This window comes from Marinobacter sp. NFXS11, assembly GCF_040148675.1.
Classification (GTDB): domain Bacteria; phylum Pseudomonadota; class Gammaproteobacteria; order Pseudomonadales; family Oleiphilaceae; genus Marinobacter.
In genome coordinates, this window is record NZ_JAGDDV010000001.1 from 678,915 (window position 1) to 794,257 (window position 115,343).

Annotated in this window: 90 protein-coding genes, 4 tRNA genes and 1 pseudogene (2 of these 95 cut by a window edge); 62 read left to right on the forward strand and 33 right to left on the reverse strand. The window is 54.6% G+C overall.

The window, feature by feature from the left end:
• From J3362_RS03275 to J3362_RS03285, 3 genes are all read left to right on the forward strand, one after another.
• Window positions 1-1,655 carry the 3' portion of a DUF1302 domain-containing protein gene (locus J3362_RS03275; RefSeq protein WP_349518112.1) on the forward strand. 196 nt of this gene lie to the left of the window's left edge, so only the last 1,655 of its 1,851 coding nucleotides appear in the window; its start codon lies beyond the left edge, outside the window; it ends in the stop codon at window positions 1,653-1,655.
• 34 nt (window positions 1,656-1,689) lie between these two features.
• Complete coding sequence (locus J3362_RS03280) at window positions 1,690-3,051, forward strand: DUF1329 domain-containing protein (RefSeq protein WP_349518113.1); 1,362 nt, start codon at window positions 1,690-1,692, stop codon at window positions 3,049-3,051.
• A gap of 213 nt (window positions 3,052-3,264) precedes the next feature.
• Window positions 3,265-5,967, forward strand: a complete 2,703-nt coding sequence (locus tag J3362_RS03285; RefSeq protein ID WP_349518114.1) for a LuxR C-terminal-related transcriptional regulator — start codon at window positions 3,265-3,267, stop codon at window positions 5,965-5,967.
• Here the strand turns inward: J3362_RS03285 and yihG are convergent.
• The 12 genes from yihG to pilB form a co-directional block, all read right to left on the reverse strand.
• On the reverse strand, window positions 5,933-6,847 hold the full coding sequence (yihG, locus tag J3362_RS03290; protein WP_349518116.1) for a 1-acylglycerol-3-phosphate O-acyltransferase, YihG family: 915 nt from the start codon (window positions 6,845-6,847) through the stop codon (window positions 5,933-5,935). The genes J3362_RS03285 and yihG overlap by 35 nt on opposite strands.
• A gap of 12 nt (window positions 6,848-6,859) precedes the next feature.
• Window positions 6,860-7,795: a glucosaminidase domain-containing protein gene (locus tag J3362_RS03295; RefSeq protein WP_349518117.1), complete on the reverse strand. Its 936-nt coding sequence runs from the start codon at window positions 7,793-7,795 to the stop codon at window positions 6,860-6,862.
• 89 nt (window positions 7,796-7,884) lie between these two features.
• On the reverse strand, window positions 7,885-10,056 hold the full coding sequence (locus tag J3362_RS03300; protein WP_349518118.1) for a hypothetical protein: 2,172 nt from the start codon (window positions 10,054-10,056) through the stop codon (window positions 7,885-7,887).
• 141 nt (window positions 10,057-10,197) lie between these two features.
• The gene (locus J3362_RS03305) at window positions 10,198-10,755 is read right to left on the reverse strand and encodes a YfaZ family outer membrane protein (protein WP_014577720.1); all 558 of its coding nucleotides are present in this window, start codon (window positions 10,753-10,755) and stop codon (window positions 10,198-10,200) included.
• A gap of 112 nt (window positions 10,756-10,867) precedes the next feature.
• Complete coding sequence (gene yacG / locus J3362_RS03310; protein WP_008170214.1) at window positions 10,868-11,056, reverse strand: DNA gyrase inhibitor YacG; 189 nt, start codon at window positions 11,054-11,056, stop codon at window positions 10,868-10,870.
• 62 nt (window positions 11,057-11,118) lie between these two features.
• Window positions 11,119-13,470 carry a response regulator gene (locus J3362_RS03315; RefSeq protein ID WP_349518119.1) on the reverse strand — a complete coding sequence of 784 codons (2,352 nt, stop codon included), beginning with the start codon at window positions 13,468-13,470 and terminating at the stop codon, window positions 11,119-11,121.
• Between the two features lie 43 nt (window positions 13,471-13,513).
• Window positions 13,514-14,257, reverse strand: a complete 744-nt coding sequence (gene tsaA, locus J3362_RS03320; protein ID WP_349518120.1) for a tRNA (N6-threonylcarbamoyladenosine(37)-N6)-methyltransferase TrmO — start codon at window positions 14,255-14,257, stop codon at window positions 13,514-13,516.
• Window positions 14,257-15,351 carry a hypothetical protein gene (locus tag J3362_RS03325; RefSeq protein WP_053112656.1) on the reverse strand — a complete coding sequence of 365 codons (1,095 nt, stop codon included), beginning with the start codon at window positions 15,349-15,351 and terminating at the stop codon, window positions 14,257-14,259. Before J3362_RS03325 ends, tsaA begins: the two co-directional genes overlap by 1 nt.
• Window positions 15,344-15,943 (reverse strand): dephospho-CoA kinase, encoded by a 600-nt coding sequence (gene coaE, locus J3362_RS03330; RefSeq protein WP_349518121.1) that lies wholly within the window; start codon window positions 15,941-15,943, stop codon window positions 15,344-15,346. The genes J3362_RS03325 and coaE overlap by 8 nt, the downstream gene beginning before the upstream one ends.
• A 67-nt stretch (window positions 15,944-16,010) precedes the next feature.
• The gene (locus tag J3362_RS03335) at window positions 16,011-16,886 is read right to left on the reverse strand and encodes a prepilin peptidase (protein WP_349518122.1); all 876 of its coding nucleotides are present in this window, start codon (window positions 16,884-16,886) and stop codon (window positions 16,011-16,013) included.
• Window positions 16,887-18,107, reverse strand: coding sequence for a type II secretion system F family protein (locus tag J3362_RS03340; RefSeq protein WP_349518123.1), 1,221 nt, complete (start codon window positions 18,105-18,107; stop codon window positions 16,887-16,889).
• A gap of 2 nt (window positions 18,108-18,109) precedes the next feature.
• Window positions 18,110-19,825 carry a type IV-A pilus assembly ATPase PilB gene (gene pilB, locus J3362_RS03345; RefSeq protein ID WP_349518124.1) on the reverse strand — a complete coding sequence of 572 codons (1,716 nt, stop codon included), beginning with the start codon at window positions 19,823-19,825 and terminating at the stop codon, window positions 18,110-18,112.
• 312 nt (window positions 19,826-20,137) lie between these two features.
• Between pilB and J3362_RS03350 the strand changes: the two genes are divergently transcribed.
• The 3 genes from J3362_RS03350 to J3362_RS03360 all read left to right on the forward strand — a co-directional run bounded on the left by J3362_RS03350 (window position 20,138) and on the right by J3362_RS03360 (window position 22,606).
• Complete coding sequence (locus J3362_RS03350; RefSeq protein WP_349518125.1) at window positions 20,138-20,551, forward strand: pilin; 414 nt, start codon at window positions 20,138-20,140, stop codon at window positions 20,549-20,551.
• A gap of 279 nt (window positions 20,552-20,830) precedes the next feature.
• Complete coding sequence (locus J3362_RS03355; protein ID WP_349518126.1) at window positions 20,831-22,096, forward strand: O-antigen ligase family protein; 1,266 nt, start codon at window positions 20,831-20,833, stop codon at window positions 22,094-22,096.
• 111 nt (window positions 22,097-22,207) lie between these two features.
• Window positions 22,208-22,606: a prepilin-type N-terminal cleavage/methylation domain-containing protein gene (locus tag J3362_RS03360; RefSeq protein WP_349518127.1), complete on the forward strand. Its 399-nt coding sequence runs from the start codon at window positions 22,208-22,210 to the stop codon at window positions 22,604-22,606.
• A 22-nt stretch (window positions 22,607-22,628) separates the two neighbouring features.
• On the opposite strand, the gene J3362_RS03365 is transcribed toward J3362_RS03360, so the two are convergent.
• Window positions 22,629-23,990, reverse strand: coding sequence for an MBL fold metallo-hydrolase (locus tag J3362_RS03365; protein ID WP_349518128.1), 1,362 nt, complete (start codon window positions 23,988-23,990; stop codon window positions 22,629-22,631).
• A 90-nt stretch (window positions 23,991-24,080) separates the two neighbouring features.
• On the opposite strand from J3362_RS03365, the gene cysQ reads away from it, so the two are divergent.
• From cysQ to J3362_RS03515, 29 genes and pseudogenes are all read left to right on the forward strand, one after another.
• Window positions 24,081-24,857: a 3'(2'),5'-bisphosphate nucleotidase CysQ gene (gene cysQ / locus J3362_RS03370; RefSeq protein ID WP_349518129.1), complete on the forward strand. Its 777-nt coding sequence runs from the start codon at window positions 24,081-24,083 to the stop codon at window positions 24,855-24,857.
• The gene (gene rfaH / locus J3362_RS03375) at window positions 24,854-25,333 is read left to right on the forward strand and encodes a transcription/translation regulatory transformer protein RfaH (RefSeq protein WP_349518130.1); all 480 of its coding nucleotides are present in this window, start codon (window positions 24,854-24,856) and stop codon (window positions 25,331-25,333) included. Before cysQ ends, rfaH begins: the two co-directional genes overlap by 4 nt.
• Window positions 25,334-25,423: 90 nt before the next feature.
• Complete coding sequence (locus tag J3362_RS03380) at window positions 25,424-26,182, forward strand: Wzz/FepE/Etk N-terminal domain-containing protein (RefSeq protein ID WP_349518131.1); 759 nt, start codon at window positions 25,424-25,426, stop codon at window positions 26,180-26,182.
• 424 nt (window positions 26,183-26,606) lie between these two features.
• The gene (locus J3362_RS03385) at window positions 26,607-27,884 is read left to right on the forward strand and encodes a capsule assembly Wzi family protein (RefSeq protein WP_349518132.1); all 1,278 of its coding nucleotides are present in this window, start codon (window positions 26,607-26,609) and stop codon (window positions 27,882-27,884) included.
• A 32-nt stretch (window positions 27,885-27,916) separates the two neighbouring features.
• Window positions 27,917-30,484 carry an SLBB domain-containing protein gene (locus J3362_RS03395; protein WP_502882404.1) on the forward strand — a complete coding sequence of 856 codons (2,568 nt, stop codon included), beginning with the start codon at window positions 27,917-27,919 and terminating at the stop codon, window positions 30,482-30,484.
• Window positions 30,484-31,440, forward strand: a complete 957-nt coding sequence (locus J3362_RS03400; RefSeq protein WP_349518133.1) for a Wzz/FepE/Etk N-terminal domain-containing protein — start codon at window positions 30,484-30,486, stop codon at window positions 31,438-31,440. Before J3362_RS03395 ends, J3362_RS03400 begins: the two co-directional genes overlap by 1 nt.
• A gap of 3 nt (window positions 31,441-31,443) precedes the next feature.
• Window positions 31,444-32,442: a UDP-N-acetylglucosamine 4,6-dehydratase (inverting) gene (gene pseB, locus J3362_RS03405; protein ID WP_349518135.1), complete on the forward strand. Its 999-nt coding sequence runs from the start codon at window positions 31,444-31,446 to the stop codon at window positions 32,440-32,442.
• 2 nt (window positions 32,443-32,444) lie between these two features.
• Complete coding sequence (gene pseC, locus J3362_RS03410; RefSeq protein ID WP_349518137.1) at window positions 32,445-33,602, forward strand: UDP-4-amino-4,6-dideoxy-N-acetyl-beta-L-altrosamine transaminase; 1,158 nt, start codon at window positions 32,445-32,447, stop codon at window positions 33,600-33,602.
• Window positions 33,599-35,230 carry an aldo/keto reductase gene (locus J3362_RS03415; RefSeq protein ID WP_349518138.1) on the forward strand — a complete coding sequence of 544 codons (1,632 nt, stop codon included), beginning with the start codon at window positions 33,599-33,601 and terminating at the stop codon, window positions 35,228-35,230. The genes pseC and J3362_RS03415 overlap by 4 nt, the downstream gene beginning before the upstream one ends.
• Window positions 35,223-36,023, forward strand: a complete 801-nt coding sequence (locus J3362_RS03420; protein WP_349518139.1) for an SDR family NAD(P)-dependent oxidoreductase — start codon at window positions 35,223-35,225, stop codon at window positions 36,021-36,023. The genes J3362_RS03415 and J3362_RS03420 overlap by 8 nt, the downstream gene beginning before the upstream one ends.
• Window positions 36,014-37,117, forward strand: a complete 1,104-nt coding sequence (pseG, locus tag J3362_RS03425) for a UDP-2,4-diacetamido-2,4,6-trideoxy-beta-L-altropyranose hydrolase (RefSeq protein WP_349518140.1) — start codon at window positions 36,014-36,016, stop codon at window positions 37,115-37,117. Before J3362_RS03420 ends, pseG begins: the two co-directional genes overlap by 10 nt.
• A complete protein-coding gene (locus J3362_RS03430; RefSeq protein WP_349518141.1) occupies window positions 37,114-37,761 on the forward strand; it encodes a formyltransferase family protein in 648 nt (215 codons plus the stop codon). The genes pseG and J3362_RS03430 overlap by 4 nt, the downstream gene beginning before the upstream one ends.
• Window positions 37,754-38,803, forward strand: a complete 1,050-nt coding sequence (gene pseI, locus J3362_RS03435; protein ID WP_349518142.1) for a pseudaminic acid synthase — start codon at window positions 37,754-37,756, stop codon at window positions 38,801-38,803. The genes J3362_RS03430 and pseI overlap by 8 nt, the downstream gene beginning before the upstream one ends.
• Window positions 38,804-38,921: 118 nt before the next feature.
• Window positions 38,922-40,163 (forward strand): lipopolysaccharide biosynthesis protein, encoded by a 1,242-nt coding sequence (locus J3362_RS03440; protein WP_349518143.1) that lies wholly within the window; start codon window positions 38,922-38,924, stop codon window positions 40,161-40,163.
• Window positions 40,064-41,593, forward strand: coding sequence for a capsular polysaccharide export protein, LipB/KpsS family (locus J3362_RS03445; protein WP_349518144.1), 1,530 nt, complete (start codon window positions 40,064-40,066; stop codon window positions 41,591-41,593). The genes J3362_RS03440 and J3362_RS03445 overlap by 100 nt, the downstream gene beginning before the upstream one ends.
• A gap of 260 nt (window positions 41,594-41,853) precedes the next feature.
• Window positions 41,854-43,065 (forward strand): O-antigen polymerase, encoded by a 1,212-nt coding sequence (locus J3362_RS03450; protein WP_349518145.1) that lies wholly within the window; start codon window positions 41,854-41,856, stop codon window positions 43,063-43,065.
• 36 nt (window positions 43,066-43,101) lie between these two features.
• Window positions 43,102-45,093, forward strand: coding sequence for an asparagine synthase (glutamine-hydrolyzing) (gene asnB, locus J3362_RS03455; RefSeq protein ID WP_349518146.1), 1,992 nt, complete (start codon window positions 43,102-43,104; stop codon window positions 45,091-45,093).
• On the forward strand, window positions 45,090-47,249 hold the full coding sequence (locus J3362_RS03460) for a bi-domain-containing oxidoreductase (RefSeq protein WP_349518147.1): 2,160 nt from the start codon (window positions 45,090-45,092) through the stop codon (window positions 47,247-47,249). Before asnB ends, J3362_RS03460 begins: the two co-directional genes overlap by 4 nt.
• Before the next feature lie 138 nt (window positions 47,250-47,387).
• On the forward strand, window positions 47,388-48,590 hold the full coding sequence (gene wecC / locus J3362_RS03465; RefSeq protein WP_349518148.1) for a UDP-N-acetyl-D-mannosamine dehydrogenase: 1,203 nt from the start codon (window positions 47,388-47,390) through the stop codon (window positions 48,588-48,590).
• Window positions 48,587-49,720 (forward strand): non-hydrolyzing UDP-N-acetylglucosamine 2-epimerase, encoded by a 1,134-nt coding sequence (gene wecB, locus J3362_RS03470; RefSeq protein ID WP_349518149.1) that lies wholly within the window; start codon window positions 48,587-48,589, stop codon window positions 49,718-49,720. Before wecC (J3362_RS03465) ends, wecB (J3362_RS03470) begins: the two co-directional genes overlap by 4 nt.
• Window positions 49,684-51,369, forward strand: coding sequence for a heparinase II/III family protein (locus tag J3362_RS03475; RefSeq protein WP_349518150.1), 1,686 nt, complete (start codon window positions 49,684-49,686; stop codon window positions 51,367-51,369). Before wecB (J3362_RS03470) ends, J3362_RS03475 begins: the two co-directional genes overlap by 37 nt.
• Window positions 51,366-52,586, forward strand: a complete 1,221-nt coding sequence (locus tag J3362_RS03480) for a glycosyltransferase family 4 protein (RefSeq protein WP_349518151.1) — start codon at window positions 51,366-51,368, stop codon at window positions 52,584-52,586. Before J3362_RS03475 ends, J3362_RS03480 begins: the two co-directional genes overlap by 4 nt.
• Entirely contained in the window at window positions 52,583-53,521 is a 939-nt protein-coding gene (locus J3362_RS03485; protein ID WP_349518152.1) for a UDP-glucose 4-epimerase family protein, read from the forward strand. The genes J3362_RS03480 and J3362_RS03485 overlap by 4 nt, the downstream gene beginning before the upstream one ends.
• Before the next feature lie 57 nt (window positions 53,522-53,578).
• Window positions 53,579-54,136, forward strand: coding sequence for a sugar transferase (locus tag J3362_RS03490; protein ID WP_349518153.1), 558 nt, complete (start codon window positions 53,579-53,581; stop codon window positions 54,134-54,136).
• Between the two features lie 84 nt (window positions 54,137-54,220).
• Window positions 54,221-56,155 (forward strand): nucleoside-diphosphate sugar epimerase/dehydratase, encoded by a 1,935-nt coding sequence (locus tag J3362_RS03495; protein ID WP_349518154.1) that lies wholly within the window; start codon window positions 54,221-54,223, stop codon window positions 56,153-56,155.
• A 74-nt stretch (window positions 56,156-56,229) separates the two neighbouring features.
• Entirely contained in the window at window positions 56,230-57,363 is a 1,134-nt protein-coding gene (wecB, locus tag J3362_RS03500; RefSeq protein ID WP_349518155.1) for a non-hydrolyzing UDP-N-acetylglucosamine 2-epimerase, read from the forward strand.
• A gap of 13 nt (window positions 57,364-57,376) precedes the next feature.
• Window positions 57,377-58,630 (forward strand): UDP-N-acetyl-D-mannosamine dehydrogenase, encoded by a 1,254-nt coding sequence (wecC, locus tag J3362_RS03505; RefSeq protein WP_349518156.1) that lies wholly within the window; start codon window positions 57,377-57,379, stop codon window positions 58,628-58,630.
• Between the two features lie 43 nt (window positions 58,631-58,673).
• A pseudogene (locus J3362_RS03510) lies at window positions 58,674-60,066 on the forward strand (MBL fold metallo-hydrolase RNA specificity domain-containing protein).
• A gap of 143 nt (window positions 60,067-60,209) precedes the next feature.
• Entirely contained in the window at window positions 60,210-60,578 is a 369-nt protein-coding gene (locus tag J3362_RS03515; protein ID WP_069183136.1) for a histone-like nucleoid-structuring protein, MvaT/MvaU family, read from the forward strand.
• A 36-nt stretch (window positions 60,579-60,614) separates the two neighbouring features.
• On the opposite strand, the gene J3362_RS03520 is transcribed toward J3362_RS03515, so the two are convergent.
• Window positions 60,615-61,568, reverse strand: a complete 954-nt coding sequence (locus J3362_RS03520) for a GGDEF domain-containing protein (protein WP_349518157.1) — start codon at window positions 61,566-61,568, stop codon at window positions 60,615-60,617.
• Between the two features lie 3 nt (window positions 61,569-61,571).
• Entirely contained in the window at window positions 61,572-62,600 is a 1,029-nt protein-coding gene (locus J3362_RS03525) for a response regulator (RefSeq protein ID WP_349518158.1), read from the reverse strand.
• A gap of 351 nt (window positions 62,601-62,951) precedes the next feature.
• On the opposite strand from J3362_RS03525, the gene J3362_RS03530 reads away from it, so the two are divergent.
• Entirely contained in the window at window positions 62,952-63,836 is an 885-nt protein-coding gene (locus J3362_RS03530) for a hypothetical protein (protein ID WP_349518159.1), read from the forward strand.
• A gap of 49 nt (window positions 63,837-63,885) precedes the next feature.
• Entirely contained in the window at window positions 63,886-65,331 is a 1,446-nt protein-coding gene (gene sbcB / locus J3362_RS03535) for an exodeoxyribonuclease I (protein ID WP_349518160.1), read from the forward strand.
• Between the two features lie 58 nt (window positions 65,332-65,389).
• On the opposite strand, the gene J3362_RS03540 is transcribed toward sbcB, so the two are convergent.
• The gene (locus tag J3362_RS03540) at window positions 65,390-67,390 is read right to left on the reverse strand and encodes a tetratricopeptide repeat protein (RefSeq protein WP_349518161.1); all 2,001 of its coding nucleotides are present in this window, start codon (window positions 67,388-67,390) and stop codon (window positions 65,390-65,392) included.
• Between the two features lie 195 nt (window positions 67,391-67,585).
• On the reverse strand, window positions 67,586-69,397 hold the full coding sequence (locus J3362_RS03545) for a flagellin N-terminal helical domain-containing protein (protein ID WP_349518162.1): 1,812 nt from the start codon (window positions 69,395-69,397) through the stop codon (window positions 67,586-67,588).
• 386 nt (window positions 69,398-69,783) lie between these two features.
• On the opposite strand from J3362_RS03545, the gene J3362_RS03550 reads away from it, so the two are divergent.
• From J3362_RS03550 to J3362_RS03575, 6 genes are all read left to right on the forward strand, one after another.
• A complete protein-coding gene (locus J3362_RS03550; RefSeq protein ID WP_349518163.1) occupies window positions 69,784-71,628 on the forward strand; it encodes a flagellin N-terminal helical domain-containing protein in 1,845 nt (614 codons plus the stop codon).
• 70 nt (window positions 71,629-71,698) lie between these two features.
• Window positions 71,699-72,133: a flagellar protein FlaG gene (locus J3362_RS03555; protein ID WP_349518164.1), complete on the forward strand. Its 435-nt coding sequence runs from the start codon at window positions 71,699-71,701 to the stop codon at window positions 72,131-72,133.
• A 110-nt stretch (window positions 72,134-72,243) separates the two neighbouring features.
• A complete protein-coding gene (locus J3362_RS03560) occupies window positions 72,244-74,088 on the forward strand; it encodes a flagellin N-terminal helical domain-containing protein (RefSeq protein ID WP_349518165.1) in 1,845 nt (614 codons plus the stop codon).
• Between the two features lie 268 nt (window positions 74,089-74,356).
• Window positions 74,357-76,345, forward strand: a complete 1,989-nt coding sequence (gene fliD, locus J3362_RS03565; protein WP_349518166.1) for a flagellar filament capping protein FliD — start codon at window positions 74,357-74,359, stop codon at window positions 76,343-76,345.
• Window positions 76,346-76,381: 36 nt separating this feature from the next.
• Window positions 76,382-76,780, forward strand: coding sequence for a flagellar export chaperone FliS (gene fliS / locus J3362_RS03570; RefSeq protein WP_349518167.1), 399 nt, complete (start codon window positions 76,382-76,384; stop codon window positions 76,778-76,780).
• Between the two features lie 172 nt (window positions 76,781-76,952).
• Window positions 76,953-78,164 (forward strand): argininosuccinate synthase, encoded by a 1,212-nt coding sequence (locus J3362_RS03575; RefSeq protein ID WP_064228759.1) that lies wholly within the window; start codon window positions 76,953-76,955, stop codon window positions 78,162-78,164.
• Window positions 78,165-78,295: 131 nt separating this feature from the next.
• On the opposite strand, the gene J3362_RS03580 is transcribed toward J3362_RS03575, so the two are convergent.
• Entirely contained in the window at window positions 78,296-79,327 is a 1,032-nt protein-coding gene (locus J3362_RS03580; RefSeq protein ID WP_349518168.1) for an AraC family transcriptional regulator, read from the reverse strand.
• Window positions 79,328-79,626: 299 nt separating this feature from the next.
• Window positions 79,627-80,598 (reverse strand): response regulator, encoded by a 972-nt coding sequence (locus J3362_RS03585; RefSeq protein ID WP_041645339.1) that lies wholly within the window; start codon window positions 80,596-80,598, stop codon window positions 79,627-79,629.
• 111 nt (window positions 80,599-80,709) lie between these two features.
• On the opposite strand from J3362_RS03585, the gene J3362_RS03590 reads away from it, so the two are divergent.
• The 3 genes from J3362_RS03590 to J3362_RS03600 all read left to right on the forward strand — a co-directional run bounded on the left by J3362_RS03590 (window position 80,710) and on the right by J3362_RS03600 (window position 82,916).
• Window positions 80,710-81,192 (forward strand): YajQ family cyclic di-GMP-binding protein, encoded by a 483-nt coding sequence (locus tag J3362_RS03590; protein WP_008171349.1) that lies wholly within the window; start codon window positions 80,710-80,712, stop codon window positions 81,190-81,192.
• Window positions 81,193-81,270: 78 nt separating this feature from the next.
• Complete coding sequence (locus J3362_RS03595; protein WP_349518169.1) at window positions 81,271-82,608, forward strand: AmpG family muropeptide MFS transporter; 1,338 nt, start codon at window positions 81,271-81,273, stop codon at window positions 82,606-82,608.
• A complete protein-coding gene (locus J3362_RS03600; RefSeq protein WP_349518170.1) occupies window positions 82,608-82,916 on the forward strand; it encodes an MGMT family protein in 309 nt (102 codons plus the stop codon). The genes J3362_RS03595 and J3362_RS03600 overlap by 1 nt, the downstream gene beginning before the upstream one ends.
• Here J3362_RS03600 and J3362_RS03605 read toward each other — a convergent pair.
• The 3 genes from J3362_RS03605 to J3362_RS03615 form a co-directional block, all read right to left on the reverse strand.
• Window positions 82,873-84,057 carry a type II toxin-antitoxin system HipA family toxin gene (locus tag J3362_RS03605; protein WP_349518171.1) on the reverse strand — a complete coding sequence of 395 codons (1,185 nt, stop codon included), beginning with the start codon at window positions 84,055-84,057 and terminating at the stop codon, window positions 82,873-82,875. The two genes, J3362_RS03600 and J3362_RS03605, sit on opposite strands and share 44 nt — an antisense overlap.
• Window positions 84,047-84,289, reverse strand: a complete 243-nt coding sequence (locus J3362_RS03610; protein ID WP_349518172.1) for a helix-turn-helix transcriptional regulator — start codon at window positions 84,287-84,289, stop codon at window positions 84,047-84,049. Before J3362_RS03610 ends, J3362_RS03605 begins: the two co-directional genes overlap by 11 nt.
• Before the next feature lie 122 nt (window positions 84,290-84,411).
• Entirely contained in the window at window positions 84,412-85,173 is a 762-nt protein-coding gene (locus J3362_RS03615; RefSeq protein WP_014577665.1) for an SDR family oxidoreductase, read from the reverse strand.
• A 215-nt stretch (window positions 85,174-85,388) separates the two neighbouring features.
• Here J3362_RS03615 and J3362_RS03620 point away from each other — a divergent pair, with 215 nt between their 5' ends.
• The 6 genes from J3362_RS03620 to gspD all read left to right on the forward strand — a co-directional run bounded on the left by J3362_RS03620 (window position 85,389) and on the right by gspD (window position 91,939).
• Window positions 85,389-85,937 (forward strand): FxsA family protein, encoded by a 549-nt coding sequence (locus J3362_RS03620; RefSeq protein WP_349518173.1) that lies wholly within the window; start codon window positions 85,389-85,391, stop codon window positions 85,935-85,937.
• A gap of 193 nt (window positions 85,938-86,130) precedes the next feature.
• On the forward strand, window positions 86,131-86,418 hold the full coding sequence (groES, locus tag J3362_RS03625) for a co-chaperone GroES (protein WP_349518174.1): 288 nt from the start codon (window positions 86,131-86,133) through the stop codon (window positions 86,416-86,418).
• A gap of 77 nt (window positions 86,419-86,495) precedes the next feature.
• Window positions 86,496-88,148, forward strand: a complete 1,653-nt coding sequence (gene groL / locus J3362_RS03630) for a chaperonin GroEL (protein WP_349518175.1) — start codon at window positions 86,496-86,498, stop codon at window positions 88,146-88,148.
• A gap of 164 nt (window positions 88,149-88,312) precedes the next feature.
• Complete coding sequence (gene gspN, locus J3362_RS03635; RefSeq protein WP_349518177.1) at window positions 88,313-89,104, forward strand: type II secretion system protein N; 792 nt, start codon at window positions 88,313-88,315, stop codon at window positions 89,102-89,104.
• A 1-nt stretch (window position 89,105) separates the two neighbouring features.
• Window positions 89,106-89,957 (forward strand): type II secretion system protein N, encoded by an 852-nt coding sequence (locus tag J3362_RS03640; protein WP_349518178.1) that lies wholly within the window; start codon window positions 89,106-89,108, stop codon window positions 89,955-89,957.
• Between the two features lie 32 nt (window positions 89,958-89,989).
• Window positions 89,990-91,939, forward strand: a complete 1,950-nt coding sequence (gspD, locus tag J3362_RS03645; protein ID WP_349518179.1) for a type II secretion system secretin GspD — start codon at window positions 89,990-89,992, stop codon at window positions 91,937-91,939.
• Between the two features lie 4 nt (window positions 91,940-91,943).
• On the opposite strand, the gene J3362_RS03650 is transcribed toward gspD, so the two are convergent.
• The 6 genes from J3362_RS03650 to purE all read right to left on the reverse strand — a co-directional run bounded on the left by J3362_RS03650 (window position 91,944) and on the right by purE (window position 99,210).
• Entirely contained in the window at window positions 91,944-93,941 is a 1,998-nt protein-coding gene (locus tag J3362_RS03650) for a M48 family metallopeptidase (RefSeq protein ID WP_349518180.1), read from the reverse strand.
• A gap of 11 nt (window positions 93,942-93,952) precedes the next feature.
• Complete coding sequence (locus J3362_RS03655; protein ID WP_014577658.1) at window positions 93,953-94,540, reverse strand: LemA family protein; 588 nt, start codon at window positions 94,538-94,540, stop codon at window positions 93,953-93,955.
• A 22-nt stretch (window positions 94,541-94,562) separates the two neighbouring features.
• Window positions 94,563-96,623 (reverse strand): putative bifunctional diguanylate cyclase/phosphodiesterase, encoded by a 2,061-nt coding sequence (locus J3362_RS03660; RefSeq protein ID WP_349518181.1) that lies wholly within the window; start codon window positions 96,621-96,623, stop codon window positions 94,563-94,565.
• Window positions 96,624-96,907: 284 nt separating this feature from the next.
• A complete protein-coding gene (sodB, locus tag J3362_RS03665) occupies window positions 96,908-97,486 on the reverse strand; it encodes a superoxide dismutase [Fe] (RefSeq protein ID WP_349518182.1) in 579 nt (192 codons plus the stop codon).
• 71 nt (window positions 97,487-97,557) lie between these two features.
• On the reverse strand, window positions 97,558-98,676 hold the full coding sequence (locus tag J3362_RS03670) for a 5-(carboxyamino)imidazole ribonucleotide synthase (protein ID WP_349518183.1): 1,119 nt from the start codon (window positions 98,674-98,676) through the stop codon (window positions 97,558-97,560).
• A 42-nt stretch (window positions 98,677-98,718) separates the two neighbouring features.
• The gene (gene purE, locus J3362_RS03675; protein WP_349518184.1) at window positions 98,719-99,210 is read right to left on the reverse strand and encodes a 5-(carboxyamino)imidazole ribonucleotide mutase; all 492 of its coding nucleotides are present in this window, start codon (window positions 99,208-99,210) and stop codon (window positions 98,719-98,721) included.
• Window positions 99,211-99,508: 298 nt separating this feature from the next.
• Here purE and J3362_RS03680 point away from each other — a divergent pair, with 298 nt between their 5' ends.
• The 6 genes from J3362_RS03680 to J3362_RS03705 all read left to right on the forward strand — a co-directional run bounded on the left by J3362_RS03680 (window position 99,509) and on the right by J3362_RS03705 (window position 102,285).
• Entirely contained in the window at window positions 99,509-100,489 is a 981-nt protein-coding gene (locus J3362_RS03680) for a hypothetical protein (protein WP_349518185.1), read from the forward strand.
• Between the two features lie 140 nt (window positions 100,490-100,629).
• Complete coding sequence (locus J3362_RS03685) at window positions 100,630-101,502, forward strand: DUF2846 domain-containing protein (protein ID WP_349518186.1); 873 nt, start codon at window positions 100,630-100,632, stop codon at window positions 101,500-101,502.
• Between the two features lie 50 nt (window positions 101,503-101,552).
• Window positions 101,553-101,810 (forward strand): hypothetical protein, encoded by a 258-nt coding sequence (locus J3362_RS03690; RefSeq protein ID WP_349518187.1) that lies wholly within the window; start codon window positions 101,553-101,555, stop codon window positions 101,808-101,810.
• A 161-nt stretch (window positions 101,811-101,971) separates the two neighbouring features.
• Window positions 101,972-102,047, forward strand: a tRNA-Val gene (locus tag J3362_RS03695).
• 67 nt (window positions 102,048-102,114) lie between these two features.
• Window positions 102,115-102,191: transfer RNA gene (locus tag J3362_RS03700), tRNA-Asp, on the forward strand.
• Window positions 102,192-102,209: 18 nt separating this feature from the next.
• Window positions 102,210-102,285, forward strand: a tRNA-Val gene (locus J3362_RS03705).
• Window positions 102,286-102,442: 157 nt separating this feature from the next.
• On the opposite strand, the gene J3362_RS03710 is transcribed toward J3362_RS03705, so the two are convergent.
• Window positions 102,443-103,849, reverse strand: coding sequence for a 3-oxoacyl-ACP reductase (locus J3362_RS03710; RefSeq protein WP_349518188.1), 1,407 nt, complete (start codon window positions 103,847-103,849; stop codon window positions 102,443-102,445).
• Window positions 103,850-104,163: 314 nt separating this feature from the next.
• On the opposite strand from J3362_RS03710, the gene J3362_RS03715 reads away from it, so the two are divergent.
• A complete protein-coding gene (locus J3362_RS03715) occupies window positions 104,164-105,501 on the forward strand; it encodes an acetyl-CoA C-acetyltransferase (protein WP_349518189.1) in 1,338 nt (445 codons plus the stop codon).
• A gap of 99 nt (window positions 105,502-105,600) precedes the next feature.
• Window positions 105,601-105,677, forward strand: a tRNA-Met gene (locus J3362_RS03720).
• A 54-nt stretch (window positions 105,678-105,731) separates the two neighbouring features.
• Here J3362_RS03720 and J3362_RS03725 read toward each other — a convergent pair.
• A complete protein-coding gene (locus tag J3362_RS03725) occupies window positions 105,732-107,219 on the reverse strand; it encodes an amidase family protein (RefSeq protein ID WP_349518190.1) in 1,488 nt (495 codons plus the stop codon).
• 43 nt (window positions 107,220-107,262) lie between these two features.
• On the reverse strand, window positions 107,263-108,270 hold the full coding sequence (locus J3362_RS03730; RefSeq protein WP_349518191.1) for a hypothetical protein: 1,008 nt from the start codon (window positions 108,268-108,270) through the stop codon (window positions 107,263-107,265).
• Between the two features lie 291 nt (window positions 108,271-108,561).
• Between J3362_RS03730 and J3362_RS03735 the strand changes: the two genes are divergently transcribed.
• Complete coding sequence (locus tag J3362_RS03735; RefSeq protein WP_349518192.1) at window positions 108,562-110,211, forward strand: autotransporter assembly complex protein TamA; 1,650 nt, start codon at window positions 108,562-108,564, stop codon at window positions 110,209-110,211.
• Window positions 110,208-113,969 carry a translocation/assembly module TamB domain-containing protein gene (locus J3362_RS03740; RefSeq protein WP_349518193.1) on the forward strand — a complete coding sequence of 1,254 codons (3,762 nt, stop codon included), beginning with the start codon at window positions 110,208-110,210 and terminating at the stop codon, window positions 113,967-113,969. Before J3362_RS03735 ends, J3362_RS03740 begins: the two co-directional genes overlap by 4 nt.
• Window positions 113,970-113,971: 2 nt before the next feature.
• Here J3362_RS03740 and J3362_RS03745 read toward each other — a convergent pair whose 3' ends face one another.
• Window positions 113,972-114,676 carry an SIMPL domain-containing protein gene (locus J3362_RS03745; protein ID WP_349518194.1) on the reverse strand — a complete coding sequence of 235 codons (705 nt, stop codon included), beginning with the start codon at window positions 114,674-114,676 and terminating at the stop codon, window positions 113,972-113,974.
• Between the two features lie 31 nt (window positions 114,677-114,707).
• A protein-coding gene (locus J3362_RS03750; RefSeq protein ID WP_349518195.1) for a gamma-glutamyl-gamma-aminobutyrate hydrolase family protein crosses the window boundary here: on the reverse strand, window positions 114,708-115,343 show its 3' portion. 99 nt of this gene lie beyond the right edge of the window; only the last 636 of its 735 coding nucleotides appear in the window; its start codon lies off the right edge, out of view; the stop codon is at window positions 114,708-114,710.

Consider the following 115,343-nt stretch of genomic DNA (forward strand, 5'->3'; position numbering starts at 1 on the left):
ACCTGGGTCCGGAGTATGCTCCTGGCGGTGCTCTCGAGAATATTGGTTCTTCTACCAACAACTACGACGACGGTAACCTCAACTTTGAAAGCGGGGACACCTACTCCAAAATCGTCAAGGGTAACAGCGAACTCTACCTCAATTACTACGTCGACAACCCCTACCTGACACGCGTAGGCGGCCTGCTCCGTGGGCGTTACTGGTACGACTTCGAGTTGAAAGACGAGAACAGGGCGGTAGATTACGTTGGACAGCAGCGTGAGCTGAACCCCGAGGCAAAAGACAATGCCTCTGGTGGTGAAATTCTCGACGCTTACATCTTCTCCGATTGGTACTTTGGAAACGTTCCCGTCAGTCTCCGCTATGGCAAACAGGTAGTCAGTTGGGGTGAGAGCACATTTATCCAGGGCGGTATCAACGTCATTAACCCTGTTGATGTTCCGGCTTTCCGCGCTCCGGGTTCCGAACTGAAAGACGCTTTGCTTCCGGTTGAAATGTTCTACATGTCTGCCGGCATTACCGAGAATGTAACCATCGAAACATTCGTTCAGGCGGATTGGGAACCGATTCGTCCAGATGATTGTGGCACGTTCTTCTCAACCAACGATTTTGCTTCTGATGGCTGCGGTCCCGTGCTTTTGGCAGGGCAGCTCTCCGATTCACAAGCGCTTGCTCAGGGATTTGTGGCGCCGCGAATTGGTGATCAGGAAGCAGATTCGAAAGACCAGTTCGGCGTCGCCTTGCGGTGGTACGTTCCGGAACTCAATGACTCGGAGCTCGGCTTCTATTACATCAAGTACAACAGCCGCCTTCCTTATGTCAGTGGCACAATTAAAGACACTGGTGAGCAGTTCCCGAAATACTTTATAGAGTATCCCGAAGGTATTAACCTCTACGGTATCAGCATTAATACGACAACTCCGGGCGGTTGGTCTCTCGGCGCGGAATACTCTTTCCGGGACAAGGTTCCCCTTCAGTGGAACGCGTTTGAACTGTTGTATGGCGGCACTCAGCTCCGCAATCCGATTGACGGCACGCCGGTAAGTTTGCTTGAGAAGCAAAGGCTGGAAGAAGCTGGTGGTACCCTCGATCCGGGCGTCAGCGTTTCCGGTAACGATCGCTTCAATGTGTCCCAGGCGCAGTTTACGTTGATCAAGTTCTTCGACCAGGTTATGGGCGCCAGTCGCCTCTCCCTGATCTCTGAATTCGGCGCGACGTACATTCACGACCTGCCTGGTTACGACGAAGCGCGCTACGGTCGCTCTGGTACCTTTGGTGTAGGACCTGTTCCCAGTGCCGGCGGCGTCGATGCTTGTCCGCTCCTGAATATCAACACGAATTACTGTGAAAACGAAGGCTTCACAACTGACTTCTCATGGGGTTACCGTGCACGCCTGGTTTGGGATTACCCGAACGCGCTGGCCGGTGTGAACCTGTCACCGCAGCTGGCCTGGAGCCACGATGTTGAGGGTTACAGCCCGCAGCCGGGCGGTGCTTTCAACGAAGGCAGCAAGGCTATCGGTCTGTCTCTGCAGGCGGTGTACCAGAACAAGATTACCGGCAACATCGGTTACACAAACTTTTTCGGCGGCAAGCCGTATAACGAGTTGACTGACCGCGATTTCGTGAGTGCTAGCGTTTCATACTCATTCTGAACCCGGAAAGAATTCGTTGAACGAGGGAATTTAAATGAAACTGAACAAGAAACTACTGGCCACAGGCGTCCTGGCAGCGAGCATGTTTGCCGGCCAGGCCTGGGGTGCGGTTTCTGCTGAAGAGGCGGCCAAGCTGGGTAACTCGCTGACACCGATGGGTGCAGAAAAAGCCGGTAACGGTGGCGCCATTCCTGCCTGGACGGGTGGTCTGACAACACCGCCTCCCGGCTACAACAATGATGGTATCTACGTGAATCCGTTCACGGATGAGCAGCCCAAGTTCACCATCGATCAGAGTAACGTCGAGCAGTACAAAGACAATCTGTCCCCGGGGCAGGTTGCTATGATCGAGCGCTACGATGACTATTTCATGCCGGTGTATGAAACCCATCGTACTGCTGCCTACCCCGACGAGGTCATGGAGCAGACCGTTGAAAACGCCACCACGGTTGAGCTGATCAAGGACGGTAACGGTCTGGGCAACTATCAGTCTGCCACCCCGTTCCCGATTCCCCAGAATGGCCTGGAGGCAATCTGGAACCACATTACCCGTTACAGAGGTGGTTCTGTACAGCGCACAGTTGGACAGGTGACGCCGACGGAAGGTGGTGATTTCTCAGTTGTGAAATTCCAGGACGAGCTTACCTGGCGTACCTATCTCTCGGATTATAATCCGGACGAGGATGCGAACGTTCTGTTCTACTTCAAGCAGGCCATTACCGCGCCAGCGCGTCTCGCAGGTAACGTACTGCTGGTGCACGAGACCATCGACCAGGTTGCCGAGCCTCGCCGCGCGTGGGTATACAACGCCGGTCAGCGTCGGGTTCGCCGCGCACCGCAGGTAGCGTATGACGGACCGGGTACCGCGTCTGACGGCATGCGTACCTCGGATAACTTCGACATGTTCAACGGTGCTCCGGATCGCTACAACTGGGAGCTGGTTGGCAAGAAGGAAATGTACATCCCGTACAACTCCTACAAGCTGACCGATCGCAGTCTGAGCTATGACCAGATCATTCAGGCTGGTCATATCAATCAGGATTACACTCGCTACGAGCTGCACCGTGTATGGCACGTTCGCGCCACACTGAAAGAAGGTGCCCGCCACATCTATGCCCAGCGTGACTTCTACATTGATGAGGACTCCTGGCAGGCATCCGTCATTGATCACTACGACGGTCGTGGCGAACTCTGGCGTGTTGCTGAAGCCCACAATATGCAGTTCTATGATCAGAACGTGCCCTGGTACGCCATTGAGACGCTTTACGACCTGCTCTCTGGCCGCTACCTCGCGCTTGGTCTGACCAACGAGGAAGAGAACCCGTATGAGTTCGGCGTTGAGCGCCGCTCCAGGGATTACACGCCGGCCGCACTGCGCCGCGCCGGTACCCGGTAAGGGTTCTGCAGAAGACTTAAAAACGGCGGGCCTCACGGCCCGCCGTTTTTTTTACACCCTGGAAAACCCTTTCACGTCAAAATTTTGCAGCCCACCCCTCAATTGGTTTAACCTTCTTATCATACTAAAGGCGTACCCGATGTCGGTCGCCATTGAAAAGCCAGTGCAAGATCCACTTTTCCGGCGGTGCAAGGCAGTGCAAGCCGGAGCTAAATGGGGCAGTGCGTGAAACCATTCAATGATGGCTGTGCAGCCAACGACGAATTCCAGTCAGCGAACAGTGGTCTTCAACGGGGCGAGTTAATCAGGGACCTGCTCAGACAGCGGGTTCATATTCCCCCGGTTCCCGCCGATTCAATGGTTCGGCCAAAGCTTGACACCAGGATCTCCGAAGCTCTGACTTCCAGAGGTGTTCTTTTCCTGGAGGCGCCCTGTGGTTACGGCAAATCCCACGCTGTGGTCAGCGCCCTGGTGAGCGCTCAAATGGCTGCCGATCAAGTACGCTGGATTACGCTGAACTCTCAGGATAATGCACCATCCCGCTTCCTGACCTTGCTTGCCATTGCCCTGGATCTACCTGAAACCCCGGAGCAGGGGCTTCAGAGCGGCGCCACCTTCTCGGATACCCTTTCGATGATGCAGGTCGCTTTGGCGCGCGAGGATACTGGCCAGCCACGGGTCCTGGTGCTGGACAACCTCCAGAATCTCAGCAACCCTGCCGTAGTGGACCTGCTTCAACAACTGGTAATGGAATTTCCGGCTGGTTCGTCCATCGTTCTTATGTCCCGTAAGGCACTGCCTTTCGAAACACACAGCCTCGAGCTGGAAAACCGATTCACCCGCATCGGGTCCGAAACGCTCGAGTTTTCCCGTTCAGAAACCTTCGAGTTTTTCCGGTCCGCCACGGCGAAGAGCGAACTCACCAGTGTTGCTGTCGATAACCTCTATTATATGACCGAGGGCTGGGCGACGCCGTTGGCGCTGTATCGCCGGGAGGTTGCTCAGAATATCGAGCGCAAACCGATTCAGGAAACACCAAGCGTCGAAAGGTTTTTGAAAGACTCTGTGCTTGGCAATCTGACACCGGGGCAGATGCGGTCCATGCGGGGTATTGCCGAACTTGAACTCTGCTCCGATGAACTGTTCCTCGCGCTTGAGCCACTCTTGCCTGAAGCTGGCTTTGTTCCCTCCCAGGCTGCCGAGCGAGGGCTGCCCCTTAAGCCGATGCCGGGTCGTGGTCGCTGGTTCCGGATAAATCCCCTGTTGCAGGAATGGCTGAAGTCGCCCGTAATGACCGGATATTCGGAGCGGATGCTGCAGGCGAGCCGATGGTTTGGCGTGCGCGACCAGTTTCCGGAGGCCCTGAAATACGCTCTCCTGTCTGGCGATGCCGAGGAAGTCATCCGGATCGCCTCTGAGGGATCAGAGGCTTTGCTGTTGGGTCAGGATACCGCATCACTCCTGCGCCTTCGCAAGAGTTTGCCGGCTCAGCTCCTGGAACGAAGCGTGCGTCTCAGAATTGTCTATAGCTGGGTTCATGCAATTGGCGGCCAGTTCCGCCAGGCTCGAGCGCTGATTGATGGTCTGGCCGAGACCGACCGACAGGAGCAGGCCGCACGGATTCGTGCCTTGAAAGCGTTTATCCTGCGGGGAGAGGGCAGTGTTGGGCCGGCTCTGGAAATGGCTGATCAGGCCCTGGCAGGCGGGGAACTCAGCACTCAGGGCCAGCTTGTCACGCAGATGGTCCGTTCCAGTGCATTGTGCGCGGCGGGTCGATTCCCGGAGGCCCGGGAAGCAAACCGTGCCGCGTCGAGACTCGCAAGAGAAGCGGGCGATTCCGGTTCGGAAGCCTTGGCGGTTTATGCACACGCCCGGATCGAACTGGGCAAAGGCGCCCTGAAGCATGCAGAGCAATTGTTGCGCACCGGTCTCGATACCGCCATGCAGGAACTCTCGCGTCCCGCCCGGATTGGTGAAACCCGCCTGCAGCTGAATCTGGTGCTCGTGCTCTGGCATCAGGGCCGTGAAGCGGAAGCAGATCGCCTGTTGGTCACCTGCGGGCGCCACGCTGAACAGACCCGGGATCTTGGTCTGCTGTTGGCGATGACCATTCGTGTCTTGATGTGTCGGACCCAGGGTCGCCTAGAGGATGCGTTTGTCTGGATTGGTCGGGCCGAGCGTACCATGCATTCCTGGCAAGTCGACGAATCACTGTTCGTACCTGTTCTCGAGGCCCTGAAAGCCAACTGCTGGTTGTCGCAGAATCAGATCGACAGTGCCGATCAGGCGGTTCGAAAGCTTGCTCCCTACAGGGAGGCCGGCTGCGTACCGGAGCTCTTCCCCATGATGCCGGGCTTGCTGGACTGCCTTCAGGTTCGGGTCGACCTGGCTCGCGGTGATTTAATAAAGGCCCGGGAAACCCTCCAGGGTATCCGTGAACGGTATGAGGGAGCCATTCCATGGGGCGTAGAGCTCCACATGCGCTTGCTTGAGGCTGTGATCGTTCTGGATGAAAAGGGACCGGTGGTGGCCCTGAAGATTCTGTCTACCGTCGTCAATGAGGCTGCTGCAGAGCACTTCATCAGTCCTTTCCGGGAGCTCAGGAACGAGTTGCAGGAGCTAATGACGAAGGGCTTTGGTCAGCTTCCTGAAAGTGCGTTCAAAGAAGCGCTGGGTGAGGTGTTTGAGCTCCGTGAGGTCGCGGGTACCCTGGACACCCTGGCGGAACCCATCAGTGAGCGGGAGCAGGGTGTGCTCGAGCTGATTGCAAAAGGGCTTTCAAACCAGGAAATAGCTGACAAGCTGCATATTTCTCTGCACACGGTGAAAACCCACGCGCGCAGAATCAATGCCAAGCTGGAAGTGAAATCCCGAACCCAGGCTATTGTGCGCGCCCGGGAGCTTGGGCTGCTTTAAGCTCATCAATTCGCGCATCCTTCTCTGCCCAAATCTCACTCACCCAGCGTTGGAACGCAATCCGGGTTTCCCGGTTGTTTTCGTAATCCATTCCCAGAAACTCGCCTGGAATTTCCCGCGTTCGAACGTCAATAATAATCCTTCGGATTCGCCCGCACAGGTAATCCCAGAAGCCGGCCCGGCCTTCCGGATACACGATCGTGACATCCAACATGGTGTGGATCATTTCGCCCATAGCGCCCAGTACAAAAGCCGTTCCGCCTGCTCTTGGTTTCAAGAGGTGCTTGTAGGGTGAATTCTGGCGATCATGCTTCTCGGGTGTAAACCGGGTGCCTTCCATAAAGTTGAAGATCGTCACCGGGGTGTAGCGAAACTTCTCGCAGGCAGCCTGGGTAGCCTCCACATCCTTGCCCTTTAGTTCCGGACGTTTGGCGATTTGCTCCTTGGTATGGCGGTGCATAAAGGGAAAATCCAGCGCCCACCAGGCAACTCCGAGTAATGGCACCCAGATCAGTTGTCGCTTCAGGAAGAACTTCAGCAGGGGGATTCGGCTGTTCAGCACATACTGAATGGCCGGGATATCGGCCCAGCTCTGGTGGTTACAGGTGACAAAATACCAGTGCTTCCGGCTGAGATTTTCGACGCCCCGCACATCCCAGTCGACTTTGTGCAGAAAATCCATCAGCAGATTGTTGAAGCCAATCCAGACCCACGCGATGGTGTTGAGGATCACCGTGCAGCCCTTTCGCACGGCGGTAATGGGCAGAACCAGTTTAAGCAGGGCGACTGCGAGGAGAAACGGAATCAGCACCAACGTGTTACACAGGATGAGCAGGGCCGCCAAAGTCCCCTTCAGCGGCGCGGGGAGAAAATCGAGCATGGGGTAGGGTCTCTAACCTTCAGCCGGGTTGGTTTTCAGGGATGATTGGCGGGGTAGCAAACCGGTTTCCGCTTCGGTAGAAGCCAGCTGTTCAAGGCTGCCGGGTTCGAGGTTTCTAACCACGCTGCGGAAATCGTCGTCATAAAACTCAAGGTTGTTGTAGTGAATCATTGCCCGGATCTCTTCAATGTATTCTTCTCCGCGCTCGGAGTAGCCAAGCAGTCCCTCTGCAAGCTCCAGGCCTGAGAGAGGGGCATTATCACGGCGGTCTTCTAGGCGGACGTCTCGCAACAACTGATAGGTCGGGTGGCGATTCAGGTTCTGTATGTACGCACGAACCGAGCGGTAGGGTGAGGAGAACTTGGCCACCTCATGGCTCGCGCCCTCTGCCCGGCCGCGGGGAACAAGCCCGCAGCCTTTGGAAAAGCACCACTGGCCAAAAAGGTTATTACCTTTCGTGGCAAACCGGGAGGTGCCCCAGGCGGATTCATTGGCGGCCTGTGCCAGGATCAGAGACGGAGGAATCACATCGAGGCGCTTGCGCAGCAGGGCAAACTGCTCGTCGCTGCCGGGCTCGGCATCCACTCTTAATCGCTCGGACTGTTGGGCCAGCCAATCATACTCCTTGCTGGTCAATGTCTCTTTCGCAGCGAGGCTATCCAGGTAGTCGCGCTCAATCAGAATCCGTGAGTTGGCCAGAACAATCCGTGGGTAGAGAAACGAGAAGAATGCGGCCTTCTTCTCCGTGGTGTCCTGATACCGGGAAAAATCCGGCAGGTCGTCATTGGCCCAACTGGGGAGCGGAGGCAGAGAAGACAGTGCGGGTTCGGAGCCTGTGTTATCGGAGTTGATCCGGTCGATACTGGCCTGTGGCGTATAAAAGCCACCGCCGATCGCAAATGCAATCAGGGGGAGCATCAGTATGGCGGCCCGTTTACCCGCAGACATAAAACCTCACGTTAAAATCGATATAGCAATGATTATAACAGGTTATACGAGAGCGTTTGCCAGTTGGGTTTTGTCGGATGCCAGTGCAGTCAGGGCAGTCGTGTTGCAACCAGCAAGCCGATCTGTTCCTCATCACCCTCGGTGGTTCGGAAACGCAAATAGAACTGGTCCTGACTGGCGGTGTGAAAACCCTCAAGTACAAGGTTGCCGGCGGTGAACTCTACCCTCCCGGCACCCAGTTGGTTGAGCGCCAGGTCGATGTCCGCCAGGCTCTCGAGCGCAGGTTTTGTCACGGTCTCGTCATCAACGGAATGGGTGCTGGTCAGCGAAATCGGCGAGAGTGTTGCCGAGCTTGAGGATTCGATGGTCAGCAGGGCATTGTCAAAATGTCGGAGGCGGTTCGTCTGAGATGTCAGGGCCAGGGCCACACCCTGAAGCCTGAACTGTCCCGAAGCCGGTACGGTGTTCGCGGTTTGTTCCGCGGCAATCAGGATGCCGTCGCCCAGGGGACTATCGTCCAGGTTGAATGCCATCAGGGTGCCATCCGGGGTGCTGGCGCCGACACCGATATCTGGCCGCTGGAAATCACCGGAAGCGGTGGTTATGTCAAGGTTCAGTCGTCCGATATCCACATCCCCTTTGCTGAGCCGCGACGTTCGGTTGCTTAGGGTCCAGGATTCTGTTCCGGTACCGGTGGAGTCCGTCGTGACAGTGCCTGAACTGTCTCGTTGTAATGACGTAAAGCTCTGGGATTGGTTAACTGTACCGCCAGAAATCTGCCATTGGCCAACGCCTGCTTCGATGGTGAGAGGCGTTGTCTCGTCGCTGAATCGGGTTCCAAGATACAGCATGTTGTAGTCGCGGCCATTCAGACTGTCTGCGTCGAATCCCTCCTTCCTGAGGAGGTTGACCTCAAGAACCGACAGATACTGATCCTCCAGAGTACCCAGCCGCCGCAACCGGTCGCCGTCTGCTTCCAGCTCAATAGCCTTGCCAGCGCTGAAGTAGCCGCTGATCACCCGGTCGGGCCCCGTGGTTTCATCCTCAGGCGCGCTTGTGAAGGCGTCCAGATAGTAGGGATTGCGAGTCCAGCCAATAATTTTCGAGCTGCCCCGGCCGGTAATGCTCTGATACAGGGCCCGGCCGGCCAGCAGGTGAGTTTCTTCCAGCAGGGTGGCTGCACCAGGGGATGACGAGTGGGTATTCCTTTCCCAGTACTCGGAGCCCCTCACAAAGAAGTCGTTGCCCTGCTGATGGATCAGAGCCTCGCGATCGTAGGGTATATCGTTGGCGAGAGAGGTCACTCGGATGTTGAACGCATCAAAGCTGGTGAGCGTCAGGGCCGGATAAACATAGCCGGTGCCATTGTTATCGGTCAGCACCTCTTCCTGGGCCGTTCGAACACCCCATTGTCCGGACCCGCTCAGGGTAGACTCGAGAAAAGTCTGCCCCAACTCGATGCCCAGGAATACTGAATTGTAGTCTGCGGAACTGGCGCTGATTTTTCCCGAGGACGTCTCATCGAGCACCGCGTAGTCGGCCATGGCGCTCACGTAACGGGCAAAGTCTCCCCGATCTTCGAGAATATCCAGGGCACCGCCGAGGCCAACATTGGAAGGAATCTCAATTTCAAAGTCGTGGACCTGATCGGCGAGGGTCGACCACACATACTTGTTCAGGCACAGCTCGCCGCCTTCATCGGCAACGCAATCCAGAATGGTCTGGAACTCACCGGCCGTATAGCTGCTGAGCGTGTTACGCACCAGATATTCGGAAAAAGGATTCACCTTCACATCCCGGTCCGCATCGGCGGCCAGGGCTCGCATACGGGTGTTGCCATAACTGGCATCGATAATCACATCTGGTCCAAGCGGCAGGCCTTCTGTGAATTCGATAATGGTGAAACCTTCGCTGTCGGTGCGGCTCGAAATGGGAGGCTCGCCCAGGTTCTGCAAGGCCGGGTTGGTGTAGTAAACACTCACCCTGTCCGGTTGCACGATTCTCAGGTTGCGGCGGGTAGGTTCGCCGTCGCTGGTGACACCACCCGGTACTTCCATGGTTACCCGGACTTCATTGCTGGCCAGGCCGCCTGTGTTCGAGGAATCTCCGGTGCTGCCGGAACTGAAATCATCGACCGGGTTCTTGTTTCCCGCGAAGTCATTGGGCTGGCCGGCCGCGCCGGCAATGGCATCTTCGCCGCTTCCGCATCCCGCGGTGAGCACCAGAGTCGAGGAGAGGAGTAAACCGAGTGTGAATCGCATGCCTGGCTATCCGTGCAGAAAATACAGGCAGACAGTCTAACAGTCGGATTCTCGGGAAAGCGTGAGGAAAAGCACGAAAGAGTCAGGGAAGGAAAGTGAAACAGGCCCGGGCGAGCGGGCCCGTTTCAGATGAGGCATGAATCAGAAGAAAATCTTCATGCCCGCCATAACGCCCTCATCGAGATTGACGTCTCGTGAGGAATTCTCGATATCGGTGTTCAGGTAACGGTAGCCAGCAAAAACCTCCGCGTTGCGGATCACACGATAGCTGCCACGAAGCTCCAGGCTGGTCATGTCATCGGAATCGCCGAACGAGAGAATGCTGGGTGCATAATGCAGGCCGCCGGTGAACGACAGGCCCGGCACGTTCGGGATGTTGACGGTTGCGAAACCGCCGAGACCGAGCGCTCCACCATCTGCACGACCCTGATCCCAGAAGATGCCGCGCATGCCGATGCCGGCGGTAGTCGGCAGGTTACCGATAGCAGTGCGGCCCTGGGCATGGAAATCGGCGTTGAAAATATCGCGGCCACCTTCGTGGTAGGTGTAACCGGTGCCAAGCTGGATATCGTTGTTGGTGCCGAAGAAGTTTACCTGGCCCTTCACGGAATCGTTTGTGAGGCTAAGATCCACATCACCTGCGAAGGCAGGCGCGGCAGCCAGTGAGAGAACCATCAGGGAAATCCGGGACGCTTTCATAGTTGTGCACCTTCGTTACGTGTTTAGCAGAATTGGCGGTATGTTAACGGGACGCACCGGACCACTCAACTTAAATGCCAGTAAGTCCCCGTTAACTTTCATTTTTCGCAGATCAGTGCCGGGTGGTCTCGCCGCCCTGGTCCAGATCCTCCGGTGATGCGTTCTCTGCGGGTACCCGGTATTCCTCGTTGGCCCAGGCCCCCAGATCGATCAGTTTGCAACGCTCGGAGCAGAAAGGGCGCCAGGGATTGGTCTCGGTCCATTCCACGGACTTTTTACAGGTTGGGCATTCAACGTTCATGGTTGCCTTCGGGTATCGGAAACGTGTCTGGATGTCTGTGCCCGTAGTTCGGTAAGCCGGTCTCAGGAGGCAGCAGACGCCTGACAATATTGTTCCAGTACTGCCCGCAGCATTTCAATATTGACAGGCTTGGCAACAAACGAATCCATACCGCATCGGCGGCAGCGTTCCTCGTCTTCTTCCATGGCACTGGCGGTCAGCGCGACCACCGGGATGTGCGCGCGGTTGTGGGTTTTCTCCCACTCACGGAGGCGTCGGGTGGCTTCGAAACCGTCCACGCGGGGCATCACGCAATCCATGAATACCAGGTCGAAAGGATGCCACTGCCATAGGCTGGCCGCAGCCTCGCCATCGTTGGCTGTCATCACGTCACAACCGAGTTTCTCCAGCAGCCGACGTGTGAGGGTGCGGTTCACGGGATTATCCTCCACCAGCAACACCTTCATGCGGCCGCAGGGAAGCTCCCGGCGACGGGCAGTATCGGTGTTGGCCTGAAGCGAGAACCGGGTCAGGAAACGCCGTTCTTCTTTGGCTGCATCGGCAAACAACTGGTTGAGGATGGGCGTCAGGCAGGACTCCCGAAGCGATTTGCTCAGGAAGGCATCGGCGCCCGCCTGGCGAAAATGCTCGGCATCGCCCCGTTGGGGGTTGGACGACAGGATCAGAAGGCGCATATCCGACCACAGCGGGTTGCTGCGTATCTGTCGGCACAGCAGGTCGCTGTCCATATCCGGCACAAAACCATCCAGAATGATGGCATCGAAGGGCTGCTGGCCATCGAACGCCGTGCGCAGGGACGTCAGCGCCTCGCCGGCTGACTTCACCGCTTCGATGTGCACTTCGTGCCGGGACAGCATTTCCAGAGTGATCTTGCGGGACAGCTCGTAGGAATCCACTACCAGAATCCTGCGGTTCTTCACCATCCGGGTATCCGGCCGAACTCGGGCGGCGTTCTCCGGCGCCACGGGCAGGGTCAGCTCCATCCAGAAGGTCGAGCCTTCACCGGGTCGGCTTTCAAGATCCATGGCCCCGTCCATCAGGCCCACCAGTTGGCGGCAGATGGTGAGGCCAAGGCCGGCACCGGGCAGTTGACGCTGGAACTGCTGGCCAAGCTGCACGTAGGGTTCGTAAACGAGAGGAACATCTTCCGGGTTGATGCCCACGCCGGTGTCTTCCACGGCAATGCGCAGGCGAGCCTTATCGTCCCGACGGCCCAACATCTCGATACTGATCAGCACATGGCCGGAATCGGTAAACTTGATGGCGTTGGACGTAAGGTTCAACAATATCTGGCGAATGCGAACCGGGTCGCCCTTCAGGGCCCAGGGCAGGTTTTCGTCGATCCTGAGTTCCAGTGCGAGGCCTTTCTCCCGGGCGCGAGAGCCGAGCATGTGCACCAGATCATTGAGGGTTTCCCGAAGGTCGAAGGGGATGTCTTCAAGTACCAGCTTGCCCGCTTCCATACTGGAGATATCCAGCAGGTCGTTGATGATGGCCGAGAGGCTTTCCGAGGCGCTCAGCAAGGTCAGGACGTATTCCCGCTGCTCCTGATCCAGCGGCGTATCGGTGAGTAGGTTGGCGTAGCCCAGCACCGATTGCAGCGGAATACGCAGTTCGTGGCTGACATTCGCCAGGAACTGGTTCTTGGCGTGATTGGCGCGAACCGCCTCGTCCCGTTCACCCTGGGACTGGATCGTGGTCTGTCGCAGGGAGCGGGTGTCCTCAAGGATTTGCAGGCGCATCTTGTTCAGGGCCTGCTCCAGCTCCGAGAGTTCATCTGGCGTTTTTCGGGGTTTGCGCCTGAGCTTCAGCGGGTCTACCAGCGCGTCGAGATTCAGCCGCGCGGCGTAATCGGCCATGGATTCCAGATGCCTGGAGAGCGTCAAACGAACGATCACCAGCAACCCCAGGGTGCCCAGCATGACAACAATGGATTGGAACAGCAGGTTCAGGAGCGCGCGGTTACGTAGGTCTGTGTAGATCTGGTCGATGGAGGAGGTGACGGTGAGCGTGCCGACATTTTCTGGGCTGCGGTTGTTGGAGCGGTCGAAAACCAGTGGAAAGGTCTGCGACATGACCCGGCCCTCAGGGTAAGTGCCGGTGCTGAAGGTTTCGCCGGTGCTGGTCACCACCCGCCCGTACTGGACAGCGGGCACTGCTTTCATATCATCCAGGCTGTTGGCCACCTCGCTGAAATTCATCAGCCAGATGTTGTTGCTCATACTCCCGGAGACCAACTCGGCGGCTCGTGTCTGGTCATTCAGCAGATCGTTCTTGCGCCGTTCGAATTCTCCGATCAACTGAACGCCCGTCGCCACCAGAGACAAAAAGAGGCTGAACAGCAATACGTAGGCGAGCAACCTTGCCGCCAATGGCCGTATTCCCAATCGTTTGAAGAACCGCTTCGAAGGCAAGGCACATATTCCCTGTGTCGACTACAAAATCACCAAAATCAGTTTAACAGACCGTCAGCACTTCGACACGTTTTCGTGAATGATCATTCACGAATCGAAAGCGCACGTTCAGATCGTATAAATGTGCGCCATAGATGCGCTCCTCTTCACGCCCGCGCCGAAAAGACGGGCGAGGATCGTAGGCCACCACATCCTCGATCAGCGGGCGCAGTTCCGGGTACTCTTCGGGTGAAAGCTCGCCAATCTGGGCCTCCGCTTCCGGCAGAAAAACCACTTCGAGTTTTTCCGTGGGTGGCGAGTCTGCCCAGCCCAATGTCGCTTCAGGAACTGAATCGGCAAATGGCAGGTAGGGTTTGATATCCAGTATCGGTGTGCCCTCGATGAGGTCATGATCACTGATGCGAAGAATGAGCTGTCCATCTTTGCGAACCAGTCCCTCATTGCGAACGACCGACAGGCCGAGGCTGTTTGGGCGAAACGGAGAGCGGCTGGCAAACACGCCCATCTTGCGATTGCCGCCCAAGCGGGGAGGGCGGACCACGGGCCGCCATTCTGCCCGTACCGCCTCATGGAACTGAAAGGTCAGCCAAAGGTGGCTGGCGGTCTCCAGCCCACGGAAGGCATCTTCCCGGTCAAACGGTGGCCGGATGATCAGGTCGGCCCGGGCATGGCGGGTCAACCCCGGCTGGCGGGGCACCCCGAATTTGTCCTGGAAGCAAGAGCGGGTAATGGCGACAGGCTTGAGAGTGAGGGCCTCGGTCGCGGGTTTCGAGGGGTGTCTTGGCATTACAAACGATCATCCTCAATGATACCGGAGAAAAACATTTCCACCCGGAAGACCACCGATGCCCGGTCTTTAAAACTTTCCTCCCGCGGGAATTCCAGCGCTGGAATCAGCTCCGCGTAGAGCCAGTTGCTGTGGAGACGATAGCGAAACGTGAGGTCCCCGAATGCGGACGTGGTGCGCCAGGAAGGTTTGCTTTCCCCAAGTACGCCCAGCCGGGGCGTTACAATCAAACGGTTATTCATGCGCTTACGCATGCTGAATATCTGAGCTGCAACAAATTCCTTGTCGTTGTGCACCCACTCCAGTTCTGAAGACGAGCGAAAATACCAGTCATTGCCCACCGGGCGCCCAACACCAATCCAGGTTCGCTCGCCCCAGCCGTCCTGATGAAAATAATAGAACCGTTGCTGAGCGTTCAGAATCCACTTGTCGTCCAGCCGCCAACGTTTCTCAGCCGTTGCCCGCCAGAACGCGTCTGGAGGAAGTCGCAGGCGCACACCCACGTCGTTGGAAAAGTTGATGGCGTCACCAATCTGGGTCAGGTAACGCAGTGCACCTGTGGCTTCCGTATCGGAACGCTCGGGCTCCGTAAGCTGGCGGTCCCGCTGGCGCTCCCCGAGAGGAATCAGGTCTTCGCTCTCGCTCTCGATCACCAGGCGCAGTTTCCGACGAGTGGTGGGAATATCCAGCCGGAACCGAGCCTCAGGCTCAAATTGTGCCGGATCGCCGTATTCGGATTCTGTCGCAAAGCCAATGCGCAGGTAGCTCTCGTTGTTGGGAAGGCTCTGGGCGCTGCCCGATAAGGTACGGTCTGCCCACTGGCCCACCGACTGGATCTTTTGCCCGTGAAGACGCTCCTGCCGCAGCACCCAGTTGCTGAATTTGAGCCAGTAGGAATCCCGGGGATCGGCCCAGTATTCGTCCGGCTCAAACGTATAGAATCCGATCGGAAGCTGACCCGGCGAGAGAATCTCAGCCACTGAACGCTCCCGAACCTCAAACACCGGCTCAATGCTGTAGCTTGGAGAAGAGACCGTCAGAGAAAGAACAGCCGCAAGGGCTGCCATACGATAGCGGGAAAACCAGTCAGCCAAAGTCCACCAACAACCTTTCATGCAGCTCCCGCACCTGACGCGTTACTTCATCCAGAGGGCGATCATTATCAATCACCTCATCCGCCCGCGCCAGCCGATCTTCGCGCGACATCTGAGCCGCAATGATCCGCTCAACCTGTTCACGGGAATTGGTATCCCGTGCCATGGTGCGATCAATCTGGGTTTCTTCAGGCACGTCGATCACGATAATGCGGTCAACCAGTTCGTGCTGGTCGGTCTCGAGGAGGAGAGGGGAGACCAGAAGCACATAGGGAGGTTGATAGTTTTCCGGGTTCAACTGCCGAATCAATTCCTCGCGAATGATTGGATGTAATAGCGACTCCAGCCAAACTCGTTCTTCTGGCTTTTCAAAAACAATTCCACGAAGCTGCGAACGATCCAAAGCACCCTCGGGTGTGAGAATCTGCTCACCAAAATGCTTCGCGATCCTTACAAGCGCTGGCGTCCCCGGCTCAACTACCTCCCGGGCAACATCATCGGCGTCCACCCAGTGCACGCCAAGCTCACCGAACAAACGAGCGACAGTGGATTTTCCGGAACCAATCCCGCCGGTGAGGCCGATTACTGCCATTGATACTCCGAGTCAGAATTATATGTCGGATTACGCTGCGCTAATCCGACCTACATGGACATCCTAATCAAACCCCCAAAAACCCAAACCAAAACGCCTGAATCTCACTGCCAAACCACAAACAAATCAAGCCCGCCGTCGCCAGATAAGGCCCAAACGGAATTGGCACCTCCCGCCCATGCTTCTTGAACACCATCAAACTGATACCCACAACCGCACCAACCACCGAGGACAGCAAAATCACTGCCGGCAACAACTGCCACCCCAACCAGGCACCAAGCGCGGCAAGCAGCTTGAAATCCCCATGCCCCATTCCTTCCTTGCCGGTAACCAGCTTGAACGCCCAATAAACCGACCAAAGCGAAAGATAACCGACGACGGCGCCCCAGAAGGCGCTGGTAAAGTCGATCAGCACGCCAAAATAATTTAACACCAGGCCTAGCCACATCAGGGGCAGGGTGATGTTGTCTGGCAGAAGCTGGGTATCGAAATCAATGACGGTCAGGGCCACAAGAGCCCAAACCAGCAACAAGGCCCAAAGGGCTGATTCGTTCGGCCCGATAACCGCAATGGTCACCACAGAGAAGATCGCCGTCACCGCCTCGATGATCGGATAGCGGGGCGAGATCGGCGCCTTACAGGAAGCGCATTTGCCCCTGAGAACCAACCAGCTGACCACCGGGATATTCTCCCAGGCCCGAATGCCATGGCCGCAGGAAGGGCAGGTAGAGGACGGTTTGGCGAGCGAAATCCGCTCTTCCTGCTTACGCTGCTTTTCAGGAAGCTCCAGGAATTCCTCGCACTGGCAGCGCCAGTCCTGGTGCATCATTTTTGGCAGTCTCAGAATGACCACATTCAAAAAGCTGCCAACGCAGAGAGCGATCAGGACAACCGACAGGTACAGTAGCCAGGGAGTGCCAAGCAATGTTTCAAGATCAAGCACTTAGCCAACCACCTTACCCATCTGGAAGATCGGAAGGTACATGGCGATAATCAGGCCACCAACCAGTACACCCAGAACCGACATAATCAAAGGTTCCATAAGAGCCGAGAGGTTATCTACCAGGTCATCAACCACCGCTTCGTAGTGATCGGCGACTTTGGAGAGCATCTCATCCAGGTTACCGGATTCTTCACCGATAGCAGTCAACTGAACAGCCATAACTGGGAAGATGTCAGCATTGCGCATAGCTGCTTGCAGTTGCGTGCCGCTGGCGACCTCGTCTTTGATCTTATTGATTCCGTCTCTGTAAACCGCGTTGCCGGTTGCATTTGCGACAGATTCCAGCGCGTCTACTAACGGCACACCGGCGGCAAATGTAGTCGAAAGAACTCGCCCAAATCTTGCAACCGCCGATTTATCGAGAACTTCGCCTATAACCGGCAGTTTTAGAGTGTATTTATCAATAACATCGGAGAATTTCTTCGATCTGTACTTTGCCTCCCTGAAGAGGAAAATGACGCCGACAATACCCAGCAATGCGATAAACCACCACTTTTGCATCCACTCAGAAATGTTAACAACCATCTGAGTGAATACCGGTAGATCCGCTCCAAACCCAGTAAACAGAGCCTCAAACTGTGGCACAACTTTCACTAGCAGGATTGCGGTTACGATTATAGCCACAACCACAACGGCCGCAGGGTAAGTCATTGCTTTCTTAACTTTTTTCTTTAGTAGTTCGGTCTTTTCCAGATATGTTGCAATGCGGTCAAGCATTTGCTCAAGTGCGCCCGCTTTTTCACCCGAATCCACCAAGCTACAGTATAGATCGTTGAAATGCCGTGGATGCTTCCTCAGGGCTCCTGCGAAGCTGGTACCTGCAGCAATGTCATTTCGCACTGCAAGAATAAGTTCCTGAAGCCCTTTGTTTTCCTGCCCGTCGGCAACAATGTCAAAGCTCTGAACCAGCGGAACGCCTGCCTTCATCATGGTGGCAAGCTGACGGGTAAGCATCGCAATGTCGAACGGCGTGATCTTCTTGCTGCCGCTGAAGAGCGGTTTCGACTTTTTCTTAACCTTGCTCGGTACGATTCCCTGTTTGCGAAGCTGAGCTTTCACCAGAGCAAGGTTGGTGCCGGAAACCTCACCGGTTGCCTTATTACCTTTTCTGTCTTTGCCTTCCCAAACGAACGCCTGGAGCTTTTCTGCTTTCTCTGCCATGTTTAATCCTTCGTCACGCGGTTGGCTTCCTCAAGACTGGTCACACCCTGAATCACTTTCAGAAGTGCTGCCTGCCGCAAGTTACGGAAGCCCTCTGCCTGAGCCTGTTTTGCAATTTTGATGGAGCTGGCTTCTTCCATAATCATGTTTGCCAGCTCGTCGGTAATTTTGACCACCTCGTAAATGCCAACGCGGCCTTTATATCCTCCATTGCATTTATCACAGCCCTTTGGGCGGTACAACGTGAAGCCTGTATCAATTTGTTCCTGTGTGAACCCCTCCCCCAAAAGCACGTCTTTGGGGATGTCTGCAGCTTGTTTGCAGCTGTTACACAAACGCCGGCCCAATCGCTGCGCGATAATCACACTCACGGACGTAGCGATGTTAAATGAGGGAACCCCCATGTTCATCATACGGGTGAGCGTTTCTGCGGCGCTGTTGGTGTGCAGGGTTGAAAGTACAAGGTGACCGGTTTGTGCCGCCTTGATCGCTATATTGGCGGTCTCCAGGTCCCGAATCTCGCCCACCATGATTACGTCGGGGTCCTGACGTAGGAAGGCTCGCAATGCTTCGGCGAAGCCGAGCCCGACTCGGGTGTTCACGTTAACCTGATTGATCCCTTCAAGGTTAATCTCAGCGGGGTCCTCGGCAGTTGAGATATTTCTTTCGGCGGTGTTCAGGATGTTCAGGCCGGTATAAAGCGAGACCGTTTTACCGGAGCCGGTTGGCCCGGTTACCAGGATCATGCCTTGAGGTTGTTCAAGCGCTTCAAGGTAGATCTGCTTCTGGTCTTCCTCATAACCCAGAACATCAATGCCCAGCTTGGCCTGGCTCGGGTCCAGAATCCGCAATACGATCTTTTCGCCCCATAGGGTAGGCAGGGTGTTCACCCGGAAGTCGATGGCCTTGGTCTTGGACAGTTTCATTTTTATCCGGCCATCCTGAGGCACCCGCCGCTCTGAAATATCGAGCTGCGCCATGATTTTTACCCGGGCAGAAATTTTTGGCGCCAACTTGATAGAGGGCCGCGATACTTCTTTCAAAATACCGTCCGTGCGGTAGCGAACCCGATAAACCTTTTCATAAGGTTCGAAATGAACATCCGATGCGCCGCCGCGAATCGCATCCAGCAACATTTTGTTCACATACTTAACGATGGGGGCGTCATCAACGTCGCTGGCAGTAACGGCGCTCTCGTCTTCCTGTTCACCGCCCTCAGTTTCCACGCCCTCAAGGTCTGCGTCCTCAAGGTTGCCCATCGAGGTATCCTGAGATTCAAGATATTTTTCAATGGACTCGCGAAGCTTAGCGTCGTCTACCAGTATCGCATCTGTACTCAGACCGGTATTGAACTTGAATTCATCAAGTGCCTGAATGTTGGTGGGATCCGAAACAGCAATAAACAGTCGGTTGCCGCGTTTATAGATGGGTAATGCGTTGTGCTTCCGGATCAGCTTCTCATCGACCACCTTCTCTGGAATCATCTCCGTTGAGAATGCGGAGAGATCCAGAACCGATACCCCGAACTCCATGGCGGCAGAGAAAGCCAACCCACTGCTATCCGCCAACTGGTTCTGAACGAGGTAGGTGATCAGTGGGATTCGGTTGTTAGAGGCTTGAATAAAAGCATCTTTCGCGGTGGCCTCATCCAAAAGTCCGTCATCCACAAAGCGTCTGGCCAAGCCTGTGAGGGTAACTTTGCTGCTGTCAGTTGCCATAGAAACGTTCAAGAGTGTCTTATAAGTTGCTGAAACGGCGTTCAGAGTGAATAAGCCAGAGTTTAGATGCACACGATCGCTTTGGAAAGCACGCATGCAATGAACCTGTAGCTGACAAAATTTGTCACCGAGTGACGACGGACGACAAGTTTAGGCGAGAGGGTGTTCAAGCCTCAAGGAACCATTTGCGATGTAGTGCATTGTTTAAATTGAGGAATTTTCAACCTGTCATGACTTGGCACGGTGCCTGCTTTATCACGGGAAGGCCGCTCTGCGTCCAGGGCGAGACTGACCATCTTTCGGAGATAAAATATGAAAACAGTTCAGAAGGGTTTCACTCTTATCGAACTGATGATCGTTGTAGCGATCATCGGCATCCTTGCGGCCGTAGCTATCCCGGCCTACCAGGAGTACGTTGCGACGTCCTACGGCGGTTCCTCCATGAAGGGTGTTAACCCGTATGTTGGAAAAGCGCAGGTCTGCACCCAGACTGGCATTGACTGCACCGGTTTGGATACCGAGATCACCAACGTGGCACAGCTGACAAGTGCCAGCACGATTGATCAGGGCGAAAACATCGTTCTGGTTTGGGAGAACGAAGGTTGTGCTTTGACCGCTGACGTCGCGACTGATGGCACTGTCGGTTACACCATGGCGCTGGGTTCCAACGCGCCTGCCAGCCAGACTGTAGAGCAGTGTGAAGAAGGCGCCGGCCTGAACACGTAATCGCGTTCTACTTGAGCAACAGCCAAATAGTGTGCTGCTTGTAGTCAAAGTGATGGAAAGCCTCTGCACAGCGTGCAGGGGCTTTTTTTTGCAGGCAATATAAGAACTATGTTGGTATTACTAACGCTAATATTGGTCGGAACTTCGTTGTTTGTTGGCCTTCTGCCCACACTCACGGGTAGCTACTCTGATCAGCGTTTTCTCGTTTGCGCTGCTTCTCTGGCACTTCTCGCTTTCGCTCTTGGCAATATTCTCATTCGGCCTCAGCAGTCGCCTCGAATGACGCATCTTTTGTGGCTTTTGCCGTTCGTGTTGGTTTTTCTGTCAGGCGAGTTGTATCCGGCCACATTTCGCGTCGAGCCCCTAATGTTCGCTTTCTTTTTCTCGGGAGCCTTCCTTTATGGTACTCAGCTTCCGGGCTCGAAAAATTTCGCTGTGGCTGTAAGGCAATCTCTGACCCTAATTGCATTTCTCGCACTCATCTATGGGTTTATAGCGGTTTTGAACTATGGTCTCGCGCTTCGAGATGGCAACAGGGAGGTCGACACAGTTGTTACCTGGGGATTTCCGAACATCCGGTACTGGAGTCACCTTGCAACGTGGCTAATTCCTTTGTTTGCGATAGCTCAGCAGTCCGGGAGTCTGTCGAGGTTGCCATTGGTGCGGGCGCTGTTTTCCCTTTCCGGCGCCATATGGTGGTGGATGATCTTTACTACGTCAGCTAGGGGGTCAGCAGTCGGGTTGATCGTTGGTTCTGCCGTGGTGATCGTTTTGTTCAGGCGCTCTAGTTTGGACTGGTTGCGTGTGGTGGGGAAGCAGTTGCTTGGTGGTGGTTTTCTGTGGCTGGTTTTGACCGTGCTTGTTCCCTGGTTGGTTTTTGGTTCTGCGGACTTAAGAGAGCTTAGAGTTCACTCGTCTGGAAGGCTCCCTTTATGGCAGGAAGCATGGGAAATGAGCTTGGTGAATTTTCCATTTGGATTGGGGTCTCAATCGTGGTTGACCCATGAAACTATAACCGAGGCGTATGAGCTTTCGAATCCGTTTGCTCACCCACATAACATGTATCTTCTTTGGGCCGCTGAGTATGGCTGGATAAGTGTGGCGGCCTTGTTGATTGCAGTCTTTGGCGTTTGCAAGTCTTTGGTCGTCTTAAGTACACGTCTTAAGCGTGCCGATAACAGCGATAAAGTCATTGTGGGGCTCACTGCATCAGTAGTGGCCGCATTTACTCACGCTGGAGTTTCGGCTGTCTTCATAGCGCCAGCCTCCATGCTCGTTGGTTTGCTAGTGTTGACGCTGTTCTCTGCGCACCTTTCTATGTCATCCGAGATCAGTAGAGGTTGCGGATATTTCAAGCTCAGCATTCAGAGCTTGAGGCTTGCGGCTGGCTTACTGTTAGTTGTATGTAGCCTGATAGGCGGAGTCTGGATGAGTGAGGTGTGGCATTACTACGAAGACAACATGCTTGATCGGCAGACCTATCAGGGGCAGGGCGCAATTTACTCACCACGATTTTGGTCACATGGTGACTTTCCTCGTCAATAGATTCAAAAGTGCGTGACTTAATTAGTTGTTTTTATTGGAAAATAAGTTTTGGCGCGATTTGTGCTTTTCTACTTCCATTACAGGTTTTCAAGATGGAGTGGCTTAGTCACCATGCGCAGAAATCTTGGTTTCACACTGATTGAGCTAATGATCGTTGTGGCAATTATAGGAATTTTGGCTGCAGCGGCCGTGCCGGCTTACCAATCGTATGTCGCTGGTGCGCAAGGTGGTGCTGCAATGAAATCTGTGACACCGTTTGTGGTCAAGTTGCAGGTTTGTACTCAAACTGGCAATGGTTGTCAGGCTTTGAATGCATCGATTGCAGCGGAGAGCAGCTTGAGCATTGCGCCAAATGCTGCGCAGGGGACGACGTCTGCAATTACGATGTCGAACCAGGGATGCAGCTTGATAGCAACAGTCACCGAAACTGGCACCGTGTCTTACGTGATTGCTGGCAAGGGGGCTGTTTCTGACGAGCAGTGCGCAGCCGGCGCCGGTCTGGGGTCATAGGCAGTGGGGGAGGTGAGAGGTCTCAAACCTCCACCTCCTCAAACAATTCCGGCACTTCAACATCCCAGCCAAACCTATCCCGAATCCGTTTGCGCATGACGTCACTCGCGACCAACTCACCATGAGTGACATACACCTTCTCCGGCTTGAGTGAGCTTTGCTCCAACCACGCCAGAATCTCGTTGTAGTCGCCATGCGCGGAAAGAGAATCCAGGTTATGAATCTCGGCCTTCACAGGCCAGTACTCACCGTGGATTTTCACTGATTCCGCGCCGTTCACCAGTGCATCACCCCGAGTTCCGGGCGCCTGGAAACCAGCGAAAACCACGCTATTGCGTGGATTGGGAAGTAGCGTTTTCAGGTGGTGTAGCACCCGTCCACCACTAGCCATTCCACTGGCGGAAATGATCACGCAGGGGTAGCGCACCGCATCCAGTTCAATGGATTCCTCCACCTTGCGGACAAATTCGGTTTTTTCGTCAATCAGCTCGCATTGAGCGGCGTTCAGTTTGTGCTCCTTGTGGTGCTTGCAGAAGATCTCTGTAGCCTTGATGGCCATGGGGCTGTTCAGGAAAACTGGCAGTTTGGGAATTTTCCCGTCCCCCATGATCTTGTGAATCACATAAAGCAGCATCTGCGCCCGCCCAACAGCAAACGCCGGTAAAAGCACAATGCCGCCACGGCCAGCCGTTTTGGTGATGATATCTGCCAGCTCCGCTTCCGGATCGGTCTCACCATGGGCCCGATCGCCATAGGTGGATTCACACAGCAACACATCCGCCTTTTTCAGGGGCTCCGGTGGGCGCATGATGATGTCATTCTGCCGCCCAACGTCACCACTGAATACAACTGTTCTGTCCGCGCCCTTGTGATGAACATGCACACAGGATGAACCCAGAATATGACCCGCCGGGGTGAAGGTTACCTGGAACCCTTTTACCGGTTCGAACGTCTCGTGGTAGTGCAGGGACTCGAAATGTTTCAGGGCTTCCCGGGCGTCTTTCTCGGTGAACAGCGGTTCCGGTTTTTCGTGTTTGGAGAATTTCTTGCGAAACGCGTACTTCGCATCCTCCTCTTGTAAAAAGCCGGCATCTGGCAGTAGAACCTTGCACAGTTCATGGGTGGCTTTGGTGCAGTAAACCTTGCCCTTGAAGCCATTCTTCACCAAGGCCGGCAGGTACCCGGAGTGGTCAATATGGGCATGGGTAAGCACCACGGCATCAATAGTTGAGGGATCCACAGGAAACTTCGCCCAGTTGCGCCGGCGCAAGGTCTTTACGCCCTGGTACATGCCACAATCCACCAATACCCGATGTTTCTCATCTGATAGAAGGTAGCGGGAGCCCGTGACTGTGCCTGTGCCGCCGAGGAAGCGAAGTTTCATAGAGCCATCCTTCTCGTTCTTTATTGAGGGAGTGTTACTATGGCTTATCATAGTTCATAACGTTTTGACCTGAAGCAGGAAGCGAATCACATGCATTACAGCTCCATCCTCCCGGACGTGATAAAAGTGGCCGATGAGGCCAGTGAGAAAGTGCTGCATATTTACCTGTCTGACTTCAAGGTGAGCTACAAGGCTGACGATTCGCCAATTACCGCTGCAGACACCGCTGCCCACGACATCATCACCCATGGGCTTAGAAGCATCAGCCGGGATATCCCGATCCTTTCGGAGGAGGGCAGCGATATCCCCTGGGAAGAGCGCAAACAATGGCGTCGCTTTTGGCTGGTAGATCCCGTAGACGGCACCAAGGATTTCACCCAGCGCACGGGCGAGTTCACGGTAAACATCGCCATGATCGAAGATGGCCAGCCGGTGATGGGTGTTGTCATCGCACCGGCCCTGAAAGAGGCATTCTGGGGAATTGTGGGAGAAGGTGCCCACATGCGGGACCGCACTGGCAGGGTTCATCACATCCGTGTGGCAGAGCCTAAACCCCTGAAGCGGGTTGTTGCCAGCAAAAACCACCTGAACGAGGAAACCCGGGCATTTATCGAGGCATTGGGTGAACATGAACTGGTGCAGGCGGGCAGCTCCCTCAAATTATGCCGAATCGCCGAGGGGCATGCGGATATCTATCCGAGGCTGGGCCCTACCTCCGAGTGGGATACCGGTGCTGCGCAAGCCGTGCTGATGGCTGCCGGCGGCAAAGTGCAGACGCTGGATGGCGAGTCCCTGAAATATGGTAAACAGAATGTGTTAAATCCGTATTTCGTTGCATCGGGAAGCTGGTACAGTCCCCGCCCATGACATGGTATGCACTGCAACATAAGCCCGCTCAGGGCGACCGCGCTCTTCAGCACCTTCAGAACCAAGATATCGCCTGCTTTTACCCAAAAATCAGTGTGGAGAAAATCAAGGGTGGAAAGCGCTCGAAGAAACTGGAACCCTTGTTCCCTGGCTATCTGTTCGTAAACCTTGAGCCGACGGATCCAATGTGGTCGAAGCTTCGTTCCACCCGTGGTGTGTTGAGAATCGTCGGCTTTGCCAACAAGCCCGCACCCATAAGCAATGCTGTAATCCAGCATATCAAAGAGAGCCTCGACTCAGTGGCAGAGCAGGGCGGTATCAAGCCGGGCCAGGCCGTAGAGCTGAGCGAGGGGCCCTTCGAGGGCATCAATGCCATTTTTCAGGCCTATGACGGCGAAGAGCGGGCAATAGTGCTTGTCAACTTTATGCAAAAGCAACAGAGCATCAGAGTCCCGGTATCTGCTATAAAGAAGTAACTGTTGTGGCCGTTGCCCAGGAAAAGAAAAATAGGTGTTCCGCGCCGAGCAGAGACATCCTTGGTTTAAAGCGTCAATAGAGGAGTGCAGATGGAAGAGATGCGGCGAGAGCGTCGATCAGAGGCAGGTGACGAAGTTAGTCTTGTTGATCTGACCTTTATGTTTCTGAAGCATCGGAGAACCTTCTATCTAGTATTCTTCTCTGCACTGTTTTTGGGTGTGATTTACGCTTTTTTCGTACCTCACAAGTACGAATACGTCACTCTCGTTGGGCTTGCAGAGAAGGAGCCCGGCACCTTTATCGAAAAGCCGGGTACTGTTATTGCAACTCTGGAGAATCGTTGGCTTCCTGAATATCAGGCAATATATCAAGCAAGCCATGATCAACCCTTTCCGCTCGATATCCGCTTCGTCAACCCCGAGAGTACCGCTTTGATTCGAATGTCTTCAGAAGCCTCAGTTGAGCAGGGTGAAGAGGTGAGGCGGGCGCACGATCATTTGGTCAATGAGTTAGAGCAGAGTCAGTCAGCCGCAGTGTCGGTTGTGAAGGGAGCTCTTGAGAGCCAGATAGAGTCTCTGTCTCAGACGGTCGGCATGTTGGAGAGTTATAACGACGCCGGCGAGGCTATAGCTGGGACCGTAGGAAAGCGTTTGTCGCTGGAAGCGACCCTGAAGTCAATTCAGCCAATGGAAGTTCTTTCTGAAAGCCGAAAAAGCTCGGAGCCTATTGGTCCTGCGCGGACCCTAATCGTTGTTTTGGCGGGCATGCTCGGATTGATGGCAGGTGTCTTTTCCGCGTTCTTTATGGAGTTTGCCAGCGTTATGAGGGCCAGGGTGAGCGAAAGTTAGTCGATTTCCCTGCATTTATGATCCTTTAACAATTCTTTACTGCGGTAAGCCCCTGAATCCGCACCTGTCAGACTTTTTGTCACTTGCTTGTCACAGGCGATGCCGTAAAATCATCACGCTTCTGAAACAGAACATTCATCTACCGACAAGGAAATAGTTGGGATTCAGTTGTTCCCTTCCTTTTGCCTGTTTCCTGTCGATTTTCAGATTAATAATACTTATGACCTTAAAACACTGGGCCCTGGTCGGTGGGGCGGTAGCGTGCTTAAGCAGTCCCCTCCTTTGGGCGGCGCCCTGGCTTGAGCCGGGGGATTCACGGGCCAGGTTTGCGGCTCAGAAGTTGGCAGACCGTGGCCATATGAACCGTACTGTAAGCACCTGGCCGCTAATGTGGAGTTCCGTTCACAGTGGTTTGCAGCCCAGTGTGAGTGCGGATCATTCGTCCGTAGGCGCTGCCGCGGCCTACCTGCTTTTCGAGCAGGAACAGCAGGCGCAGCCGGGGTTTCGCGGTGAGTACAGTCTGTATGGCAGCAGCGAGATTCCCGGTATCCGTGGGTTTGAGCAGAATGCTCTTGCGAAGGTTGGAGCGGCAATCGATCTTCAGTGGCAGGGCGAAGTCTGGGCCCTCGGGCTCAACCCCGGCTATGCCCATAATCCTGATGATGATGAAGAACTGCGCCTCGATGGCTCCTATCTTGCGGCAGCAGCCGGCAACTGGGTGTTCGGTGTGGGTGCTATTGACCGTTGGTGGGGGCCCGGTTGGCAGTCTAGCCTGATTCTCTCGAATAACGCCCGCCCGATGCCGGCGCTCTGGATCAACCGAAACAATACCCACGCCTTCGAAACCCCTTGGTTGAGCTGGATCGGTCCCTGGCAGTTTACAGCGCTAGCCGGACAGTACGAGAGCGATCGCGCGGTGCCGGATGCCAAACTCATTGGTATGCGCTTTACCTTCCGCCCCGTCGATGGCCTGGATATTGGCCTCTCCCGTGCGATTATGTTCGGTGGGGAGGGGCGGCCGGAAGGGGCGTCCACTATCTGGAATGCCCTGATCGGCCGGGATAATGGACAGCTTGAGGAAAACGATCCGGGCAACCAGCTTGCCAGCGTTGATGCGCGATACGGTTTCTCAGTTGGCCAGCAAACAATGGGCATTTACGGCCAAATGATGGGGGAAGACGAAGCTGGTGCCTTTCCGGCCAGGAAATCCTGGCTTTTCGGGGCAGATTGGACCACCCAGCTATTCGAAGCCGACCAGCAATGGTTTGTTGAGTACACGAATACCCTGGCTGACGACTTCCTGGGTGACGCCATTCCCAATATTACGTATGAGCACTCCCGTTACCGTTCCGGCTACCGCTACTACGGTCGCAGTATGGCTACCAGTTTTGATGGCGACGCAGAGGCCGTCACCCTCGGGGCTTTCAATTTCTTTGGCAATGGCACGAACCTCAGCGCCAAAGTGAGTTTCGCACATCTCAATAAAGAGGGTGCAATTGGAACAGTGGTGCCGAACGACGAAATATTTTACACCGTGCCCAATGTTGATCAGAACGTCACCATCCTTGATGTAGGGTATGGAGCCAGATTGTTTGGAGGATGGCTGGACCTGAATCTCCAAGCCACCGATAAGAAAATTAAGTACTTGGGTGGCGAAAAAGACCAGTGGTCTTTGGGTGCCGCCTGGACATACCGTTTTTAAACTGATCGAACCAAAACGTCGGATCTCTAATTGTGAAGCTTAAGAATCTCTTGCTCCCTCTGGCCATGCTGCTCCCCGTGGCAGCGACCGCCCAGTCCATCAGTCAAACCCAGATCGAACAATTCCAGAGTCTGCCCAGAGCCCAGCAGGAAGCCCTGGCTAGCCAGTACGGTATTGATCTGGAAGAGTTCCAATCCTCTGGGCAACGCAATCAGCGCCCTCGGGACGTTCAGGTAGTTGAGCGGGCTGAAAGTATTTCGGACGAAGAGAGGGGGCAGACCCGGGGAGAAAAGGAGGAAGAAGAGAAAGAGCAGCAAGCCGCCGATAAAAACGGTGGTCTGAAGCCCTTCGGCTACGAGCTGTTTCGGGGTAGCCCAACCACCTTCGCCCCGGTGACAGAGATCCCTGTGCCTTCCGAATACACCCTCGGCCCAGGTGACGTATTGCGCATTCAGCTCTGGGGCAAGGAAAACCAGAACCTGGAACTGCCCATCAGCCGCGACGGCACCATCAGTTTTCCTCAGTCCGGCCCCATGAGCGTGGCGGGCTTAAGCTTTGATGAAGCCAGGCAGCAGATCCGGAAGCGGGTATCTGAACAATACATTGGGGTTCAGGTCAGCGTGTCGTTGGGTGAGCTTCGCAGCATGAGGGTCTTCGTGCTTGGTGAAGCGCGTAATCCGGGTTCTTATTCAGTGAGCTCGCTTTCCACTATGACTAACGCTTTGTATGTCTCCGGTGGTATCAAGCAAACTGGCTCGCTGCGAAACGTCCAACACAAGCGGGACGGGAAACTGGTCGGTACACTCGATTTATACGATCTGCTGCTCAAGGGCGACAGTTCAAACGACAGCCGACTGCAACCGGGCGACGTGATTTTCATTCCGTCCGTAGGCAAGCGCGCCGGAATTGAGGGCGAGGTCTACCGCCCCGCGCTTTACGAGCTGAAAAGTGGGCACACTCTGGCGGATCTCGTTGGCATGGCTGGCGGCCTCACCCCCCAAGCCTATCCTCAACGCATCAATATTGAACGAACGAACGAAGACTTCCTGCGGATTATTGCAGAAGCCGATTTCACCTCGCGGAAAGGACAAGACGCCAGAATACAGCCTGGCGACAGGGTTCAGATACCCTCTATATCGGATGTAACTGGACAGTACGTTGAAGTAAAAGGTGCGGCGACCAGAACCGGAAAATTCGCGTGGATGCCTGGAATGCGGGTTACCTCACTGATCAATAATCTAAACAGTGACTTGTTACCGGTGGCGGACAAGCAATATGCCGCCATCGTACGAACCAACCCGTCTGACGACAGCATATCCGTGCTGAACCTTCGCTTACGCATGGCTGTTCGCAACCCCGGTGGGAAACATGACCTCCAGTTGAAGGAAAGAGATCGTTTGTTCTTTTTCTCAGATGCAGGGAAGGTGGACATTCTCGACATGAAAGAGAATGAGACCACTGGGCTCGTAAATGGAGAGAAGGCAGAAAAGGAGCAGGAAGAAGAGGGGCCTGAGACTTTCACCCGCGAAATTCTTTTTGCTCCGGTTATTCAACGGCTCAAAGCGCAGGCAAGTCCTGAGAACCCTCAGCAGACTGTTCAGATAAGTGGCCCGGTTCGCTATCCCGGCGAATACCCGATGCCGGCGACTAAAAATCTGACGGATGCCATTTTCGTGGCTGGCGGTTTAAAAGACTCTGCCTCGTTGTATCAAGCCGAGGTGGCTAGGTACACGGTTGATGAGAACGGCACCGGGCAAACCCGGATTATAAATGTTGATCTCGCGGAAGCGATGGCGGGAAAAGCCAGCCTGAATCTGGAAAGCCGGGACAGGATCCTCGTCAAATCCATACCGGATTTTGCAAAAACCCGTACCGTAGAGCTGAAAGGCGAAGTTCGTTACCCCGGCCAATATACCTTCCGGGATGGCGAAACCTTGAGAGAAGTGCTGGAGAGAGCTGGTGGGTTAACCTCGAACGCTTTCCCTGAGGGCGCGGTATTTTCCCGAGAAAAACTTCGCCAGCTTGAAGCTCAGCGCCTGCGTGAGGCAGAGGAGCGCCTCCAGGGAGACTTGCTCGGCGTTCAATTGGAGGGCGATAACTTTGGTGGCGAGAGCACGAATAGAACGCAGGAAGTGCAGGACTTGCTTGAAGAAGTGCAGGGCAGTGAACCGGTAGGCAGGCTTGTAATAGATCTTGCCAGTGTTTTGAAGGATCCCGATTACCAAGCCATCCGATTGCAGGATGGTGACACCCTTACTGTGCCAACCATACCCCAATCGGTAACGGTATTCGGAGAAGTCCAGTTCCCGACCAGTCACCTGCATCAAGCCGGGCTTACTGTGGATGACTATCTGGAGCGCTCGGGCGGGCCCACGCGTCAAGCCGACGAGAGCAGGGTATATGTTGTAAAAGCGGACGGCTCCGTCATGCTTCCGGAGAAAAGCCGCTGGTTTGGTAGCCGCAGCCAACGTTTGGAGCCGGGTGACACAATTATTATGCCGATCGATGTGGATCGCCTGAATCAACTCGAATTGTGGAGCAACGTGAGTCAGATCGTCTATCAGATAGCGTTGGGCGCAGCAGCAGTAGGTAATTTGTGATGAATCAGGTGCTCCACAAACCAGACCTCCCCAACGAAGAGATGGATCTTCGAGAACTTTTTTCGGCCTTTTGGGAAGGAAAATGGGTGATCCTGATAATTACCGTGAGCTGCATCGTTGGGGGAGCGATCTACGCGCTCAAGCTTCCAAACGAGTACCAGGCCTCAGCGCTTCTGGCCCCGGCGCAGAATGAAGATGGATCGAGAATTTCCGGTCAGCTTAGCGGGCTGGCAAGCCTTGCGGGAGTAACCCTCGGAGGGGGCGACGCCAATAAAACAACCATTGCCAAGGAAGTTATGCTATCCCGGGCATTCCTTGGGGACTTCATTGCTCGTCACGAGATAGCCGTGCCTTTAATGGCGGCCGAGAACTGGAATTCGGGTGCTGGAGAATGGGTCTACGATAGAACGCTATACAGCGCAGAGAGAAACGAATGGCTTCTGGATGAGAATGGAGAGAGTCTTGCGCCATCTACCTGGGACCTGGTGAAAGCGTTTCGTGAGCAACTTACGGTAAGCGAGAACAAAGACAACGGGATGATTACCGTTGCACTTACGAGCCTTTCACCAAACGCAGCCGCGACCTGGCTCAGATGGCTTCTAGAAGACATAAACGAGCATATGCGGGCCCAGGATATCAGTGATGCTGAATCGAGCGTAGCCTACCTTGAAGAGAAGCTTGAAGAGACCAGTATTGCGGGAATGCAGCAGGTCTTTTACCAGCTGATCGAGCAAGAAACCCGAACGATCATGTTAGCCAATGCTCAGCGCGAGTATGTATTCAAAGTGATAGATCCTCCCCTGGCACCCGAGGAAAAGGCGGGCCCAAAGCGAGGTTTAATCATTCTTTTGGCAGGGATGTTGGGGCTGATGTTGGCAACTATAATTATCTTCTTCCGTGTTGTGCTTAAAACAGGCAGGACAACCAGTAATCAACAGGAACTATCTGGCGAATAACTCATGTTGGAAAACTCTACTATTCTCGTAACCGGCGGTACTGGCTCTTTTGGCCATAAATTCATTCCCATGACGCTGGAAAAATACAATCCCAAGAAAATCATTGTGTTTTCCCGGGACGAAATGAAGCAGTGGGAAATGGCCAAGCTGTTTCAAGGCGATGACCGCCTTCGTTTCTTTATAGGCGATGTACGAGACAGGGATCGACTATATCGGGCACTTGATGGCGTTGACTATGTTGTGCACGCAGCTGCCACGAAGATCGTACCTACCGCTGAGTACAATCCTTTTGAATGTGTAAAAACAAACATTCACGGAGCCATGAATTTGATAGATGCCGCGATCGATAAAGGCGTTAAGGGCGTCGTCGCGCTCTCAACCGATAAGGCCAGCAGTCCTATCAATCTCTACGGTGCCACCAAGTTGGCCTCTGACAAGCTTTTTGTGGCCGGCAACTCATATTCGGGTGGCCATGAGACCAAATTTTCTGTGGTCCGGTACGGTAACGTAATGGGGTCTCGCGGCTCGGTCATACCCTTTTTCATGTCGATCAAAGAAAAAGGCGTGTTGCCTATAACCGACCCGCGCATGACACGTTTTATGATCAGTCTGGAGCAAGGCGTAGAGTTGGTCTGGCATGCGTTCGAAGACATGGTGGGTGGGGAGATTTATGTCAAGAAGATCCCGTCAATGAAAGTAACGGACCTCGCGCAAGTGGTTGCCCCGGATGCAAAGCAGGAAGTGGTTGGAATTCGCCCGGGTGAAAAACTGCATGAACAGATGATTGGCGCAGAAGACTCCTATTTCACCTACGAATATCCAGAGCACTTCAAAATTTTGCCCAACATTAACGATTGGGGAACATGCGAAAGCCGAATCAAGGACGGTAAGAAAGTGCCCGAGGGCTTTGTCTATTCAAGTGACAATAATTCCGAATGGATGACTGAAAAAGAACTTCAGGCGTGGATTGATCGTCACAACAACGAAATTGGAAAGATCTGAGAATGATTCCCTACGGCAAGCAAGAAATCTCTCAGGCCGACATTGACTCTGTGCTTGAAGTGCTCCAGTCGGACTTTCTGACTCAAGGGCCGAAGGTGCCTGAGTTTGAATCAAAGGTAGCTGAACATGTCGGTGCCAAGCATGCGTTGGCCGTGAACAGTGCAACCTCGTCCTTACACATTGCTTGTCTGAGTCTGGGGTTGGGGCCGGGTGACTGGCTGTGGACATCGCCCATCACGTTTGTGGCATCTGCCAATTGCGGTCTTTATTGTGGAGCAAAGGTCGATTTCATTGATATTGACCCGAAAACCTACAATCTTTGTCCCGAGGCACTGGCTCGCAAACTTGAGAAGGCCGACGAAGAAGGCCGACTTCCGAAGGTCGTCGTTGCCGTTCACCTTTGTGGTCAACCCTGTGCGATGTCTGAGATTCATCAGCTCAGTAAACGTTATGGATTCAGGATTATTGAAGATGCGTCGCACGCAATCGGAGGCAAATACAAGGGTGAATTTATCGGGGCCAACCGTTACAGCGACATCACGGTTTTCAGTTTCCATCCGGTAAAGATCATTACCACCGCCGAAGGTGGCATGGCGCTTACCAATGATGATGAGCTGGCAAGCCGTATGAATCTTCTCCGCAGTCACGGAATTACCCGAGATTCCGGCCTGATGACTCAGGAACCTGACGGTCCTTGGTATTACCAGCAAATCGAGTTGGGATTCAATTACCGTATGACCGAGCTACAGGCGGCACTGGGTGTCAGCCAGATGGATCGGCTTGACGATTTCGTGGCTCGCAGGCACGAGCTCGCTAGACGCTACGACGATATGTTGGCGGATTTTCCAGTAATCACACCCTGGCAGCACCCTGACAGTTACTCCGGTTTGCATTTGTATGTGATCCGATTGAAGCTGGACGAGACCCGTGCGTCTCACCGCGAAGTATTCGAATCGCTTCGTGAGCGCGGCATAGGAGTCAACCTGCACTATATTCCAGTCCATACCCAACCTTATTATAAGGATATGGGCTTCGAGGCTGATGATTTTCCACAAGCCATGTCCTATTACCGGGAAGCGATCAGTCTGCCGATGTTTCAAGGAATGGCCTATGAGCAGCAAGACCAAGTCATTGAAGCACTGAAGCTGTCGCTGGTATGAAAGTCAGGTTGTGTTTGCAGGCGCGAACAAACTCATCGCGTCTCCCAGCAAAAATCCTGCTACCGGTAGGCGGGATCCCTCTTGTCGTTCTGGCAGCGCTGCGTGCCGGTAATACTGGCCACCCGGTTACGGTTTTGACCTCTCGTGAGGCTTCGGACGATTTATTATGTGACGTGCTGTCCAGATGGAATATTTCCTACTACAGAGGTGATTTGACGAATACCCTCAAACGTTTTGTCGATTCCACAGAAGAGCTCGATGATGAGCATGTGGTTGTTCGTCTGACTGGTGACAATGTGTTCCCGGACGGCGAATTCATTGATGAGATGCTTGTAGATTTTCAGTCCAGAAACCTACCGTATCTTGGCTGTGGTGGTGAAAAATCCGGGCTTCCTTATGGCGTAAGCGCGGAGATTACCAGGGTTGGCTATCTCAGGGAGGCCAATGAAGAGTCCGAGTCTCCATTCGACCGGGAACATGTTACGCCCTGGATTATTGAAAAATATGGCCGCTCCACCTTTGAGAAGTATCGCACGCTTGGCATGTCTCACTATCGGTGTACCGTTGACACCCTGGACGACTATCTGAGGGTTGCTCAATTATTTGGGAGTCTGGCTGTGCCGGAAGAAACACCTCTTGGGACTCTTCTGGATAAGCTGAAGAGTGAGTCTGGTGACATTGTGACGCACAGAGCCGCCAGCAGGCTTGTTCTGGGCACCGCACAGTTCGGTTTGAACTACGGTATTGCCAACAAGACCGGCCGGCCCCATCAGGATGTGGTAACAGATCTGGTGCAAACCGCTATCCGAAATGGTGTCCAGTTTCTTGATACTGCCCGAGCCTATGGGGAGAGTGAGAAAGTACTGAAAAGTGCGCTTGAGGGAGGTTGGTGCTCCAGAGCAACCGTAATGACCAAGCTGTCACCAATGGATGATTGCCCCGATGACGCCTCGCCCGAGGTAGTGGCGGCATTCGTGGAACGAAGCGTATTCGAATCCTGTACATCGCTGGGTGTGTCCAGGCTTGATGTGTTGATGCTTCACCGAGCGTCACACCTGAGCGCCTGGAACGGCGGCGTCTGGGCTACTCTGGATCAGCTCAAGAATAAAGGTCTCATAGAGAAACTGGGTGTTTCGGTGCAGTCCCCTGAAGAGGCCATGAACGCCCTCGAGTATGATGCAGTTTCGGTTCTTCAGATGCCTTTCAACATACTCGATTTCCGCTGGGAATCAGTGATCGCCCGGATCGCTGAAGTGCGCAGGCAACGCAGCCTGACTGTGCATGTGCGCAGCGCACTTTTGCAGGGTTTGTTAACGACAGCCCAGTCTGGCTTGTGGAAGCGGGCCCGGTGTGAGAGCCCGAGTAACGCGATCGCCTGGCTTCAGCAGCGGGCCAGTGAGCACTGCGATGGCGATGTGGTGGAGTTATGCCTGCGCTTTGCCATCTCGCAAGAGTGGGTCGATGGAGTTGTGCTTGGTCTGGACACGAAGAACCAGCTGCTTCAAAACCTGAAGATTATTGAAAAAGACATGTGGCCGGCCGATCGTTTAAGAGAAATCGTAGACAACCGTCCCTCTGTCCCAGCAGAAACGCTTGATCCTGCTAAATGGGAAAAAACCAATGCCTGATATGCAGCGCAAGCTATCCCTCGAAGGTAAGAACGTTCTAGTAACCGGTGCAACTGGCTACCTGGGGCGAGCAATGGTTCTTGGATTGTCAGAATTGGGAGCTCGAACCTTCGTCAACGGTCGGGATCGCTCAAGCGTTTCGGGACTTGTTGAAGAGTTGCAAGCTGCAAATTTGGTCGCAGAGCCGGCGGTGTTTGATATCAATAATGAGGCGGCTGTTCAGGCATGGTTTCAAGAAATCGGTGATATGCCATTGCATGGCCTCGTTAACAACGCATACGCAGGAGGAGCTGGCTCCATAGAAACATCTTCTGATACGGAGTTTCGAAACAGCTACGAGATTGCGCTGGTCTCTGCGAACAGGTTGCTTCGAGAAGCGTTGCCCAGCCTGCGATCTGCGGTAAGTGAAACGGGCGCGGCCTCAGTTGTGAACATTGGGTCAATGTACGGAATGGTCAGCCCGGACCACCGGATATACCCCGGCAAACACGCGGTTAATCCCCCATTTTACGGTGCTGCGAAAGCTGCACTCATTCAGTGGACACGTTATGCCGCTTGTGAGTTCGGCGCTGAGGGGATCAGGGTAAATGCAGTATCCCCTGGGCCCTTTCCTTCTTCTTCTGTACAGGCCTCCAATCCCGGGTTTGTGGAAACCCTGGCAAGCAAGGTTCCCATGGGAAGAATTGGGCAGGCCGACGAGCTCCAGGGGCCCTTATCCTTTCTGATTTCTGATGCTTCGAGCTTTGTGAATGGAGCCAATCTGGTTGTTGATGGAGGATGGACGTGCTGGTAGCGTTTCGCGCCGACGCGTCAGTCCAGATTGGTACCGGGCACGTGATGCGCTGCCTGACCCTCGCTGACGAGCTTGCCAGATTGGGACATCATTGTCTGTTTGTCTGTCGCGATCACGAAGGACATCTGGGGGATCTGATCCAGAGAAGGGGGTTCGAGTTATGCATGCTCTCAGATGGCGCTGGTCTACGGAGCGAATCGGGCGGCTCAGCCAGTAGCCCATATTCTGACTGGTTGGGAGTTACCTGGGAAAAAGATAGCAAAGAGACGCAGGAGCTACTCTCAGGAAGATGTGCAACCTGGGTAGTCGTAGATCACTATGCGCTAGATGCTCGTTGGGAGCGCGAAATAGCCAAGCATTCTGGGCAGATTATGGTGGTTGACGATCTGGCAGATCGCGAGCACGACTGCGCCGTACTGCTTGACCAGAATCTTGGCCGTGCTCATACCGATTATGATGGTTGGGTATCCCCACCCACCCTGCGTTTAATCGGACCGCACTATGCATTGCTTCGCCCGGAGTTCCGTGAGTTTCGGGAGAAATTTCTGAAACGACGGCAAGCAATGCAGTGCCGCCGAATCCTCATTTCTCTGGGTGGGGTGGATCGAACTAATGTTACCGGCCGGGTGTTGTCCGCGCTTGAAATCTCTTCGTTAGCGTCCTCTACAAAGCTTGATGTTGTTATGGGATCTTCCGCTCCCGCATTAGAGGATATCAGGACGCAAGCGGCGAATTCGCGATTCGACGCAACAGTAAATGTGAACGTCACCAATATGGCAGAGAGCATGGGCTTGGCCGATCTGTCAATTGGAGCCGCGGGGAGTACATCCTGGGAGCGATGTTGCCTGGGGCTTCCCTCAATCATGGTCATTCTGGCAGAGAACCAGAGATTGATTGGGGAGGCTCTGGCAAACGCGAATTGCGCTTTGCTTATTGATGAGTCTGAGATTCCGGAGGCTTTGCCCCCAATGCTGAACAAGCTTTTGGAAACAGAGGGTGCACTCGAACGTTTTGCCTCGAATGCCGCGAGCGTGTGTGATGGCAACGGTGCCAGCCGAGTAGCTGCGATCATGACAGGGAGGGATCTCCATTGAAAATCACAATCTTGTGCACCGATGCTGATCATCCAGTAAACGACAGGTTGCGACAATGGATCTCAACAGTCGAGCATCGCTACACTGTCGAGCTTGTTCGCTCCAGGGCCGAGTTGAGTGGTGGAGATTTCCTTTTTTTGGTGTCGTGTTCCGAGATAATAAAGAGAGAACATCGCGAAAAATACCGACATACTTTGGTGTTGCACGCGAGTGACCTGCCCAGGGGCAGGGGATGGAGCCCCCATGTGTGGGAAATCATCAATGGCGCCGATTTGATCACCCTCAGCCTTCTTGAAGCGGAAGACCAGGTTGATACCGGGCGCATATGGTTAAAGGGGGACATCCCGATTGAAAAGACAGCACTGTGGTACGAGGTGAACCAACGTCTGTTTGCGGCTGAAGTGGAGATGATCGCAGAAGCCGTTGAAAACCATGAGCGAATTACGCCTTATGTTCAGCGACATGACGTGGAGCCCAGCTATTATCCCAAGCGAACACCGACGGATAGCAAACTCAACCCCAGCCAGAGTATCGAAGATCAGTTCGATCTGATGCGAATGTGTGATCCGGACAGGTACCCTGCCTGGTTCGAAATTGATGGGCAGAAATACAAGCTTATTCTGGAGAAAGTGGACAATGACTGAGATATCGATTGCCGGTCGACCGATCGGAAATAGACACGCTCCCTATGTGATTGCGGAAATGTCGGCGAACCACAACGGCAACATTGACACTGCGTTTCGCATTATAGAAGAGGCCAAAAAGGCTGGGGCAGATGCCCTTAAAATTCAGACATACAGGCCGGACACTATAACGCTGAACTCTGACCTGCCAGACTTTCAGATCAAGGGAGGGCTATGGGACGGCAAGACGCTCTATGAGCTCTATGAATGGGCCCATACTCCCTGGGAATGGCACAAGCCTCTCTTTGAGCACGCCAGAAAAGTGGGGATTCCCATTTTCAGCTCTCCGTTCGATACCACTGCGGTGGATCTGTTAGAAGATCTGAATGCGCCGGCCTATAAAATTGCGTCGTTTGAGGCCGTAGACCTGCCCCTCATCCGATATGTCGCAAAGACGGGAAAACCCATGATTATCTCCACTGGCATGGCGGACGCCGAGGAAATCCAGGAAGCGATTGATGCCGCAAGAAGCGGTGGATGCACGCAGTTGGCAATTCTACACTGCGTCAGTGGTTATCCGGCGCCGGCTGAAGACTACAACCTGCGAACCATCGGCGACATGATTGAACGATTCGGCCTGGTAACAGGACTTTCGGACCACACCCTCGACAACACCACGGCGATCGCAAGCGTCGTACTCGGTGCATCCATCATTGAGAAGCACTTCACCCTGGACCGCAATGGCGGAGGGCCGGATGACAGCTTTTCTCTGGAACCAGAGTCATTGGCAGCTCTCTGCCGTGACAGCAAGACTGCTTGGAAAGCTCTTGGCAACGTTGATTATGGGCGAAAATCCAGCGAACAAGGCAGCGTCCAGTTCAGAAGGTCGTTGTATTTCGTGAAAAGCCTCAAAGCCGGCTCCGTTATCGACAGTGATTGTATCCGTAGCGTAAGGCCCGGCTACGGCCTTGCGCCAAAGTATCTCGATCAAGTGATTGGTAAGAAGGTGCGCGTTGATGTTCAGGAAAACACACCTGTTAAGGAAGGCGATATTGCCAAGTGATTGGTCGGCACAATTTGGTGGGTAAAAAAGGGTTTGATCTGCACGAAAGCGAATATGCGGTGAGAAATCGTATGGGTTGCTCAACCTTTATTCGCCCAAAGCTAAATAAAGTCCGGTAATGACAATCATCCAAGTCCTGAGTAGCTACTCATTCCACCGTGCGATTGTCGCTGCCCTTAGCTTCGGCGCGTCTGTAATTGGGGCCCGACTGCTTTCACCTGATCAGTTCTCTACTCTAGTAACTGCTGCATTCGTGGCGAAGTTCCTTCAAATAACGAATTTCGGAGCCGTTTCCGGATACTTTGTAAGTCGCTATTCCGGAACTGAGTCATCAAGTACGCTCTCTGTAGCGGAAGAGCCTCGTTTCACTTTAATTTTCTTGGCGCAACTGACGGCGGTTGGTCTAGTGGTGCTGGGAGTCGCAACGATATTGGTGCCCACATATTTTCTTGGTGCTATAGCGTTTCTCTTCTTGGTCCCGCTATTCGTAATTGAGCCTAGTTTACGCTATCGACGATTCTTTTCATTTTCCTTGTTGCCTGAACTGATCTTGTCGATAGCACTGCTAGCAGTGGCGTTAACCAAAGCCGCAGGCTTGTTTCCTGATTCTAATTCGGGCCTTTATCTTTGGATCGTTGCTTCTCTGTGTAGTGTTGTTATTGCGTTGATTCTGTTCAAGCGAACTACAAGAAGGTTCCTGGCTGAAAAGCCATCGTTAAGTCTGAGAAAATACGGGAAAATCATTGCTCTCGGTGGGCCGGTTTACCTTGGTTCTGCGTTATTTATTCTTGCTTCATCGGCTGATCGCCTTCTTTTTCCCCTCTACGGCACGGATGAGCAAATAGGTGTCTATTTTCTAGCCTACCAGCTATGTATGGGGGCGATGATTTTTTTAACAGCGATTAATTTCGTGAATACGGTCAATCTCGGTGAAGCGAGAAACAGCGCCGAAGCATTTCAAGGTAAATTAGTAAGCAAAAAAATGCGTTTGGCTTTTTTCGTCGCTGTCGGGAGCTACTCTGCGCTCAGTATAGGTGGAGTTATCTTAGAAGCCTATTTCCTGCCTGACAGCTTTCAGGACCTCAGCAAAGTCGTGTTCATGCTGGGTCTCGGGTTGTCGGTGTTCTTTGTCTCCAGTGCGGTGACCCCGATAGTGGCCTATTTTCGGCGCCAAATGCCTCTTACCATCGGAATGGCCATCGTTGCACTAGTCTTAGTTGCCAATAATGGTTTTGTCTATTGGAAAGGTTTGGGGCCGGTTTGGCTGGCTACTGGAACCGCATTGGCGTTGGCTCTCTATGGAATATTTGCTGTCTGGCACACCTTCAAGGTCATAGAAGAGCAGCCAACAACAGACTAGTCGAGCTCTCGAAATTCTCTCACCATGAAAAGGGCTTAGGCGCTTTGCAGCCGCTCAATCCCAAGCATCACATTTGCGAGAAAAATTTAATGCGAAATGAAGTGCCAGTTCTTTTGTACGTTCGACCATGGAATCTTGAGCAAATGGAACACCTCGCTCGCGGAGTGTGGGGCCAATCCGCTCATCTAACATTGACGAGTGAGCATAAGAGCGTGGACACCTCTGGCCTCGTTGCTGTTTTTGAATCTGAATATAAACACTATGACGGTGAAGACCTGCAATACCTGAGCGAAACCGAAAGCGCGGATATTATTCTTCGCTGCAGGCTTCTGCGCAGTTTACCGAGCTCCCAAACCATGCGCTTACTGAGATCGATGGAGTCCGCAGTTGACAGGGTGTTGTCTGAAAACAAGCCCGCGGCGATGTTGTCAGTAACGGTAGATAGTTACGTTATTGATGTTTTTGCTCATCTTTGTGAACAGCGAGGGATCCCGTTCATCGGTTTGGTTCCAAGTTTTCTAAAGAATCATTTTCGGATATCTACCAGAGGCGAACGTGTTGTCAGCCGCAAGGTTTCCACCGAAGATATTGACAGGGCGAGGGAAAACCTCATCGTAGACGACTATCGCCCTGACTTTCTGGTTCAGTCCGAGCGGGAAATGCGGAGTCAGATGCGCCGTTTGTGGTTTAGGAACCTTCCCAAGCCATTGTGGTTTTATCTCCGGAGGGTAGTAACCGGAGAACATCTGAATTATCACTTTTGGTCTTCGCAAAAAACCTCGTCGCAGTATTGGTCGCCCTGGCCCCGTAGTTTTAGAGGTGTAAGCGGTTCTGAGTTAGCGCAACTTGCAGAAAACCCGGATTTGCCCCTAATTTACGTGCCCCTTCAGATGTCACCTGAGGCAACGATCGACTATTGGAGCAGTGACACCCGTTGGATCGACTACGAGGTGTTCCTACTCGACCTCATAAGAAGATACAGAGGGCGATGGCGGTTTATAGTAAAAGAGCACCCCAATCTATTGGGCTTTCGCTCTCCCGACTTCTACAAGCGTCTCCGGGCAGAGCCAAACTGTACCCTTGTCGCGCCGAAAATTCCCTCGAACGATCTGGTAACTCTTTGCGATGGTCTTCTGGTGTGCACAGGGACAGCAGGTTTTGAGGCATTGCTGCGGGGGAAACCTGTTATCAGTGAAAGTGCACCTTACTACGCTCCACATAGAGCATTTCTCCCTTTTGAGGCGCTGAACGGTAAGTTGCCTCAGCAGGATATCAATGCAAAGGCTCAAAATAGGCTCCTTGAGTACAGCTTGGAAGGAATGTTGCCAGGTCGTTTTGTCAACAATGGCACATGGGATAGAAACAACGCCCAGCATCGTGCTTGGAGCGATGAAATGGCTGAGTCGCTAAAACGATATCTCGCTAATTAGTCGCATGAGGCCTGAGGGTTTTATGGTTTTTTGCTAACCCATAAACTACGTATGTGAGATGCATGAGACCTGTTCAGTCTTTGATTTCTATTCTAGCGGGAAGCGGAAAGGAAATATAATGCCAATGAATGTTGTGTTTGGCGTTTTCTGTGCCGTTTCAAACAACTTTGGTTTGGCTGATGTTTAGAAAGTCTTACTTTCCCGTATTGCTCCTTTTAATATCTTGGGCCGGTGTTTTCTTGTCGAGGAATACGCCGCTCTTGTATTTTGATTCTTTGCGCATTGAAGCATACGTTTATATATTGTCTTTTATTTTAGTGGCCTCCTTTTCACTTTTATTGGGAGCCACCTCAGGAGCCTACCCTGTCTCATCGTCCAGGAATTACAAAGCATCCAGCATAAATTATTTTGCAATCATATTGTTTTTGTTGGCGTTTGTTTCTACGATTTTTAATTTTATTAAGTACTATAACTTGCTTTCTGAGAGTGGCTTTAGTCTGTCCTCTATTACGGATTTGAGGCTGTTGAGGGCCAGGGATGGCGATACTGAAATTGGGACCGGCCCGATTGGCATTGTCGCGACTATGTTGTCAGGATTTTCTATTGTAGCGGCATGCTATAAAAAGTATTTTTTTTACCAGCTTACCAGAGCAAACTGTAGGCTCCTATCAACAGCCTTCATTCTCGGAGTGATGAGCTCTTTCCTCTCTGGAGGACGTTTCTTTGTGGTTATTGCTCTAGCTGTGATTTTTTTCTTTAATAAGGTTTATGATAGGAATAAGTTTGAAGCAAAAGCTAGGAGCAAGTTTTCAGGTTATATTTTGTTTGGGGTGGCGCTAGCGTTCGTAATTTCAGTTTTTCTTATGAGAGAAGGTGATATATCCGAATTAGATAAAAGTGTTCTTCTGGGCGCTCTCGGCAGTAAACTTGAAGGCGCATTTGTTCCTGAGTACTTTAAGTATTCTGACAGCTTATCCGGGTTCCTTGTATATCCTTACTTTATATTCGCAATGCTGATCTATTACATTGGTCACTCTGTATTCCAGCTGGATGTTCTCATCGCTGAACCCCTGCACGTCGATGCGCCATATCTTTTAACATATCAGTTCTATCCATTTTTTGCCTTTTTGAATATTTTCGGTGTCAACTCTATATCGATATCAGAAATACTATCTCAAATTCCAAATCCGGGCACCTATTTTACTGCGATTGGGGCTTTTTATTTGGATTTCGGGATTTTAGGTAGTATTGTTTTCGCTGCTCTTCTGTTTTTTTTAGGTGGTTTTTTTTGGGGTTTAAGTTTAAAAATATCTAGATTTACATTAACTCTTTTTGTTTCTATCTTTCTCGTTTTTATAGTCTTTTCTCCGATTGTTAGTCTTCTTGGAATATCAGTTTTTCCATCGCTAATAGTTTCGCTATTTTTTGTTCTTGTTTTTGGGCCGAAGTCCTATAGAGTTGTACGATCTTAAGCGAGTGTTTATGTATTTTTTGTAGATTAAAATTAAATGTTCGGGTTTTTCGATCTTTTAAGGAGTGACTTCGGACATTTCTCTTTTAGCCTGACGAAGAAAGGTTTATTAGGTTTTTGTATGTGTGGAATCGTTGGATATTCGGGTGAGTTTAACTGTGATCAATTACACGGTGCGGTCAAAGAAATAGCCCATCGCGGCCCTGATGATTCGGGGGTGGACTCCGGGCCTGGCTGGGGGTTAGGTCATACTCGATTGAGCATTCTCGATACTTCCACATTGGGGCATCAGCCCATGGTGGATAAGGAAAACGGCAATGTTATCGCTTTTAATGGTGAGATCTACAATTTCCCAGAACTCCGAGAGGAGCTTGAAGCTAAAGGCGTGGTCTTTCGAAGCCGTTCTGATACTGAGGTGTTACTCAAACTCTACGCTTTCGAGGGCGAGGGTGTCTTAGACCGACTAAATGGCATATTTGCTTTCGCCTTATGGGACGCGAACGAGCGAAAAGTTCTGGTTGCCAGGGATGCTTTGGGTGTTAAGCCTCTTTATTACAGTGAGATGGAAGCTGGTGTCACTTTTTCCAGTGAAGTGAAGGCACTTTTGGAGTTCCTGCCGACAGCTGATCTGGATGTGAACTCTCTAGAACGTTACTTAACCTTCTTATGGTCGCCAGGTTCTGGCACGCCTTTCAAAAGTGTTAAGAAGCTTGGGCCAGGGGAGGCAATGATTGTTTCGGAGGGCAATGTTGAGCGCCATTGGCAGTGGTACACATTGCCCGCTTTTCGGGTGCCGACCCAGCGTGGGATGTCCGAGGACGATGCTATCGAGGGCACCCGCAATCATCTCCGAGATGCGGTTCGACGGCAGATGGTGGCTGATGTTCCCGTCGGCGCTTTTCTCTCAGGGGGGCTGGATTCAAGCGCGATAGTTGCTTTCGCGAAAGAAGAAAATCCAGATATAGAATGCTTTACCATTGAACCAATGGGGGGAGATGAGGCGGGAAATACACCTGACTTGCCCTATGCGCGAAGAGTTGCGGATCATCTGGGTGTTAATCTGAACGTTGTTTCGATTGACTCCACTACCATGGCTCAAAGCCTTGAGCGAATGGTGGAGCAATTAGATGAGCCTTTGGCGGACCCCGCCCCTTTAAACGTTCTTTTCATAAGTCAGTTGGCAAGGGATCAAGGGATTAAGGTCTTGCTTTCTGGCGCCGGTGGCGACGACATCTTCACAGGCTATCGTCGGCATTGGGCGTTGCAAATGGAGCGTTACTGGCGTTGGTTGCCCCAAACCGTCAGGGAAGGCCTCAAGAACGTGACATCTTCGCTAAATGGCCATAACCCCACACTACGCCGCCTGGCAAAGATGTTCAACGGCGCTGATCTAGAGGGCGATGAGCGTTTGGTGAACTACTTCTACTGGGCAGCTCCGGCTCAGATAAGGTCTCTGTTTTCTGAGAAAGTTCAGTCGGTTCTACTTGGAGATGCCGTCGCAGAGCCCATGTTGGATTTTTTGTCGGAACTCGACCAGAGCAGGGAACCTCTGGAGCGTCTATTGGCATTGGAGCAGAGGTTTTTTCTTACAGATCACAACTTGACCTATACCGATAAAATGTCGATGGCGGCAGGTGTTGAGGTCCGAGTTCCATTCCTCGATTTGCCTCTGTTGGATTTCGCGCAACAAATACCGCTGCATATGAAACAGCGGGGGCGTGAAGGCAAATGGGTGCTGAAGAAGGCCATGGAACCTTTTCTACCGCATGACGTCATCTATCGCCCTAAAACGGGGTTTGGCGCTCCGCTTCGTAACTGGATGCGTTTCGAGCTACGGGAGCTGCTCGGGGATTTATTATCTGAGGAGAGCTTAAAAGCTCGTGGGCTGTTTCAACCGGAGGCTGTCCAGCAACTAATAGCAGATAATGATTCTGGTAGATCTGATAACAGCTACATACTGTTATCGCTACTTTGTATCGAGATTTGGTGTCGTAAATTTCAGGACAATCAGCAAGGAATAGTGGTTTGAAACAGATTTTACAAAGCCTGAAAACTGGCGAAACAACTGTGGCCGATGTGCCTGCTCCTTTGTTGAAAAGCGGTCATATTCTTGTCAACACCTCTTACACGCTGGTGTCAGCAGGAACAGAGAGAATGCTCGTGGACTTTGGCAAGGCCAACTGGCTCGCCAAGGCACGCCAGCAACCGGATAAGGTTCGCATGGTACTTGACAAGGTTCGTACAGATGGCCTGGCGACAACTATTGACGCAGTGCAGAGCAAGCTTGATCAGCCCCTTGCGCTGGGGTACTGCAATGTCGGTACGGTGGCGGAGGTAGGCGCTGGCGTGGATGGGATTTCGGCGGGGGATCGCGTTGTAAGCAACGGCGGGCATGCGCAGGTGGTATGCGTACCAAAGAATCTGAGTGCAAGAATTCCTGATAACGTTACCGATGAACAAGCCAGTTTTACAGTACTCGCTGCGATAGGTCTGCAGGGCATTCGCCTGGTAAACCCGACACTTGGCGAGTGCGTTGTTGTGACCGGCCTGGGCTTGATCGGATTGGTTACCGTACAGATGCTCAGGGCCCAGGGGTGTCGTGTTTTGGGCATTGATTTTGATGATGCTCGGCTGGAATTGGCCAGGAAGTTCGGCGCTGAGGTGGTAAATCCAGGCAAGGGAGAAGATGTTCTGGCTGTCGCTTCAAGCTTTTCTCGGGGCCGAGGAGTGGATGCAGTGATCATCACTGCTTCCACACAGAGCAATGAGCCGGTCAGTCAGGCGGCAACCATGTGCCGCAAGCGAGGCCGGATAGTTCTGGTTGGTGTTACTGGCCTTGAGTTGTCTCGGTCCGATTTTTATGAGAAAGAGTTGAGTTTTCAGGTCAGTTGCTCTTACGGTCCCGGTCGATATGATCCTGCGTATGAGTACAACGGGGTCGATTATCCTGTTGGTTTTGTTCGATGGACTGAGCAGCGTAATTTTGAGGCAGTACTGGATCTGATGGCTTCGGGCGTTCTGGACATAGATTCGTTGATCAGTCACCGGTTTGCGCTGGAACAGGCCGAAGAAGCCTACAATCTGTTGTCCTCGGGCGAAGCTTCTTTGGGTATCCTGCTGGAATATCCATTTCAGCAGGGCGCTGGCTCGAGATCGATATCGCTAAAAGAGGATCATGAGTCTGTAATCACCGGGCGTGAGCCAACAGATGGTTCCGTTGGGAAAGCGGCGGTGGTCGGTTTCCTTGGGGCAGGTAACTATGCGGGCCGTGTACTCATTCCGGCATTCAAGTCGGCGGGTGCCGAAATGCATACTGTTGTCAGTGGCGGCGGTGTAAGTTCCGTTCACTATGGAAAGAAATACAAGTTCGAGAAGGCTTCCACCGATAGCAATGCATTGATGGAAGACACGTCTGTAAATACCTTGGTAATTGCAACACGTCACGATAGTCACGCTCGCCAGGTACTGGATGGGCTGAGAGCAGGTAAACACATCTTTTGTGAGAAGCCGCTCTGTCTGACTGGAGATGAGCTGAAAGAGATCGAATCGGAAGCGGGTGACCGTTTGGACCAACTATTGATGATTGGTTTTAACCGCCGGTTTGCGCCTCACGTGATTACGGCGAAGTCACTTCTGGAAAAGGTAGTTGAACCTAAGAATCTGGTAATGACCGTTAACGCCGGTTCCATTCCCGCAGATCATTGGACTCAGGATTCCAAAGTCGGTGGCGGCCGGATTGTTGGCGAGGCATGCCATTTTATCGATCTTATGAGGCATTTGGTGGGAGCGCCCATTAAAGGGTTCCACGCTGTTTCTGTTGGGCGTCACCCTTCCGTCGAAATAACCGAGGATAAGTCGACGATTGTCCTGACGTTTGCCGATGGTTCCGTCGGTACAATTCATTATCTTGCCAACGGTCACAAGGGCTTTCCAAAGGAGCGGTTGGAAATATTCTGTGCCGGGCGTGTCCTTCAGTTAGATAATTTTAGAAAGCTCAAGGTCTATGGGTGGCCAGGAGTAAAGGATCACCGCCTATGGCGGCAGGATAAGGGCCAAGCCGCATGTGCCAGAGAGTTTATTAAAGCGGTTTCTGCGGGAGGTCCATCACCAATTCCTCTCCATGAGGTGATTGAGGTTTCGAGAGTGACACTGGAAGTCGCAGAACAATTACGTTCACCGCGATAACCGGCTTTCTGGATCCAATCTGACCCACCCTGAAATCCCATTTTCTGTAAGACCGTTTGCCTCAGTTTCTTCAGGCCGGCGGCACTTCTCAATTCGGGGTGCGGGTTCAACGTTATTCGTAATAGGTTTGGTATTTTTATGTTGTCTGATTTGAAAATCTGTGTTGTTGGCCTTGGTTACATTGGGCTGCCTTCGGCTGCTTTGCTGGCGAATCGCGGCTATCAGGTTCAGGGCGTCGATATATGTCCAGAGGTTGTGGATACCATCAATAAGGGGAGTATCCATATTGTCGAGCCTGATCTCGATTCGTTTGTCCATTCAGCGGTTAATTCTGGCCATCTGAACGCGTCTTTGCGTGCCGAACCTGCAGATATTTTTATTTTGGCCGTGCCTACACCATTTCACGAAGGGTTTGTTCCCAACATTGACTATGTGCTAAGCGCGACCAAAGCGATAGCCTCAGTGGTTAAACCCGGAGATATTGTAATTCTCGAATCTACATCCCCAGTAGGCACTACTGAGAAGGTTGCAGAAACCCTGCGCAAAGCAGGTGTTGATACGGATGCTCTCCACATTGCACATTGTCCTGAGCGGGTCTTGCCGGGACACATTATGCGCGAACTGGTTGAGAACGACCGTATTGTGGGGGGCATCACTCAGGAAGCTGGCGAAAAAGTTGCTGAGTTTTATCGCACCTTTGTCACCGGCGAGGTGTTGCTGACGGATGCAAGGACTGCAGAGATGGCAAAGCTGACAGAAAACAGCTTTCGCGATGTCAACATTGCCTTCGCCAACGAACTCTCCCTTCTCAGTGACAAATTCGGCATTAATGTTTGGGAGTTGATCCGACTGGCCAACAGGCATCCACGCGTTAATATCTTGCAACCTGGTACGGGAGTCGGGGGGCACTGCATTGCGGTAGACCCCTGGTTCATTGTGCACGAGGGTGGCGAGGATGCGCGTTTGATTCGCTCTGGACGCGAGGTTAACACCCGCAAGACCGAATGGGTGGTAGAGAAAGTCCAAAATGAAGTGCTTGCCTTTCGTGAAGACAAGGGCCGAGAGCCGGTAGTTGCCTGCATGGGGCTCGCGTTCAAGCCAAATATCGACGACTTGAGAGAATCGCCGGCACTATGGGTGTTCCAGAAACTGGTGGCGGCCGGGATTGATCCAATGGCTGTTGAGCCGAACGTGAAAAAACATCCAAGTATTGTATTAACGCCTTGGAAGGATGCCGCCCAACAAGCCGATATCGTTATTTATCTGGTTGCACACCGAGAGTTTCAGAACCTTGAGGTGATGGGGAAAGTACTCGACTTCTGTGGGGTGACTGAGGCATGAAGGTTCTTTTGGTGTTTGGCACACGGCCAGAAGCAATCAAGATGTCCCCTTTGGTTAAGGCATTGCAGGCTGACACTTATTTCGATGCGAGGCTTGCGGTAACCGCCCAGCACCGTGAAATGCTCGATCAGGTGTTGTCTTTGTTTTCACTTAAGCCGGATTATGATCTGGACATAATGCGACCGGGTCAGGATCTTTATGAGGTTACCAGCAGAGTATTATTGGGTTTGCGTGCCGTATTGTCCGACTTTAAACCCGATGTCGTCTTGGTTCACGGAGACACCGCCACTACATTCGCGGCCACATTGGCTTCATTTTATCAGCAGATTCCCGTTGGCCATGTGGAGGCAGGTTTAAGAACGGGTGATCTTTACTCTCCCTGGCCCGAAGAAGCGAACCGGCGCCTGACCGGCACACTGGCAACGTGGCATTTCGCGCCGACGGAGCGAAATCAGAGAGCGCTCGTAGAGGAGGGGGTTGCCCCAAACCAGGTACTGGTGACTGGAAATACAGTAATCGATGCCCTGCACTGGGTTGTCCAGAAGGTTGAAGATACGCCTGTTTTAAAGGAAAAAATCGACAGCGCTCTTTGTGCAGCGGGTTTAAATGAACAACTGACGGATGAGCGCTATGTGCTGGTTACCGGCCACAGACGTGAAAACTTTGGGAGTGGCTTTGAAAATATCTGTGCAGCTTTGCGGGCTCTTGCCAAAAGCAACGAGGGTACACATTTCGTCTACCCGGTTCATCTGAACCCGAATGTGCATGGGCCAGTAAGACGCCTACTCGATGGGCTTGGCAATGTACATTTGATAAACCCCCTCGGTTATGAACCGTTTGTATATCTGATGAAAAATGCTCACTTGGTCCTGACTGATAGTGGTGGTGTTCAGGAAGAGGCGCCGGGTTTGGGTAAGCCTGTACTGGTCATGAGAGACACCACCGAGCGTCCAGAGGCTGTGGAGGCTGGTACTGTACGACTGGTAGGAACGGAGAGCTGCATTATTCGTGATGCGGTGCAAGAGTTGCTGGATGATGAAGAGCTCTATGGTCGAATGTCTCGGGCCCATAATCCGTATGGAGATGGGTATGCTTGCAAACGGATTGTCGAATTCTTGAAGCAACAATGAAACGGTTTTGGTTCCTTTTGAACACAGTCCGCTATCTGAAATTGAGCCAGCTTTTCTATCAGGTTTTCTACCGTGTCAGGAAGCGTCGCGCCAAAATTCAGTCTGAGCCGGAATTGAGAGGTGCATTAGGGCCTTGGCCGGGAGCGCAGTTCTTGCAGCCGGCCTCTGTGGACGGCAAAACCTTTACATTCCTGGGACAAACCGCTCGCTTGGGAGACGATTGGAATCATCCATCTTTTCCGAAGCTCTGGTTGTATAACCTTCATTATCAGGATGACCTTAATGCCAAGGGTTCTGAGGATCGTCGCGAACTTTCTGCGTATCTGATTGATTCTTGGATTGCAGCAAATCCCCCAGCTGAGGGTAATGGTTGGGAGCCATACTGTCTTTCTCTCAGGTTGGTCAACTGGGTCAAGTGGTTTAGCTGGCTCGAATCTCAACACCTTAAACGTGAGTGGTTGATCTCTTTATCTCGTCAGGCGGATTCCCTGGAGCGGCAGCTGGAATTCCACATTCTTGCCAATCACTTGTTCGCAAATGCCAAAGCGCTGGTTTTTGTCGGTGTATTCTTGGGGGGCAAGCAGGGAAACCGGTATTTGTATCGAGGACTAGACCTACTTGGGAAAGAGCTAAAAGAACAGTTCTTCGCTGATGGAGCGCACTATGAGCTCTCGCCTATGTACCATTCCATCCTCATGTGGGATGTTGCGGATCTTTTGGCTCTCAAGCAAGCTAGTAGATTGGATGTTCTGAATAGCGAGGCGAAAGTCTGGGAAGAGTGCTTTGTCAAGGGTATGGAATGGCTGCGAGCCATGGTTCACCCTGACAGGGAAATTGCCTTCTTCAATGATGCGACTCTGGGCATAGCACCAACTCTTGAAGACCTGGAAGAATACGGGCAGAAACTCGGTATTCAGTTACCCCCATCCTATACTCCCCAAACGCTGAGCGGTCGGATTCTACAAGCCAGCGGTTATTCAATCATTGATTGGCCGGGCAACCATCGATTGATCGCCGATGTAGCGACCGTGGGACCAGATTATCAGCCTGGTCACGCCCACGCTGACACTCTTAGCTTTGAATTCAGTCTTTTCGGGCAAAGAGTGTTTGTGAATTCGGGAATCTCTCAATACGGTGACGACGCTGAACGGTACCGGCAACGTTCCACCGCTGCCCACAACACTGTGGAAGTGGATGGAGAGAATTCATCTGAAGTCTGGTCGGGCTTCAGGGTGGCGCGTCGTGCCAAGCCGTTTGATGTAAAAATAGATAATAATCACTCGGGTATTTCTTTACAGGCGAGCCATGATGGATATCGGCGTCTGAGGGGCAAGGTTATTCACTGTCGACGTTGGTTTGCTACCGATGAAAGTTTGATGATTGAAGATGAATTACAAGGGAATTTTCAACGAGCTGTTGCCCACTTGCACTTTCATCCCGATGTAACTGTCGAGCATGAGGGTAAATCGTGTTTCCGAATTCGGTTACCCGATGGGAAAAGTCTGATTCTGGAGCTTTCGGATAGTTGGCCCAATTTAGTGACCAGCCACTGGCATCCCGGGTTCGGTGTATCGCAAAAAATCCAGAAATTATCAGTTGAGTTCTCCGGTCCGAGGCTCAATACGCAAATACGTTGGAGTTCTTCTTGAAAATTCTGTTTTTAAGCTTCTATTTCCAGCCAGATTTATCAGCGGGCTCTTTTCGCAACACAGCTTTGGTTGAGTCACTGCTTGCAAATCTGCCGGAAGGTAGCGAGCTAGACGTAATTACGACCCTTCCCAATCGTTATGCCGGGTTCAAGGCTGAGGCATCTGAGGAAGAGGTCAAGGCTAATTTGACGATTAAACGAATTCCATTGCCTCGACATGAAAGTGGTATGGCTGATCAGTCGAGGAGCTTTCTGGCTTACGCCAGACAAGTAATGCGGTTCGTTGCGGACAGAGATTATGATGTTGTTTTTGCCAGCTCTTCCCGATTAATGACAGCCACTTTGGGAGCCCTGATCGCTCGTAAAAAGGATGCTCCACTTTACCTTGATATTCGTGACATTTTTGTCGACACAATCAAAGACGTGCTGCCGCGTAAGCTGTCCTGGTTAATGAAACCTTTCTTTGCGGCAGTAGAGCGCTGGACGGTGTCTAAAGCCGATCGGCTGAATATTGTTTCTGCTGGTTTCCTGCCCTATTTCGAATCCCGATACCCAAGTGTTTCGAAGGTTGTCTTCACAAATGGGATCGATGAAGAGTTTTTGCGCGTAGCGCCCAGTGGAAGACTCGAAACCGCTGTTGCGCGAGATACCTCCAGCAACGTTGAAACCCAAGATCAGCGGATTTTTGAAGTCCTGTATGCCGGTAACATTGGGGAGGGGCAGGGCCTGCATAATCTGGTTCCCGGGCTTGCCAAGAGACTGGAAGGCCGCGCGAAGTTTCGTTTGATCGGAGGTGGTGGGCGACTGCGTCAACTCGAAAATGCAGTTGCGGAAGCAGGTTGCACTAATGTTGTAATCGAACCGCCGATTCCTCGTTCCGAGTTGATCGACGCATACAAACAAGCTGATGTCTTGTTTCTTCACCTAAACGACTACGAAGCATTTCGAAAGGTTTTGCCCTCTAAGTTGTTTGAATATGGAGCAATAGGTAAACCAATCCTTGCGGGTGTGGCCGGTTATTCTGCCAGATTCATAGAGGAGTACTTGGATAACGCTGAGGTATTTTCTCCATGCTCGGAGTCAGAAGCCGTTGAAGCTTTCGAAAGATTGCGTATTGGTGACGCTGCTCGTTTTGAATTTGTTAAGCGTTTTTCGCGCAGGCGGATAATGGATGATATGGCCAGAGATGTGATTGCGCTTGGAGAGTGTCGCTCGTGAGAAAAGTATGCGTAACCGGAGGAACAGGTTTTGTAGGATCACGTTTGGTCGAAAAACTCAAATGCCATGGCTATACGGTTGTTGCGCCAGTGAGATCGCAGAACTCTGAAGCTGATGGTCCGGTGGTTGGCGATATTGATGGGCAGACAGATTGGACTTCTGTGCTCCCGGATGTGGACACGATTATTCACTGTGCAGGTCGAGCCCATATAATGAATGATAACTCGTCAGACCCTCTTTCAGAGTTTCGAAAGATCAATGTGGAGGGAACCTTAAATCTGGCCAGACAGGCCATTGCAGGTGGCGTGCGGCGTTTTGTGTTTTTGAGTTCGATTAAGGTGAATGGTGAACTGACCAGTGGAGGGGAGGTTTTTCGGGAGTCAGATACACCGAAGCCAAGCGATCCATATGGGATTTCCAAGCTGGAAGCCGAGATAGGCTTGCTGGAATTGGCACGACATACTGACCTTGAGGTGGTGATAGTAAGGCCTCCCTTGGTGTATGGACCTGGTGCGAAGGGCAATTTTGCCAGCATGCTAAGTCTGGTGAAAAAACATATACCTCTCCCCCTCGGTGCTGTAAGAAACAAGCGCTCCTTAGTGGCCTTGGATAATCTGATCGACCTAATAATCACTTGTGTTGAGCACCCTGCTGCAATTAATCAGGTTTTTCTGGTCAGCGATGGGAATGATCTTTCGACCACTGAGTTATTGCGCGCAGTTGCGCGCGCGATGGGTAAATCTTCCCGCTTGCTACCCATACCCGCTTCTGTGCTAGTGATTGGTGCGGCCGTTCTGGGAAAAAAGGCGGTTGCGCAACGACTGCTAGGATCTTTGCAGGTCGATATCTCGAAAGCGCGTGACTTATTAGACTGGGAGCCTCCTTTATCCCTGGAAGAAGGCCTGTTTAAAGCGGTTGAACGTCATGTGGATTAGCTTAGAGCGTCGGGAAATGTGGCGAAGATTAAACAGAATATTTGATGGAAGGTGTCTGTGATTCGGTTTTTTGATTTTGCTTTCTCTTTACTTGGCCTCGTCTTCGGATTGCCGTTGCTGCTCCTGTTAACGTTGATAGGTTTTTTTGACACCGGCTCGCCGATTTTCAGGCAGGAGCGGGTGGGCCGACACAAAAAGCCGTTCACCTTGGTTAAATTCCGCACGATGAGCAAAGAAACACTGTCTGTCGCCAGTCACCTGGCCAGCCCTGCTGCGATTACACCATTCGGTCGCTTTCTGAGACGAACCAAGTTGGATGAACTGCCGCAGTTGTGGAATGTGCTGAAAGGCGAAATGAGCCTTGTGGGCCCGAGGCCGTGTCTCTTCAATCAGGAAGAGCTCATTTTGGAACGTGAAAAGCGCGGTGTTTTGGCTGCCAGGCCGGGTATTACCGGACTTGCGCAGGTGAACGACATTGATATGTCTACGCCAACACTCTTGGCAGAGACGGATCAGAAAATGCTTCAGAATCTGACTGTGTCGGCCTACTTCAAATATATTTTGATGACTGTTTCGGGGAAGGGCGCCGGAGACAGAGTACCCGGAAAACACTGATTGGCTTCTTCAAAGCATCGCTCGCGCTCCTTGTGTCTTATAATATCAGGTGCCCCGTATTTTTTTAGCTGGTAAAGGAAAACCATGTTCCAGAGATTTCTGAATCTTTCGCGGGTTCACAAGAGACTGATTTCGGTCTTCGCAGATGTTGCCGTGCTGTTCTTTGCTCTTTGGGCAGCATTTTCGCTTCGCCTGGAGCAGCAGTTCTGGGTGCCCGACCGGGGCCAGCTCATCGTCTCGGGTCTCACAGTCGTTATTACCATTGCGGTATTCGTTAAGCTGGGTCTGTATCGGGCGGTGATCCGTTATCTGAGCGACCGGGCTTTTATCACGGTCATCACTGGTGTCTTTGTATCTGCGATTACCCTGATTCTGCTTGGGTATTGGCTTGAGGTGCTGGTGCCCCGCTCAGTTCCCATCATTTACGGCGCACTGGCCTTTATTTTCGTGAGCGGTACTCGCATGACAGTGCGTATGATGGTGAACCGACCGAAGCACAATAATAAGCAGTATGTTGGCATTGTGGGTGCCGGAGAAACCGGGCTCCAGCTGGCCAACGCGCTTGACCAGGGCACGGAATACCATCCCAGCGCGTTTATCTCTCTTTTGAAGGCGAATCACAGAGCACTTGTGAATGGTATACCGGTTTACGATATCAGCCATATTGAGCGCGTTGTAAAAGATCACCGGATTAAAAGGTTGTTGTTGGCCCTGGATGCTGACTCAGGCATTGATCGCAAGCGGTTACTCAAGAGGCTTGAGCCTCTGGCCATTCCGGTGCAGACCGTTCCCACCATGTCAGAGTTGGTGGCAGGACAGGCACGAATCAACGATATCCGGGATCTGGAGATTGAAGACCTTCTGGGTAGGGATCCCGTTCAGCCCGACAACGCCCAGGTGGCTGCAAGCCTGTATAACGGGTCTGTATTGGTTACGGGTGCAGGTGGTTCCATCGGTTCCGAACTTTGTCGGCAGATTATTCGCCACCGGCCGGCTCGTTTAGTGCTTTTTGAACAATCGGAGTTCTCACTTTATGCCATCGAGCGTGAGCTGCAGGCACTGAACTCCATTGAGGGGTTAGGGGTGGAGATAAACCCCTTGCTTGGAAGTGTTACCCATCGCAGGCGTTGTGAAACGGTCATGCGGAGCTTTGGCATTGAAACGGTTTACCACGCCGCTGCCTACAAGCATGTGCCACTGGTTGAGCATAATGTGATCGAAGGTGTTCAGAATAATGTTTTCGGTACTTTCCACGTGGCGGAGGCTGCAATTGCAGCTGGAGTGCACCGATTCGTCCTGATCTCTACGGACAAGGCAGTGCGCCCGACCAACGTTATGGGTGCCAGCAAGCGGATGGCGGAGTTGGTGCTTCAGGGGTTGGCTCAAAGACAGTCCGGGACCATTTTCTCTATGGTCCGTTTTGGGAATGTCCTCGGCTCATCCGGTTCTGTGGTTCCATTATTTCGAGACCAGATTCGTGACGGCGGACCGGTAACAGTAACGCACCCGGACATCATTCGTTATTTCATGACCATCCCTGAGGCGAGCCAGTTGGTTTTGCAGGCTGGCAGTATGGGCCAGGGTGGAGAGGTGTTTGTGCTGGATATGGGCGAGCCCGTGAAGATTGCGGATCTGGCTCGCAAAATGATTCATCTTATGGGTCTCGTGGAGAAGACGGATGACCGACCGGATGGAGATGTTGAGATTGTGTTCTCCGGACTGCGGCCGGGAGAGAAGCTGTATGAGGAGTTGTTGATTGGCGATAATCCTCAAGGCACTGCCCATCCCCGAATCATGATGGCTCGCGAAGCTTCTATGCCGTGGGAGGAAGTGGAGCAGACGCTCAACGGATTGATTCGGGCCAGTCATGAATTCGATTGCCAGGGCATTGTCGATATCCTGAAAAATGCGCCGACTGGTTTTGCGCCAAATGGAAGTGTTGCCGATCTTGTGTGGTGCAATGGCGCCAAAGATGTCATACCCTTTCAAGTAGAAAAGGTAAGACAGCTTCATCAGTGAGTTCGTTAGGTAACTGAACAGGGACTGGCAGTCGTTGCTGGCAGATGTTCGCTTTTGGAACGCATCGTTTGATTATGGATAAGATCAAAACTCTTTGTGTATTTGGTACCCGCCCTGAAGCCATTAAGATGGCTCCGCTTGCACTTAAACTAGCCGCCGACGCCCGCTTTGATGCGGGCGTTTGTGTAACTGGCCAACACCGGGAAATGCTGGACCAGGTGCTGGAACTCTTCGGCATTCGTCCGGATTTTGATTTGAATATCATGAAGCCCGGGCAGCACCTTACCGATGTGCTGACGGGTATTCTGGCAGGTATGCGAGACGTTCTCTCCAGGGCGCGTCCGGACATCGTGCTGGTTCACGGCGACACTGCCACTACTTTCGCGGCTTCACTTGCCGCCTATTATCAACAGATTCCGGTAGCACATGTGGAGGCGGGATTGCGGACAGGCAACCTCTATTCGCCATGGCCGGAAGAGGCGAACCGTAAGCTGACAGGCGTGCTCACACGGCTACATTTTGCGCCCACGCCTAAATCGGCTGAAAATCTTGCACTGGAAGGTGTCCCACCATCCCACATAGAGGTTACCGGAAACACGGTCATCGATGCGCTCCTGACAGTAGTCGCACGCGTGGACGCTGATCACCAGTTGCGTTCGGGGTTTGAAGAGCGCTTCGATTTTCTTGACAGCAATAAGAAGCTGATTCTGGTTACTGGCCATCGACGAGAAAGCTTCGGCGGCGGGTTCGAGCGAATTTGCCAGGCACTTGCGAAAGTGGCGAAACGGTACCCGGACTGCCAGATCTTGTATCCGGTTCATTTGAATCCCAATGTCCAGGAGCCTGTGCGGCGGTTGCTTGGGGGCATTGATAACATTCGCCTGATAGAGCCGCTGGACTATTTACCGTTTGTTTATTTAATGAATAGGTCTCACATAATTCTGACCGATTCAGGCGGTATACAGGAAGAGGCCCCCTCTCTTGGCAAGCCGGTTCTGGTGATGCGTGAAACCACAGAGCGCCCTGAGGCGGTAGATGCCGGCACGGTTCGCCTGGTGGGGACTGATGTCGATTTGATCGTAAGTGAGGTTGAGCGCCTGCTAACTGACGAGGCGGCGTACAAGGAAATGGCGTTTGCCCATAACCCGTACGGGGATGGCAAGGCCTGTGATCGCATTGTTGAAGTCCTGTCACACAGGGAATGGTAGAGAGGTTAAGGATATGGCTGTTGGTACGATTTGCGTTGTAGGGCTTGGGTATATAGGCCTGCCTACGGCGGCCGTGTTTGCGTCCCGAAAGTTCAAGGTTTTTGGTCTGGATGTGAACAAGGAGGTGGTGGACTCAATTAACCGGGGCGAGGTTCACATTGTTGAGCCCGACCTCGACATGGTCGTCAATGCGGCAGTAATGCAAGGATACCTGCGAGCCACTTCTGAGGCGGAGCCGGCGGATGCGTTTTTGATTGCAGTGCCAACGCCCTTCAAGGGCGATCGTCACGACCCGGATCTCACTTATGTCGAAGCCGCGAGCAGAAAGATTGCGCCAGCTCTTAAACAAGGAGACCTGGTGATTCTGGAGTCGACTTCTCCGGTTGGCACAACAGAACAGGTTGCCGCCTGGCTTGCAGAGGAAAGACCAGACCTTACGTTCCCCCAGCAAGTCGGTGAGAGTTCCGACATTCGCGTGGCCCATTGCCCTGAGCGAGTCTTGCCTGGCCAGATTTTGCGTGAGCTGGTGCAGAATGACCGGGTGATTGGTGGAATGACAACCCGGTGTGCCGCAGCAGCTGCCGATCTTTATAAAGTGTTTCTTAAAGGCGAGTGCGTACTCACCACTGCGCGCACCGCTGAGCTATGCAAACTTACCGAGAATAGCTTCCGCGATGTAAATATTGCCTTCGCAAATGAGTTGTCGGTCATTTGTGGAACGTTGGATATCAACGTGTGGGAATTGATCCGGCTGGCGAATCGACATCCCCGGGTCAATATTCTTCAGCCCGGTCCGGGTGTTGGCGGGCACTGCATCGCGGTGGACCCCTGGTTTATTGTCAGTAGCGCGCCTGAAGAGAGCCGCCTGATTACCACAGCCCGTCATGTTAATGACGACAAGCCGCGATGGGTGATCGACCAGGTCAAAGCTTCGGTTGCTGATTATCTGCGTGACAATCCGGACAAGAGCATCCGTGATGTAACCGTGGCTTGTTACGGCCTGGCTTTTAAGGCTGACATTGATGATCTGCGTGAAAGTCCGGCATTGAACATCGCCCGGGCCTTGCTCGCTGAGCACGGTGGCCCTGTTCAATTGGTGGAGCCAAATATACGGAGGCTTCCTGATTGGCTGGCCAGGGAAAAGCTGGTCACCGTCGATCACGCCCTGAAAGAGGCGGACATACACGTTCTGTTGGTTGATCACGCAGAGTTCAAGCGAGTGAGGCCCCAGCAGGGCATTATTGTGGATACCAGAGGTACCTGGTAAACCCGTTGCCGGCTCGGAAGCCAACCCCGACAAGGATGTCAGAATGATCAATATTTCCCATCACGGCGCCACCTCGGGCGTAACCGGCTCCTGCCACGAGCTTACCCTTGGTCGAGGGTGCCACAAGAGCGGCATCCTCATCGACTGCGGCCTGTTCCAGGGCCAGGATGAAGGCCGCGGTGCTTCCGCCTCCGATCTCTCCATTGATTTTCCCATCGAACACATCCGGGCTTTAGTGGTCACCCATGTGCATATAGACCATGTGGGGCGCATTCCCTATTTGCTGGCGGCCGGGTTCGACGGCCCCATCATTTGTTCCGAACCCTCGGCCATTATGCTACCGGAGATACTTGAGGATGCCCTGAAAATCGGTTTCACCCGCGACCGGCAGCTGATTGATCGGGTTCTGGGGCTGATTCGTTCCCGCCTGGTGCCGGTGCCTTATGGCCATTGGCATTCGGTGTTTGCTGAGGGTGATTGCTCGCTGTCGGTTCGGCTTCAGAGGGCTGGCCATATTCTGGGCTCTGCCTATGTGGAATGCGATGCTCGTGAAGGGGAGACTGCAGAGCGGATTGTGTTCAGTGGCGATCTCGGGGCGCCTCATGCTCCATTGTTGCCAGCCCCCCAATCGCCTGAACGGGCGGACAGGCTGGTGATTGAGAGTACTTATGGGGATAAGAACCATGAGGACCGGGAAACGCGGCGTTACAGGTTAAAGGCGGTACTGGAGCACGCTCTTGAAGATGGTGGAACGGTATTGGTGCCTGCTTTCAGTATTGGGCGGACGCAGGAATTACTTTATGAGATTGAAAGTCTGATCCATGAGTTTGGGGGCGAACTTTGGAATAATCTGGAGATCGTCGTGGATTCACCGTTGGCCGCAGAGTTCACGCGGATATATCGGGATTTGAAACCCTATTGGGATGCCGAGGCTAAGGAATTGGTCAGGCAAGGGCGGCACCCTTTATCGTTTGAACAACTGACCGTGATTAATTCTCATGAAGAACATCTGAATGCTGTGGATTATTTGGCGCGGTCTCATCGGCCTTGTGTGGTTTTGGCCGGTTCTGGAATGTGCGCCGGTGGCCGCATCGTTAATTATCTCAAAGCAATGCTGGGTGATAAGAGAAATGATGTATTGTTTGTGGGATATCAGGCCGCGGGCACTCCTGGGCGTGATATCTTGAATTATGGTCCCAAAGAGGGCTGGGTTCAGTTTGATGGCAATCGATATGACATTCGGGCTCGGATTCATCAGGTAAGTGGATATTCCGCCCATGCGGGGCAATCGGATTTACTTCGATTTATTCAGGGTATTTCCCAAGCCCCCGCAAGAAATTCGAATTGTTCACGGGGACGAAGACGCTAAACAGGCATTTAAAAAAGAGCTAGATAGTCTTCGATTCTCCAATGTTTTGATTCCAGTTGGCAATTGAATAAGTTCCAAAGTTACCGGAGTTAATAACTCTTAAATAAATAAACTTTGCGGTATCTGCCTTGTTGATTTATTATTTGCGGGACTTTTAGTCAACTCCATTTAAGTTTTTTAAAACCCCTATTTGAATAAGGTTTTAATTCCATGGCAAAGATTAACGATTATTACCAGAAAAAACAGCTTATGGAAAAGCTTGCTGCAGAGCTGGAACAGCTTGAAAAAGACCAGGCTCTGAAAGGTGAACTGGAGTTTGAAAACAAGGTTCGCGCCTTGATGAAGGAGTATGACAAGTCACCGAAGGATGTACTTCAGATTCTTTCTGCAATCGACCCTTCCGTGTCAGGCGGCAAATCTGATTCAACTTCTGGCAGCCGCCCGAAGCGCCCGATGAAGACTTACAAGAACCCGCACACCGGTGAGGTGGTCAAAACCCGCGGTGGTAATCACAAGACGCTGAACGAATGGCGTCAGAAGCATGGTAAGGAAGCTGTACAGAGCTGGCAGCAGGACTGATACCAGCCGGCCCTTCTCCTTTCAGGGGAAGGGCTGTTAACCCACTACCACTCGATTCCGCCCGCCTTCCTTTGCCGCGTACAACGCTTCGTCCGCCTTCTGCATCCACTGCATATAGTTTTCAGGTTCGTCCGTTAACTGGGCAATGCCGATGCTGACGGTATAGCGGATGGGTGCGACGCTGGTTTCCACCACGCTCTGTTCAATGCTTTCCCGTATCCGCTCGCAGATAATGCGTGCGCCCTCGGCGTCGGTTTCCGGCAGTATGATGCCGAATTCCTCACCGCCGTAGCGCCCGGCGCTGTCGGATTGACGGATGGCATTGCGGGTGACCCTGGCGGTGTGTTTGATCACTTCGTCCCCGGCCAGGTGGCCATGGGTGTCGTTCACTGGCTTGAAATGGTCGATATCAAACATCACCAGGCTGGTGGTGTGGCCATAGCGGCGGAAGCGTTCGAACTCCGCGTCCACCAGGTTTTCCCAGGTGCCCCGGTTGAGCAGGCCGGTCAGGCGGTCTGTCATGCTCAGTTTGGCCAGCTGTTCGTTGGCTCGTTCCAAGGCCATTTTGCTGCTGGCGATGTCGGTCACGTCGTAAACCATCAGACACACTTTGTTCACTTCCCCCGTGGTGCCGGATAGTGGGCTGATGGTGAGGTTCTGGAACATGTACTCTTCAGTGCCGGTGATGGGGCGAGTATTGCGGAACTGGAACAGGTAAGGGCGTTGCTCCCAGGAGGTAAAGGCTTTGGTATTAAGCAAGGCCACGGCGTCTACTTTTCGGGTCAGCCAGGCTTGGGGGATATCCGGGAATACATCGAACAATACCTGACCCTGAATCTTGCTCGCCGTGATGCCGCTGTGGTTTTCCATGAATCCATTCCAGACTTCGACTTTGAAATCCAGGTCCAGGACTACCAGACCCACTTCCACGGATTCCAGCATGTCCATCAGCCAGTGAAAGGAGTTGGCTTCAGATTCTTCTATGGCCATGAGTCAGTCCACCAGATATTGCAGGCGATCTTCGAGAAAAGGCACTGAATCCTCGGTAAGAAGGATCAGCATGTCGCATTCGATATCCCGGTCTTCCAGGGCGTAGCAGATTTCGATACACAGCAGCTGTTCTTCATGGGCGCTGTGGTGCTCCAGTAATTCGGTAATTTGGCGGTGCTGCCCCAGCACCGTGGGGTGGCCAAGGCCGAGTTTCAGGTCCAGCTGGTCACCAATGCCTTTGAGGAAGGCGCCGAAGAGTATGCTGGACATATCCATCAGCACTTCGACGTTCACCGCTTCACCCTCAAGGGTGTCGTAGTGAAGCATTTCCGCCATTTCCCGGAAGCTGGCGTCTGCGAACAGCAGAAGAGCCTCTCCGGCGATGCCGGCACCGGTGAACCCCTGGCACACGGCGGAATAGGTGTCGCTGTCGCTGACCGAGGAAATGGCCATGTGCAGTTCGGAGTTGGCCAGGAAGGCAACCTTGGGAATCGGTTGTTTCACGAAAACCCGTAGCAGGCGGGCCAGCAGGTCGGAGGACCGGCCCATGGCGACGTTGGAAATTTCCTGCAGGTAGTCGTTCAGGGAAACGGAGATTTCCGGAGCGGCACTGCCTGTGCTCTTCAGGCTGCTGTCCTGTAGCGCCGAATCTTCGAGTTCACCAGGCCGGTACACCCCGTATTCCACCAGCAGGTCAAGTACGGTGCAGGTTTCTGTCGGCTTTTTGATGAAGTCGAGAGCGCCAAGCTTTTTGACCCGTTCCCGGGCGTCAGGCTGGATATCGCCGGAAACCACAATGGTCATCACCGGTAGATCTTCCTTGCGAACCTGTTCCAGCACCTGGTAGCCATCCATCTCCGGCATGTTCAGATCCAGGAACATCAACTCGGCCTCGTGCCTCCGCAATTTCTCCAGTGCTTCTACACCGTCTTTCGCGAAACTGACCTCCCCGCGTAGTCCTTCTGGCAGGGCTCGGGCCATTTGCTTTCTAGCAAGGGCGGAGTCGTCGCAGATCAGAATGCGGGTGGTCATTGATGGGGCCGTAGAGGGTTGATCATAAGGTGCGAAAGTATACCAGTAGTATTTGTTGTGTACACGTTTGCTACAGCATTCGTAACAATAGGTAAGGCGTTGTAAGTATTTTAAGCCAAAGGTTTTGTGACTGTATTCAAACTTGGTTGAGTATTACTGAATTGTAAATGGTGATTGTGACTCTGCTCACTCTATTGGCCGATCTGCCTTGGTTATAGTGTGCGTGCGGCAAATAAAAAATAATGTAAAACGCTGCCGCCTGTGAGCACCGGAAAACCAAAAACAAACCGGGCTGCAGTGGAGTCGGGCGTCGGAAACTGACTCTAACTAACTAATTCAGAGACGCAAAATATGAGACAGCGAGCGTATGGATACGCTGCCGTCACCCTGTTCTGCCTGGGTATTGCGCCCGTTGTCCAGGCCGAGCTGAAGCCCATTTCTGAGGAAACTATGGGTGAGGTGACCGGGCAGGCTTTTATGCAGATCGAAAACATCCAGGATATACCGGGTAATCCTCATGAGTTCACGCGCATGACGCTGACCATGGATGTGGAAACCCGGATGAACGTGGATGACGTGCAAGCTGGCGAACTTGATGGCGGCGTGGACTTTGCCGCACAGCATGTGGCGCTGGGCCATATTGCCCGTAATGACGGTCAGCAGTTCAATGGCCGCACCTACAGTGCCGGAGATACCGTTCATTTCGAGGCGTTCAAACCCTACATCGAGCTGGCGGAAGACCCTGCCGAGGGTAAGCTTTCTGGTTTTCGTATGGGGTTTGGACAGGCGAGAGGGTCGGTTTCCTCGCTGACCAGCAGTTTCAGTGGCGATATTGGCCTGAAGTTGGTTGATGGATCCGGGCAGGAATTCGACGCGACCCTGTTTGATGAGAACACTCAGGCCACCCAATACCGGGCCAGTCATATCGGCATTGATGATGGAACGGCGGACTGCGCCTCAGGCACTAACTGCGCACCTCTGACGCACCTACAGTCACTGTATGTGGGCGAAGAGGGCGCTGATGGCGTTACCGATTTCACCAGCGATTTCTTCATTGGTTTCCAGCGCGAAGGAGTGGACTGGCAGAGCCCGGATGGCGCCACCGTGATCAATGCTGGAAAGGGCGTGTTCATCAATCTGCCCACCAGCATGAAAGTGGATATGAGCCAATTGATCACCCAGGGTGTGGACCGGCTGCAGACCCATCGGGACGATATGGGTACCCAATTGTTTTAAATGCTAAACTCCTGCCAGTGTTTAATCCATTCGGCAGGAGCTTAGTCCCTTGATCCGCTCGTTTTACTGGCACGATTACGAAACCTTCGGCGTAGACCCGGTTCACGACAGGCCTTCCCAGTTTGCCGGCGTGAGAACGGATGCGGATCTCAATATCATCGAAGAGCCGCTGGTAATCTACTGCAAGCCTGCCGATGATTACCTGCCATCGCCCGAAGCCTGTCTGATTACCGGGATTACCCCTCAAAAGGCCCTGGAAGATGGCTTCCCCGAGGCGGAATTTATCGCTCAGATTAATGAAGCCTTCAGCCAGCCCGGCACCTGTGTGGTTGGCTACAACAGCCTGCGCTTTGACGATGAAGTGACCCGCCACACCCTTTACCGCAACCTGCGCGATCCCTACGCCCGTGAATGGCAGAACGGAAACTCCCGCTGGGACATCATTGATATGGTGCGCCTGACCTACGCCCTGCGTCCGGAGGGTATCAACTGGCCCCGCAAGGAAGATGGCAGCCCCAGTTTCAAACTGGAGGAGCTGACCGTTGCCAACGGCATCGCCCACGAAGCGGCCCACGATGCCATGTCGGATGTTGAGGCGACCATTGCGGTGGCCAAGCTGATCAAGGAAAAACAGCCAAAGCTCTTCGATTTTGTTCTGCATAACAAAGACAAACACTCGGCTCGGGCGATGTTGGACACGGCTGCCATGAAGCCGGTGTTCCATATATCCGCCAAGTACCCGGCCAGCCGTGGGTGCTGTGCACTGGTTGCTCCGGTGGCCGAGCATCCAACCAACAAGAACCTGGTGATTGTTTACGACCTGCGCGAGGACCCCAGCGAGCTGATCAACGCCAGCCCTGAGCAAATTCGTGAGCGGGTATTTACTTCCCAGGCAGAACTTGGGGAGGGCGTCAGCCGTTTTCCACTGAAAGGCGTGCAGTTGAACAAATGCCCGGTGCTGGCGCCGGCAAACATGCTTTCAACACTCTCTCCGGAGCGCCTCGAAGAATTGGCTCTGGACGGGGATACCCTGCGAGCTAACCTGGCCATGCTGCGCAAGACGCCGGACTTGCTGGCCCGAATTGCCGAGGCTTTTGATCAGCCCCATGAAAGCGACCTGACAGACCCGGATGAGCAGCTCTATGCAGGTGGCTTTATCAGCAAAACTGACCGCGAGAAGCTGAACTGGGTGCTGGAACAGCCGATTGAGACGCTTGGCGAGCTGGAGGTGACCTTTGAAGACGATCGCCTGCAGGAGCTGCTCTTTCGTTATCGGGCGCGGAATTACCCGGGTAGCCTGATGGGCGAAGAAATGGAAAGATGGGAGGAGTTTCGCAGCCAGAGATTAATGCACCCGAAGAAGGGTTGGCGGTCTCTGGAGACTTTTGCCCAGGAACTACAACGTCTGGCGGCAGACCCGGAACTCACGCCGCAAAAGCGGCATATCCTTGAGGATCTTCATTTGTATGGGGAGTCTTTAATCCCCTACATCTGAGGATCCGAGTGCGGAAGCGAGGTCAGATGATACTCTGCATCTGACCTCGGGTTTCTGTTCACCGCCGCTTCAGGAAATAGACGCTCAGATTCTGCCCCATCAGACTCTGCACTTCACTGCCCAGGGCTTCCGCCTGGATCTGCTTCTGAACCGGTGCGGTAGCGAGGCTGTGGCCATCCACATCCCGCGCTTTCACAAGTTTCCACTCCACCTCGTTACTCGCCATGGCCATCAGCTCTTTCAATTGGGCTGTGTCCTGCGGCCGAAACCATCTGTCCCTGCAGCCCCCGAGGCTGTAAAAATCAGCGTCGGCGGTCAGTTCCTGCCAGGCGGCATCGTTGCGATTGGCAAGAACCATCCGTCGGAGTTGGCGCAATGTCTGTCGCGTGGGTTGTAGCTTGTGCTCACTGACCAGTTTTCGAATCTGTTTGTCACCAGCCGTTTGTTCCGCAATGGCAGTGTGCATGTGCACCACTGCACCAGAACCAGTGGCCTGGTTAATCAGGGCGGCAAGCGAAAGGGTGTTCATGGCCGGTGAGGGCAGGCGACCAACTTCAATCCAGCGCACCTGGTGGCCATCCGCCACAAAACGCTGGGCGATGGACCAGGGCCAGAACACGATGTTGTCCATGCCCATTTCGTTCGCCATGCGCGTGGCTTTGGCGATGTTGGCCAGGGATTCATCTACCGCGATCACTTCCACATCGTCCAGATAGCCGGCCAGTTCCATCGCCCGCTGGCCAGACTGCGCACCGCACACCATGATCCGAAGGGTGGCCGGGAGATTGTCCGTGTCCAGCCCCAGTTCAGTGGCCATCAGGGTTTTCAGGCTGCTTTCGGTACGATAGGCCAACCGGGACCAGGACGGCCATGCTTGGGGAACATCGGTCTTCTCCAGGCAAAGCTCCTCGGCCTTCTCATCGAAATTCTGCTTGATGGCTTCGTCTTCGGCCCGATCGTAATAGCTGGCGGCCAGGACTGACTGTAATGCCAGGGGCCAATCCACTAGGTTCCATTGGCCAAGTTGTACCGCGAAGGGCTGATGGAAGAGGGCACCATACATGGCGCTGATCATCAGTGATCCGATGAGTCCATCCTGTTCCTCGCCAAGGGCAAACTGGGCCTGGATGCTGTCGTTGATTGCTGAGACCAGTCTTTCTTCGTCATCTTCCGCAGCGAGGGCATAGCCGGTTCTGTCGGCGTACTGAGCGATGGCCAGCGTCAGGCGCTGCAGCTCGTCCCGAAGTTCAACGGTTTGCGCTACTTCGGCAATGATCGCCCGACGAAGCATTGTCACCAGTTCTTCCACGGCCGGATTTGGCATCAGAGTTTTCTGGAGGGCAAGGATCAGCAGTTCATCTTCGCTGGCCGCATCCAGGAAAATCTGTGCATCCGGGTTATCCAGATCGTACTGTTGATAAATAATCGCGCCGACAAACCGACCCAATTCCTGGTGCGGCAAACCATCCCTCTGAAGCAAGGCGATCGCATCACGGGCCAGTGCGGAATCGGCTTTGCTCACTTCCAGGTGTTGGGCGCAAGTGAGCATCCCGCTGTATACGGAATCCCATTCAGCGCCGGTTTCCAGAAGCTTGCGATAATGCAAATAAGCGACATCAAACTGCCCCTGCAGTCGCTTGGAATGGGCAACGCCACAGAAAGCGGCGGCAGATTGCCGGTCACACTCCAGGGCCTGCAGGAAATACTGCTCTGCAAGCGCCGGCCGCTCGGTTTTCAGGGCCCAGTAACCCAGGTTGCAATACTGCTGCACTTGCCCCGGCTGATGATCCAGGCTGGCGTTGAACAGGGCATGGGCCTTCTCAAGCTGCCCGTCGTCCATCTCCACACGGCCAAGCAGCCCCAGCCCACCGGCATTCGCTGGCTCCAGAGCCAGCGCCTCGTTCAGATAGCCGCGGCATTCCTGCCGGGACTTCAGCCGCTGGATATGGCTGAGGCCGTTGCTGTTGGACTCCCCATAGGCAAGGTTGGCCTGCAGAAGGAGGCGGGCAACCTGAGCCTGTTGGGATTGGGATATCTGTACTTGATGCTTGGCTTGCATGGGACACCTCTTGGATACAGCCGCAATGGGAAGCGGCAAAGGTCTGCAGTTTTTGACGGTTTGCCGTGCGTTGAGAGAGGTGTTGCGAAAGGTGTGCCAGTTTGTGGAAGCAAGGCATCTAATGAAGAATGCGATTTTTATCCAAAAAAAGAGGGCCCGGTTTGCACCGGGCCCTCATGGTTCCGCTCTTTATCTTTAACCCTGCAGCAACTGCAGTACCTGCTGCGGTCTCGCGTTGGCCTGGGCCAGAACGGAGAGTCCGGCCTGCTGGAGAACCTGGGTTCTGGCCAGCTCGGCGGATTCCGCGGCGAAGTCGGCATCACGGATGCGGCTGTTGGAGGCCGACAAGTTCTCGGACGTAGTGGCAAGGTTCGCGATGGTTGATTCGAAGCGGTTCTGTACAGCACCTAGTTCTGCTCGATAACCGTTGATGGTGTCAATTGCGTAATCAATTGAAATCATCGCTAAATCCGCGCCATCTCGGCTCGATATGTCGACCCCGGTAACTGCGTAGGTGTCGTCAGCAATTGTGGCGTTGACAGCCTGATTGTAATCGTCGACACCGCCGAAGATGCCATCTCCATCTATATCGGCATCAATCGTAATGTCGAAGGCTTCACCGAACTGCGATGAAAAAATAATCTCATCGTTGTCGGAGTTCAGGTTTGCGCGGATGCCTGTTTGGGTGCTTTGAGCATTGATCTGGCTAACGATATCGCTCAATGATCCCATGCCTTCGAAAGTAAACACATCTCCGTTGATATCGACTTCGAAGTTATAGGTGTCGCCATTCGCGAACGATTGACCAAGGGTCAGATCTTCAGCACCATTGATGCTGGCTAGTGCGCCACCTACTGAATTGTTGGGCGTGCCAGTACCGTCTTCAATAACGATGGTGCCAGGATCGGTGTCGCCCGCTCCGCCGGCAGGGTTAGTGATCGTAATTGTGCCACCGCTTTCCGTAACATCTAAGTCGGCACCAAGCTCTGTATCAAGCTGAGCAGCGATATCAGCCGCAGATGCGCCATCGGCAATTGTGACCGGTGTGCCGCCTCCGATAGTAATCGTTCCACCATTCGTGAAATCAAAACCAGTGCTGATATCGATTGTATCGGTGCCGCCACTATCGGTAATCGCACCACCGTTAGTTCGAGAAGCCGTTGTACCTGCGGACCCTGCTGCATCGGTGATGCTGAACGAAGAAACAGCCAAGTCTGTCGAGGTCGGATTGGTAATCGTCAGTGTATTGCCATCGACTGTGACTGTCACTTCCGCCAGGTCTCCGCCGCCGTTCTGAATCTCGGTTTGCAGCGCGGTGGCGAGCGCATCGGCGTCAGCGTAGGAAGCAGCGCCGATGCTTACATCCTCACCACCAATGGTGCCAGTGATCGTGAGATCGGTTGTGAAATCCAGGGTCGACACATTCAGGTCAGTCGTAGCAGCTTCTCCCGGCCCGATGATGTCGCTCGACAATCCAGCGGTTTCTTTCAGTACCGAGCCAATCTGGCTGCCCCGGGAGTCGAGACCGCTGATCGCGATGGTTTCGCCCGTATTCGCGCCAACCTGAAAAGTTTGAGTGTCGAAGGTGCCGTCGAGAACTTTCAGCCCGTTAAAAGAGGTTTGGGCGGCAATTCGGTTGATTTCCTCGATGCGCTGTTGCACTTCCTGATTAAGAGCCTGCCGATCAGAAGGGCTGTTAGTTGCGTTGGCAGACTGAACAGCCAGTTCACGAATCCGCTGCAGGTTGTTGGTGATCTCATCCATGGCACCTTCTGCAGTTTGCGCCAGAGAGATACCGTCGTTCGCGTTCCGCTGCGCTTGATTGAGGCCCGCGATCTGTGACTGGAAGCGTTCAGAGATTGCCAGACCGGCCGCATCATCTTTTGCGGAGTTGATGCGCAGACCAGAAGACAAGCGTTCTAGAGCCACATTTGCCTGGCCCTGCGAAGCATTAAGGTTTCTTTGCGCATTCAGCGAAGCGATGTTGGTGTTAATGACCTGAGGCATATCAATTCTCCCTGCTCAGAGGTGCCGAAAGCCAGGTGCCCGATCACGAAGAGGGGAACCACTGCCGGCGAAATTCGTTTAATTGCCGTTTTGCAGGGTATAAAGCGAATCGCGTGCCAAAATAAGAATTTCGCCATTATCTTATTATTTTCATTGATGAAATAGATCGAATGCGGCTGAAAAATTCTAGTTTGGTGCCAAACAGCTGCCGCTAACAAAGGCATTGAATTGCCGGTTTTACATTTGTTAACAAAAACAGTGGTTTTTTTTCTAAAGCAACCGGATTTGGCGCCGTTAAGTGGAGTAACAGGGCGGCGCTCCCAAACTGAAAAACGGGCGCCAGACCTTTTCCATGAAATAACGACATCAGTCGAAGGAGAAGCATAATGGCTCTCGGTATCAACACTAACGTTGCATCGCTCTCAGCCCAGAATCAGTTGGGTCAGTCTCAGAATCTATCCAACCAGGCTCTGGAGCGTCTTTCTTCCGGTCTGCGAATCAACTCCGCTAAGGACGATGCAGCAGGTCTTGCGATTTCCACTCGGTTCCAGTCTCAGATTTCTGGTCTGAACGTAGCGACCCGTAACGCTAACGATGGTATCTCTCTGGCCCAGACCGCTGAGGGCGCGCTGGACGAAATTACCAACAACCTGCAGCGTATCCGTGAACTGGCTGTTCAGTCCGCTAACGCCACTAACAGTGATTCGGACCGTGAGGCGCTGAACCAGGAAGTTGATCAGCGTATTGCCGAAGTTAACCGTATCGCGAGCCAGACTTCTTTCAACGGCCTGAAGGTTCTTGATGGCACTTTCGGCACTCAGGCGTTCCAGGTAGGCGCGAACGCTGGTGAGACTATCTCGGTAGCTGGTCTGGATTCACGTGGCAGTCAGCTGGGCGCAACTATCTCTCAGACTTCCGGCCTCGCAGCTACCTCTCTCGGTGCCGGTGACGCTGGCGAAACTTCCCTGGATGTTTCGGGCCTTGCTTTTTCTGGTGACATCACCGTCTCCTCAACAATCGGTGGCGAGACTATTGACGTAGCTGCTGCGACCTATGCTGATGCTGATGCACTTGCGGCAGCGATCCAGGGTGAGATTGATTCCAACGGCAACCTTGCTGATGTGACTGTAGCTGCCTCAGATGATGGCAACTCCATCGTATTCAGTAATGCCAGCACTACTGACATCGCTGCAACGATTGATATTTCTGACGCATCTGGTACCCAAGTGAGTGTTACTGGGGCTGATGTCTCCACGACTGATGGCTCAACCACGGCGACCCAGGCTACTCTTTTTGATCCGAGTACTTTGGACTTGGACTCTGGCGTTACCGGCTCTTTTGACGTTACAGATGACTCATCTAACACCACCACTGTAAGCTTTTCTCTGGCAGCGGGCACCGGTAATACACTGGCGGATCTCACTTCAGCTGTACAGGCCGGTTTGACTGCTGCTGGTTTCACAGCAGGCACTGATTTGGGTGCGGTCGACGATGGCAGTGTGGTCCAAATAGAGAGCGACTCAGCTGTCACTTACGATATAGCAAACATCACGGCCAGCGATGGCGGAACGCCAAATGCGTCTACAGGCGGCTCTGTTTCCACTCTGACTGCAGCTGAAGAGCAGACGGTAGCTTCTCGTTTCGAAGCCGGTGAAACAACTTCCTTCTCCCTGAATGTTGCAGGCGAAGCAATCGAAGTGACCGACGCGAGCAACCTGCAGGATGTTGTAGCTCAGATCAACGGCGCAACTAAGGACACCGGTGTGTCTGCCTTCCTGAGCTCTTCCGGTGACGACATCGTATTCGCGTCTGCGAAGGGTGAGAACTTCACAGCATCCATTACTACAGACGTAGATGGTGATGGCACCAACGAAGTGGACCTGACCGTCGACTCTTCAACGGATCCCAACTCCAACGTTTCGGTTAATGGGCTTGATATCAGCACCCGAGCTGGCTCTGACCAGGCGCTGGTAGCCGTTGACTTCGCTATCGACCAGGTAAACCAGTTCCGGTCAGACCTCGGTGCGGTTCAGAACCGTTTCGAGTCAACCATCGCCAACCTGAGCACGTCTGTTGAGAACCTGAGTGCTTCCAACAGCCGTATCCTGGACGCGGACTTCGCAGCAGAAACCGCGAAGCTGTCCAAGGCCCAGGTGCTGCAGCAGGCCGGTATCTCTGTCCTCGCTCAGGCGAACGCCCGTCCGCAGCAGGTCCTGTCCCTCCTGCAGTAAGGGGCAAGCGGTAAAAACCGGAACCTTCGAGTTCCGGTTTTACTCCGTCTAAGGATAGCGAGGTAAAGCTATGAATGACGTTAACCTGAACAGCCCGGATCTGAAGCTGGTTCGCACCAGTGAACAAGCGCCGGCTCGGGCAATTTCGTCATCTCAGGCCGAGGGCAGGAATGCCCCCGACCCTTCCGTTTCGTTCTCCACTACTGAAAAAGTCCAGAGTACTCAGGCGGCTCAAAGCGCGACGAAAGCTGAAAAGCTGGAAGCGCGAACTGATGCTCAAAGGGAGCAGCTGGATGATGCGGTGAGCCAACTGAATAGTTTTGTTCAGAATGTTCAGCGGGATCTACAGTTTGAAGTCGACAACGACCTTGGCCAGACCATCGTCAAAGTGGTTGATCAGTCGACTCAGGAAGTTATTCGTCAGATTCCCGACGAGGTTGCTGTGAGATTGGCCGAAAATCTGCAGCAGGATGAACCGCTAACACTGTTCAATATCAAAGTCTGAAAGCCAGCCGGTCTTTGTAAGCTCAGCTTTCGCAAGGAAACACCACTGTCACTCGGCCAGCCGCGTGACAGTGCAATTTGCAAACACCTTGCATTGATAGGGATCGCGCAATGGCCTTGGGAATTAATACGAGCGTTGCGTCACTTTCCGCTCAGAATCAATTGGGGCAGTCGCAGAAGCTGTCGAACCAGGCACTTGAGCGTTTGTCATCCGGTCTACGTATCAACTCCGCCAAAGACGATGCTGCTGGTCTAGCGATTTCCACCCGCTTCCAATCCCAGGTTTCTGGTCTGAACGTGGCTGCCCGAAATGCCAACGACGCCATCTCTCTTGCTCAGACTGCTGAAGGTGCATTGGACGAAATCACCAACAACCTGCAGCGTATTCGTGAGTTGGCCGTTCAATCCGCAAACGCTACCAACAGCGCTTCCGATCGCGAAGCCTTGAATAGTGAGGTTAATCAGCGAATTGCGGAAGTCAATCGTATTGCGAGCCAGACTTCCTTTAATGGCTTGAAGGTTCTTGATGGCACCTTTGGCGCTCAAGCGTTTCAGGTTGGCGCAAACGCAGGTGAGACCATCTCTGTGGCTGGCCTTGATTCTCGGGGCAGTGAGCTCGGCGCAACGATTCGGCAAACTGAGGGCCTTTCTTCTACTGTGATCGGGCCTGGCGAAGCTGGCGTTACCGAACTGGATGTCTCGGGTCTCGACTTCAGCACAGACATCACGGTTGCTGGCGACCTTGGCGCGACAGGCCTGAGTTCCACAACAGACTACTCTGGCGGAGCCACGCGAGCTGACAGGATCGCCAGTTTTGCGGGTGATTTACAAAACGCTATTCAAAATGAAGCTGGCTTTGAAGAAGCGACGGTTTCCGTTGAAGGCGAAATATTCAAGATCAGCAACCCGACAACTACTCCGGGAACGCTCACTGATTTTTCTGTTCAGGATGCCACCGGAAGTCCCGGGAACATCTATGTGTTATCGGGCACCATTCCCAATAACGGGTCGAGCACCATTTCCGAACCAGCCAGCTTCGTGTATGACGGCAACATGACGGGCACTCTCACGGTGGGTAGTGACGAGGTCAGCATCGATTTCACTGCCGTGACGAGTGGCCAGGACGCAGCCGACGCAATTGAGGCGGTGATTCAATCTCCGCCGTTCAATCAATCCAACATTACTGTTGATTACAGTGCGAGTCCTTTTTTTAATGCCTTTTCTATAGTTGATACGGCTAACAGTGGCGGCTTCACGTTTGACCTGGAGCTAGAAGACAGTACCCGTATTGCTAGCAACTCCACCGGCTCTGGAATCGGGCAGGTAGAACCTGCGCAGGAGCTGGACCTGGCCGATAAGTTTGCGGCGGGCCAGACTGTTGATTTCAAGGTGGACATCACTGGTGCTGATAAGTCTATCGAAGTCACTGCGAGCAGTCTCCAGGACGTAGTCGCGCAGATTAACGGCGAGACCAAAAACACTGGAGTGTCAGCTTTCCTGAGCTCTGACGGCAATGACATTGTTCTGGCATCTGCCAAAGGAGAAGATTTCGTCGCTTCGATTACGACCGATGTGGATGCGGATGGCACGCCTGAAGTAAACCAGGTGATTGATACTGCGGGCGATCCGGAAAACTCGACAGTGTCACTCAACAGTCTGGATATTAGCACCCGTGAAGGCTCCGATCAGGCGCTGGTTGCCGTAGACTTTGCAATCGGCCAGGTAAACCAGTTCCGGTCCGATCTCGGTGCGGTCCAGAACCGCTTCGAGTCCACGATTGCCAACCTGAGCACGTCTGTCGAGAACCTGAGTGCTTCCAACAGTCGAATCCTGGATGCCGACTTTGCAGCGGAAACTGCGAAGCTGTCCAAGTCTCAGGTGCTGCAGCAGGCTGGTATCTCAGTACTGGCCCAGGCGAATGCCCGGCCCCAGCAGGTTTTGTCTTTGTTACAGTAATATACTGAGGGTTGGCAGAAAACTTGCTTGGGCTTTGGTTGCTGACGTAGCCCTCTGATGGGGCAGCGGCTGTTCAGCACCGCCATATCTTCAAGGATATGGCGGTGCTTGCGTTTTGGGGTGATGACGCAATCTGCATTTTTTGCTTTTGCAGCGCGAGACTGGTTACTTTGTGTTACAAATCGGCAGAAGAAAAAGGCAAAGTTTTGCCGCTTTTTGCCGATAAACTGAACAGTGAAGAGATTCGCCCCCTTGAGGAGGCATTGGAATGGCAAGCATATCATCGTTGGGTATTGGTTCCGGCGTTCTGACATCTGATCTGGTCGATCAGTTGGTCGCGGCGGAGCGTGCGCCCACTGAAGAGCGGTTAACTCAGAAAACTGAGCAAACGCAGTCTCTGATTTCGGCGTATGGGACGCTTAGGAGTGCGATTACCGAACTGCGCTTGCCAATGCGCCAGCTCAGTGCCCCCGATAACCTAAAAGCGTTTTCGGCAAGTTCTTCGAACGAAGATATCGCTGTCTCTGTGGACAGCACCAAGGCTAGCCGAGGCACTTACAGCGTAGAAGTTACTAGTCTTGCTGGAGCTCAGGCCCTGGCGTCCCGCGATGTATTTGCTGATCGCGACGCAACCAGCGTCGGTCAGGGCAGGCTTACCCTAAATGTCGGCGACCAGACGACAAACATTACGATCGATAGTAGCAACGACACCCTTCAGGGTTTGGCGAATGCCATTAACGATTCTGATGCCGGCGTATCCGCTGGTGTAATCGATACCGGAGACGGCTTTCAGTTGGTGCTTTCGGCCGATGAGACTGGTACCGCCAATGCCGTCAGTATTTCTGTCGCTGACGATAGCGTTGGGACAGGCACTGATAACCAGGGTTTGTCTCGGTTTGCATTTAACTCGGGGATGGATGCTGATTCGGGGCTGCGCGAAACCATTGCAGCAACCGATGCGGTGATGGAAATCAACGGTGTTGAGATTACTCGCGCCACGAACAGTTTTGAGAATGTCATCGACGGCCTGACGTTTGATCTCACGGCTACTGGTTCTTCTGTCATCAAGGTGCAGCAGGATTTGGGGGCGGTTGCGGATCGAGTCCAGGGTTTTGTGGACAAATTCAACGCATTGCAGTCGACAATCGACAGCCTCGCTGGCTTCAATGCCGAGGCGGGCGTTGGCAGCTTGCTTACCGGCGACAGCACGGTTCGGTCTATTCAGAATCAGTTGCGGCAGGTGCTCACGCGAGTTGTTCCCGGACTTGAAAACTCTGCAGTGCGAAGCTTGGCTGATGTGGGCATAACCACCAATTTTGAGACTGGCGGTCTGGAATTTGATCGAGCCACATTTGAGGAACAGCTTAAAAATAACCCGGATGACGTTACCGCTTTGTTCGCAGAGCAGGGGCGGACAACTGACAGTCAGGTCGAGTTTGTTCGTAGCGGCCTAAACACCGAACCCGGTAAGTACGATATCAATATTACCCAGGCGGCGACTCAGGGAAGCTTGCGTGCTGGAAGCGCGTTGGCGGATGGCATTACGATTGATGGCTCCAATGATGAGCTGACGTTCCAGGTGAACGGCGAGACATCGGTAAGTGTTCAGCTGACTCAGCAGACGTATGCGTCTGCTCAGGATCTGGTCGATGAAATCCAATCCCAACTAAACAGTAACAACGCTCTCAATGCGGCCGGTACCTCAGTGCAGGTTGAGCTCGACAGCAGCGGCAATCTGAGTTTTACATCTGCGGATTATGGAAGTGATTCGGCTGTTTCTCTGGACTCCGCAGAAAGCTCAGCGATTTTCGGTCTCGATTTGGCAACTAGCACATCAGGCGTTGATGTTGCCGGGACGATCGGTGGAAGAACAGCAGAAGGGGATGGCCAGGTTCTGTTCCTTGGGAACGGAAATGGCGGCGCTTCTGGTTTGCAGGTTCGCATTCTTGGTGATGAGATTGGAAGTAGAGGCTCGATCACTTTTGTTGAAGGCGTCGCTGAGCGAACGGTTGATTTGGTCTCGAGTTTTGTTGGCGCCGATGGCGCTATTGAGTCGCGGACCGAGAGTCTTAACCGGGATCTGGAGCAGATACAGGCGAGTCAGACGCGGCTTGAAGAGCGTATAGCGGCCTATCGGGAGAGGTTGGTTAGCCAGTTCACTGCAGCCGATTCCTTGATTTCGCAGCTCAACAGTACACAGGATTATGTGAGTCAGCAGCTTGCGGCGCTGGCTCCTCAAAACAATCGGGACAACTGATCAGTTAAGATCGGTTAGTAACTCAAGAGGTCGAATATGAACGGTTTGCAGGCATACCAGCGTGTTAACAACCAAACGAGCACAATCGATGCGGATCCCCATCGGTTGATTCAGCTCCTGTACAACGGTGCTATTGAACGTATCAATATGGCTAAAGCTCGTATGCAAGCCAAAGACGCGGCTGGAAAGGGGCAGTTGATCGGGAAAGCTATTGATATTATTGGCGGTCTTCGCAGCTTCCTCGATTTTGAGAAAGGCGGCGAGTTGGCCCCAAGGCTTGAAGCACTCTACGATTATATGGAGCGGACTTTGCTCCAAGCCAGCGCGAAAAATGATGTAGAAAAGCTTGATGAGGTCTTGTCTCTCCTTCATTCCATCAAAGAAGGCTGGGATGGGATTCGTGAAGAGGCTGTGGGCCAGCAGCAGGCTGGTTGAATCGCCACATCCGCTTCGCTGAAAACGGGGTCAGATGAACGCTTTCATCTGACCCTTGGTTCGACCTGGGCCCGCCTATAATACCCGCGCCCAATAGCCATTCCCCCCGCTCTCCCGTACAATACTGCCCTTATTTTCAACACATCCATTCTGTTCAGTCTGGAGCAAGGGCATGTCTGATATCAAAAAGGTGGTGCTGGCCTATTCCGGTGGCCTGGATACTTCCGTCATCGTTCGGTGGTTGCAGGATACCTACAACTGTGAGGTGGTGACGTTCACCGCCGACATCGGCCAGGGCGAGGAAGTTGAGCCGGCACGGGCGAAAGCCGAGGCGTTGGGCGTTAAGGAAATCTACATCGAGGACCTGCGCGAGGAGTTTGTGCGCGATTACGTGTTCCCGATGTTCCGCGCGAACACCATCTACGAGGGTGAGTATCTGCTGGGTACCTCCATTGCCCGTCCTCTGATTGCCAAGCGTTTGATCGATATTGCCAATGAGACCGGTGCCGATGCCATTTCCCATGGTGCGACCGGCAAGGGTAACGATCAGGTGCGTTTCGAGCTGGGTGCCTATGCGCTGAAGCCGGGTGTGAAGGTGATTGCGCCCTGGCGTGAGTGGGATCTGAATTCCCGCGAGAAGCTCCTGAAGTACTGCGAAGAGCGCAACATTCCGGTGGAAATGAAGAAGGGCAAGAGCCCGTACTCCATGGATGCCAACCTGCTGCACATCTCTTACGAAGGCATCAACCTGGAAGATCCCTGGGCGGAAGCCGAGGAAGATATGTGGCGCTGGAGTGTTTCTCCGGAAGCCGCGCCGGATGAGCCGACTTACGTTGAACTGACCTACAAGAAGGGCGACATCGTTGCCATTGATGGTCAGGACATGAAGCCCCACGTGGTTCTGGAAACCCTGAACAAGCTGGCGGGTGCCAATGGTATTGGCCGTCTGGACATCGTTGAGAACCGCTACGTGGGCATGAAGTCCCGCGGCTGTTACGAGACCCCGGGCGGCACCATCATGCTGCGTGCCCACCGTGCCATCGAGTCCATTACGCTGGACCGCGAAGTGGCGCACCTGAAAGACAGCATCATGCCGCGCTACGCCGAGGTGATCTACAACGGTTACTGGTGGTCGCCAGAGCGTGAGGCTCTGCAGGCGCTGATCGATCAGACCCAGCACTATGTAAACGGCACTGTTCGCTTGAAGCTCTACAAGGGCAATGTGGATGTGGTTGGCCGTAAGTCTGAGGATTCTCTGTTCGACGAGAAGATTGCCACCTTTGAGGAAGATCAGGGTGCGTACGATCAGAAGGATGCGGAAGGCTTTATCAAACTGAACGCTCTGCGTCTGCGGATTGCTGCTGGCAAAGGCCGCAAACTGTAAGACTGAGGCTTCGTGCCGGACCAAGGCCGGTGCAAGCTTCCAGAAAACGCCCGTAAATACGTCCATGTAGGGCTCGGTCGCGCCATCCCTGGCGCTCCACGTTTCTGGAAGCTTGCACCGGCCTCGGTCGTTCAGGCTTTTGGGTTTTCCTCCAATTGGCGAAACTCTCCGGGTGTTTTCCCGGTAACCGCTTTGAATTTTCGGTGAAACGACGTGGTTTCACTGTACCCCAGCCTCAGTGCAATATCCGGAATGGCCAACTCGCTGTTTCGTAGATAGTCCTCGGCCATTTTTTGCCGCACTTCATCTAACAGTTTCTGGTAAGACACACCTTCCTGGCCGAGTTTTCTCTGCAGGGTTCGGCTGGTCATGCCCAGGTCTTCGGCCACCATGTCTTGCCTTGTAATACCGTGCATCAGCTGTTGCTGGATGCTGTGGCGGACTTTTGAGGTCAGGTCGCTGTCGGTATCCAGGGAGGCGAGCTGGCTCAGGGCATGGGCTTCCAGGGTTTTGCGGAGCAGGGGGTCCGGTTGCCTCAGTCGGGTTTCCAGCAGGGTTTTCTTGAGGGTAATGCTGTCTTCATCGGCAGAGAAGGTGATCGGGCAGTGCCAGCGCTCTTGGTAGGCCTTTTCAAATTTTGAACCCGGCGAGGATCGGCGGAGTTTTACCGAGCTGGGGGACGCCTCCTGATTATCCGCAAGCCAGCGGGCGTAGTTCACCCAGGAGGCAAACACGTTATCCACCAGTTGCGGTCGGACGACGGGATCGGTGTAGTTGCAGTTCCAGGTAAGTTTGATGTCTTCGCCTTTCATGGCGAGGCTGGTGGTTCCCATGTCTCCAACGAGTTTTTCGAACGGTGCAATGCGTGCCACGGCTTCGCCCAGGGTGGCGCAGCTCATGGTGATGTAGCCAAGCACGCTGTAGGAGCCAGGTTGAACAAAGTCGCCGGTTTCCAGGCCCAGGATGGGGTTGGCGGTTTGTTCGCACAATAAATGAATAAAGTGCTGGAACTGCTCGCCATTGATGCGGCCGTCGTCGGTGTCCAGTATGTTCTGGTCCAGTTCGGCCTGGTCGAAAAGACGGTTGATATCGACGCCGGCAGATTCGGCAGCACGAACGTATTGGCGCAGGGCGGCGACGGAGGCGGTTCCGAGGGTTTTCATGGTTACAGCACTGTTTTTGGAGTCGTTATCGCTGGAGTATAACGGAACTGGTGCGGAAACGTCTGGAGCAGAAAATAAAAAGGCCAGCTAAAAAGCTGGCCTAAAAAACAAGGAAAGAACGAAAGTGCCTGAAAAATTCGTTAATCCGGTGGATTCGATTCCCCATATGGCGGCGGAGGTACTACTCGGCTCCTCCGCCATGGGGGATACTGCTTAAATCCACAATTGCAGAATAAGTCTTCCGCACTTTCCTGTCTGTTTGTGAAGTGTGTATCAGTGTTACCGAGTGTGTCGCCGCTTCAGGCGGTCGCTCCGATCTCCGGCGCAGTCTCGGTAAACCGCCGTGTATCGTACGCATCCACCAACCCCTGCACCGCTGCCCGCTCCATGTCCTGGATTGAAGGTGTGCCGTTCTGGGCGTCGGCTTTGCACAGCACCATGCCGGCTTCCACGGAAATATAGCCCGCTGTGGTTTTCAGGGCCTTGTGGTTGATGCCGTCGAACACGCGCCGGAAGGCGGTGGTGGTGCAGTGATCGCTGTTGGGGAAATAGGCAATGATGGCGAACTGGTTGTCCCCAACGCGGCACAGGGCGTCAATGGGGCGAATCAGGGTGCTCAGCCGGCGGGCGATGCCGATGGCCAGTTCACTCATCACCGTCGGCGGGTGTTTGCGTTTCAGTTCCTGCCAGTTGCGAATGCCGCATAGTACGTAGGCGGAACAGCCGCCGCGGGATTCAGCATGGCGCAGCATCTTGGTCAGGCGTTCACGACCGTATTTGGTGTTGCAGAGACCGGTTTCCAGATCAATGATGTTAGTGGATTCCAGTTCCCGGTTGTTCTCGATCAGCAGGGAATTGGCCCGGAGCAGGGTATTCTGCCGATCCGCCATCCTGTCAGCTGCAAAGATACGGGGGATTAGCTGCTTGGTCATGTCGGACTTGTAGATAAAATCATCCACGCCACGGTCGAAGGCCTCAGAGAGGGCTTCGACACTCTCCCGGGCGGTGAGCAGGATTACGTAGGTGTAGTGATTGTTCTGTTCGTCCTGTTGTCGCACCTGGTCGGTCAGTTCCAGGCCATCCATCTCGGGCATCAGCCAGTCCGCGATCAGCACGCTGACCGGACGCTGTTCGATCAGTTGCAGGGCTTCCGGTGCGTTATTGACGATGCGTACGTCGCGATATCCGGCATTTCGTAGCGTGCGGCCAACCACCATACTGCTGAATTTCGCGTCGTCTACTACCAGGATGGGAAGGTCCAGATTTGGCATTGTTATCTACTTTTACCAGTCCGTTGTCAGGTGCGAGAGATGCCGGGGGTTGGTATCATCCCCAGCAAATTGAAGAAGTATACCTTCTTACCCTGTTGGAGAATAACGACCATGCCTTCTTTTGACATTGTTTCAGAAATCGATATGCACGAAGTCACCAATGCGGTCGACCAGGCCAAGCGGGAACTGGGTAATCGCTGGGACTTCAAGAACGTTGAAGCCGACATTGAGCTGGATGACAAGGGCATTACCATCAGTGCCGAGCAGGAGTTCCAGCTGGAGCAGTTGCTGGATATGCTGCGGATGGCGTTTGCCAAGCGTAATATTGATGCCCGTGCTCTGGCGGAAGACGGCGACAGCAAGTCCGGCAAGCTGGTCAAACAGCACCTGTTGCTGAAGCAGGGCATTGAAACCGATATGGCCAAGAAGATCGTGAAGATGATCAAGGATCAGAAGATGAAGGTTCAGGCCAGTATCCAGGGCGATAAAGTACGTGTGACCGGCAAGAAACGGGACGATCTCCAGGAAGCCATTGCCATGCTGCGCGAGGCTGAGCTGGATATCCCGCTGCAGTTCAATAATTTCCGCGACTGATCCGGAGGCTTCACCATCTTAACCGGCACCCGCCTGACCCTGATCCGGGACACGCTCCACACCTATACCCGTTGGCAGGTGATTGCGCTGCTATTCCTGGGCTTTTCGGCGGGGTTGCCGTTCCTGCTGGTGTTTTCCACGCTGAATGCCCGTCTGGCGGATGTCGGGGTGGAAACCGCCACCATCGGGTTCTTCAGCTGGCTTGGCATTACCTACTCCATCAAGGTGTTCTGGGCACCGGTGGTGGACCGCCTGAAACTGCCGCTGCTCGACCGGCTGCTGGGCAAGCGGCGAAGCTGGATTATCTTTGCGCAGGCAGGTATCGCCACGGGGCTGTACCTGATGGCTCACGTGGATGCCACGGCGGCTCCAGAAATGATGGCCCTTTGTGGCCTGCTGGTGGCTTTCTCCTCGGCCACCCAGGATGTGGCCATTGATGCCTACCGCATCGAGATTGCCGAGGAGCGTCTCCAGGCAGCACTGGCTGCGACGTATATCTTTGGTTACCGTCTGGCGCTTCTGGTGGCCGGTGCCGGCGCCCTGTACCTGGCGGAATTCTGGTCCTGGCAGGTGTCCTATGAGGTGATGGCCGCCCTGGTGGGCGTTGGCGCGCTGACGGTCCTCATTGTTCGCGAGCCCAGCGTGAATCACTTTGCCGCCGCCCAGGACATTGCCCACAAGATCGAGCAGGAGGCCGCCAAGCTCACGCATCTGAATCCCCGCCTGGCGAGGCTGGTTGGCTGGTTCTACGCCGCCGTTGCCGGCCCGTTCCTGGATTTCTTTCGCCGTTACAAAGAGCTGGCTCTGGTTATCCTGCTCATGGTTGCCGTTTACCGTATCTCGGACATCGCCATGGGCGTTATGGCCAATCCCTTCTACCTGGACTTCATGGGCTTCAGCAAAACCCAGGTGGCGGACGTGACCAAGATCTTCGGCTTCTTCATGACCATTGCCGGCTCGCTGGTTGGTGGGGTTATGGTGGTTCGCTACGGTGTTCGTCGAATTCTTTTGCTGGGGGCGATAATGACCGCCGCCACCAATCTTCTGTTTGTCGTTCTGGCCCAATACCCGCCCAACATCATTACCCTGGCCGCCGTAGTGAGCGCCGATAACCTCAGTGGCGGCATTGCCAATGTTGCCCTGATTGCCTGGCTCTCCAGCATGACCAGTGCCTCGTTCACGGCCACGCAGTACGCACTGTTCAGTTCCCTGATGACTCTGCCAGGCAAGTTTCTCGGTGGGTTCTCCGGCATTGTCGTGGCGGGCTTTGGTTATGCGGAATTCTTCCTGGTGGCCGGCATAATGGGCGTGCCTGCCATTCTGTTGGCCATTTTCATGATTCGGAATGGCCATCGATTGGATGCATTGGCGCCGCGCAATGAATCTGAGCCTGATGCCGAAGCAGAGAGTCTTTGATGTCCGAACCGACCAAAGACCAGAAAATATGGCAAGTTGTATTGGCCATCCCAAAGGGGAGAGTGGTCAGTTACGGCCAGGTTGCCGAGATGGCGGGGTTGGGCCGGCAGGCGAGATATATCGGAAGGGCCTTGGGAAAATTGCCAGAAGGACATGCCGTGCCCTGGTATCGAGTGATTCGCAGTAACGGCCAGATTGCGTTTCCCGTCGGATCCGAGAAATATCAGGAGCAGGTTGGCCGGCTTGAGGCTGAAGGTGTCGAAGTTACCGACGGGCGAGTCTCGATGTCGAGATTTCGTTGGCAATGAGCGTATGGAGATGAGCCAACAGCTCCGCTTTCTCTCCGGCAGGTTCCTGTGAAAGCCGTTCCGCAATATAGAGCTGAACCTTTTCAATGGCCCTCAGGCATTCCTCATACAACTCTCTGGCTTTGACCGCACTCAAATCGCAGACCTGAACCCCAAACCGCTCCATATGTTTTCTGGGCCACCATTTCTTGCTGCCCATTAGGGTGAGAGCCGAGATATCCTGCTGGATGTAGGCGGTTGTGCACACGACATCGTAGGCGGGCGCCAGGCTGATGGAATCGATGCTCTCGTAGACCAGGCCAAAGTTTTTCAGGTGGGCGTCGCCATTTTGCAGGATATTGTTCAGGACCATCATTTTGAAGAACTGCTCAAGGGACGCTTTCTTGTTCTCTGCGCTAACAAAGGTTTTGATGGTTTTGACAATTTGCTCGTAGCTGCCGGTGTACTTTTCTTCCCGTTGTTTTGCCTGAAGTACGCACATGTCTTCAAAGCCAAGCGCCTCGCCACTGTTTTTCAAATCGAACCGCTTCATGATGAACAATGACTCGTCATCTGAGAGATAGAATTCCGGGACGGGAATGCCGGCATTCCAGCAGGCCATCATGCAGCAGTATTCGTTGAGAGCCAGTTCGGGATAATCAGGGCCCCATGCTTTGACGATGTAGTCTTCGAGTCGGAGCGTCGCCTTGTTTTCCAGTGTCGCCAGGACTTTGGGCTGTACACCACTCAGTGCGGAGCGAAGCGCAAACCGTGACACCAGCTCCTCGAACAGGGCCGGGTTGTCAGAGTGCAAGAGTTTTTCGAGACTCAATGAAGTCTCGCCAGAATGGTTATCAGGATTGAACTCGACCCGGCCGCGTATGTTGGGCGCCAGGAGTCGAAGAAGCCCGAAGTCGTCAGTACCCGTAAGTTTGGCGAACTGCTTTTTGATAATCGAGAGAAGGTAGCCCTCTGGCAGATGCATTTCGAAAACCGGGTGCAGCTGAGGATGGCTGTAGTCTTTTTTGCGGACCGGCATGGTCAGCGAGACGAAGGCGCTAGGGCTGGCTTTCTCGAAATAGCTGAAAACGTATTCGCCCGATTCGCGGAATAGTCTTCCGGCAGGCCTATGGTCCACATGAACGTCCAGTTCATCGCTCATCACGCAACTCCTCCAGGGTCGGGAACGGAGACTTGTCCCGGATGGCCAGCTCTTTGCCCAGGTAGTCGAGAATTTTCATGATCTTGCGGATGCCAATATCGCCAGACCGCCCGTTTTCCAGTGCATTGATGGTGGCGCGGGAAATGCCAAGGTGATCTGCCATTTTTTGCTGGGAGACGCCTTGTTGTTGGCGGAGCCTTGAGATGTCGTGACCGAGGGTTTGGAAATCCATTGCTGGCCCATTTAGGCGAAAATATTTTACATTGTTGGCGATAAAATTAAAGTTGTAAAGTATTTTAGCTTAGTGCCGGCTCATCCCTGAGCTGGCAACATTTCTCAAGCAGTGACAATGGACTAGAGCCTGAGAGCCCCATCCACTTCAATCATCCGCCCTGACACATAGTCGTTCTCAAAGATAAACGCCGCAGCCGAAGCAATCTCTTCCGGCTTGCCCATGCGTTTGAGCGGAATGCCGGCAGTCATTTTTTCCAGGGCTTCCGGTTTCATGGAGGCGGTCATTTCGGTCTCGATGAAGCCTGGGGCGATACCGGCACAGCGGATGCCGTAGCGGGCGAGTTCTTTGGCCCAGACGGGGACCAGGGCGGAGACGCCGGCTTTGGCGGCGGAGTAGTTGCTCTGGCCCATGTTGCCGGCGCGGGAGATGGAGGCAATGTTGATGATCGCGCCCTGGTCGCCGTTCTTGATCATCTGGGTCGCTGCTTCGCGGCCGCAGAGAAAAACGCCGGTAAGGTTTACGTCGATAACCGCCTGCCACTGGGACAGCTCCATGCGGCGCTCAACTTCGCCATCCTTCACTTTGACCATAAGCCCGTCCCGGAGGATGCCGGCATTGTTAACCAGGCCGTTGAGGTGGCCGAAATCTTTTACGATGGCCTCGAAGGTTTTTTCTACCTCTTCCTCTTTCGCAACGTTGCAGACGTAGCTTCTGGCCTCGGCGCCCGCGGCCACGCAGGCAGTGACGGCTTCGTCCAGCTTTTCCGGCATCAGGTCGATCAGCGCAATTTTTGCGCCTTTGGCCGCAAGGTATTCGCCCATGGCGCGGCCAAGGCCCTGGCCGCCGCCGGTAATTGCTATCACGGAATCTTGAAGTTTCATGTTTTGCCCTAACTACTGTTATCAGGTGGTTTTACGGTTGCTGTGCGTCTGTGTGGTTATTTTTGGTGCGCGGAGTATATCAAATACGACTATGGTGGGGGTTTATCCTTGTCGGATTACGCTTCGCTAATCCGACCTACGTTTGAAGCATAGCCGGTACTGTAGGTCGGGTTAGCGAAGCGTAACCCGACAGTATCTGAACCAATGGAGGCACTTTGTCCATTTTCCTTTTTCTTTTCATTATCATGCCAATCGCCGAGATGGCGGTGTTGATCAAAGTGGGCGGCATGATTGGTGTGCTTAACACCGTTGGGCTGGTGCTCTTGACCGCCGTTATCGGTGCTTGGCTTTTGCGTCAGCAGGGTTTGGCAACGCTGTTGCGGGCCAATCAGCGGCTGAACAGTGGTGAATTACCTGCCAAAGAGGTTGCCGAAGGCCTGATTCTGGCCATCGGTGGCGCTTTGCTACTTACGCCGGGCTTTATTACCGACACGGTTGGGTTTCTGTGCCTGATCCCGGGCACTCGCCACTGGCTCGCAGCGCAGGCGCTCAAGCGTATGGTCGTCGCTGGTCAAAGCCGTGGCAGCAGTTTCTATTTTCGCGCCGGTGGCGGCTCCAATCCGTTCGGGCAGGATCCGTTTGGCGGCCAGGAAAATCCGTTCGGCCAGCAACGCCCGTTTGACCGTGACAGCAATGGCGACATTATCGAAGGCGAGTATCAGGACGAGACCGAATCCGATCGGGACCGGATCGAAAAAAAGTGAAAAAATTTTCTCTCCGGGGTGTTGAAAACCCCTACCTGCTACCCCAAATAGAAACCACAAGTTCGCTGCGGGCTGATTTCCACTGAAAACAGTTGGTTATCCAGCCGGGCAATTTGTCGGATTACGCGTCGCTAATCCGACTACATCAACAATGTCATTGCCACATTAATCTGACTATTGGAGAAACCGAGCAATGAAAATTCGTCCGCTACACGATCGTGTTGTCGTGCGCCGTAAAGAAGAAGAAGAGAAAACTGCAGGTGGCATCGTGCTGCCGGGTAACGCCAAAGAGAAGCCGTCCCAAGGCGAGGTAATTGCCGTTGGTAACGGTCGCATCCTTGATAACGGCGAAACCCGCGCACTGGCAGTCAAGGTGGGTGACACCGTGGTCTTCGGCCAGTACGCCGGTAACACCGTCAAGATCGATGGCGAAGAGCTCCTCATCATGAGCGAGAGCGACATCTACGGCGTGCTTGAGTGATCGCTGAGGCGAATCGCACGAACTCTCATTAATCCGATTGATCGATAACTTCGGTTTAACGAACAGGAATAGAAGACATGGCAGCAAAAGACGTTAAATTTGGTGATAGCGCACGTAAGCGCATGGTCGCAGGCGTCAACGTTCTGGCAGACGCGGTTAGAGTAACTCTCGGCCCGAAAGGCCGTAACGTGGTTCTGGAAAAATCCTTCGGCGCGCCGACCATCACCAAAGATGGTGTTTCCGTCGCCAAGGAAATCGAACTGTCTGACAAGTTCGAGAACATGGGCGCCCAGATGGTGAAAGAAGTGGCTTCCCAGGCCAACGACACGGCTGGTGACGGCACGACCACCGCAACTGTGCTCGCCCAGTCCATCGTTAACGAGGGTGTGAAAGCCGTTACTGCCGGCATGAACCCGATGGATCTTAAGCGTGGTATCGACAAGGCTACTACCGAAGCTGTGAAGGCGATCCGCGAGATGGCCAAGCCGTGCGACGACAGCAAGATGATTGCCCAGGTCGGCACCATCTCTGCCAATGGCGACGAAACCATCGGTAAGATTATTGCCGATGCGATGCAGAAAGTTGGCAAGGAAGGCGTCATCACCGTTGAAGAAGGCCGTGGCCTGGAAGACGAGCTGGACGTGGTTGAAGGTATGCAGTTCGACCGTGGTTTCCTGTCTCCATACTTCATCAACAACCAGGACAACATGTCCGCCGAGCTGGAGGACCCGTACATCCTGCTGGTAGACAAGAAGATCTCCAACATCCGCGAACTGCTGCCGGTGCTGGAATCTGTTGCCAAGGCGGGCAAGCCGCTGCAGATCATCGCTGAAGATATCGAAGGCGAAGCGCTTGCTACTCTGGTAGTAAACAACATGCGTGGCATCGTGAAAGTCAACGCCGTGAAGGCGCCTGGCTTTGGTGATCGTCGCAAGGAAATGCTGCAGGACATCGCGATTCTTTCCGGCGGTACCGTCATTTCTGAAGAAGTCGGCCTGACTCTTGAGAACACCACCCTGGACGACCTGGGCACAGCCAAGCGTGTTAACGTCACCAAGGAAAACACCACCATCATCGGCGGTGCGGGTGCGCAGGCGGACATCGAAGCTCGCGTTGAGCAGATCCGCAAGCAGATCGAAGACAGCTCTTCCGATTACGACAAGGAAAAGCTGCAGGAACGCGTTGCCAAGCTGGCTGGCGGTGTTGCCGTTATCAAGGTTGGTGCCGGTTCCGAAGTGGAAATGAAAGAGAAGAAGGCCCGCGTTGAGGATGCGCTGCACTCTACCCGCGCTGCGGTTGAAGAGGGCATCGTACCGGGCGGCGGTGTTACCCTGATTCGTGCTATTGCGGCTCTGGACAAGGTCGACGCGATCAACGAAGAGCAGAAAGCCGGTGTTAACATCCTGCGCCGTGCCATGGAAGCTCCTCTGCGTCAGATCGTATACAACGCAGGCGGTGAATCGTCTGTGGTGGTTGCCAAGGTTCGCGACGGCGAAGGCTCCTTCGGCTACAACGCTGCTACCGAAGCCTACGGCGACATGCTGGAAATGGGTATCCTGGATCCTGCCAAGGTGACCCGTTCCGCGCTGCAGGCGGCTGCTTCTGTTGCTTCCCTGATCATCACCACTGAGGCGATGGTTGCGGACGAGCCGCAGGACGAGTCTGCCGGTGGCGGTATGCCCGACATGGGTGGAATGGGCGGCATGGGAGGCATGGGCGGCATGATGTAATGCCGACCTGAGCCCAGCCACGTTCCGGATTCTGGGCGTGGCCCGCTCCATTACGAAAACCCCGCGTTGGTTCACGCTAACGCGGGGTTTTTGTTTTTTTGTCATGAACTTGCCCCATGCGTTTGCTAGACTCGGCTTCCGGTCCATTATCTGTGCAACGCCGAATGAGTGACGCTGAACCCAAATCCTTTCTTCGCCCCGGCAAGGTATTTCTGCTCCTGCTGCTGGGCGCTCTGGTTTATCTGTTGTCACTGGTCTTTCTGGTTCCTGCGGGATGGGTCTGGCAGCAAGCCTCTGCCCATGTATCTCTGCCTCCCCAGTTAAAGGTTCAGCAGGTTGCCGGCAAGCTCTGGGATGGCGAAGCCGGGGTTGTCGTGGCCGGTTTCCCGGTGCGTGTCGACTGGCGTCTTCATATGCCGTCGGTCATCAGCCTCGAGTGGCCAGCCCGAATTTCCTTGGAATCGTCGCAATCCTCGCTCAACGGAGATGTTACGGTCGGATGGCCGGCGAGTGCCCGGCTTCATGCCAGCGGACGGGTCACAGTGGCCGAGTTCGAAAAGCTGATCCGCCAGAGCGGCGGCGCCATGATTGAAGGTGAAGTCATGATCGACCGGCTCAACATGGCCTGGGCCGATAACCGGATTACCAGGGCGGAAGGCCTGGGACGCTGGGATGGCGGCCTGGTGACCTGGCCAATGGGCGATCAGCGGGGGCAGGCCGAGTTTCCGCCCATGCAGGCAACGATGGATACCTCCCAGGGTGGTGTGGCGTTGACCGTGTCAGAGCAGGGTGGCCAGGGGCCAGCAGCAGATGCCACCGTGTTCTGGAACGGAATGATGGAACTGCGTGTCTACAAGCGTATGGTGGATCTCGCCGGCCAGCCCTGGCCGGATTCTGCCAGCCCCGGCGATGTCGTATTCCGGGTACGCCAGCCTCTCGTACCGGGGGCACGATAATATGGCGCTGTTGAGTATTCCGGCCCAAAGCCGGATTTCCCGGATCCTGGCCAACCTGTTGCTGTTGGTGCTGGTGGTGTATCTCGCCAACACCCTCGCGCGGATGACCTGGTTATACGCCTGGGACGACAGGCCGGTTCCAGACGCGCCGGTCGCAGCCGGTGCAGGCAGTCTGTCCGGCGGTAGCGGTTTGAGGACGTCCATGGCCGTTTACGATTTCTTCGGGCGGTCTGAGCGACCGGTCGAGGTGGCTGAAGCCGTTCGCCGCTCGGCTCCGGAAACTCGTCTTCGGCTCCGGCTGGAAGGGGTACTTGTTGCACAGCGCCCGGAGGACTCCGGTGCTATAGTTGCTGGGAGCAATGGAGAAACCGCATATTACCGGGTAGGGGAGATGTTACCCGGCAATGCCGAGCTGGCGGAAGTGGAACCCGGGCGTGTTCTGATTCGTCGGGGCGGGCGATACGAATCCCTTACTTTCGAGGAACAGTCGTCCGAACTGGTTGCAGAAGTGACCGAGGAGCCTGCAGAATCATCACCGGATGAGTTCCTGGCCAGCGCCCGTGAACAGATTGACAGCCAGGGCATTGCCGCACTGGCGCCTTTCGGGTTGAGCCCGGTGGACAATAGCGGCATGTCCGGTTACGTGTATGACGGCTCTAACGCCATGCTCAACGCCGTCAACCTGCAGGCCGGGGACGTGATAACGGCTATTAACGGTCAGCGGCTGGGCGATATCAGCCAGGATAAGGCCCTGCTTGAGAACTGGCGCGGCCAGGCCCAGCTGGAGATAGAAATCGAGCGTGACGGATCCATCCTCACCATCAGTTATGCCATACCCGAGCAGTGGCGCTGACCGGGTTCATTGAAACAGGACGAAATCGCCAGATGTATAACCACAAGATCAATGTTTTGCGGGCTATTGTCCTGCTTGTTCTCCTTCCCTTTATGTCCATGGCGCACGGGCAGGAAGCCGAGACATGGCGGCTGAACCTGAAAGACGCCGATATCCGGGCTTTCGTGACCCAGGTGGCCGATATCACCGGGTACAGTTTCGTGGTGGATCCAAGGGTGAAGGGCAAGGTAACGGTGCTTTCCAGCGCGCCCATGAACAAGGACGAAATTTACGATCTGTTCCTGGCGGTCCTGAATGTTCACGGCTTTACTGCCATCCCGGGCGCAGAAGTGATCAAGGTGGTGCAACAGGTTGATGCCAAACAGTCGGCGGAAATTCTGGAGCGTTTTCCCGAAACCCCCTCCGAGCAGCTGATCACGCGCGTTATCCAGATCGACAACGCCAACGCTCTGGAGCTGGTGCCAATTTTGCGTCCGCTGGTGGCGAAATATGGCCATCTGGCCGGTGTGGCCGCCGCCAACGCGCTGATCATCAGCGATCATTCGTCCAATATCCAGCGCATCGAACAGATTGTCCGGGAGCTGGATAGCCCGTCCAAATACGAAGTGGAAGTCATCCAGCTTCAGGAAGCCTGGGTGGGTGATATGGTGACTCTGCTGCAGGAACTGGCCCCGGATGAACTCGGCCGTGCCGGCGGCGACAATGCCGCCAGAAAATACAGCGTCACCGCAGATGAGCGCAGCAACCGGCTTATTTTGCGGGGCGATGAGACCTTCCGCGAAAAGATGCGCGGCCTGATTCGACAACTGGACCAGCCGTCTGCCACCGGCGGCACCACCAAGGTCCTGAGGCTGAAACACGCCGACGCCAAAAACCTGACTGAGATCCTTAAGGGTGTGATGGGCGAGCTGGTGAAAGAAGGTACTGGTTCGGGAAGCGGCGGCGCCGCCAAACCGCAAAGCAGCTTTGCCGTTTTTGCGGATGAGGGGCTGAACGCGCTTGTGGTAAGGGGTGAGCCCTCCCTGATGCAGGAAGCCGAACAGATTGTTGCGGCGCTGGATGTGCGTCGTGCCCAGGTGATGATTGAGGCGGCGATTGTCGAGATCAGTGACGAGCTGGGCCAGGATCTGGGTGTCCAGGTTGCGGTGGGTGATGAGTCCGGCGAATCCACGCCGGTTGCCGGCACCAATTTCGGTAACGTGGGCCGCAGCCTGGGTGAGGTGCTCAGCGCGATTCTGACAGGTTCGGCTATTACACCTGCCACGGGCGGCATCACTGTCGGTGCTGGGCAGAGAAACGAAAATGGTGTGAGCTGGGGCATTCTTTTGCAGGCGCTTTCCACCTCTGCCGCTGCCAACCTGCTTTCCACGCCGAGCATTATTACCCTGGACAACCAGGAATCCGAAATTATTGTTGGCCAGAACGTGCCGTTCCGCACGGGCCAGTCCACCGTCACCGGTGATGGCACCACCAACCCGTTCACCACCATTGAGCGGCGTGATATCGGCCTGACACTGAAAGTCACCCCAACGATCAGTGCCGATGGCTTGGTGCGTCTGGTGGTTGAGCAGACCACAGAAAGCGTGGCAGACAGCATCGAGAACGCCTCGGATATCGTCACCAACAAGCGGGAAATCAAGACTACCGTACTGGCGGATGATGGCGAGACCATCGTGCTGGGCGGTTTGACCCGCGATGATTACCAGGTCAACAAAAGCAAGGTGCCCCTCCTTGGCGACATTCCGTTCATCGGACGTCTGTTTTCTTCGGAATCCGAGCGTCGGGTAAAGCGTAATCTGCTGGTGTTCCTGCGCCCGAAAATCATGCTGGGCAAGGAAGAAGCCGTTGCGGCTACTTCCGACAAGTTCAATCAGCTCTGGGATGTGAATCTGAACATCCGTGAGAAGCTGGGCATCCCGAAGGAGGAACAGCGTCCGAGTGTGGATGCGCTGTTCGAAGACGGCAGCGCCCGGGTTCAGTAAAACCTCAGATAGCCAGTGGCGGCATCGGACAATCCATCTGATCCGCCACCAGTCGCATCAGTTCGTATTCTCTGGTTTCCACTTTCCCGTCGCGAGTAATACAGTGCCCGCAGGCATCAATGATGGCCGGTTTCAGCAAGGGCGAAAGGCCATTCAACGCGGTCAGTGCCTCCCTGAGCTGGCGCATGGTGACTTTCTCCAGAACCGGTTCCAGCCCATCCCTGGCATTCATGAAGCCGGCCATGGCTTCCCGGTACAGCTTCTCGGCGTCAGATTGAGATGCAGACCCAGCCCTGGCCATCAGGCTCAGGAGCCTCTGGAGGGCCGGCATGACCGGTTTGTAGCTCTTATAGCGCACCGGTACCACTCTGGCTGCCTCGTCGCCCAGGTGACGTGACAGGAAGCTTGTCAGAGCGAGCTCAAACAGGGTAACCCGGTTATCCGCTGCCACCAGTTTCTGGACATTGGTGATCAGCATCTCCCGTTCCTCCGGATCCAGCTTGCGCAGGGCAGGCATGGCCAGCTCCAGGGCAGGGAAACGGACGCCATCGCCGATGGTTCTTAGTGCCGGCAGCAGTTTATCGAGTAGATCCGGCTGGCTGCCCAATACCGGGTGCGCTGGCAGCAGGTTCAGCCGTTCTGTTTGCTGTGGACGCGGCAGTTCACTGATCAGCATGGCATAGCAGAGCTGCGTGGCCCCGGCCCGGGTGTACAGCAGGTTTCGGAAGGTGGCTGGAAGGCGCTCAAGAAATCGCAGGGCGAAATCTTCGCTTTGCCGGTTGATAGTGCCGACCTGGTCTGAAAATTTACGGGCCGGTTTTATGGTCTTCTCCGGGCTGGATGCAAGCGGTGAGGTTCTGCCACTCCTGCCGGTAACCGGTCCCAGGATGTCGGTTGCCGCGCCACTAAACCCGGACGCGCCCGCTTCCGGTGCTGCAGAGCCTCCACGATAGAGGTCGGCGCCTGGTTCGGTATCCCTGAGCCGGCTGCGCAATCTCGCCAGCATGCCGGGCTGAATGGCATTGATACGCTCATCAATGGGCGGGTGGGATGCCAGCAAAGAGGTAAACTTCATCCGCGCACTTTCGCCAAAACACATGTGATTCATGTCGCTGGCGTGGCTGGTTTTGTCCAGGTAACCACCCTTCATACCGATCTTGAACAGTGCCCCGGCGATGCCCTCTGGATTCCGGGTAAACTGCACGGAAGATGCGTCTGCCAGCATTTCCCGTTGCCTGGAGACCGCTGCCTGTATCAGCCGGCCAAAGAAAACGCCCACATAGCCGATCACGAAAAGGGCCAGACCAATGATGCCCATGGCCGCCTGGGCCCGACCGTCCCGTGATCGGCCCACCCGGTGGCCGCGGTAGAAGGATGCGCGCAGCAGGAAGCCGCCAATCTGTCCGATCATCAGGATGCCGGCAAGCAGGGCAATGAGCCGAACGTTCAGCCGCATGTCGCCGTTGAAAATATGGCTGAATTCGTGGGCGACTACCCCCTGGAGTTCGTCTCGCGACAATTGGGTAATAGCGCCGTGGGTGACTACCATAACGGCCTCGCCCGGCGTATAGCCCGCGACAAAGGCGTTGATGCCGGTTTCCTGATCCATCACATAGAGTTCCGGCACCGAGACACCACTGGCAATGGCCATTTCCTCAACGATGTTGCGCAGTTTGCGTTCGTCACTGTCCCGGGTGTCCGGGTCAATGGGCCTGGCGCCAACCATTTTGGCCACCCGGTCGCCGCCTCCGGCCAGATCAACCCAGCGGAGCAGAGAGCCCAGAACAATGAGTGCCATCACGGTAACGGCCGTAAGCAGGCCATGATTGGAGAGCAACCAGTGGTGAAAGGCGAGGCCCGACGATTCGCTCCGCGTGACAAAATACCCCACCAGACAGACGGCGAGTGTGATAAACGCAACCGCCGTCAGGAAAAGAAAAACCAGCAGAGTGGTGTTGCGCCGGGCGTGGGCCTGGCGCTGAAAGAAACCGGGATGAGCCATGATTCAGGGCCTCAGAAGGCCACTTTCGGTGCCTGACGGGCTTCCGGTGATTCCAGTTCCAGTTGCGACGTTTCCTTGAACGCAAACATGCCGGCTATAACATTATTGGGGAACTGCTCCCGGAAGATGTTGTAGCTCATGACGCCGTCGTTATAGGCCTGGCGAGCAAAGGCCACTCGGTTCTCGGTGCTGGAGAGTTCTTCCATCAGTTGCTGAATCGTTTCGTTGGCTTTCAGCTCCGGATAGTTCTCGGCCACGGCGTAGAAATTTGCGAGTGCCTTGGTGAGCAGGTTTTCGGCGCTGCCCAGGCGCTGGATCTTGGTTCCATCGCCAGGATCCTTGGCGGCATCCTTCTGGGCGCTGACCGCATTGTTGCGGGCTTCCATCACCTGGGTGAGGGTGCTTTTTTCGTGGGTCAGATAGGCTTTTGCCGCTTCCACAAGATTCGGAATAAGGTCGTGCCGACGCTGCAGCTGAACATCGATCTGGGCAAACCCGTTTTTGAACTGGTTGCGCAGGGAAACCAGGCGGTTATAGATAAAGACCAGGTAGAAAACAACGACGGCGATGACGATCAGGCCGATAACGGTGGTTCCCATGGCAACTCCTAGAGGTAGTGGTTCAGAGGTTATTTTCCACGATCTGGTCGTGAAAACCTTTAACGAAGGTCTCAAATTCACGCGGCGGTAACGGCTTGCTGAAGAAATAGCCTTGGGCGAGCTTGCAGCCACGCTGGCTCAGATAATATTCCTGTTCTGCCGTTTCTACCCCTTCAGCGACCACTGACAGGTTCAGACTCTTGCCAAGGTCGATGATGGTATTGGCGATTCGGGTATCTTCCTCATTGACCAGCAGATCGCGAATAAACTGTTTGTCGATCTTCAGATGCTGTACCGGCATCTGTTTGAGGTAGGTCAGGGACGAATAGCCGGTTCCGAAGTCGTCCACTGCGATGCTTATCCCCGCTTTGTTGAGCCTGTGGAGTTTGGCTACGGCGTCTGACAGATTAGTCATGAAGCTGGTTTCTGTTACCTCCAGCTCCAGCCGACCGGCCGGTATCTTGTGTCGTCGGAGGGTATCGAGAATATCATTGACAATGCTTTCCTGGCGCAGCTGAACGGCCGAGAGATTAACAGCAATACGAAGCGGCGAGCCGTCCGCGGCCCAGCGCGCCGCCTGCCAGCAGGCCTGGTCCAGAACCCACTGACCAATTTCTACGATAGAGCCGTTTGCCTCGGCCACTGGAATAAAAAAGTCGGGGGGAACCGTGCCACGAGTCGGGTGCTCCCAACGCAACAATGCCTCTGCCCCGATTACCCGTTTGCTCTCCAGATTAATCTGGGGCTGGTAAACCAGGTGAAACTGGTGATTACCAAGAGCCTGGGACAAATCCTTTTCCAGTTGCTTCCGGTCCCGGATTTCCTGGTCAATGCTGGCGACATAAAACTGAAAGTGGTTGTGGCCGTTCTGCTTGGCCAGGGTCATGGTCTGTTCGGCACTCTGAAGCAGCCGGTCCGCCTTGCTGGTGTCGGAGGGGTAAAGAGCAACCCCCAGGGTGGCGCTGATCGAAATATTCTGGTCTTCGACCAGCATGGGCTCATTGACACAGGCCAGGATTCGCTCAGCGGTGTCTGCAGCCTGGAACCCGTCCCGAAGTCCTTTCTGGACAACCACGAACTGGTCGCTGCCGAGGCGTGCAATGGTGAAGCGGGCATTATCCAGTTTGTTGGTCAGGCGGTCGGCAACGGTCTGGAGAATAAGGTCCCCGGACCGGAAACCGCACTGCTCGTTCACCGACTTGAAATCGTCGATGCCGCAGACAATCAGTGATAGTTGGGCGTTGCGCTTGGCGGCATCTTCAATGTCTCGCACCAGCAACTCCATGAAGGTATCCCGGCTGGGCAGGCCAGTGAGCTGGTCGTAACGTGAGAGACGACTTACCCGGTCCTCCGCCTCGCGATGGCGCTTCTGGCTGTCGCCAATGGCGACCAGAAGGTTGTTCGTTGCGTTGACCCAGAGGCCAAGTTCGTCGCTCTGGTGGCCGGATGGCGTGGTGACCAGGCGGTCATCCGGGTGGGCAGGATCCACCTGCCTCACGGAGTTGACAATTCTGAGGAGCGGGCGCGTCAAGAGCAGGTGGAATACATAGAACAACACCATTCCGAGAATGAGAGCTGTCGCTATGCCGGAAGCGAAGGTGACAGCAGCCCTGTCCAGCCAGGTGCGGGCTGCTGCTGCGGTGTCGTAGTGAACGTCAAGAAAGCCGTAGACATCTTCCGGATTACCCTCGCGGAAAAGCGGTTCCCGATAGAGCCGGTCGGCTTCGAAAATCGGATCGGTGACCGGGCGGAAAGCGGTTTCCTGGAGTGGACGGCTGCGATCTCCCAGCGGGTCGCCGTCAGGGTGGACGATGCGGGCCATATGGACGGCCTCCTTGGCAAAGAGGCCGTCCACGACTTGTTGCGCAAGTTCGGCGTCAATGCTGAACACGGCCTGGGTGGCGGCGTCTTTCACCATCGCGATGGTTTGTTTTGCATCGCTATCCAGCCCTCTGGACACGCGTTGGGCGTCCAGGATGACCTGTATGGCACTGACAACGACGCCACTGACAAGGGCCACCAAGAGAATCCACCGTAAGATTCGATAGCCCAGGCGATGTTCAACCTCGAAGGAGTTTTGCATTCAAGCCTGTCTTGTTCCGGTTTTTGCAGAGCCGCTGATCTGCAAGGTTCAGGGCAAAGGTGTCGCACTTTGGGTGATGTGCGTGGGGGCTCACCCTGATTATTGTTTACAAGTATGGTTCAGGTTCGCGATATCTTCATTGAGTATCGGCGATTTTTCCAAAGATTTCAGAGTGTGCTTGTATCAAATTGTAATTGCTTGGGTTTTGCATACACAAAAACGCCCGCCAGAGGCGGGCGTTTGATCACAGTCGTTCTAGACTGTGTCTGGAAGCGAAGCCGGGATCAAGCCAGGTTTTCGTTTACGAAATCCCAGTTCACCAGGTTCCAGAAAGCTTCCAGGTAGTTCGGGCGGGAGTTGCGATAGTCGATGTAGTACGCGTGCTCCCAGACGTCGACGGTCAGCACCGGCTTGTCGGCACCGGTCAACGGCGTTTCAGCATTGCTGGTATTTGCGATGGCAACGGTGCCGTCCGCTTTTTTCACCAGCCAGGTCCAGCCAGAACCGAAGTTGTTGGCGGCTTTGTCGTTGAATTCTTTCTTGAACTCTTCGAAAGATCCGAAAGCCTTCTCGATGGCTTCCTTGGCAGCACCGGTGGGTTCACCACCGCCGTTCGGGCTCAGGCAGTGCCAGTAGAAGGTGTGGTTCCAGACCTGTGCGGCGTTGTTGAACAGAGGGCCGCTGGCGCTCTTGATAATGTCTTCAAGAGATTTGTTGGCGTTGTCGGTACCTTCAATCAGGCCATTGAGCTTGGTGACGTAGGTGTTGTGATGCTTGCCGTAATGGTACTCAAGCGTTTCCTGAGAGATGTGCGGTTCCAGTGCGTTCTTTTCGTAGGGCAGTGCGGGAAGTTCAAATGCCATGAGGTCGTTCTCCCTGTCTCTCTGTTTATGTTGATGTTCGTTACCCCAATATAGGGTCGATTTGAGTCAGATCAACCCTTTGGTGTTAAAGAACTTTTAAACTCGGGGCTGCCGGGCAGGAACTGCGCGCAGTTCTTTACCCGCCATACAAGTTCTTCGTAGCTGTCAGCCAGTATGTTCACGTGGCCCAGCTTCCGGCCCGGCCGTTCACCCTTATTATAGAGATGAACATGGGCGTAGGGCAGTTCGAGAATTCGCTCGATGTCGCCGTGCTCTCCGATGATATTGATCATGCAGCTTACGCCACGAGGTGCGACATTCCCAAGCGGGTGTCCGCTCACCGCGCGGATGTGGTTCTCGAACTGGCTGGTCATCGCGCCTTCGATGGTCCAGTGCCCCGAGTTGTGAACCCTTGGCGCCATCTCGTTGGCTACCAGGCCATCGGTTGTCTCGAACAACTCAAGCGTTAATACGCCGACATAGTCCAATTCGTTCAGTAGTGCCTTGATGTACCGCTCCGCATCTTCCTGAACGTGCTTCTCGAGCTTCGGCGCAGGCGCAATGGAGTAGCGCAGAATCCCCTCGTGGTGGGTGTTCTCCGCCATCGGGTAGAACGCCAGCTCACCGTCTTCAGCGCGGACGGCGATGATCGACACTTCCCTGTGGAAGTCGACGAACTTCTCCACGATAAGGCGGGGGTGACCGATGGAGGCCCAGGCAGCCTCGGCTTCCTCAGGCGATTTGAGTACTGCCTGACCCTTGCCGTCATAACCTTCGGTGTTGGACTTCGCTACCACCGGGCATCCAAGTTCCTCGGCCGCGGCTTTCAATGAGGCGGCGCTATCGGCAATTTTCCATTCTGGCGTGGGGATGCCCAGCTCGCCGAAAAGGGTCTTTTCCGCTTCCCGGTTCTGACACACCTGCAACGCTCGGGGGCAGGGGTGAACCGGTTTATGAGCAGCAATTTTCTCGGCCACGTTTACTGGCAGGTGTTCGAACTCATAAGTGACGCGGTCGACGCGGGAGAGGAAATCATCCAGGTATTGGCCCTCGCGATCGATGATGACTTCACCAAGGCCGGCACTGGGGCTGCCGGACATGTCATAGAAAACAAAGGTCTTGGCCAGTGGGTATCCGGCCAGTGCCAGCATTCTTCCCAGTTGGCCGGCGCCCAGTACACCAATTCTCATGCGTGTTCTCCTGCCTGTTCCAGGCATTGCTCGAATATTGCCTTACTGGTCCCGCGGGTCAGGATTGTCCAGAATCGTTTCGGTCTGCGTTGCCCGGAATTGTTCCACTGCCTTGCGAACGTTGTCGTCTGAGGTGCCGATAATCTGCGCCGCCAGCAGGCCAGCGTTGGTGGCGCCGGCTTTGCCAATGGCCAGGGTGCCGACAGCGATGCCGCCTGGCATCTGGACGATGGACAGCAATGAATCCAGACCATTCAGGGCTTTGGACTGAACAGGAACACCGAGGACCGGCAGGGCGGTTTGTGAGGCAACCATGCCAGGCAGGTGGGCTGCGCCGCCGGCGCCGGCGATGATGACTTTCAGGCCCCGATCTGCGGCGGTTTTGGCGTAGTCAAACAGTAGATCCGGGGTGCGATGGGCTGAGACGACTTTGGTTTCATAGGGCACGCCGAGTTTCTCGAGCATAGTGGCGGCGTGTTCCATGGTGGGCCAGTCGGATTTGGAGCCCATGATAAGTCCTACAAGCGGCTGCATATGCAACAGTCCTGTGATAATTGGAAAGCCGGCCATTGTATGTTTTGCCTACTTACCATGCAAACTTATGGCTTCGGAGTAGGGCAGGATGGAGGCTCTTTCCGGAAAACGCTACGAGCACATCCATGTGGGCTTGACTGAAGCCATCCCTGGCTTCAGACATTTCCGGAAAGAGCCTCCATCCAGCCCCCCCGACTCTGTGCAAGAGCATGTATTGGCAAGGCGTCATTTTTACCTGCGCCTAAGTACAGGTATTATCGGTCCCTATTGTTTTAACCGTCCATAGTCAGGAGCTGTAATGGAACCCATCCGTCCAGATGATGATGAGTTGAGGGCTGAACGACCGATTGGTAGTGCCGAGCCGAAGAAGGCAGCGGAAAGAAAGTCCAGGCCAGCGTCCGGAGGGAAAGGCGAATCGTCGACACCAACGAAGCCTCCCAAAGGTGGCAAGGGCGGTAACGGAAGTAGCGGCGGCAATGGTCGCGGTAGCTCGGCAATGCTGTGGGTGTTGTTGATTGTGCTGGCCATTGCCGCCGGGGCTGGCTGGTACTCCCAGGAGCAGCGGGTTCAGGCGCTGGAAGGGCAGCTTGAGGAGGCGGATTACTGGGCGCGGCAAAGTAAGCTGGCGTTGGCACGGTTTGAGGGTGAGCTTTCGGAAACAGGGGAGAACCTGCAGGAGCGGGGCGCTACTCTGGAGGAGCAGATCTCGGCGCATACGAAGCGTCTGGATACGGCGGACAGTGAGATCCGGAAACTGTGGGCCATTGCCAATGAACGCAACAAGAAGCGCCTGGATGAGCAGCAGGAACGGATTGCTGCGCTGGAATCCGGCCTTGCGGAGGGCAATAAGTCCATTGCCGCTCTGGAGACGTCGGTAGAGAAGGTTCGCTCGTCGCTTTCAGCGGATATCGCGGCTCTCAAACAGCAGACCGAGACCTCGATCACGGCACTGCAGGATGCCAACAGGCAGGCAACGGATCAGTTGACGAAACTGAGCCAGCAGCTGGCGGATGTGGATCAGGTGATCGAGAGCCGTATCCGGCGTTTTGAGCAGGAGCAGAAACTTGGTATTAGCGGCATGGAAGGGCGGATTTCGGCCCTGGAGCGGGAGACGGATGAACTTGCCGGCGATGGCCGTATTCAGTCACTCCGAAATGAGCTGGCCAGCCTCAAGCGAACGGTTGAGTCTATCGATGCTTCCCGTTCACAACTGACGTCCCGTCTGGTTCGGCTCTCTGAGGAAGTGAATCAGCTGCGAAGTCAGGTCGGCGGGCAGTAACCGGCCCTCCGAGCGTTTAGGTTATCGGCATTTCGGGTTTTGTAACGGTTTGTAGTCGTCCTTTGCGGTAGCTCTCATTTCTGTCTCTGTGCAGTTGTTAAGATCAGGCAACTCGCAATCAGGATGAAGAGTTAACAACAATGAAAACCCGAGTGCCTTCCGTTTATCCCGTTCTCCGGCCGCTGGTAGCGGTGTTTCTGTTACTGGCGCTGTCGGGGTGTACGGTTTACCAGTCCATTGGTAAGAGCGTCGGTTCCTTCCTGCACCCGGTTTCCGGCCATGATTTCGTCCACATTGATAATGACAGCTGGGACCGGCGCAACGCCGTGCTGTATTTCTACCGGACTCATTCCCAGTGGGCGGCCGACGAGATCGAAGCCCCCAGTGTTTACATAGACGACACCCACTATTTCAACATCCGCAACGACAGCTTCACCTGGCTGGAGGTAAGTCCGGGGGAGCGCCATATTGCCATGCGCCGGCCGTTGCTGGGTCTGGAGGGGATGAACTCTTTCAGTCTGAGCCTGATCGCCGATGCCACGCTGGACGTTGAGCCAGGACAGATTTATTACCTGCGTTATAACGAGCTTTCGGAACCGGACCAACGGCATCCTGCTCTGGATCCGGATCACCCGCTGGCGCAAGGCGACCTCCAACTGGTGACGCGGGAATATGCCATGCAGGCAGAGGAGATTGTTTCCACCCGTTTTCTGAACAGTGATCTGTTGGCGCCGAACCATGCGGCTACCTCCATTGTGGAAGTGAACGAAGACCTGGATTACGAGCGGCAACTGGTGCTGCTGGAGGAGGAACGTGAGCTCGAGATCGAGCGCCTGAAGGAGGAGGGCAAGTACGAATCAACGTCCTGGTTCTGGCCGTTCGGTGGTGGCCCAACCGTGCCTCTTGAAGCCGATCGCAAGATTAAGAGGCTGGAGCAGGAATACGCGGAGTTGGAGATGGAACGGGAGCGCAGAGAAGAAGCAGAATCGGGAGGCGGCTGGTGGATTTTCTGAGTGCTGACTACACTGATGGCAAGTGAATGACTCGGGAAAATTAAAAAACAATGGCTCTCAAGGATTCTCTTCGACTCAGATTCGAAAAACTGGCGGACGATGTCGTTCCCCAGTTGCTGGATAGCTGGGGTGACCTGCAGAAACGATTGGACGATCTGAATTGCTCTCTCGCTAATCGAGCGGTTCCCGAAGACAGGCGCAGCCGTGTCAGCGAACTTTCTCTCCAGGAAAAAGCGCAGAAGGCGGGGCAGGATCGGCCGGTGCCGCGGGCTGAAAAAGCGACGCGCAGGACCGCTGCAAGAAAGTAGGTTTGCTCAAAAACTGTACGCTTTTGAAAGGCTTGCAGGTTTTTTTATAAAATTCCGGGAAAATATTTGACACCGCCAGCCAAATGCTTAAAATGCGCCTCTCACTTGGTTGAGACAGCGCGGCTGCCAAGCAAGTGAGCGCCTTTGGAAGGCTTGAAAGTGGGTGGTTAGCTCAGCTGGGAGAGCATCGCCCTTACAAGGCGAGGGTCACTGGTTCGATCCCAGTACCACCCACCACTTTCAAATGCATCACCGGATCACCCCATCCGGTTTCAGGTTCGGGCCCGAGGGTCGGAATTGATGCGGAGCGGTAGTTCAGTTGGTTAGAATACCGGCCTGTCACGCCGGGGGTCGCGGGTTCGAGTCCCGTCCGCTCCGCCATTTTTATGCAGTATCCCCGGGTGGTTAGCTCAGCTGGGAGAGCATCGCCCTTACAAGGCGAGGGTCACTGGTTCGATCCCAGTACCACCCACCAAAATTTCGAAAAGGGCCGATCCGAAAGGATCGGCCCTTTTTTTATGCTTGGGTTGTTGGATTACGCCTTCGGCTAATCCAACCTACATGAATATCTCCCCATCGCCGTAGGTCGGATTAGCCAAAGGCGTAATCCGACACCCAGGTCCGGTAGATTCTTACTTGCCTATCAACGATTGGCCGCAAACCCGCACAACGTTGCCATTCACTCCATTGGATGCGGGGCTGCAATACCAGGCGATTGTTTCGGCCACATCAACCGGTTGCCCGCCCTGGGAGAGGCTGTTCATCCGGCGACCGGCCTCGCGGATGGTTACCGGCATGGCTGCGGTCATCTGGGTTTCGATAAAACCCGGGGCAACAGCGTTGATGGTTACGCCATTCTTCAGTTGCCGGGCCATGGCTTCCACATAGCCGATCACGCCGCTCTTGGCGGTTGAGTAGTTGGTCTGCCCGAAATTCCCGGCAATGCCGCTGATGGAGGAGATGCAGACGATGCGGCCGTTCTCTTTCATCAGTTCTCGCTTGGCCAACTCTTCGTCGATCAATTCCTCTGCGGTCAGGTTTACGGCAATTGTCATATCCCAGAAGTGCTCGGGCATATTGCCAAGGGTTTTGTCACGAGTGATCCCTGCGTTGTGAATGACCAGGTCCACTCCACCAAAATGTTCATCAATGAAGTCGGCGATGAGCGTCGGCGCCTTTTCGTCAGTAATGTCGCAAGCCAGTGCCTTGCCGTTGATGGCGGATGTGACTCTTTGCAGATCTTCCATGGCAGGCGGAATATCGAGTCCGATAACCGTGGCGCCGTCTCTTGCAAGGGTTTCTGCGATAGCTGCGCCGATGCCGCGGGACGCCCCGGTAACCAGGGCAACTTTTCCAGTCAGGGGGGCGACAGGATTGGTCGCAGGCGCCGAATCACTTTTGCCGATCCTGACCACCTGACCGGACACGTAGGCAGACCGTGCGGAGAGAAAGAACCGGACACTGGATTCCAGTTGCTGTTCGGCCCCCGGTGCCATCCATAGCAGGTTTGCGGTAGAACCTTTCTTTCCGATTTCCTTGCCGATGCTGCGAACAAAGCCTTCCAGGGCCTGTTGGGCAGCGGCCTGGGGCGCCTTTCTGCAAGTGGCGGGGTTTTGACCGATGACCAGTACCCGAGCGTTGCCGCCGAGTTTCTTGATGGTGGGGTGGAAAAAATCGTAAAGGGCCCGGAGGTCGTCGGGTCCTTTCAACCCGGTGGCGTCAAACACCAGGGCCGAAAATTTTTGATCGATTTCCGAATTCAGGTCCATAGGTCGGGCTTTGTTACCGGCCTTGGACGAGTCTTTCAGTCGTTCATTCCCGCTGGCGTGGTGCAATGTGGCTGCACTGGCGCTGAGGGTGCTTCCGATTGCCGCGATGGCTTTGCCTCCGCCGACTGCGCCTACAAGTACGTCGCCCTCGATAAACGGCTGATCGGTACGCTTGAGACGTTTCAGGGGTACGGGCGCCGGCAGGCCCAGGGATTGTGCGGCGGTTTTGCCAACCGGGGTGTTTACTATTCTAAGATAGAGGTCAGACATGGGGGCTTCCTTGTGTTTGCATTCGGGTTGCTGGATGCGAATCGTCCTACAGAGTAAAGAATCGGATAGTTTTTGGATTGACTCAATGCCTGTAGGGTGTTGTCAGGGGTGCCAATGAGGCACTTGGTGTTCTCGCTACACTTGTTTTCAGGTTGGGTGCAGGGAGCAATGGGGTTGGGCTTCCCAAAACACGCCCGTGAATACGTCCTTGTAGGGCTCGGTCGCGCCATCCCTGGCGCTCTACGGTTTTGGGAAGCCCAACCACATTGCTCCGTTGGACATCTCAGATATCTCACAAAAGGAATGGATTGATCATGGCACAGGCACCGAAAACGACTCAAAAGAAAACCGCTGCTTCGAAAAAGACGAGCTCCGCGCCTTCGGCGATTCGTCGCGTCGCGGTGTTGGGTGGTAACCGGATTCCGTTCGCGCGGTCGAATACGGTCTACAGCAAGATCAGTAACCAGGAGTTGCTGACGTCGGCGCTGCGAGGTCTGGTGGATCGTTATGGTCTGGAGGGCCAGCGGCTGGGTGAGGTGGCTGCCGGGGCGGTTATCAAGCATTCGCGGGACTTTAATTTGACCCGGGAGGCGGTCATGAGTTGTGGGCTGGCACCGGAGACGCCGGCTTATGACATCCAGCAGGCCTGTGGCACCGGGCTGGAGGCGGCGATTCTGGTGGCCAACAAGATTGCCCTGGGCCAGATTGAATGTGGTATTGCCGGCGGAACCGACACCACGTCGGATGCTCCGATTGGTGTGGGTGAGGGGCTTCGTGAGATTTTGCTGGATCTGAACCGGGCCAAAACCGCCGGGGATCGATTGAAAATTCTTGGGCGGTTTCGGCCCGGACATCTGAAGCCCGAGGTGCCTCAGAATGGCGAGCCTCGCACGGGAATGTCGATGGGTGAGCATGCACAGGTGACGGCGAAGGAGTGGGATATTGCCCGGGAGGATCAGGACAGGCTGGCCTGGGAGAGTCATCAGAAGCTGGCCAAAGCCTATGAGGAGGGGTTCTTCAACGATTTGCTGACGCCGATGGCGGGGCTGGAGAAGGACAATATTTTGCGTCCGGATACCACGCTGGAGAAACTGTCCACGCTCAAGCCGGTTTTTGATCGGGAAAACGGCACCATGACCGCGGCCAACAGCACGGCGTTGACGGACGGCGCCTCTTGCGTGTTGTTGGCCAGTGAGGAATGGGCGAAAGCCAACAATCACGAGGTGAAGGCCTGGCTGACGTTTTCTGAAAATGCGGCGGTGGATTTTGTGGACAAGAAAGAGGGACTGCTGATGGCACCTGCCTATGCAGTCCCCCGGATGCTTGAAAAAGCGGGGCTGACCCTTCAGGATTTCGATTTTTACGAAATCCATGAAGCTTTCGCTTCACAGGTCCTCTGTACCCTGAAAGCCTGGGAGGATCCGACCTTCTGCAAGGAGCGCCTGGGCCTGGACAAACCTCTGGGTAGCATTGACCGCGACAAGCTCAATGTAAAAGGCAGCAGCCTGGCAACCGGTCATCCCTTTGCGGCCACAGGTGCCCGAATTGTTGCGACTCTTGCCAAGTTGCTTGAGGAGAAGGGCGGCGGTCGAGGCCTGATTTCCATCTGCGCCGCGGGCGGACAGGGGGTCACTGCGATTCTGGAGCGGTGAGTTTTTGGAAATCCGGAACTTTCCTTTGACAGTGTCGATCGCACCCCTTATCATGCGCGCCACGTTGATCAGGGGTTCCCTGAGAAACAACCAGTTTGATGCGGGGTAGAGCAGTCTGGTAGCTCGTCGGGCTCATAACCCGGAGGTCGTTGGTTCGAATCCAGCCCCCGCTACCAATTCAAATAGAGCCGGCCAAGTGCCGGCTTTATTCGTTTCTACTTCCACGTTTTTCAGAATCCTTCTGGCTGAACAAATCCAGCCAGCCCCGCCGCTTCCAGCAATCCCGCAAACCCGATCGTGGTCAGGTCCATCCCCGGCGCACCAATCACCTGAACATTGAATGGCAGGCCTTCTTTCGTTCGTCCGATGGGGACGGAGGTGGCGGGCAGGCCCAGCAGGGTGGCGGAGGCGATCCAGCAGAACTGGTCCATGTACGCCCGTGGCTGACCGGCGACGGTAATCCGGCGTTTGAAGACCGGATGGCTGTGGTCATGCCGGATGGCGGTGGTGGGTGTTACCGGCGTCAGCAGAACATCCACTTCCTGAAATAACGATTCAATCTCAGCCCGCATCTTCTCGCGCATTTCGTTCCACGCCATCCACTGGTAGACCGGCTGATTCACACCTCGTCCGTATTCACCAATGAAAGGCGTCATCGGCCCCAGAAATTTGAGCCAGGGTTCCAGCCGGGCAATCCATTTCATCTGTCGGCGCTGGGCGGGCTTCAGCGAGGTGCTTAGCAGGGCTCCGAGCAGATTGAAATAAACGGGGAGAATGTGTTCGAGGCTCAGCAATGGATGGCGGGCCTCAGTGACCAGTGCGCCCCTTTCAGACAATGCTTTGCCCAGGTTCTGATAGCCGTCGGTCAGCTCCTGCTCTATCGGGCACAAGGGATCTTCCAGCCATAGGCCGACCCGGGCCTGATCGAGGCTGTTTAATTCTGAGGGGGCCATTGCCAGGGACCAACTGCGCTCCTCGGCTGGACGGGGTCCGGCAATGACTCTCAGCAGGAGTTCCAGGTCCCTGGCATTACGAGCCATCGGACCGCCTTCGACCAGGTCCGGCCGGGACTGGGTGCCGGGCGGGCCGGGAATGTGACCGCGGAATGAGACCACTGAGCGGGTTGGCTTGTGGCCGAATACGCCACAGAAATGCGCGGGCGTGCGGATGGAGCCGGCCAGATCACTGCCCACTTCCAGTGGTGTCATGCCTGCGGCCAGTGCTGCTGCCGCGCCGCCGGAGGATCCTCCGGGTGTGTGTGCCGGGTTGTGGGGGTTGTTGGTTACCCCGAACAGTTTGTTATAGCTCTGCAGGTCAGTGGCGTAGATGGGCACATTGGTCTTGCCCAGGATAATGGCGCCGGCGTTTTCAAGTCTCTGAGCGACATCGGCGTGGGCTTCGGGTTTATGGTTCTTTAGGGGTGGTGCGCCTGCGGTGCAGGTCAGGCCGGCAACTTCCCAGGTGTCTTTCAGGGTAAGGGGCAGTCCGTGCAAGGGGCCTGTGACAGCGTTGGCGGCACGCTGTTCATCGGCTTGGCGGGCGCTGGCGAGTGCTTCCTGTTCATCTAGGGTAACAACGGCATTGATGGTCGGATTATGTTCGCGGATCCTCTCCAGCAAGGCAGTGGTTAGTGCCTCGCTGGTCAGGGTGCCGGCTTCAAGCTGTTTCAAGAGTTCATGGGCAGACTGATAGTGCAGTGGCAATTGCGATGCATCCATGGATGGTCTCTTTTTTGTTGGTTTTAGAAGGATCGCCAGTCGGTCAGGGTAGTTCCGCTCGCCAGTGTTTTACCTTTACCTGGCCCTTGATGGCGTCAATTATCTCAATGATCAGGTTAATCAGAGCCTCGTTCTGCGCATCATCGGCCCTTACTTCACCCGGTGTCGGCAGGAACACGTTGACGATGTCCTCGATGAAGGCGTGGTTGGAGGCAGACGCCAGGTCTTCGAGAATCTGGTGAATAACGTGGGCTATGATGTCGCCAACGGCCTCTTCCAGGGTTTCCTGGATCGTTGGACCCACCACCGGAAGGTACTTCAGTCGTGACAGTTCCAGATTCTGTTTCAGGGCATTGTCTACCCTGTCTTCCAGGTAGCTCCTGAGGGCACCGCGATTGGGCACGTAGCCTTCCTGGGCCGCCTCGGCGACCCGCCTGGAGATCCAGTCTGAGAGCATGTCTCTCCGGGGGTAGAGAATGTCTTCCTGGATCTTGTCGAACAGGGGAGAGCCCCGTTTGACCTCCTGCTGCACGCCGCTGAGTACTTTCAGCACAATTCGATCCGAAAGCTCCTCCATAAAGGCTTCATAGTAGAAGTTCACGAAGCGGTAAATCTTGGTGTTCGTGATATCAATGATTTTGTATTGATGCAGGCGATAGATGATGGAGATCACCCGCAGGATACGGAGGAAACGCAGGCTTCCCACCGGGATGCAGCCCACGAGGTCGTACCAGTGAATAAACGGGTAGAAGTACCAGCGGTCGTAGACTTTCGCCTTGATGGCGTAACCCCAGCGGACGAAGAACTCGGTTAGGAATATGCTGACGAAGATCAGATCGTAAAAAATGAAGCGTTCGTGGATGGGGTGGTAGGCCGACTGTATGGCCGGAGCATGCTCTTGCAGCAGATTCTGAACGGCTACAAAGTTATAGATCGAGTCCCAGATGATGAACGCCAGGTTGATGATCAGCAGGCCCAGCATCAGGAAATCAATGATGAACCAGACAAGCTGGTGGCTGGATTTCAGGTTTTCTCGATTTATCTTCAGCATTCGCCAGGGTCCGGTCTGTTGCTAAGTATCTGACAGGTTAGCTTATTTCAACGCCACAAACGACTCGCCCTTGAGCCGTTCAGGGCGGGCCGAAAGGCCAACCATGGATTAACTTGACCGTGTGCCATTAAACTCCCACGCTTGAACGGAAATCCTTCTTGTTACCACCAACACTGAAATAGCCGGATGCTATCAATCTACCAAGTCGTGAATTCGGGCCGGATCCGGCTTTTGATCTTGTTGCTCTGCTGGCTGCCATCGTGGGTTTGCGCGCAACAGGTCGTCGTGAACATGGAGGGAGACTACCCGGATCTGAAATCAAATGCCCAGGCGTTTATCGGGGAGGTTGAAGGCCGCAGTGCCAGTAATCTCAGGCGTTATGCCCCCACAGCCGTTGGTCAGGCCGAGGAGGCACTGCGGGCGCTCGGGTATTACAGCCCGCTGATTGATTGGCGGATTGAAGAGGGTGATTCGGACACAACGGCAACGCTTGTTCTGTCCATTACACCGGGGGAGCCGGTGCGAGTTACCTCCCGGACCGTCGAGATCAGGGGGGCGGCTGCGTCGGATGAACGGTTTACCGCCGATCTCCCAGAGCATCCGGCCGAAGGGGACATTCTCAACCACGGTCAATATGCCAGCCTGCGGGACACCATCCAGACCCGTGCCAGGCGGCGTGGCTATTTTGACGGCAATTTTGTTACCCGCACCCTGGAAGTGGATCCGGCAACCCGAAGCGCTGTGGTTACGCTTATCTATGAAAGCGGCGAAAGGTACCGGCTGGGAGAAGTAACCTTTGAGGAGGGGCACTGGTTCGAGATTGGCCTGCTGGAGCGGTTTGTCTCCTTTGAGCCGGGTATTCCCTACCATGCCGATGAAATAGCAAGGCTCAACCGGGATCTCCAGAACAGCGGTTATTTCAGCGGCGTTGATATCGATGCCTCACCGGGTAGTGCCGAGGACGGCGTGATTCCGGTCCGCGTTGATCTCACCCGGCGCGACGCCCGCTCCGTGGCGGCGGGCGTGGGATTTTCGACCGATGTCGGACCCAGGTTCCGTGGAAACTGGCGGGAACACTGGATCAATCCCATGGGACACAAGCGGGGCGCCGAGACAGAACTCTCAGTACCCAGGCAGAACCTGACTACCTGGTACGAGCTGCCCCTTGATCCGCCCATGACCGATCTGATCCGCCTGAGCGCCGGATACCAGCGCGAGGACATCGAGAATGTGGAATCGGAACTTCTGAGCCTCGGGCAGCAGTGGCAGCATCAGCTGGATAACGGCTGGCTGCAGATATTGTCGCTGCGTTGGGAAGGTGAGCGTTTTAACATCGGCAATGACGAGAAAGGCACAAGCACACTCCTGCTGCCCGGTGCGGGATACTCGAAAATACACACGGACTCGCCACTGGACCCATCCCGGGGCTATCGCCTGCAGTTCGATGTCACCGGTTCGCATCGGGCGGCGCTGTCCGATGTGGATATCCTTCATGTAAACGCACTGGTCAAGGGGCTGTTTACGCTGGCGGACAAGCACCGGTTTCTGGGTCGTCTGCAGGCGGGGGCTGTGGCGACCAACCGGTTTGAAGATGTGCCTCCATCCCTGCGTTTCTTCGCTGGCGGTGACCAGAGTGTGCGAGGGTATGGCTATGAAACCCTGTCGCCAGAGAACGATAACGGTGTGCCGGTGGGCGGACGCTTCCTGATGGTTGGCAGTGCCGAGTATCAGTACCAGTTTGCGGATAAATGGCGTGCCGCCATGTTCGTCGACCACGGCAACGCGATCAACAATCCGAGCGACCCGCTGGCCACCGGCGCCGGTGTCGGCATACGCTGGATCAGCCCGGTCGGGCCGCTGAGGCTGGACATAGCCAAAGGATTGGATCGTGAATTTGGCGGGGATTGGCGCATTCACTTTTCAATGGGGCCTGAGCTGTGACGAGGACACCGGAAACATCGGACGACAGGCCCCACGAGCCACCGGCACGCCCGCGCCGCCTCCGGTTCTGGCTGCTGGTAGGGCTGGCGGTATTGATTCTCGTGCCTGTCCTTGTGGTGGCAGCTGTTTTGCTGGCCCTGCGCTCTGAGACGGGAACCGCCTGGGTTATAGAACAGGTGCCAGGGCTTCAGGTGGAAAATGACCAGGGATCTCTGTTTGGTCGGTGGCAGGCCGACCACCTGCAATGGCGTGGTTACGGGGTCGAAGCGCTCGTTGAGTCGCCACTCGTGGACTGGTCCCCTTCCTGTCTGTTCCGAAAACAGCTCTGTATTGAGAATCTGGAGGCAGAGACGCTCGAAGTCTCCCAGTTGCCCCCGGCGGACAAATCCGAAGGCGGGAGCCCCATTACACTGCCGGGCGTGGACCTGCCCCTGGCGCTGAATATCAGTGGCGTCCGGCTCGGGCCTTTTACCTTTAACGGCAACAGAGTCTGGGACCGGTTTGAGCTGGACGCCGGAGGGTCGGGCGCCGCTTGGAACATAAAGCGCGCCTGGTATCAGCTGGGCGAGTACACGGTGTCCGCCGCAGGCCGTATAGAAACCCGCCGGGACTGGCCTGTCAATCTGGAAGTCAAAGCGGACATCCCGCCGCCTTACGGAGATGAGTGGCTTCTCGACGCCCGGCTCTCCGGCAGCGTTCGGGATCTGATGGTCGCTGCATCCAGTCGTGGCTACCTGGATGCTGAACTCTCTGGGGAAGTCGAGCCGCTGGATCCGGCCTTGCCAGCCCGGTTGAGCCTGACCTCTGATCAGTTCCGCGCGACGCAGTCCCTGCCGGAGACCCTTGTGCTCAATGATTGGTCTGTGGACGCTCGGGGTAGCCTGCAGCAGGGTTTTCGCACCCGGGGGCAAGCAACGCTTCCGGGCACGGCCGGCCCGGTAAGGCTGACGCTGGAGGGCCTGGCGACGACTCGTGCGGCCGAGAACATCCGGATCGAGCTGGCTGCGGGCCGGGAGAATGGTGCAGGGCAGGACACGGTGGTGGCCAATGGCAATGTTTCCTGGAGCGAGGGCCTCGAAGCCAGTGCCGATATCCGTTTGCGCGGATTTCCCTGGTATACGCTGATCCCGGGCCTTGAACCACCAGCGGTAATCCTTCGTTCCCTGGATGGTTCCGTGTCCTGGCGCGAGGGGAACTACCATGCAGAACTTCAAGCCGGTGTCGAGGGGCCTCAGGGCACCGCGGAACTTGCCACCACGGTGGATGGTGATACCGAGCAGACCACACTGACCAACCTGACTGTCAGCACAGGCGCTGGGTCTCTTTCCGGCAACGGCTCGGTGAACTTTTCCGGGCCGCTCTCCTGGCAGGCGGCCTTGCGCCTGAAAGACTTCAATCCCGGTTATTGGGTACCTGTACTGGAAGCCAGTCTCAGCGGTGATGTGACGACCGAGGGACAACTCGGGGATGGACCGTTACCCGCCATGAATGCCGGATGGGATCTTGAGGGCGACTGGCGTTCCAATCTCGCGTCTCTGCAGGGACGGCTTGATACCTCATCCGGCAGTTGGGAATTATCCGACCTGCAGCTGTTAGTGGGTGAAAACCGTATTGAGGGTAGCGGTACCTGGGGCGACGTTCTGCGTGGTGCTCTGGCTCTGAACCTGCCCGCGCCGGAAATCGTCCTGCCTGGCCTGACGGGGAATCTGCAAGCCACTCTCACGGCGGAGGGAACTCCGGAGCGCCCGAAGGGCGAGCTGAGTGCAAGTGGCAAGAACCTGGCCTGGCAGGATGAGCTCGCCCTTGAAACCCTGAATCTTGAGGCCGATCTGCAGGAGGGAATGCGCCTTCTCAGCCGTTTGCAGGCGGAAAACCTCAAAGGGTTCGGGCAAGAGCTTGAAACGCTCACTTTGGAAGCCAATGGCACCCAGGGAAAGCACACCGTGAGCATCGGAGCACGTCATGCCGAGGCTGACCTTGAGCTGGGTTTCGCAGGAGGGGCCGGCGCTGACTGGAAAACGTGGCAGGGAGAGCTGTCCCGGGGCGTGATTGACCTTCCGGAACAGTCCCAGCAATGGCGGCTGCAGGCCCCGGCGACCCTGGCTTACAAAGTCGATGGTGAACTCACATTTGGCAATCATTGCTGGCGCTGGGAGGAGAGTACGGTTTGTGCTGAGGACCAGACACTGTTGCCGGTTCCCCGCATTGCCTATCGTATCAAGCGCTTCCCAACCGTGGCCCTGGCACCCTTGCTGCCAGAGACATTACGCTGGGACGGCCGGATCAACGGAGAGGTTGATTTCACCACCACCGGCGACGGCCCGGACGGACGCGTTTTCCTGGACGCCGGCGAAGGACAATTCCAGCTGCTGGTGGACGGGGAGTGGGAGTCGCTCGCCTACAATACCCTGACGACAGAGGTCGGCCTGAAGCCGAAACAAGCCGATCTTGCGGTCCGCCTTTCCGGCCCGGAGCTTGGCGATTTCACGCTGGATATGAACCTGGATCCGAACTCGGACGACCGCAACGTCGAGGGTTCCTTCAGTCTCGAGGGTCTGGATATTGCTCTTGCAGGGCTGCTTTCCGGTCTGGATGAAGTTGCCGGTCGCGTGAACGGCCAGGGCCAGCTCTCCGGCCCGCTGATGAAGCCGGCGGTGACCGGCGAACTGCACCTGGTGAATGGACGGGTTTCCGATCCACGCTTGCCGGTACCGATCGAGGAGGTGATCGCCAGCGTTCAGTTTGGCGGTTACTCGGCCGAGATCAGTGGCAGGATCCGGAGCAATGCGCGAAGCCAGACCATTGTGGATGGCGAAATAGACTGGCAACAGTCTCCCAGGGGGGAAATCACGATTTCCGGCAGCCGCGTGCCATTCAATCTGGAGCCTTATGCGCAGCTTGAGGTGGAGCCGGATCTGACCATCGTTTTCAGTGAGGGGGCCCTGGAGGTATCCGGACAGGTCGGAGTGCCAAGAGGCGACATCGAGATACAGGGTTTGCCGGACCAGGCGGTGTCGGTATCAGAGGATGAGGTCATTGTCGGCGTGGAGCGGGAAGAGCCCGTTGTCCGATCGCTGAATATGGATGTGACCGTGGTTGTCGGAGAAGATCAGGTGAGCTTTGCCGCCTTCGGCGTAACCGGTGATCTGAAGGGCTCTCTTCGCATTGGCAATGACATGGATACCCGTGGCACGCTCCAGCTGGTCAATGGCCAGTATGAAGCCTATGGTCAGGAGCTCAAGCTCAGGCGGGCAAGACTGTTGTTCGTGGGCAACCTTACCCAACCCTATCTGGACATCGAGGCCGTACGCACGGTGGATACCGTTGTGGCCGGTATTCGTCTGACCGGCCCTGTGCAGTCGCCCCAGACGGAAGTATTCTCCAACCCCGACATGCCTCAGACGGAGGCGCTTTCCTATGTCATTCTTGGCCGGGCGCCCCAGAGCCGGGGTGATGAGGGCCAGATGAGCCGGGCGGCGCTGTCCCTGGGACTGACCCAGGCCAGCAAGGTGACGGGGCAAATTGGCGAAGAGTTCGGCATTCGGCAGCTCACCCTGGAAGCGGAGGGTTCCGGCGATCAGACCTCGGTGGTGGCGAGCGGTTATCTGACGGATGAGCTGAGTGTCCGCTACGGTGTCGGCATCTTCGAGCCGATCACGACGGTCGCTTTGCGCTACGATCTGGGCCGTTACTTCTATCTGGAGGCTGCCAGCGGGCTGGCAGCCTCCCTGGATATTTTCTACACCCGGGATTTCTGAGTTCAGTCCAGCTCGAAGGTGGCGCTCACTGAGGCCTGGATTTCCCGCTCACCTACGCTCGAGACCGTATCCGACATGGATTTTGCCTCCGCCATCATCATTGGTACCGGGCGGTGCCCGCCATTGATGTTGATGGTGACCACATCACCGCAGGTCTGGTCGAGCTGACTGGCCACGAATCGGCACCGGGCCTGGGCGTCTGCGATGGCTCTGGCCAGTGCTTCCTGTTCCATACCGGTCTCATCCGAGTGGAAGAACTGGTGAGGGCCGAGGTGGTAATCCAGACCCACAGCCTGGGCCTGCTGAAGCAGGGGATTGAGCAGAGTAAGATCACTGATGCTGAAGCTGATGGTCTGGGAGGCGACGGCCTGCTTGCGGGGCTGCTCCTCTCTTTCCGATGTGGGCAGAGTTCGGGTGTAGAGGTTCACCGACGCGTCTGAGTAATCATTGAGCTGATCCCGGTACTCGGTAATACCCTCGCGCCACTGCGCCATCAGTGCCGCTACCCGTTCGGTGGCCTTCTGGGAAAGTTCGTCCTCGGCACTGGCTGTGAACTGGAGTCTGGCGCTGTCTGGCTCGTATCGGACACTGCCCTCGCCGGTGAGAGTAACCTCACCTGCCATTGCCAGGGCAGGTACTGTCAGAGCGAGCGGGAGAAGAAAACCGGACTTCAGGTTTAAACGGCGTTTGCGGTTACGTCCGTTCATGGTTGTGCCTCCTATGGAAACTGTTGATGGGTCAGGCGTCGTCGGAATCCGGTTCCAGGCGCGCCAGCTTGTATCGACGGGCGGCATCCACGAACTGGCCAAAGATGCGTCGATGTCCGCCATGGTAGAGCAGGTATTCCGGGTGCCATTGGATGCCCGTTAGCCATTGGCGTCCGGTGCTTTCAATAGCCTGTACAAACAGATCATTGTCCACGGCGGTCACGCGCAGGTTTCGCCCCAGGCGCTTGATGGTCTGGCTGTGAATCCGGTTGGCGCCGATCACCGGGGAGCGCATGGCTTGCTCAAGCCGGCTGTGCGTTACCAGGCGCACGGTTTGCAGGGGCAACAGCAGCGGGCGATGCCGGGTATTGACCCTCAGCGGTGTCACGTTCTGGCAAAGGGATCCGCCGTGGAAAACGTTGATGAACTGGGCGCCGCGGCAAATCCCGAGCACGGGAATGCCAATGGCCTCAGCTTGCTCAAGTAGCGACTGATCGGTTTTATCCCGCTTTCGGTCATAGTTTGCGGTAACCTGCGGCTCCTGCCCATAACGTTCAGGATGGACGTGCGTGCCGCCTGATAGCACCAGGCCATCAAGCATGGGTACGGCAACGCGGGAACCGGGGCGAATGTAGTGGGTCCGGGCGCCGTGGAGGCGCAGGCCAAG

What these genes read in the sequence shown, in the direction of transcription:
- yacG (WP_008170214.1), bottom strand. Translation starts at nt 11,056, where the DNA reads ATGAACGTTGAATGCCCAACCTGTAAAAAGTCCGTGGAATGGACCGAG.
- J3362_RS03715 (WP_349518189.1), top strand. Translation starts at nt 104,164, where the DNA reads ATGGCACAGGCACCGAAAACGACTCAAAAGAAAACCGCTGCTTCGAAA.
- cysQ (WP_349518129.1), top strand. Translation starts at nt 24,081, where the DNA reads ATGCATTACAGCTCCATCCTCCCGGACGTGATAAAAGTGGCCGATGAG.
- J3362_RS03305 (WP_014577720.1), bottom strand. Translation starts at nt 10,755, where the DNA reads ATGAAAGCGTCCCGGATTTCCCTGATGGTTCTCTCACTGGCTGCCGCG.
- J3362_RS03685 (WP_349518186.1), top strand. Translation starts at nt 100,630, where the DNA reads ATGAAAACCCGAGTGCCTTCCGTTTATCCCGTTCTCCGGCCGCTGGTA.
- J3362_RS03520 (WP_349518157.1), bottom strand. Translation starts at nt 61,568, where the DNA reads ATGGCCATAGAAGAATCTGAAGCCAACTCCTTTCACTGGCTGATGGAC.
- J3362_RS03340 (WP_349518123.1), bottom strand. Translation starts at nt 18,107, where the DNA reads ATGGCAGAGAAAGCAGAAAAGCTCCAGGCGTTCGTTTGGGAAGGCAAA.
- tsaA (WP_349518120.1), bottom strand. Translation starts at nt 14,257, where the DNA reads ATGCCAAGACACCCCTCGAAACCCGCGACCGAGGCCCTCACTCTCAAG.
- J3362_RS03350 (WP_349518125.1), top strand. Translation starts at nt 20,138, where the DNA reads ATGAAAACAGTTCAGAAGGGTTTCACTCTTATCGAACTGATGATCGTT.
- pseB (WP_349518135.1), top strand. Translation starts at nt 31,444, where the DNA reads ATGTTGGAAAACTCTACTATTCTCGTAACCGGCGGTACTGGCTCTTTT.
- J3362_RS03380 (WP_349518131.1), top strand. Translation starts at nt 25,424, where the DNA reads ATGGAAGAGATGCGGCGAGAGCGTCGATCAGAGGCAGGTGACGAAGTT.
- J3362_RS03560 (WP_349518165.1), top strand. Translation starts at nt 72,244, where the DNA reads ATGGCCTTGGGAATTAATACGAGCGTTGCGTCACTTTCCGCTCAGAAT.
- J3362_RS03680 (WP_349518185.1), top strand. Translation starts at nt 99,509, where the DNA reads ATGGAACCCATCCGTCCAGATGATGATGAGTTGAGGGCTGAACGACCG.
- yihG (WP_349518116.1), bottom strand. Translation starts at nt 6,847, where the DNA reads ATGCTCGATTTTCTCCCCGCGCCGCTGAAGGGGACTTTGGCGGCCCTG.
- wecC (WP_349518148.1), top strand. Translation starts at nt 47,388, where the DNA reads ATGTTGTCTGATTTGAAAATCTGTGTTGTTGGCCTTGGTTACATTGGG.
- pilB (WP_349518124.1), bottom strand. Translation starts at nt 19,825, where the DNA reads ATGGCAACTGACAGCAGCAAAGTTACCCTCACAGGCTTGGCCAGACGC.
- J3362_RS03730 (WP_349518191.1), bottom strand. Translation starts at nt 108,270, where the DNA reads ATGCTGAAGATAAATCGAGAAAACCTGAAATCCAGCCACCAGCTTGTC.
- J3362_RS03540 (WP_349518161.1), bottom strand. Translation starts at nt 67,390, where the DNA reads ATGCAAGCCAAGCATCAAGTACAGATATCCCAATCCCAACAGGCTCAG.
- J3362_RS03400 (WP_349518133.1), top strand. Translation starts at nt 30,484, where the DNA reads ATGAATCAGGTGCTCCACAAACCAGACCTCCCCAACGAAGAGATGGAT.
- fliD (WP_349518166.1), top strand. Translation starts at nt 74,357, where the DNA reads ATGGCAAGCATATCATCGTTGGGTATTGGTTCCGGCGTTCTGACATCT.
- J3362_RS03605 (WP_349518171.1), bottom strand. Translation starts at nt 84,057, where the DNA reads ATGAGCGATGAACTGGACGTTCATGTGGACCATAGGCCTGCCGGAAGA.
- J3362_RS03295 (WP_349518117.1), bottom strand. Translation starts at nt 7,795, where the DNA reads ATGTCTGCGGGTAAACGGGCCGCCATACTGATGCTCCCCCTGATTGCA.
- pseC (WP_349518137.1), top strand. Translation starts at nt 32,445, where the DNA reads ATGATTCCCTACGGCAAGCAAGAAATCTCTCAGGCCGACATTGACTCT.
- J3362_RS03555 (WP_349518164.1), top strand. Translation starts at nt 71,699, where the DNA reads ATGAATGACGTTAACCTGAACAGCCCGGATCTGAAGCTGGTTCGCACC.
- J3362_RS03550 (WP_349518163.1), top strand. Translation starts at nt 69,784, where the DNA reads ATGGCTCTCGGTATCAACACTAACGTTGCATCGCTCTCAGCCCAGAAT.
- wecC (WP_349518156.1), top strand. Translation starts at nt 57,377, where the DNA reads ATGGCTGTTGGTACGATTTGCGTTGTAGGGCTTGGGTATATAGGCCTG.
- fliS (WP_349518167.1), top strand. Translation starts at nt 76,382, where the DNA reads ATGAACGGTTTGCAGGCATACCAGCGTGTTAACAACCAAACGAGCACA.
- J3362_RS03590 (WP_008171349.1), top strand. Translation starts at nt 80,710, where the DNA reads ATGCCTTCTTTTGACATTGTTTCAGAAATCGATATGCACGAAGTCACC.
- rfaH (WP_349518130.1), top strand. Translation starts at nt 24,854, where the DNA reads ATGACATGGTATGCACTGCAACATAAGCCCGCTCAGGGCGACCGCGCT.
- J3362_RS03580 (WP_349518168.1), bottom strand. Translation starts at nt 79,327, where the DNA reads ATGAAAACCCTCGGAACCGCCTCCGTCGCCGCCCTGCGCCAATACGTT.
- J3362_RS03355 (WP_349518126.1), top strand. Translation starts at nt 20,831, where the DNA reads ATGACGCATCTTTTGTGGCTTTTGCCGTTCGTGTTGGTTTTTCTGTCA.
- J3362_RS03545 (WP_349518162.1), bottom strand. Translation starts at nt 69,397, where the DNA reads ATGCCTCAGGTCATTAACACCAACATCGCTTCGCTGAATGCGCAAAGA.
- pseI (WP_349518142.1), top strand. Translation starts at nt 37,754, where the DNA reads ATGACTGAGATATCGATTGCCGGTCGACCGATCGGAAATAGACACGCT.
- J3362_RS03640 (WP_349518178.1), top strand. Translation starts at nt 89,106, where the DNA reads ATGGCGCTGTTGAGTATTCCGGCCCAAAGCCGGATTTCCCGGATCCTG.
- J3362_RS03650 (WP_349518180.1), bottom strand. Translation starts at nt 93,941, where the DNA reads ATGGCTCATCCCGGTTTCTTTCAGCGCCAGGCCCACGCCCGGCGCAAC.
- J3362_RS03515 (WP_069183136.1), top strand. Translation starts at nt 60,210, where the DNA reads ATGGCAAAGATTAACGATTATTACCAGAAAAAACAGCTTATGGAAAAG.
- J3362_RS03670 (WP_349518183.1), bottom strand. Translation starts at nt 98,676, where the DNA reads ATGAGAATTGGTGTACTGGGCGCCGGCCAACTGGGAAGAATGCTGGCA.
- wecB (WP_349518155.1), top strand. Translation starts at nt 56,230, where the DNA reads ATGGATAAGATCAAAACTCTTTGTGTATTTGGTACCCGCCCTGAAGCC.
- J3362_RS03300 (WP_349518118.1), bottom strand. Translation starts at nt 10,056, where the DNA reads ATGCGATTCACACTCGGTTTACTCCTCTCCTCGACTCTGGTGCTCACC.
- J3362_RS03725 (WP_349518190.1), bottom strand. Translation starts at nt 107,219, where the DNA reads ATGGATGCATCGCAATTGCCACTGCACTATCAGTCTGCCCATGAACTC.
- groL (WP_349518175.1), top strand. Translation starts at nt 86,496, where the DNA reads ATGGCAGCAAAAGACGTTAAATTTGGTGATAGCGCACGTAAGCGCATG.
- J3362_RS03745 (WP_349518194.1), bottom strand. Translation starts at nt 114,676, where the DNA reads ATGAACGGACGTAACCGCAAACGCCGTTTAAACCTGAAGTCCGGTTTT.
- J3362_RS03575 (WP_064228759.1), top strand. Translation starts at nt 76,953, where the DNA reads ATGTCTGATATCAAAAAGGTGGTGCTGGCCTATTCCGGTGGCCTGGAT.
- J3362_RS03525 (WP_349518158.1), bottom strand. Translation starts at nt 62,600, where the DNA reads ATGACCACCCGCATTCTGATCTGCGACGACTCCGCCCTTGCTAGAAAG.
- J3362_RS03285 (WP_349518114.1), top strand. Translation starts at nt 3,265, where the DNA reads ATGGGGCAGTGCGTGAAACCATTCAATGATGGCTGTGCAGCCAACGAC.
- J3362_RS03440 (WP_349518143.1), top strand. Translation starts at nt 38,922, where the DNA reads ATGACAATCATCCAAGTCCTGAGTAGCTACTCATTCCACCGTGCGATT.
- J3362_RS03600 (WP_349518170.1), top strand. Translation starts at nt 82,608, where the DNA reads ATGTCCGAACCGACCAAAGACCAGAAAATATGGCAAGTTGTATTGGCC.
- J3362_RS03360 (WP_349518127.1), top strand. Translation starts at nt 22,208, where the DNA reads ATGCGCAGAAATCTTGGTTTCACACTGATTGAGCTAATGATCGTTGTG.
- J3362_RS03365 (WP_349518128.1), bottom strand. Translation starts at nt 23,990, where the DNA reads ATGAAACTTCGCTTCCTCGGCGGCACAGGCACAGTCACGGGCTCCCGC.
- purE (WP_349518184.1), bottom strand. Translation starts at nt 99,210, where the DNA reads ATGCAGCCGCTTGTAGGACTTATCATGGGCTCCAAATCCGACTGGCCC.
- groES (WP_349518174.1), top strand. Translation starts at nt 86,131, where the DNA reads ATGAAAATTCGTCCGCTACACGATCGTGTTGTCGTGCGCCGTAAAGAA.
- J3362_RS03530 (WP_349518159.1), top strand. Translation starts at nt 62,952, where the DNA reads ATGAGACAGCGAGCGTATGGATACGCTGCCGTCACCCTGTTCTGCCTG.
- gspD (WP_349518179.1), top strand. Translation starts at nt 89,990, where the DNA reads ATGTATAACCACAAGATCAATGTTTTGCGGGCTATTGTCCTGCTTGTT.
- asnB (WP_349518146.1), top strand. Translation starts at nt 43,102, where the DNA reads ATGTTCGGGTTTTTCGATCTTTTAAGGAGTGACTTCGGACATTTCTCT.
- J3362_RS03690 (WP_349518187.1), top strand. Translation starts at nt 101,553, where the DNA reads ATGGCTCTCAAGGATTCTCTTCGACTCAGATTCGAAAAACTGGCGGAC.
- J3362_RS03585 (WP_041645339.1), bottom strand. Translation starts at nt 80,598, where the DNA reads ATGCCAAATCTGGACCTTCCCATCCTGGTAGTAGACGACGCGAAATTC.
- coaE (WP_349518121.1), bottom strand. Translation starts at nt 15,943, where the DNA reads ATGGCAGTAATCGGCCTCACCGGCGGGATTGGTTCCGGAAAATCCACT.
- J3362_RS03415 (WP_349518138.1), top strand. Translation starts at nt 33,599, where the DNA reads ATGAAAGTCAGGTTGTGTTTGCAGGCGCGAACAAACTCATCGCGTCTC.
- J3362_RS03610 (WP_349518172.1), bottom strand. Translation starts at nt 84,289, where the DNA reads ATGGATTTCCAAACCCTCGGTCACGACATCTCAAGGCTCCGCCAACAA.
- J3362_RS03655 (WP_014577658.1), bottom strand. Translation starts at nt 94,540, where the DNA reads ATGGGAACCACCGTTATCGGCCTGATCGTCATCGCCGTCGTTGTTTTC.
- J3362_RS03615 (WP_014577665.1), bottom strand. Translation starts at nt 85,173, where the DNA reads ATGAAACTTCAAGATTCCGTGATAGCAATTACCGGCGGCGGCCAGGGC.
- J3362_RS03735 (WP_349518192.1), top strand. Translation starts at nt 108,562, where the DNA reads ATGGAGGGAGACTACCCGGATCTGAAATCAAATGCCCAGGCGTTTATC.
- J3362_RS03660 (WP_349518181.1), bottom strand. Translation starts at nt 96,623, where the DNA reads ATGCAAAACTCCTTCGAGGTTGAACATCGCCTGGGCTATCGAATCTTA.
- J3362_RS03710 (WP_349518188.1), bottom strand. Translation starts at nt 103,849, where the DNA reads ATGTCTGACCTCTATCTTAGAATAGTAAACACCCCGGTTGGCAAAACC.
- gspN (WP_349518177.1), top strand. Translation starts at nt 88,313, where the DNA reads ATGAGTGACGCTGAACCCAAATCCTTTCTTCGCCCCGGCAAGGTATTT.
- J3362_RS03420 (WP_349518139.1), top strand. Translation starts at nt 35,223, where the DNA reads ATGCCTGATATGCAGCGCAAGCTATCCCTCGAAGGTAAGAACGTTCTA.
- J3362_RS03495 (WP_349518154.1), top strand. Translation starts at nt 54,221, where the DNA reads ATGTTCCAGAGATTTCTGAATCTTTCGCGGGTTCACAAGAGACTGATT.
- J3362_RS03280 (WP_349518113.1), top strand. Translation starts at nt 1,690, where the DNA reads ATGAAACTGAACAAGAAACTACTGGCCACAGGCGTCCTGGCAGCGAGC.
- sodB (WP_349518182.1), bottom strand. Translation starts at nt 97,486, where the DNA reads ATGGCATTTGAACTTCCCGCACTGCCCTACGAAAAGAACGCACTGGAA.
- wecB (WP_349518149.1), top strand. Translation starts at nt 48,587, where the DNA reads ATGAAGGTTCTTTTGGTGTTTGGCACACGGCCAGAAGCAATCAAGATG.